This is a genomic window from Streptomyces ochraceiscleroticus, from assembly GCF_000720485.1.
Classification (GTDB): domain Bacteria; phylum Actinomycetota; class Actinomycetes; order Streptomycetales; family Streptomycetaceae; genus Streptomyces; species Streptomyces ochraceiscleroticus.
Window position 1 is genome coordinate 57,672 of sequence record NZ_JOAX01000023.1, and the last position, 115,343, is coordinate 173,014.

Consider the following 115,343-nt stretch of genomic DNA (forward strand, 5'->3'; position numbering starts at 1 on the left):
GCGGACCACGGCCATCCCGATCTCGATCGACCGCTCGTTCCACACCCGCCCGATCGCGTCGAAGTACTTCGGCGCGTACGGAGCCAGCAAATCGCGCTGCCCGGCCTGGTCGAAGCCCGAAATCGTGGCCTCCACCAGGGCGTTGGAGAGCGCGTCGGACTCCACCACGTCCGCCCAGGCACGCGCCTTGACCTCGGCGGCGGGGCGGGCGGCCAGGCAGCGGACGTGGTGGCGCTTGCCGGACGCGGTGTCGTCGCGGGCCAGTTCGGCGTCGATCCGCTGCGCGTCGACGGCGCCGTGCGAGGCCAGCGGCTCCAGGAACGCCCAGCGCAGCTCCTGGTCCACCGCCAGCCCGTCGATCTTCGCGGTGCCGTCCAGCAGGCCGCCCAGCAACTGCAGGTCGGCCTCGGTGGAGGCGACGGTGGCGAAGAAGCGGGCCCAGGTGAGCTGGTGGCCGCTGCCGGGCTCGGCGACGCGCAGCTCGTGCAGGGCGCCCTGGGCGAGCTGCTGCGCGCCGAGCCGGCGCCAGTCGGGCGCCGCGTAGTGGTGCAGCGCGGTACGGGCCTGGGCGTGCAGGGTCTGCAGCACGCCGATGTCGGATTCCCGCCCGGCGAACCGCAGCACGATGTCGAGGTAGTCGCGGGCCGGCATCAGCCCGTCGCGGGTCAGGCCCCACAGCGCGGACCAGCACAGGGCGCGCGCCATCGGGTCGGCGATCTCGCCGAGGTGGCCGCGCAGGGTGGCCAGCGACCGCTCGTCGAAGCGGACCTTGCAGTACGTCAGGTCCTCGTCGTTGACCAGCACCAGGTCGGGCCGCTCGGCCCCGGTCAGCTCCGCGACGACCGTGCGCTGCCCGGAGACGTCCAGCTCGGCACGGGCGTACCGGACCAGCGAGCCGTCACCGCCCTTACCGAACACGGTCTCGCGGCGGTACAGGCCGACCGCGACCCGGTGCGGCCGCAGCTCGGGCCGGGCGGGGGAGGCTTCCTGCAGGACGGCCAGCTCGGTGATGCGGTCCTGTGCGTCGTAGGTGACCTGCGGGGTGAGCGCGTTGACACCGGCCGTCTGCAGCCAGGAGCGGGACCAGGCGGCCAGGTCGCGGCCCGAGGTCTCCGCCAGCGCGGTCAGCAGGTCGGCCAGGGTGGTGTTGCCGTACTCGTGCCGCTTGAAGTACCGCCGCGCGCCGTCCAGGAAGGCGTCCCGGCCCACGTACGCGACGAGCTGCTTGAGCACGGACGCTCCCTTGGCGTACGTGATCCCGTCGAAGTTGAGCTTGGCGTCCTCCAGGTCGCGGATGTCGGCGGTGATCGGGTGCGTGGAGGGGAGCTGGTCGGCGCGGTACGCCCACGCCTTGCGCCCGTTGGCGAAGGTGATCCAGCCGCCCGTGAAGCGGGTCGCCTCGACCAGCGACAGCGCGCCCATGAAGTCCGCGAAGGACTCCTTGAGCCACAGGTCGTCCCACCACTCCATGGTGACCAGGTCGCCGAACCACATGTGGGCCATCTCGTGCAGGATGACGTTGGCCCGGCGCTCGTACGACGCCTGTGTCACCTTCCCCCGGAAGATGAACTCCTCGCGGAAGGTGACACAGCCCGGGTTCTCCATCGCGCCGATGTTGTACTCCGGCACGAACGCCTGGTCGTACTTCCCGAAGGGGTACGGGTAGTCGAAGTGGTCGTGGAAGAAGTCCAGGCCCTGCTTGGTGACGGTGAAGACGTCGTCGGCGTCGAAGTGCCGGGCCAGCCCCTTGCGGCAGAGCGCGCCGAGCGGCACCTCCAGCTCGGTGCCGTCGGCGAACGTACGCCGGTAGGTGTCGGAGACGTAGTGGTACGGGCCCGCGACCACGGCGGTGATGTACGTGGAGATGGGCTTGGTACGCGCGAAGCGGTGCACCCCGCCGTCGCCGGTGCCCTCCTCCGCGCCGTTGCTGAGCACCACCCACCCCTCGGGCGTGGTCACCGTGAAGTCGAACGGCGCCTTCAGATCGGGCTGTTCGAAGTTCGCGAAGACCCGGCGGGCGTCGGCCGGCTCGTACTGCGTGTAGAGGTAGACCTCGCCGTCCTCGGGGTCGACGAAGCGGTGCAGGCCCTCGCCGGTGCGGCTGTAGGCGCACTGCGCGTCCACGACGAGGACGTTCTCCGCCGCCAGGTCCGGCAGGGTGATCCGGGCGCCGTCGAAGACGGCCGCCGGGTCCAGCTCGCGGCCGTTCAGCGTCACCCGGGTGACCTCGGGCGCGATGAGGTCGGCGAAGGTGTCCGCGCCCGGCTGCGAGCTGCGGAAACGGATGGTGGTGACGGACCGGAAGGTACGGGCCGCCGCCCCCTCGGCCACCGCTGACCGCAGGTCCAGCGCCACCTCGTACCCGTCGACGGCCAGCAGCCGGGCCCGCTCGCGGGCCTCGTCTCGGGACAGATTCTCACCGGGCACGACGTGACTCCTTCGTCTTCGCGTTCGTCTTCGTGGCGATCTCTTCGTCTCGCATATCGAACACTGGGAATCATGGCACGGCGTGCGGCGGTTGAACCGGCTACCGGCTTTCCCTTCCGAACGTCCTAGGAGAGACCCATGTCCGACTCCGGCAAGACCCCGGCAGACTTCTGGTTCGACCCGCTGTGCCCCTGGGCCTGGCTGACCTCGCGCTGGATGCTCGAGGTGGAGAAGGTACGGCCGGTGGAGGTCCGCTGGCACGTGATGAGCCTCGCCGTGCTCAACGAGGACAAGCTCGACGACCTGCCCGAGCAGTACCAGGAAATGATGCGGACCGAGGCGTGGGCCCCGGTCCGGGTCTGCATCGCGGCGGAGGAGAAGTACGGCAGCGAGGTGCTCGCCCCGCTCTACACCGCGCTCGGCACCCGCTTCCACAACCAGGGCCTGCCGCGCACCCGCGAGACGATCCTCGCGGCGCTGGAGGAGGCGGGGCTGCCCGCCGAGCTGGCGGACGCCGCCGACACCGACGCGCACGACGAGCGGCTGCGCGCCTCGCACAAGGAAGGCATCGACCTGGTCGGCCAGGAGGTCGGCACGCCGGTCATCGCCGTCCCCGGCGCCGACGGCGACCAGATCGCCTTCTTCGGCCCGGTCGTCACCCCGTCCCCCAAGGGCGAGGAGGCCGCCAAGCTCTGGGACGGCACCCTGATGGTCGCCTCCATCCCGGGCTTCTACGAAATCAAGCGCACCCGCACGGCGGCCCCGAGCTTCGACTGATCCGTGCCCCGTCAGGGGCGCGGGGAACTGCGCGACCAGCCACAACGGCGCCGCGCGCCCGGAAGCCCCCCGCGAGTCACGTCCTCGCGGGGGGCTTCCTTCTCTCCGCCTGCCAAGTGAAGGGTGAGAAGACGATCACGAGGCAGGACGATCACCGGCGCTCCGGCGCCAACGGCGCCTACGGCGCCAGGAGCAGGTTGTTCGCGCGCTCCCTCGCGGACGCGTACCGCTTGGCGACGTCCTGCCAGTTGACGACGCGCCACATGGCCTCGATGAAGTCGACCTTCTGGTTCTTGTACTGGAGGTAGAAGGCGTGCTCCCAGGCGTCGAAGACCAGGATCGGGACCGAGCCCTGGCCGACGTTGCCCTGGTGGTCGTAGATCTGCTCGACGATGAGGCGGCCGGTGACCGGCTCGTAGGCGAGGACGCCCCAGCCGCTGCCCTGGGTGGTGGCGGACGCCTTGGTGAGCTGGGCCTTGAACTTCTCGAAGGAGCCGAAGCTCTCCGCGATCGCGTCGGCCAGCTCGCCCACGCCGTCCTTCTCCAGCGGCTCGCCGCCGCCGTCACCGGTCATGTTGTGCCAGTAGATGCTGTGCAGGATGTGGCCGGAGAGGTGGAAGGCCAGGTTTTTCTCCAGGCCGTTGATCGCGCCCCACTGGTCCTTGTCACGGGCCTCGGCGAGCTGCTCCAGCGTGTCGTTGGCGCCCTTCACATAGGCCGCGTGGTGCTTGTCGTGGTGCAGCTCGATGATCTCCGGGCTGATGACGGGTGCCAGCGCCGAGTAGTCATAGGGGAGTTCCGGAAGTGTGTAGGTCGCCATGCGCGCCGAGCCTCCAAGCTGCTCAAAAGCAGTAGTTGCAAGTAAGTTGCAAGAGCAGGCTAACAGCAGGAAGGTGAGGAGGCCGGGCAAGGGGAGGGTCCCGGTACCAACGACGGAGGCGGGGGGGGGGGGCCCGGCGGGGCGCGCCCCCCCCCCCGCGGCCCCGCGGCGGGGCGCCGCGCGCGCCGTCCGGGCGCCGCCCGCCCGTGGGGGGCGGGGGGCGTATCCGGGAGGCTCCCCCGGCCGCCTCCGTCGTTGGTACCGGGACCGCCACGCAGATGAAGCCCCAGACCACCAGGATGGCCGCGCCGACCATGTTCAGCAGCCACTGGAAGACGGTGTCCGGCCACACGATGCTGAACACCACGGTGAGGAAGCCGAAGGCCGAGCAGAGCAGCACGGCGAAGCGCGGCACGCCGCCGCTGACCCGGCTCAGGAACCGCGGGCCCTGGCCGCGGGAGGTGAGCGAGTACGCCATCCGGGACCCGCCGTAGATGTTCGCGTTCATCGCGGAGAGCAGCGCGACCAGGATGACCACGTTCATGATCTGGCCGGCCGCGGGGATCTTCAGGTAGTCCAGGACCGCGACGTACGGGCCGGCCTTGGCGATCTCCGGCGCGCTCCACGGGATGACCGTCACGATGATCGCCATCGAGCCGACGTAGAAGAGGGCGATGCGCCACATCGCGGTGCGCACCGCGCTCGCCACGCCGCGCACCGGGTCCTTGGACTCGGCGGCCGCGATGGTCACCGTCTCCAGGCCGCCGTACGCGAACACCGAGGCGAGCAGGCCGACCATCAGCCCGTCCGTGCCCTTGGGCAGGAAGCCGCCGTCGCCGGTGAGGTGCGCGGCGCCGGGCGCGTCCGTGCCGGGCAGCAGGCCGAAGATGGCGAGCAGGCCGAGGATCAGGAAGATGCCGATCGCGGCGACCTTGAGGGCGGCGAACCAGAACTCGAACTCGCCGAAGTTGGCGACCGCGGCGAGGTTGGTGCCGCAGAAGATCACCATGAAGAGAAGGACCCACATCCACGGCTCGGTGCCGGGGAACCAGCTCACCATGATGCCGGCGGCGCCCAGCGCCTCGGCGGCGACGGCCACGCACAGCAGGGCGGTGAACATCCAGCCCGCGGTGAAGCCGGCCCAGGAGCCGATCGACCGCTCGGCGTGCACGGAGAAGGAGCCGGAGGCGGGGTTGGCCGCGGACATCTCGCCCAGCATGCGCATGATCAGCATGACCAGGCAGCCGGACACCGCGTACGCGATGACGATGGAGGGGCCGGCGGCCGCGATACCGGCGCCGGAGCCGACGAAGAGCCCCGCGCCGATCACGCCGCCCAGCGCGATCATCGAGAGGTGACGCTGCTTGAGCCCGTTGGACAGCGGGGTGCCGCCGTCCGGTCCGGCGCCCGCGGCCTGGTCGGCCGGCCCGCGCTCGGGCGCAGTGGACGAAGGTGTCCGATTCATGGTCGTACCTGTCCCAAAATGTGAGAGCGGAGCTGAGGCAAATCCATTTGAGCCCGCTCAGTGTGAGCGGGGTGTCCGCTCAGGACAACAGTCGTGCGCTTCTTGTTCGATATTCAGACTGAATCGTGACCGACCGCGCTCGACGCGTGATCGACAGCGACGGAGGGTGACCGGCGTCTCACCCGCGGGCGTCGGTCACGCCGCTGCCCGGCGCCGGTCCCGCACCTCGCGCGCGCCCGCGATCAGCAGTACCAGCGCGGTCGCCCCGGCCGACCACAGCAGCTGCGGGCGGGCCGTCGCGTCGGTCAGCATCAGCACGATCACGGCCGTCATGCCGGCCAGCGCCACCCAGGTCAGCCACGGGAAACCCCACATACGGAGCGTGAGCTTCGCGGGCGCCTCGCGCTCCAGCCGACGGCGCAGCCGAAGCTGCGAGACGGCGATCAGGCCCCAGACGAAGAGCAGTACCGCACCGACCGCGTTGAGCAAGTACAGGAAGACCGAATCCGGCCACTTCAGATTGAGCAGGACCGAGATGAAGCCGAAGGCGACCGAGGCCAGCACGGCCCGGCGCGGCACTCCGCCGCCCGACACCTTCAGCAGCCCGCGCGGCGCCTCGCCCCGCTCGGCCAGCGAGAACACCATCCGCGAGGAGCCGTAGAGGTTGGCGTTCAGCGCGGACAGCAGCGCCACGAAGACCACCACGTTCATGATCTGGCCCGCGCCCGGCACCCCCAGCCGGTCCAGCACCGCCACGTACGGGCTCTTGCCCGGCTCGATCGAGGACCAGGGGAGCAGGGTGACGATGACCAGCATCGAGCCGACGTAGAAGAACAGGATCCGCCAGACCGCGCTGCGCACCGCGCGCCCCACCGCGCGCGCCGGGTCGTCGGACTCGGCCGCCGCGATCGTCACGACCTCCAGGCCGCCGAACGCGAACACCACGGCCAGCACCCCGGAGACCACCCCGGACCAGCCGTTGGGCAGGAAACCGCCGTCACCGGTGAGGTGCGCCAGGCCCACCGGGTCACCGTCGTACGTACCGGAGGACGGCAGTACCCCGAAGATCGCCAGCAGTCCCAGGACGAGGAAGAGCACGATCGCGCCGACCTTGAGCGTGGCGAACCAGAACTCGAACTCGCCGAAGTTGCGGACCGCGGCGAGGTTGGCGCCCGTGAAGAAGAGCATGAAGATCAGCACCCAGCCCCACTGCGGGACCGCCGGCACCCAGCCGTTGGCGATCTGTGCCGCGCCGGTCGCCTCGACGGCGAGCACGACCACGAGCATGAACCAGTACAGCCAGCCCACGCTGAACCCCGCCCAGCGGCCCAGCGCCCGCTCCGCGTGCACCGAGAACGCGCCCGAGGCGGGCATCGCCGAGGACATCTCGCCCAGCATCCGCATGATCAGCATCGCCAGCGCGCCCGCGATCAGATACGAGAGCGCGATGCCGGGACCCGCCACCTTGATGCCGGCGCCGGAGCCCACGAACAGGCCCGCGCCGATCACGCCGCCCAGGCCCAGCATCGTCAGATGACGCTGTTTCAGTCCGCCGGACAGGGGTTCGCCGCTGTCCGCGCCACCGGTCGGGCCGGTGCCGGAGGTGGTCGGTGCGTCGTGCATTCGCTCGTACTCTCACAGGAGACGTTGGGGGGACTCCACAGTGTCCCCGGCCGGGCAGCACTAGCACAAAATGCCCGCACGGTCGGCCGGTCGGCCGTGACGAGCATCACGTGACCTGGAGAAACGGCCAATCGGCCGGTCCCCGGGCGGACGTGGGAGAAGTGCGGAAGCCGCCAAGTGCGGTGTGACGCGTTTGTCGCCGTCGCACGATGATCAGTGGGCCGCCGCTGGTCTAGATTCAAAGCGCTGTTCGAAGCATGCTTCGCACTGGTCCTGTTGTCTCTCACCCCGGGGAGTCCCGATGAGCCTTGCCGCCGCCTCCAGCCGCCCGGGCGCGGTCCTCGCCGACCTGCTGCCCGCCGCCACCGCTCCGCGCGCCCGCGTCCGTGACGCCGCGCTGGTGCTCGGCGGTGCCGCGCTCACCGGCGTCGCCGCCCAGATCGCCGTGCCGGTGCCGGGCTCGCCGGTGCCGGTGACCGCCCAGACCTTCGCCGCGCTGCTTGTCGGCGCCTCGCTCGGCGCCGGCCGCGGCTTCCTTTCGCTCGCGCTGTACGCGCTGGTCGGCATGGCCGGTGTGCCGTGGTTCGCCGGTGCCCAGGCCGGTGCGGGCGGTGCGTCCTTCGGGTACGTCCTCGGCATGCTGCTGGCCGCGACCGTGGTGGGCGCGCTGGCCCGGCGCGGCGGGGACCGCGGGGTGCTGCGCACCGCCGGCACGATGCTGGTCGGCGAGGCGCTGATCTACGCGATCGGCGTGCCGTACCTGGCGATGGCCACCGGCATGTCGCTGGGGGAGGCCGTCGCGGCCGGGCTGGTGCCGTTCCTGATCGGGGACGCGGTGAAGGCGGTGCTCGCCATGGGTGCGCTTCCGACGGCCTGGAAGCTGGTCGGGCGGCGCGGCTGAGCGCTTTCGCGTACGCGACGGGCCCCGCACCCCTCTGGGGGTGCGGGGCCCGTGTGGTGTCCGGGGCGTCAGGCGCGGGCGCGGCGGCGGTCGCGGAGGACGCCTGCCAACAGGACCAGTGCGCCGACGAGTACGGACATGATCATCTGCTGGCGGCCCTCGGGGTTGTAGAACATGTAGCCCACGACGAAGACGATCAGGGCGATCGTCGCGTACGTGAGGTACGGGTACGCCCACATCCGTACGGTCAGCCGCTCCGGCATGTCGCGCTCGATCCGCCGGCGCATCCGGAGCTGCGAGAAGCAGATGACCAGCCAGACGAAGAGGGCGACCGCGCCGGAGGAGTTCAGCAGGAACTGGAAGACGGTGTCCTGCGCGACGTAGTTGAAGATCGTCGCGACGAACCCGAAGGCGACCGACGCCCAGATGGCGACCGACGGGACGCCGCCCTTGTTGACGCGCGTGAAGGACTTCGGCGCGTCACCCCGCTCGCCGAGCGAGAAGGCCATCCGGGAGGCCGTGTAGAGGCCGGAGTTCAGGCAGGACAGCACGGCCGTCAGCACGACCACGTCCATGACCGTGCCCGCGTACGGAATGTCCAGCGACTGCAGGACGGCGACGTACGGGCTCTTCTCAACGGCCTTGTCGTTCCACGGCAGCAGCGTGACGATCACCGCGATCGAGCCGAGGTAGAAGATCGCGATGCGCCAGATGACGCTGTTGGTGGCCTTGCGGACCGCCTGCACCGGGTTGGGCGACTCGCTGGCCGCGAGGGTGACGATCTCGCTGCCCATGAAGGAGAAGACGACCAGCAGCATTCCGGAGAGGATCGCGCCCGGCCCGTGCGGCAGGAAGCCGCCGTGTCCGGTGAGGTTGGCCATGCCCACGGCCTCGTCGCCCGGCGGCAGCCCGAAGACGGCCAGCGCGCCCGCCACGATGAAGATCACGATCGCGGCGACCTTGATGCCGGCGAACCAGAACTCGAACTCGCCGAAGGAGCCGACGGATATCAGGTTCGTACCGGTCAGCACGATCATCACCAGCAGGGCCCAGGCCCACTGCGGGACGGCCGGGACCCAGTCGGTGAGGATCGCGGCCGCGGCGGTCGCCTCGACGGCCAGCACGACCGACCAGAAGAACCAGTACAGCCAGCCGATGGTGAAGCCCGCCCAGCGGCCCAGCGCCTGGTCGGCGTAGGCGGAGAAGGAGCCGGAGGTGGGGGAGGCGGCGGCCATCTCGCCGAGCATCCGCATCACGAGGACGACCAGCAGGCCGGTCAGCGCGTACGAGAGGAGGATGCCGGGCCCGGCGGCCGCGATGCCGGCGCCGGAGCCGACGAAGAGGCCGGCGCCGATCACCCCGCCGATGGCGATCATCGACAGATGGCGGTTCTTGAGCCCTGCCTGCAGGCCCTCCGACGACCGGCCGTCGGCGGGGTCACCGGTGGCCGGCTTGGCGGTCGTGGTCGGCGGGTGCGCGCCCATGTGCACCGTCCTTGTAATGGTTCATGGATATGTCGAGCCCCTGGATGAGATCTTCGGGAGCCCGTCGAGGGGAAGAGCTGAATCCGGATCGTTAACGTCTTCGTGTGTTTGTACGACGTACACATGTACGAGACGTAACGCCGGAGTTTCGTCACGCGGACTCATAGGGAGACCCAACGGCGGCTACCCGGACCCCGCCGTGTCACACTCGTCGCATGCGCGTGTACCTCGGCTCCGATCATGCCGGTTTCGAACTGAAGAACCACCTCGTCGAGTGGCTGAAGGCCCATGGCCACGAGCCCGTCGACTGTGGTCCGCACATCTACGACGCCCAGGACGACTACCCGCCGTTCTGCCTCCGGGCCGCGGAGAAGACCGCCGCCGACCCGGAAGCGCTCGGCGTCGTGATCGGCGGCTCTGGCAACGGCGAGCAGATCGCCGCCAACAAGGTCAAGGGCGTGCGGGCCGTGCTGGCCTGGAGCGAGGAGACCGCCAAGCTCGGGCGTGAGCACAACAACGCCAACGTGATCTCCGTCGGCGGGCGGATGCACACCCAGGACGAGGCCACCAAGTTCGTCGAGGCGTTCCTCGCCACGCCGTACAGCAACGAGGAGCGGCACACCCGCCGCATCGACATGCTCTCCGCGTACGAGACCACCGGCGAGCTGCCCGCGATCCCGGCGCACCACCCGCAGCAGGACTGATCGCACGATGCCCGAGGGGCACACGATCCACCGGCTGGCCGCCGACCACTTCGAGAGGTTCGGCGGCCGGGCCGTGCGTGCGGCCAGCCCGCAGGGGAAGTTCGCCGACGGCGCCGCGCTGGTCGACGGGCAGGTCCTGGAGGCCGCCGAGGCGCACGGCAAGCACCTCTTCCTCGGCTTCGCCGCGACCGGCTGGGTCCACATCCACCTCGGGCTCTTCGGCAAGCTCGGCTTCGGTACGACGCCGGCGCCGCCGCCCACCGACACGGTGCGGCTGCGGCTGCTGAACGAGCGGCACTACGCCGATCTGCGCGGACCCACGGCCTGTGCGCTGGTCACCGACGCCGACAAGCAGGCGATACACGACCGGCTCGGCCCCGACCCGCTGCGCGCCGACGACGACGGGGAGCGGGCCTGGCGGCGCATCTCCCGCAGCCGTACGTCGGTGGCCGCGCTGCTGATGGACCAGAAGATCATCGCCGGCGTCGGCAACGTCTACCGCGCCGAGGTCCTCTTCCGGCACGGAATCGACCCGTACCGCCTAGGCCGCGATCTGACGCGCTCCGAATGGGACGCGATCTGGTCGGACTTGGTCGTCCTCATGCGCGAGGGCGTCCGCAACAACCGCATCGACACGGTGCGGCCGGAACACGAGCCCGAGGCCATGGGCCGCCCGCCGCGCGTCGACGACCACGGCGGCGAGGTGTACGTCTACCGCCGCGCCGCGCAGCCGTGCCATCTCTGCGGCACGGATGTCCGCACGGCGGAGCTGGCGGCCCGGAACCTGTTCTGGTGTCCCGGCTGCCAGACGCGCTGACGCGCCCGTCCGTCCGCTCCCGGCTGCGGGAGTCGTGCACGGGGCTCTGCCCCGGACCCCGGTCCTCAATCGCCGGACGGGCTTGATTTTGGCGGGTGCGAGCTCCTCAGAACCCGTGCGGCAGCCACGGCGCCACATCGGAGCCGAAGGCTCCGGACGTCTCCGCCAGCGCCCCCGGGCGCAGCTCGCGGACCCGGCCCGCCGCCGCCAGGGCGCTGAGCCGCGTATCACCCAGATACGCCGCACCCAACTCCCGTACGGACAGCGCCAGATCCGCCGCGTCCGTCGTCCGCTCGCAGGACGCCCCCTTCGCGTCGCCGGTCAGCCGCCACCGCCCCTGGTTCCACGGGCAGAACGTGTCCTCGACGTCCAGGACGACGTCGACCGGCGCCGCGTACGTGCGCCCCGCGAGCGCGGCGCCCACCTCCACCGGGCGGAGGAACAGCCCGTCCCGCACCCGCACCTCGCACCGCCGCAGGTCGGAGACCATCTGCAGCAACGGCTCGTCGACCGGGCGGTTGTGGCTGACCAGGGCGGACGTCAGGTCGATGTCGAGCAGATAGCGCCACAGCGCCGCGCGCACGACCGGGTCCAGCGCCTCGATGTCGCGCAGCTTGACCGTGCCGTCCGGGCCGCGCGGGCTCCACTCCGCCTTGACCGCGTACCGCGCGTACCCGCGCACCTCGCCGGCCACCTCCGCCAGCACGCACAGCAGTTCCCCCGTGCCCTCCCGGTCGGCGGGCGGGTCCAGCAGCGGCAGCCGCTCCCAGCCGGGCTGCCGGGCGAGCATCCCGGGGCGCTCGGCGGCCACCGCCGCGTACACCCGCTCGCAGTCGGCCACCGCCTCGGCGAGCGGTACGAGCCGCAGCCGTACGCCGTCCGTGCCGTCCGGGAGCGTCAGTGCGACCCGTTTCGTCTCCACCCGCAGCGCGGCCTGGCGGGTGGCCATGCCGTATCCGAACCGGCCGTAGATCACCGGTTCGGACGCGGTCAGTACGGCGAGCGGCTCCTCCCGGCGGCGTACGTCGGCGAGCTGCTGCCGCATCATCTCCGTCAGCAGCCCCCGCCGCCGGTGCGTCGGCTGCACGCTGACCATCGTGACGCCGGCCGCGGGCAACTGCGCACCGCCCGGCACGGTCATCCGGAAGGAGAACGCGCCCGCCGTGCCCACCACTTCGGACCCGTCCCACACCCCGATCGACCGGTCCACCTCGGTGAGGTCCCGGTACAGCGCGCGCTCCTCGGGAGCCTCGGGCGTGCCCCCGAAGGCGCGCTCCAACTTGCCGTACCAGCCGTCCCATTCGGCCGCGCGCAGCGTCCGTAGCTGTGTCGTCATACGCCATGCGTAGCAGGCGGCGACTCGCGGACGCGACTGGATTTCGAACACATTTTCCTGGCAATTGCCCTCGGCGGGGTGCCGCGAATCGACGCGCCGCCAAAGGGGTGGATATGGTCTCGGGGCAATGGCGAGCGGCGCGGCAGCGGAGACCCTGACGGCCCGGGTGCGCAAGGCGATGCACCGGGCTCGCATCGGCGTGCGCAAGGCCATGGTCGACTACTTCCGCGGCGACGGCTCCGACTGGGTCGCGCTGGCCGCCCTGCTGATCTCCGTACCGGCCATCACCGGCGGCACCGTCTGGCACCCCGACTGGATCGCCCCGGCGGCCCTGGTCCTGCCCATCGTCGCGGGCGGCCTGCTGCTGCGCCCCGCCAGCCTGCTGGCCCTGTACGGCACGGCGGCGGTGGCCCTGATCGTGGAGGCCGCGGTCCTCGGCCCGTACGAGCAGGGCCCGGACCGGATCACACCCGGCACGGTCCTGGTGGTCGCCGCCGTGGGCCTCTTCGGACTGCTGATCGCACAGTTCCGCAGCCGGGTGGGCGTCCCGTGGCGGCGCGGCGGCACCATGCTCTTCGACCTGCGCGAACGCATCCGCGTACAGAGCGCGCTGCCGCAGCTCCCGCCCGGCTGGCACCGCGAGATGTCGCTGCGCCCGGCCGGCGGCCAGTCCTTCTCCGGCGACTTCGTCGTCGCCTCGCGCACCCACGGCGGCCACATCCTGGAGGTCGTCCTCACGGACGTCTCCGGCAAGGGCATGGACGCCGCGTCCCGCGCGCTGCTGCTCTCGGGCGCGTTCGGCGGCCTGCTCGGGTCGCTGCCGCCGCACGGCTTCCTCCCCGCGGCCAACGGCTATCTGCTCCGCCAGGACTGGAGCGAGGGCTTCGCGACCGCCATCCACCTCGTACTGGACCTGGAGTCCGGGGACTACGAGCTGTTCTCCGCCGGACATCCGCCGGCCCTGCAGCTCAGCGCGGGCAGCGGCCGCTGGGAGGAGAAGGCGGCCGAGGGCCCGCTGCTCGGCATCATGGACGGCGCCCACTTCGACCCGATCAAGGGCACGCTGCGCCCGGGCGACGTGCTGATGCTCTTCACCGACGGGCTGGTCGAGGCGTCCGACCGGGACATCGCCGAGGGCATCGACCGGCTCACCGGCGAGGCCGACCGCTATGTGACCGCCGGTTTCGCCGGTGCCGCCTGGCATCTGATCGAGGCGGTCGCCAAGGACGTGCACGACGACCGCGCGCTGCTGCTGATCTGCCGGGACTGACGGCTCGCGGGTGCGGCCCGGTGCGACCCGGTGTGGCCCGGTGTGGCCCGGTGTGGCCCGGTGCGGGCCCGCATGCGCAGGCCCGCACCCGCACCGTGGTCAGGCGCCCTGCCCGACCCCCACCGGCTCCGCCTCCGCCGGGGCCCGTGCGGGCCGCGCCGCACGCCCCGGCAGGACGCGCGCCAGCCAGTTCGCGCGCCCCGCGGCGAGCGGTCCCAGTACCGCCAGGATCAGCACGTACCCCGCGATGAACGGCGACAGCCGCTCGTCCAGCCCGGCCGTCGCGGCCATCGTCGCGAGGATCAGCGCGAACTCGCCGCGGGCCAGCAGCGACGTGGCGATGTTCGCGGCGGGCCGCGGCCCGAACCGGTACAGCCGCGCGACGACGATCCCCGCGAGGACGTTCATCAGCAGCGTCACCGCGACCGCCGCCAGGACCGGCCACAGCACCGTCGGCAGGTCGCCCGGGGCGATGGACAGCCCGAAGGCGAAGAAGAAGATCGCGCCGAACGCGTCCCGCAGCGGATGCACCAGCTCCCGTATGCGCGCGCCGGAGCTCGTGCTGCCCAGCATCAGGCCGACCATGAACGCGCCGATCGCGTCGGCCACGCCGAACCACTCCGAGACCCCGGCCACCAGCACGGCGGCGCCGAGAAAGGAGATCACCAGGAGTTCGTTGTCGCGGGTGGCGATCAGGCGGCCGATCAGCTTCGTGCCCCAGCGGGCCGCCGCCGCGAGCAGCAGCAGGAAGCCGAACGCCTTGCCGGCGTCCCCGACGGCGGCGGCCATCGAGTCGGCGCCGGAGATCACCGGCTGCAGGGCGGCCAGGTACAGGGCGAGGAAGATGTCCTCGACCACGATGATGCCGAGGATGGGGCGGGTCTCGGGGTTGCCGAGCCGGCCCAGGTCGACCAGGACCTTGGTGACGATCGCGGAGGACGAGATGCCGAGGACTCCGGCCAGTACCAGCGCCTCCGCCGTGCCCCAGCCGAGCGCGAAGCCGAAGCCGAGGCCCGCGCCGACGTTCAGCGCGAGATACGCGCCGCCCGCCAGGGCCATCTTGCGGCCGCCGGTCTTGAGGTCGTCCATGTGGAACTCGAGGCCCAGGTAGAAGAGCAGCAGCACCAGGCCGAGGAGGGAGAGCATCTCCAGGTCGTGCGGGTCGGCGACCAGGACGAGCCCCGGGGTGTTCGGGCCGAGGAGGATTCCGGCCAGGATGAAGAGGGGGATGGTCGGCAGGCCGATGCGGTTGCCGAGGCGGGCGAGGACGGCGGCGGCCAGGAAGGCACCGCCCATGGCGATGAGGGTCTCCGTGTGTCCGATGGCTCCTCCAGGGCTCGATGACGGGCAGGTGACGGGCAAGGGAGCGGAAAAAGAGTCAAGGATTGGTCAAGAAAGCACCAGTAGTTAGTTTACCAAATGATTACTGGAGTCCATCGGGCTGCGCCTCGGAGGTCCTCGGCCTGCGCCCGGAGCCCTGCGAGCGCACGAAAAAGGTGCGGGAGCGGCATCGCTGCCGCTCCCGCACCAAGACCTGCGTCCGAAGGCCCTACGTCGTCGTACTCGCCGTACCGCGCGCCCGCGCCGTCTCGGCCGGGTCCTTCTTGAACGCCCAGGCCATCCTCGGCTCCATCGCCCACCGGAAGGCCCGCTGCACCGGCGGTGTGCACAGCGCGGTGACCACGGCCCCCGCGATGAGGGTCACCGCGATCTCACCCAGCGGCGTGTGCAGCCACTGGTAGTCGTCGAACCAGCCCCAGAAACGCGAGCCCTTCGCCAGGAAGCCGTGCAGCAGATAGCCGTACAGGGTGCCGGCGCCCAGCACCGTGAACCACGTCTGCCGCTTCGGCACCCACGCGAAGAAGCAGGTCACCAGCACCGCCGAGCAGCCGAAGAGGGCCAGCGTCATCACCAGGCCCGACCACCAGGGCGCGCCCAGCTCCTGCGCGCTGTCGCGGTGGTAGAACCACGCCGAGGTCATCCGGGGCCCGGCCCAGTACGCCATCACCAGCGCCGACGCGAAGATCGGCAGCGAGGCCCACTTCACCGCGCGGCGCTGCGCCCACTGGAAGTGCTCGGGCTTCATGAAGAGCCCGATGACGAAGAACGGCAGGAACTGCAGGACGCGCTGGAGGTCCAGGTCGTCGCCGATGTCCGGCGAGACCGACGCCAGCATCGCGATGACCAGGGCCAGCGGGACGGGCCAGCGCACGACCTTCCACAGCGGCGTGGTGAGCCGCCAGATGAACAGCGCGACCAGGAACCAGGTCAGGAACCACGGGTCCAGCAGGCTGATCGGCTGCCCCGGATCGTCGTCGGCCCAGCGCTTGAAGAACGTGTACGCGACCTCGAAGAGCACGTACGGCACCGCGACGCCGGTGACCAGCCGCTGCAGCCGGTCCTTGCGCATGTCGAAACTGCGCGAGAAGTAGCCGGAGATGATGATGAACGCCGGCATGTGAAACGTGTAGACGACCATGTAGAGCGCTTCCGCGGCACGGCTGCCGTCGGTCAGCGGCTCCCAGGCGTGGCCCATCGCGACCAGCACGATCGCCAGGTACTTGGCGTTGTCGAAGAAAGGATCACGGGCCTTCTTCTGCGCTGCGGCAGGACCGGCCGGCTTCCCGGCCGGCGCGCCAGGGGTGGCCGTCTTCTCGGCCGGAGGTGCGGCCGTGGCGGTCGATTCCTTGGCCGGGGGGAGCGGGGTTCGCTGATCGCCGTGGAACATCTGAGGCACCTTAGTGGTGAACCGGAGATTGCGTAAAACCGTCTTCTTATTTCTCGGCTATTTCTGCAGCTACCCGCGGAGATGTTGGGTAGGCGAGAAGATCCGGCCGTTCTCGGGCCGGCCGCCCGCAGGCTCCTGGGTGCCCGTTCTGTACGGAATCATCCCGACTAATCGGGGCATAGGCGCCGCGAACGTCCCGGAGGGAATGTCCTACTCTGCGGTGGTCCGTTCGGGTGGTACGGCTCACGAAAACCTGTTCCCGGAATTCGAATTCACGGGCGTGAGATGGGCATACGCGCGGCAGCGGAATCCCGCCCCACGGAAATGATCAGGCCGAATCGGGGGTCGCCGCGGGACTGCTTCATTGCCCTGCGCGGGCCGGTGCCGGAGAGCTGACCGGAAGGCATAGGGGCACGGGAAGTGCGTAAACCCTTGGCCGATGATTCGTCACTCGTCTCCACCGGGAAGACAGTTGGTGGCACGATGGGTGCCGGCGGGGGTGTGCGCGGCTGCATGCTTCCAGGGCCGGTGTGGCATTCCGACCAAGGGGTTGATCAGTTGTGGAACTTTCGCTGTCTGTAGTGGTACTGCTTGCGATCATCCTCATTGTGCTGCTGCGCAACAAGACGCTGAAGTGGGGGCCGGCGATCGTCGCGATCCTCTTCGGCTTCTTCCTCGCGTCCACCGGTATCGCCCCGTCCGTGAACCGGTTCTTCGTCTCCGTGGCGGACACGATCAACAACATATCCTTCTGACCTGCGCGTACCACGGCACCGGACCGGCTCCCCGCGGCCCGGCGCCGCTCGCCCTGTAGGGCTCGCTCCGTACGCGCGCGCTCAGCGCCCGCCGCGGTCCAGCGCGTCCCGTACGGCGTCCTCGCTGCGGCCCACCACGGCACTGCCGTCGTCCGCGGTGATGATCGGCCGCTGGATCAGCTTCGGATGCGCGGCCAGCGCCTCGATCCAGCGCTCCCGCGCGTCCGCGGTCCGCTCCCACTCCTTCAGGCCCAGCTCCTTGGCCGCGGCCTCCTGCGTACGCGTGATGTCCCACGGCTCCAGCCCGAGCCGCTCCAGTACGGCCCGCAGCTCCGCCGCGCTCGGCGGGTCCTCCAGGTAGCGGCGCACGGTGTACTGCGCGCCCTCCTCGTCCAGCAGCTCCACGGCGGACCGGCACTTCGAACACGCGGGGTTGACCCAGATCTCCATGCGCGCAGCCTAGCCAGCCGGCCCGCCCGCGCACGCCCCCCGAGCGGGCCGCCACCGCGTACCCCCGGATACGCCGAAGGCCCGGCCGCGCTGTCCTGCGCGCGGCCGGGCCTTCGGTCGTGGAGCGGGCGACGGGAATCGAACCCGCGTAGCTAGTTTGGAAGACTAGGGCTCTACCATTGAGCTACGCCCGCATGCGCCGTGGACCGTCGAGCGGCCTCCGGCACGGTGAGCATCGTAGCGGGTCGGGGCGGTCCGCCGCACACCCCACTCGTCCCTCGGATAACTGGCAGCCGTATGGCCTGCGGCCATGTACCCTACGTGTCGCACCGACGGGGTGTGGCGCAGCTTGGTAGCGCGTCCGCTTTGGGAGCGGAAGGTCGTCGGTTCGAATCCGGCCACCCCGACCATCATGCGGCTTTCCAGCCATCCTCATGATCGCATCACCAGCCTTGCCCGGCCTGCCCGGACGAGCGTTCCCAAGATCGCATTGTGGGGCGCGTCGTGCTTGCGGTTACTATGCAAGCTGCGCGTCCGTGTGCCCTCTTTTTCAGGTCTACCGGGCGCGATCCGCCGGGCCCGATACGCCACGCGCGTCTCGAAGGCCGGGGGATCTTCCAGCAGAACCCCAGAAGTCAGCCCCAAGGAGACCGAACCGTGAAGAGCGCCGTGGAGACCCTGAACCCGACCCGGGTTCGGCTCACTGTCGAGGTGCCCTTCGAGGAGCTCAAGCCCAGCCTCGACGCGGCGTACAAGAAGATCAACCAGCAGGTCACGGTGAAGGGCTTCCGCCAGGGCAAGATCCCGGCCCGCGTGATCGACCAGCGGTTCGGCCGCGGTGCGGTGCTGGAGGAGGCCGTCAACGACGCGCTCCCGAAGTTCTACACCGAGGCGGTCAACGAGGGTGAGCTCAACGTCCTCGGCCAGCCCGAGGTGGACATCACCGAGCTGAAGGACGGCGAGCTGCTGGCCTTCACCGCCGAGGTGGACATCCGCCCGGCCCTGGAGATCCCGGACTACTCCGGCATCGAGGTCGAGGTCGACGCCATCGAGGTGTCGGACGAGGACGTCGAGAAGTCGGTCGAGCAGCTCCGTGAGCGCTTCGCCTCCACCTCCGCCGTCGAGCGCGCCGCCGCCGAGGGCGACGTCGTGACGATCGACCTGCAGGCCAAGGTCGACGGCGAGGTCCTGGAGGACGGCGTCGCCGAGGGCGTCAGCTACACCATCGGCTCCGGCGAGCTGCTGGACGGCATCGACGACGCCGTCACCGGCCTCGAGGCCGGCGGCGAGGCCACCTTCACCTCCGAGCTCAAGGGCGGCTCCGCCGCGGGCAAGGAGTCCGAGGTCACGGTCAAGGTGACCGAGGTCAAGGCCAAGGAACTGCCCGCCCTGGACGACGACTTCGCGCAGCTCGCGAGCGAGTTCGACACCCTTGACGAGCTCAAGGACGACAGCCGCAAGCGCCTCGCGCAGATGAAGAAGTACGACCAGGCCACCCAGGCCCAGGAGAAGGTCCTGGAGGAGCTGCTCAAGCTCGTCGAGGTCCCGATCCCCGAGAAGCTGCTCGCGGACGAGATCGAGACCCGCAAGCACAACCTCGTGAACCACCAGCTCGGCCAGATGGGCCTCGACCTCGCCAAGTACCTGGAGATCCAGGGCAAGAGCGAGGAGGAGTTCGACGCCGAGACCAAGGAGCAGGCCGAGAAGGGCATCAAGACCCAGTTCGTCCTCGACGAGCTGGTCAACAAGGAGAAGCTGAACGTCAGCCAGGAGGAGCTCACCGAGCACCTCATGCGCCGCGCGCAGTCCTCCGGCATGTCCCCCGACCAGTTCGCGCAGGCCGTCGTCGAGGGCGGCCAGGTGCCGATGCTCGTCGGTGAGGTCGCCCGCGGCAAGGCCCTCGCGGTCGTCGTCGAGGCCGCCACGGTCAAGGACACCAACGGTGAGGTCGTCGACCTGGACGACGAGGACGAGACCGCCGAGACCGTCGAGGCCGCCGAGTCCGTCGAGGAGGCCACCGCCGAGGCCGCCGAGGCCAAGGACGAGCAGGCCGAGGACGAGACCAAGTAAGTCCCGCGGCCGGTTCCGACCGGCCGGGGCGGCTCCCGCAGCCGCCGCAGCACGTCGGCGTACGGGCCCGGACCACGCACACGCGCGTGGTCCGGGCCCGTCGTGTACCGGCGTGTCCCCCGGGCCCCGGCAGCCCCCGGGCACCTGCGCTCAGAGCGAACAGTTCTCGATGCGGGATGGCGCCCGCCGACCAGCGCGTTAGGGTCCGTAGATACGTGGGCAGGGGACTTTCCGACACCGCGCCGGGGCACCAACACGGCGCCGGGTCCCGCGCCCCAGACGACGACGCTGAGACGGTCCTGAAAAGCCGTCCGACAACGAGCAGGTGGACACGTGACGATCCCGATGCCTTCCGCCGCCGCTGAGCCGACCTTCGGTGGCCTCGGCGACCAGGTCTACAACCGGCTGCTCGGCGAGCGGATCATCTTCCTCGGCCAGCCGGTCGACGACGACATCGCCAACAAGATCACCGCGCAGCTGCTCCTCCTGGCCGCCGAGCCGGAGAAGGACATCTTCCTCTACATCAACTCCCCGGGCGGCTCGATCTCGGCCGGCATGGCGATCTACGACACCATGCAGTACATCAAGAACGACGTGGTCACGATCGCCATGGGCCTCGCGGCCTCGATGGGCCAGTTCCTGCTGAGTGCCGGCACCCCGGGCAAGCGCTTCGCGCTGCCGAACGCCGAGATCCTCATCCACCAGCCCTCCGCGGGCCTGGCGGGCTCCGCGTCGGACATCAAGATCCACGCCGAGCGGCTGCTGCACACCAAGAAGCGGATGGCGGAGCTGACCGCCTTCCACACCGGCCAGACCGTCGAGCAGATCACCCGCGACTCCGACCGCGACCGCTGGTTCTCGGCCGACGAGGCCAAGGCGTACGGCCTCATCGACGACGTCATGGGCTCCGCCGCCGGCGTCCCGGGCGGGGGCGGCACCGGCGCCTGACGGCCCGGACCACTCAACCCCGCAGCCGACCCCAGCCCACTTGATCGCCACCAGGACGGTGAACACCCAGATGAACAACTTCTCCGGCAGCGGCCTGTACGAGGGCCCTCAGGCCGAGTCGCGCTACATCGTTCCGCGCTTCGTGGAGCGCACCTCGCAGGGCGTCCGGGAGTACGACCCGTACGCGAAGCTCTTCGAGGAGCGCGTGATCTTCCTCGGCGTGCAGATCGACGACGCGTCCGCCAACGACGTCATGGCGCAGCTCCTGTGCCTGGAGTCGATGGACCCCGACCGCGACATCTCGATTTACATCAACTCGCCCGGCGGCTCCTTCACGGCGCTCACCGCGATCTACGACACGATGCAGTTCGTGAAGCCGGACATCCAGACCGTGTGCATGGGCCAGGCGGCCTCCGCCGCCGCCGTGCTGCTCGCGGCCGGCACCCCCGGCAAGCGGATGGCGCTGCCCAACGCCCGCATCCTGATCCACCAGCCGTACAGCGAGACCGGTCGCGGTCAGGTCTCCGACCTGGAGATCGCCGCCAACGAGATTCTGCGCATGCGCACGCAGCTCGAGGAGATGCTGGCCAAGCACTCCACCACGCCGATCGAGAAGATCCGCGACGACATTGAGCGCGACAAGATTCTTACGGCCGAGGAGTCCCTCGCGTACGGTCTTGTGGACCAGATCGTGTCGACCCGGAAGAGTTCCGTTTCGGTTTGACCGTTCGATTGATCGCGCTGGTCGCGACTTGAGCCGGAGTGGCTCCCCCTTGTACCGAGTCGGCCGAGTCGGTTCAAGGGGGGCCCGCAGCGGGGGCCCGGCAAGGTACCGTCGATTAGGCAAGCACCCGGGTCCGTTGAGAGCAATGCGGATCCCAGGCGAAGGGGAAGCACCTCGTGGCACGCATCGGTGACGGCGGCGACCTGCTCAAGTGCTCGTTCTGCGGGAAGAGCCAGAAGCAGGTGAAGAAGCTCATCGCGGGTCCTGGTGTGTACATCTGCGACGAGTGCATCGACCTCTGCAACGAAATCATCGAGGAGGAGCTCGCCGAGACCTCCGAGGTGCGTTGGGAGGAACTGCCCAAGCCCCGGGAGATCTACGAGTTCCTGGAGGGCTACGTCGTAGGCCAGGAGGCCGCGAAGAAGGCGCTCTCGGTCGCCGTCTACAACCACTACAAGCGGGTGCAGGCGGGCGAGAACGGCGGAGCGCGCGGCAACGACGAGGGCATCGAACTGTCCAAGTCCAACATCCTGCTGCTCGGCCCGACCGGCTCCGGCAAGACGCTGCTCGCGCAGACGCTCGCCCGGATGCTGAACGTCCCGTTCGCCATCGCCGACGCGACGGCGCTGACGGAGGCGGGGTACGTCGGCGAGGACGTGGAGAACATCCTCCTCAAGCTCATCCAGGCCGCCGACTACGACGTCAAGAAGGCCGAGACGGGCATCATCTACATCGACGAGATCGACAAGGTCGCCCGCAAGAGCGAGAACCCGTCGATCACCCGCGATGTCTCCGGCGAGGGCGTCCAGCAGGCCCTGCTGAAGATCCTGGAGGGCACCACCGCCTCGGTCCCCCCGCAGGGCGGCCGCAAGCACCCGCACCAGGAATTCATCCAGATCGACACGACGAACGTGCTGTTCATCGTGGGCGGCGCGTTCGCGGGCCTGGAGAAGATCATCGAGTCCCGGGCCGGCGCCAAGGGCATCGGCTTCGGCGCGACGATCCGCTCCAAGCGCGAGATCGAGTCCAAGGACCAGTTCCAGGAGGTCATGCCGGAGGACCTGGTGAAGTTCGGGATGATCCCCGAGTTCATCGGCCGTCTCCCCGTGATCACCTCGGTGCACAACCTCGACCGCGAGGCGCTCCTGCAGATCCTGATGGAGCCGAAGAACGCGCTGGTCAAGCAGTACCAGCGGCTCTTCGAACTGGACGGGGTCGAGCTCGACTTCGACCGCCCGGCGCTGGAGGCCATCGCCGACCAGGCGATCCTGCGCGGCACGGGCGCCCGTGGTCTGCGCGCGATCATGGAAGAGGTGCTCCAGTCGGTGATGTACGAGGTGCCGTCCCGCAAGGACGTGGCCCGCGTCGTCATCACCGAGGAGGCCGTTCACTCGAACGTGAACCCGACGCTGGTCCCGCGCAACCGCGGCGGCGAGTCGGGCGAGCACCACGAGAAGAGCGCCTAGCCCGCACCAGGCAGACGAGAGGGGGCTCCCGGCACCGGCCGGGAGCCCCCTCTCGTGTCACCGCTCCGAGGGTGTGAGCCGCGAGGTCACTTCTTGACGCGGATGTCCTTGCGTACCTTGCCGAGCAGGTCGGCGGCGGACTCCAGGTCGCGCGCCGTGTTCTTCTCGCCCGGCATGACGACGCCGAAGGTGCTGTAGTCGGCCCAGGCGCAGATCGGCACCTCCGAGACCTCGCCCGGCTTCGGCTCCTTGGCCTTGGCCGTCTGGCACTTCACCAGCGCACCCTCGCCGCCCTCGGGCGTGAACTCCTCGGGCGTGCCGACCAGTTCGGCGTCGCTGCCGTCCTTGGTGGCCTGCTTCTGCATGTACAGGAAGAAGGCGTCCAGGGCCGTGCCCGGGTCCTTCATCGTGCCGTAGGAGCCCTGCAGCACCAGCCCGTTCTTGGGCTCGAGACCGGGCGCGTACACGCCCTGCACCGAGGTCGGGTCCGTCATCGGCAGGTTCTTCGACATGCCGTCCGCGCCGGCGGAGGTCCGCCCCGAGCCCGGCACCAGCTTGTACCCGGCCGCCGTGCCCGGCGTCGTGAGCTTGTGCGGGCCGTCGTTCTCCAGGCCGCCGCCACCGCCGAAGACGGCGATCGCGCCGCCCGCGATCGCGGCCACGACCACGACCGCGCCGACGATCAGGGCGATCTTCTTGCCCTTGCCGCTGCCGCTGCCGCCGTCGGGCTGGGGCGGGACCTGGCCGTACTGCGGCTGCTGCCCGTAGGCGGCCTGCTGCGGGAACTGGCCGGGCTGCTGCTGGCCGTAAGGCGCCTGCTGCTGGCCGTACGGGGCCTGCGGCTGACCGTACGGCGCCTGCTGTCCGTAAGGCTGCTGCTGAGGGGCCTGCGGGGGCTGGCCGTACGGCGCCTGGGGCTGACCGCCGTAACCCTGCTGCGGAGGCACCGGGGCGCCCTGCTGCGGGTAGCCGTAACCCGGCTGCGGGCCCTGCGGCGGCTGCGGCTGACCGTACGGTCCCGGCTGCTGAGGCTGCCCGTACGGGCCGGGTGGCGGCTGGTTGTAGCTCATGGAGCGGTTTCCCCTCGTGACAACAGAACAACGGACAGCTTTATGCGTTGCTCACATCCTGTACGACACCAGGCGTCACTGATGCCCCGGGGGCCAAACCGATTCGAGACTGCTACATGCGCGCCCGTACACTGAGCGTCGTGACCGAGACACCTCAGAAGAGCCCTGCTTCCGGGCCGAACAGCACCCCCGCAGAACTGCCGACCCAGTACGCGCCGGCCGACGTAGAGGGGCCGCTGTACGAGCGCTGGGTAGAGCGCGGCTACTTCGAGGCCCACGCGAAGAGCGACAAGCCGGCTCACACGATCGTGATCCCGCCGCCGAACGTCACGGGTTCACTCCACCTCGGCCACGCCTTCCAGCACACGCTGATGGACGCCCTCACCCGCCGCAAGCGCATGCAGGGCTTCGAGGCGCTGTGGCTGCCCGGCATGGACCACGCCGGCATCGCCACCCAGAACAAGGTCGAGCAGCAGCTCGCCGAGGAGGGCAAGTCCCGCCACGACCTCGGCCGCGAGGCGTTCGTCGACCGCGTGTGGCAGTGGAAGGAAGAGTACGGCGGCAAGATCCTCGGCCAGATGCGCCGCCTCGGCGACGGCGTCGACTGGTCCCGCGAGCGCTTCACGATGGACGAGGGCCTCTCCAAGGCCGTCCAGACCATCTTCAAGCGGCTCTACGAGGACGAGCTGATCTACCGCGCCGAGCGCATCATCAACTGGTGCCCGCGCTGCCTGACCGCCATCTCCGACATCGAGGTGGAGTACCAGGAGGACGACGGCGAGCTCGTCTCCATCCAGTACGGCGAGGGCGAGGAGACGCTCGTCGTCGCCACCACCCGCGCCGAGACGATGCTCGGTGACACCGCCGTCGCGGTGCACCCGGACGACGAGCGCTACGCCCACCTCGTCGGCAAGCGCATCAAGCTGCCGCTGACCGACCGCACCATCCCCGTCGTCGCGGACACCCACGTCGACCCGGAGTTCGGCACCGGCGCCGTCAAGGTGACCCCCGCCCACGACCCCAACGACTTCGCCATCGGCCAGCGCCACGGCCTGGAGTCGATGACCGTCATGGACGAGCGCGGCGTGATCACCGTGCACGGCCCCTTCGAGGGCCTGGACCGCTTCGAGGCGCGCTCCACGATCGTCGCCGCACTGCGCGAGCAGGGCCGCATCGTCGCCGAGAAGCGCCCGTACACCCACTCCGTGGGCCACTGCTCGCGCTGCAGCACCACGGTCGAGCCGCGGCTGTCCATGCAGTGGTGGGTCAAGGTCGGCCCGCTCGCGCAGGCCGCCGGTGACGCGGTCCGCGACGGCCGGGTGAAGATCCACCCCGAGGACATGTCGAAGCGCTACTTCGACTGGGTCGACAACATGCACGACTGGTGCATCTCGCGCCAGCTCTGGTGGGGCCACCGCATCCCGGTCTGGTACGGCCCCGAGGGCGAAGTCGTCTGCGTCGGCCCCGACGAGGAGCCGCCGAGCGGCGAGGGCTGGACCCAGGACACCGACGTCCTGGACACCTGGTTTTCCTCCGGCCTGTGGCCCTTCTCGACCCTCGGCTGGCCCGAGAAGACCCCGGACCTGGAGAAGTTCTACTCCACCGACGTCCTGGTCACCGGCCACGACATCATCTTCTTCTGGGTCGCCCGGATGATGATGTTCGGTCTGTACGCGATGGACGGCGAGGTGCCGTTCAAGACCATCGCGCTGACCGGCCTGGTCCGCGACGAGCGCGGCAAGAAGATGTCGAAGTCCTTCGGCAACGTCGTCGACCCGCTGGACTGGATGAACGAGTACGGCTCCGACGCCGTCCGCTTCACCCTCGCCCGCGGTGCCAACCCCGGTACGGACGTGCCGATCGGCGAGGACTGGGTCCAGGCGTCCCGGAACTTCGCCAACAAGATCTGGAACGCCACCCGCTTCGCGCTGATGAACGGCGCGACCGTCGAGGGCCCGCTCCCCGACCCGGCCGAGATGTCGGCGACGGACCGCTGGATCCTCTCCCGGCTGAACGCCACGGTCGTCGAGGTCGACGCGTACTACGACGACTTCCAGTTCGCGAAGCTCTCCGACGCGCTCTACCACTTCGCGTGGGACGAGGTCTTCGACTGGTACGTCGAGCTGTCCAAGACCACCTTCATGGGCGGCGGGCGTGCCGCCGAGGTCTCGGCCCGCGTCCTCGGCGAGGTCCTCGACGTCACCCTCCGCCTCCTCCACCCGATCGTGCCCTTCGTCACCGAAGCGCTGTGGACCACGCTCACCGGCAAGGAGTCCGTCGTCGTCGCCGACTGGCCCGCCGACAGCGGCTTCCGCGACCAGGGCGCCGAGAAGGAGATCGAGACGGTCCAGCAGGTCGTCACCGAGGTCCGCCGCTTCCGCTCCGACCAGGGCCTCCAGCCCGGCCAGCGGGTCCCGGCCCAGCTCGACCTCGCGGGCACCGCACTCGCGGCGCACGAGGCCGCGATGCGTTCGCTGCTCCGCCTGCAGCCCGCCGGTGACGACTTCGCCGCCACGGCTTCGCTGCCCGTGGCCGGCGCGACCGTGTCCCTGGACCTCTCCGGCGCGATCGACATCGAGGCCGAGCGCAAGCGCCTGGCCAAGGACCTCGCCGCCGCCGAGAAGGAGAAGGCGCAGGCCACCGGCAAGCTCGGCAACGAAGCGTTCCTCGCCAAGGCCCCCGAGAAGGTCGTGGACAAGATCCGCACCCGGCTGGAGACCGCCGAGGCGGACATCGTCCGCATCACCGCCCAGCTCGAGCGCCTGCCGAAGGGCTGACGCCCGGACCTGCCGAGGCCCCCGTCCGCTGCGGACGGGGGCCTCGCGCGTTGCCCGCACGGTCGGGGCCCCGCGTCGTCGGCACAAAGCGGGCCGATTGTCGGCATACGCGTACCGAATTCTCATCCCGCTCTCATCGAGCCGCGCGACGCTCGAAGCCATGAACAAACCCCTGCGACGCGTCTCCGTCTTCTGCATCGCCCTGGTCCTCGCCCTGATGGGCTGGGCCACCTGGATCCAGGGCGCGAAGGCGGACTCCCTCGCGGACGACGACCACAATCCGCGGGTCAACATAGAGAAGTACTCCCGCCCGCTCGGCAACATCCTCGTCGACGGCCACCCGGTGACCGGCTCCGCGCCGACCGACGGCACCCTCGCCTACAAGCGGACCTACACCGACGGCCCGCTGTACGCCCCGCTCACCGGCTACTCCTCCCAGATCTACGGCTCCACCCAGCTCGAGAACCTCTACGGCGACGTACTGGACGGCTCCGACAGTCGCCTGCAGTCCCCGGTGAACCTGGTCTCCCGCGAGCGGGCCAAGGGCGGCGACGTATCGACCACCCTCGACGCCAAGGTCCAGAAGGCCGGCTACGAAGCGCTCGGCAACAAGACCGGCGCCGCCGTCGCCCTCGACCCCGCCACCGGCCGCATCCTCGGCATGGTCTCCACCCCGTCCTACGACCCGGGGAAGTTCGCCGGGCAGTCCGGCGCCGGCCAGAAGGCATGGGCCGAGATGACCGGGGACAAGGACCAGCCGCACCTGAACCGCGCCCTGCGCCAGACCTATCCGCCCGGCTCCACCTTCAAGCTGGTGGTCGCCGCCGCCGCGCTGGAGAACGGCCTGTACTCCTCGGTGGACGAGCGCACCGACAGCCCCAACCCCTACCGGCTGCCGAACACCCGCACCGACCTGACCAACGAGAACGCCGCCGCGCCCTGCGAGAATGCCACGATCCGCACCGCGCTCCAGTACTCCTGCAACAACGTCTTCGGCAAGCTCGCCGCCGACCTGGGCGAGAAGAAGGTCAAGGAGCAGGCGGAGAAGTTCGGCTTCAACGACGCGAAGATCGACGTCCCGGTCCGCGCGGGCAAGAGCATCTACCCCTCGGGCATGGACTCCGCGCAGACCGCGCTGTCGGGCATCGGCCAGTTCGACGACCAGGCCACCCCGCTGCAGATGGCCATGGTCGTCTCGGCGATCGCGGGCGGCGGCGAGCTGAAGACCCCGTACGAGGTCGACAAGATCACCGACGGCGGCGGCAATACGGTTCAGCAGTACTCGCCGAAGACGTACAAGACCGCGATGTCGAAGCAGAACGCCGAACAGCTCCAGTCCGCCATGCAGACCGTCGTCGAGAAGGGCACCGGCTCCGGCGCCAAGATCGGCGGACTCACGGTCGGCGGCAAGACCGGCACCGCCCAGCACGGCGTGGACAACAGCGGCATGCCCTACGCCTGGTTCGTCTCCTACGCCGAGGACGCCCAGGGCCACCAGGTCGCCGTGGCGACGGTCGTCGAGGACAGCGACGCGGCCCGCAGCGATATCTCAGGCGGAGGGCTGGCCGGGCCCGTGGCGAAGGCGATGATGGACGCGGCGCTTTAGCTGCGGGCAATCGTGCCGCTGGGCGATGGGGGTCCCCCCTGCTCGAGCGGAGCCGAGAGCTTGGGGGAGGGTGGGCGCAGCGGCACCCCATCGGCGGGGAGCCGTCCTGCGCCACCCGCACCCCCGCGCCACAGCACCTGCACCCCCACGGTGACCACAACGTTCGGTACCAGCGACAGCAACCCGGCATCGACCGTGCCGATGTCCACCCCGCCGAACGTCAGCCACCCCAGCGTCACCACCCCGGCGACGATCCCGAGCAGCGCAGGCACGGCCCCCAGCCGGTTACGCCGCGCCAACGCGGCCACCGTCGCCGGGGCGAGCTGCGCCAGCCCGCCATACGTGAGCAGCAGCAGATTCGCCAACAGCGCAGGCCGCGCCAGCCCCAGTACCAGCGCCAGACCGGACGCAAGCAGCACGCACACGTGATTGACCCGCATCGTCGTGCGCGCGCTACGCGCAGGAAGCAGATTGCGCGACACCAGCGTGGAGATCCCGAGCAGCAGCGCGGCCGACGGCACCATCGCCGTCGCCGCCGCGGCCACCGCGACCACGCCCACCAGCCAGCCCGGCAGCGCGCCCCCGGCCACCGTGAGCAGCGCGGCCTTGCTGTCCGTACCGGGCTTCAGGGTCAGCGCCCCGGCGAAGCCGACCACGACCGGCACGGCGATGGCGACCTGGTACAGCGGCAGCCAGATGTAATTGCGGCGCAGCGCCCGGGAACTGCTCGCGGACAGGATCGCCGACCACAGGTGGGGCATCGTGTTCAGCCCCGCGCCGATCGCGCTGATCAGCATCGCCGTGGTGAACCACGTCGCGTCGGTGGCGCCGCCGTGCAGTGTCAGCAGGTCCGGACGGCTCTCCCGTACGGCGGTGAACAGGCCCCCGAGGCCGCCGTCGAGCCCGATCGGCACGGCGATCAGCAGGATCAGCAGCGCCAGCACCATGAGGACGTCCTTGAAGTACGCGGCACGCGCGATGCCCCGGAGCCCCGACCACAGGACGAAGCCGACGGTGAGCACCGTCGCCAGGATCATCGAGCCGGTCGCCCCCGACTCGCTGCCGGTGGCCAGCTGCACGATCAGCCCGAGTCCGGTGATCTGCAACTGCAGGTACGGCAGCAGGAAGACGGCCCCCACCACCGCGACGACCTTGCCCAGCAGCGGACTGTTGAACCGGTCGGCGAAGAAGTCCGCCTGCGTGAGGTACCCGTTCTCCTTGCCGAGCCGCCACAGCCGCGGCCCGGTCAGGTACTGCCCGATCAGACAGAGGGAGAGATACCCCAGCGCATAGGTGGCGGCGACCCCGTCACTGAAGGCCAGCCCGGCCAGCCCCAGGAAGCTGAACGTCGTGAATGACTCGCCGGCCTGCAGGAACCACATCGTCACGGCACCGAAGCGACGCCCGCCGACGGCCCATTCGCCCAGGTCGTGCCCGGTATTGCGGCGCCCGGACAGGCCCACGGCGGCGATCGCGAGAATGCCGGCCAGGGTGACCGCCATGGTGGTGCTCATGCCGTGGCCTCCTCTTCGGCGTCCTCGGGGTGCGGGGCGCGCGCCTCGTAGAGGGCGAGCGCGACGGTGGTGCCCACCGTCCACAGCACGGCCCACACCAGGACGGCCGGCAGGCCCAGCCACAGCCGGTCGGTGTTGACGAAGGGCAGATACGGAGTGGCGAAGAACCCGGCCGTGGGCACGGCGAGGTACGCCAGATGACGCTGGCTCATGTCGGATCCCGGGGGAGGAGGGGAGGGGAACAGAACAGCGGTGTGGGGGAGTTGGGGTCAGCTGTGGGGGAGGGTGGGGCGGCGCAGGCCGTGGCCGGTGGCGGTCTCGTAGGCGTGCGCGGCGCGCAGGGCGGTCAGCTCGGCGCGGGGCGCGGCGACCACCTGCAGGCCGACCGGCAGCCCGCCGGGCGTGAATCCGGCCGGCACGGACAGCGCGGGCGTGCCCAGCACCGTGATGAAGTACGCCGAACGCATCCAGTCCAGGTACGAGTGCTGCTCCTGGCCCCCGACCACGGCCGGGTACTCCAGGTCCGCGTCGAAGGGCACGACCTGGCTGACGGGGGCGAGCAGCACGTCGTAACGGGAGAAGAAATCCGTCGCCGCCAGGTGGACGCGGGCGTGCGCGGCGGTGGCGCGGGCGAGGTCGGCGCCGGTCAGCTTCCGGCCCTCCTCGATGTTCCACACCAGGCTGGACTTGAGGGTGCCGGGGTGTGCGTCGAGCAGCTCGCCGAGCCCCTGGGCGAAGAGCTGCGCCCGCCGGGTACGGAAGACGTCCTCGGCGCCGTCCAGGTCCGGGCAGTCCTCGGTGACCCGGCAGCCCAGCTCCTCGAAGACGCGGAGCTGCGGCTCCAGTACGGCCGTGACCTCCGGGTCGACCGGCACCCGCCCGCCCAGGTCCGCCGTCCACGCGACCCGCAGCCCGCGCAGATCCGCCTCCAGCGGGGCGCGGAAGGGCGCGCCGGGGGTGTCCAGGGAGAGCGGGCAGCGCGGGTCGGGCCCGGCCATGACCGACAGCAGCAGCGCGGCGTCGGCGACGGTACGGCCCATCGGCCCGGCGACGGCCAGGGTGTCCCACGGGTCGCTCGCGGGATGGCTCGGCACCCGGCCCGGCGTCGGGCGCAGACCGACCACGTTGCAGAACGAGGCGGGATTCCGCAGCGACCCGCCCATGTCGCTCCCGTCGGCGATCGGGTGCAGCCCGGCGGCGAGCGCGGCGGCCGCACCGCCGCTGCTGCCGCCGGCCGAGCGCGTCGGGTCGTACGGGTTGCGGGTGGCCCCGAAGACCGGGTTGAAGGTGTGCGAACCGGCCGCGAACTCCGGGACGTTGGTCTTGCCGATACGGATCGCGCCGGCCGCCTGGATGCGCTCCACGAGGAGCTCGTCCTCGTCGGGCACATGGTCGGCGAAGAGCGGCGAACCGTGGGTGGTGCGCATCCCGCGGGTGAGGTGGGTGTCCTTGAAGGCGATCGGCAGGCCGTGCAGCGGGCCGGCTTCCTGGCCCCGCGCGAGACGGTCATCGGCGTCGCGCGCGGCGGCCAGCGCCCCCTCGGGATCGACCGTGACCACCGCGTTGATCTGCGGATTGACGTCATCGAGCCGGTCGAGGTGGGCCTGTACGACCTCCCGGGCCGACAACTCCCGCTTCCTGATCCTGGCAGCGAGCTCGGCGGCGGGCGCGTACGTGATCTCGTCAGTCATTGACCATCCGTCCTGGACTGGGCTGGATGAGCGCTCATCCTGCGACCACGTGCTGGAAGTGGTCAATAGTCATGCACAGATGAATCTTCTGGACGCAAAGAATTAACAACTGACGCTTACAGCCGCGCTGGACTGGTGGTCTGGGGCGGGTGGTGGTCCGGGGAGGGAACACGAGCCGGGGGCCGCCTGCCGTTCGCGAGCCGGGAGACCAGCCCGCTGCCCGCAGCGCCCGCAGCACTCCCGGCCGGGGGCGCGTACGGCCTCCCCGCCGATTCAGCCCGCCGCCCTGAGCGACCGCATCAGCGGTGTCGGGGTGGCGCTGCGCTTCAGGGCCGCCACCACCAGGTGCGAGCTGACCGCCTCCACGTGCCGCACCCACGGCCCCTCGGTGAGGAAGGCGTGCAGCGCCGTCATCGACGGCTGGGTGACATCCACCAGTAGCTGGTGCTCGCCCATCACCACCGCCGCATAACGCACCAGCGGCGACTCCGTCAGCAGCCGCCCGACGGCCTCCACCGCGTCCGGCCGGGTCCTGATCCACAGCAGCGCCTCGACCGGCAGCCCCAGCAGCGCCGGCTCCACCGCGGCCCGTATCGACACCGCGCCCGACCGGGTCAGCGCCTCCACCCGACGCCGCGCCGTCGCCTCGGACACCCCGGCCAGCGCGGCCAGCTCCTCGTGCGTGCGCCGCCCGTCCTCGGCCAGCGCCTCCACGATGCGCCGCTCCTCCGGTCCCAGCTCCTCGGCCGGCGCGCTCGCCTGCTCGGGGCGGGCCGGGAAGCGGGACAGCGCGGCCGCCTCGGCCTCGTCCAGGATGCCGGGGCGCCAGTCGTGGACCGTACGGAAGTACCGCAGGACGGGGGAGACGTGCTGGGCGGTCAGGCCCGGCACGGCCGGCGCCTCGTCGAGCATCAGCGCGGCCAGCCGGCCCGGCGGGCACTGCACCTCCGCTACGCAGTCCGGCGGCCCGGACAGCACGTAACTGAAGACCGTGCCGGCGCGGTCCGCCATCGCCAGCGCCGCGTCCCGCGCCGTACCGGGCGGGCAGCCCAGCCGCACGATTGCCGTCTCGCCGCGGGCGACCAGCCCGGTGACCGTCACCTGGCCGCTGCCCAGCAGGTGCAGGCCGCGGCGTGCGACGGTGCGCTCCGGCTCGCCGAGCGCGGCGGCGATGCGGCGCCAGGACGCGCGGCCGTCGATCTGCAGGGCGGCGATGATCCGGCGGTCCAGGGCGTCGGGCCCTTGGCCCGTGTCGGCAGCGGTCACGGGATCACAGTAACGACAGCCAAGAACAGTAAAGAGACCGTGTGCGGCGGCTGGCCGGGGGGTGTCCGACAGGAAGGTGCGGGAGTGAGGGCCGTGCGCACCCCCGGAGGCACTCGCGTCCGCCGTGCGTCGCCTCCTCCTTCTTCTTATTCCGGCAACGATTACGGCGGGTGAAAAGGTGCCCTCGGTCAATTACATATTGTAGTTGTACGCCCTGTGAGGGATATGCGGCCGTTCTCCTAGACTGGTGCTGTGAGCGAGCGCCCCGAGAACGACGACCCCGACCCGATCGACCCCGATCTGATCCCCGGCCCGGAGGTCGACGCCTTCGACGAGATGATCGAGGCCGAGACCGACCGAGACCCCGACCTCGCGGTGATCGAGGCCGGCAGCCGCACGCTGCGGGCCCAGGCCGGACCGCCGACGAGCGACGTGCCGGCGCGCCCCGAGGACCCCGAGGTGGACCGCGCGCTGCGCGCCGTGGAGGCCGAGCTGGCGACCCGCTGGGGCGAGACCAAGCTCGACCCGTCGGTGCAGCGCATCGCGGCGCTGATGGACATCCTCGGGGAGCCGCAGCGCTCGTACCGTTCGATCCACATCACCGGCACGAACGGCAAGACCAGCACGGCCCGCATGATCGAGGCGCTGCTGGCCGCCTTCGACCTGCGTACCGGGCGCTACACCAGCCCGCACGTCCAGTCGATCACCGAGCGGATCAGCCTGGACGGCGCGCCGATCTCCGCCGAGAAGTTCATCGAGACGTACGAGGACATCAAGCCGTACGTGGAGATGGTGGACGAGCGGGAGGACTACCGGCTGTCCTTCTTCGAGGTGATGACCGGGATGGCGTACGCGGCCTTCGCGGACGCGCCCGTCGACATCGCCGTCGTCGAGGTCGGCATGGGCGGTAGGTGGGACGCCACGAACGTGATCGACGGTGACGTCGCCGTGGTCACGCCCATCTCGCTCGATCACACCGACCGGCTCGGCGACACCCCTGAGGCGATCGCGGGCGAGAAGTCCGGGATCATCAAGAAGGACGCCACGGTCGTGCTCGCGCAGCAGCCGGTGGAGGCCGCCGCGGTGATGCTCAAGCGCGCCGTCGACGTGGACGCCACGGTCGCCCGCGAGGGCATGGAGTTCGGCGTGCTCGCGCGCGAGCAGGCGGTCGGCGGGCAGCTGCTGACGCTGCGCGGCCTGGGCGGCGAGTACACCGATGTCTTCCTGCCGCTGTACGGCGCGCACCAGGCGCACAATGCGGCCGTCGCGCTCGCCGCCGTCGAGGCGTTCTTCGGGGTCGGTACGGAGCACGCCCGCACGCTGGACATCGACACCATCCGCTCCGCGTTCGCCTCGGTGTCCTCGCCGGGCCGGATGGAGGTCGTGCGCCGGAGCCCCACGGTGGTGCTGGACGCGGCGCACAACCCCGCGGGCGCCCGCGCGACTGCCGAAGCGGTGACCGAGGCGTTCGGTTTCAGCCGACTTGTGGGCGTGGTCGGTGCGAGTGGGGACAAGGACGTACGCGGGCTGCTGGAGGCGTTCGAGCCGATCTTCGCGGAGGTCGTGGTGACGCGGAACTCCACGCCCCGTTCGATGGATCCGGACGAGCTGGCCGCCCTGGCCGTCGAGGTCTTCGGTGCCGAGCGGGTGCAGGTCGAGCCGCGACTGGACGACGCCCTGGAGGCGGCGATCACGCTGGCCGAGGAAGAGGGCGAGTACAGCGGCGCGGGCGTGCTGGTCACCGGCTCCGTGATCACGGTGGGCGAGGCCCGGCTGCTCATGGGAAGGAACTGAGACATGCGCACCCTGTGTGCGAGCACGCTGATCGGCGAGTTCTTCGTGATCGGCTTCGCCGGCCTGGTCGCCATGCAGACCTCTGACCTGTCCACGGCCACGGTCTGGACGGTCAGCGGTATCGCGATGCTGCTGTCGCTGCTGCTGTGCGGGATGCTGTCGCGGCCCGGCGGGGTGGCGCTCGGCTGGGTGCTGCAGATCGCGCTGATCGCGAGCGGGGTGATCGTGCCGACGATGTACTTCCTCGGCGCGGTCTTCGCGGCGCTGTGGTGGGCGTCGGTCCACTTCGGCCGCAAGATCGACGAGGCGAAGGCGCGGTGGGCGGCCCAGGCCGCCCAGGCCAACGCCGCGGGCCCCGACCCGGCCTGACCCGTACGGGGACCGCGCCGGCCCGGCACCGTCCGGCCGCGCGGCCCCCGCGCCGTCCGGCCGCGCAAGTCCCGGCCCCCGGCGCTCTCCCGGCCGCACAGCCCCCCGCACCGTCCGGCCGCGCGGACCCGGCACCCTCCGGCCGCGCAGCCCCCGGTGCCACCCCTCGCAGGTCGCAGGCCCGGGCCCCCGGCGCGCCGCGTGCCCCATGTAGCCTCGGCACACCCGTAACTGTCTGTATTGCAAGGAGCCCCACCGATGAGCCAGCGCACCCTCGTCCTTCTCAAGCCCGACGCCGTGCAGCGCGGCCTGGTCGGCGAGATCATCGGCCGTATCGAGCGCAAGGCCGGCTGGACGATCAGCGCGCTGGAGCTGCGCACCCTCGACCGCGCGGTCCTGGAGCAGCACTACGCCGAGCACGTCGGCCGGGACTTCTACGAGCCGCTGGTGACGTTCATGTCCTCCGGTCCGGTCGTCTCCCTCGTCGTCGAGGGCGAGCGGGTGATCGAGGGCGTACGCCAGTTGGCTGGTCCTACCGACCCGATCAAGGCGCCGAGCGGGTCCATTCGGGGGGACTTCGGCACAATCACCCGGGAAAACCTCATTCACGCGTCCGACTCCGAGGAGTCCGCCGAGCGCGAGATCAAGATTTTCTTCCCTGGCCTGTCCTGACGGGGCATCAGGCACAAACCGCGCGCGACCTGGGGCGACCGAAGAAATTCGGTCGCCCTTCGGCATACGTACAGCCAACCGGGGAACGCATCACCCCGACACGACGTCACCATTAAGGGGGGCGGGCACGTGTTCCGCTGACAATGGCGGAGGAACCCCGCACCGCGTTCGAGCGGACGGGCCTTCCCGGACTACCATGAAGGCTTCCGCGCGTCAGCGCATCACCTCCTGCCGACCTCCAGTAAGCATTCGCTCCAGTTGGGAAGGCCAGACGTATCCTCATGGGGAACAACATGTCGTTCATCGGCCGTGACATGGCTGTCGACCTCGGCACCGCCAACACGCTGGTGTACGTCAGGGGTCGAGGGATCGTTCTGAACGAACCGTCGGTCGTGGCCATCAATACCAACACCGGCGGCATCCTCGCCGTGGGCGCCGAGGCCAAGAAGATGATCGGCCGCACCCCTGGCAACATCGTGGCCGTCCGCCCCCTCAAGGACGGCGTGATCGCCGACTTCGAGATCACCGAGCGGATGCTCCGCTACTTCATCCTCAAGATCCACAAGCGCCGGTACCTCGCCCGGCCGCGGGTCGTCGTCTGTGTGCCCTCCGGCATCACCGGCGTCGAGCGCCGCGCGGTCATCGAGGCGTCGACGCAGGCCGGCGCCCGTCAGGTGCACATCATCGAGGAGCCCATGGCCGCGGCCATCGGTTCCGGGCTGCCGGTCCACGAGGCCACCGGCAACATGGTGGTGGACATCGGCGGCGGTACGACCGAGGTCGCGGTCATCTCGCTCGGCGGAATCGTCACGGCGCAGTCGATCCGGGTGGCCGGCGACGAGCTGGACAACGCGATCATCCAGCACATCAAGAAGGAGTACAGCCTCCTCCTCGGTGAGCGGACGGCCGAGTCCATCAAGATCACGATCGGTTCGGCGTACGACCTCGACCAGGACGAGCACACCGAGATCCGCGGCCGCGACCTGGTCTCGGGCCTGCCCAAGACCGTGGTCATCTCCGCGGCCGAGGTCCGCAAGGCCATCGAGGAGCCGGTCAACTCCATCGTCGACGCCGTGAAGACGACCCTCGACAAGTGCCCGCCGGAGCTCTCCGGCGACGTGATGGACCGCGGCATCGTCCTCACCGGCGGCGGCGCCCTGCTCCGTGGCCTGGACGAGCGGCTCCGCCGCGAGACCGGCATGCCGATCCACATCGCCGAGGACCCGCTCGACTCCGTCGCGCTCGGTTCCGGCAAGTGCGTGGAGGAGTTCGAGGCCCTGCAGCAGGTCCTCGACTCGCAGCCGCGCAGATGACCTGTCGGCGATCTGCCGTACGGCCGCCCGCCGGCCCGTACGGCAGATCGCTGAAAGACAGCCGCTCGTTGATATACAACAGACAGCACGCACTCCCGTAGTGCTTCGTCCCCCGTAGCACTTCACCCCCCACCCCACCCCGACGCCCCGCAGTACCGGCACTTCCGGTACCGCCCGCCGCACGGCGGTCCGCGCACCACCGAAGTCGCACAACTCAACTCAAGGCACAACCCAGATCCCCAGCGAGACCGGCGCGGGCCCGCAGCCGGCCGGTCCTACGAGGAAGGACACGGCCGCCGCACGTGAGGGACACACGAGAGAGCCGGCTCCTGCTGGTGCTGCTGGTCGCGATCGCGTTCGCACTGATCACGGTGGACATCCGCGGCGGCGAGCAGTCCCCGCTGCAGGGTGCCCGGCAGGCCGCGGCCGCCGCCTTCGGGCCGGTCGAGACCGGTGTCGCCTCGGTCGTGGACCCCGTCGGCAACGCCGTCGACGCCGTCCGTGACTCGGACGGCCGGCACAGCCGCATCGCCCAGCTGGAACGCGACAACGCCGCCCTGAAGGCCAAGCTCGGCTCCTCCGACCGCGACCATGTGCGCGCCGGGGAGCTGGACAAGATGCTCAAGACCGCGGGCGCCGGCCAGTACGCCATCAAGGGCGCCCAGGTCATCGCCATAGGAGCCGCCCAGGGCTTCTCCTGGACCGTCACCATCGACGCCGGGTCCAAGGACGGCATCGCCCGCGACATGACCGTACTGAACGGCGACGGGCTGGTCGGCCGGGTCACCACCGTCGGCAAGGACACCGCCACCGTCCTGCTCGCCATCGACCCCGACTTCACCGTCGGCACCCGCATGGAGAAGACCAACGAGATCGGCTTCGCCAACGGGCAGGGCGGCGGACCGCTGCGCGTCCAGCTCCTCAACGGCAAGGCGAACGTGAAGAAGGGCGACCGGATGGTCACCTTTGGATCCAGCGAGGGCAAGCCCTTCGTGCCGGGCGTGCCGGTCGGCACCATCACCCACGTCGGCAGCGCCAACGGCGACCTCACCCGTACGGTCCAGGTCAAGCCCTTCGCCGGCTTCTCCCGCCTGGACGTCGTCGGTGTCGTCGTCCAGCCGCCGCGCGACAACCCCCGGGACACGGTCCTGCCGCCCAAGCCCGCCAAGCCCAAGCCCACCCCGACGGTCACCGTGACCGCCAAGCCCAAGCCTTCTCCGAGCGGCGCCAGGAGCTGAGCCCGATGCGCATCAACCGGATCCTCCTCTCCACCGCCCTCGTGGCCGTGGCCCTCGTCGTCCAGGTGGGTGTGCTCGCCAGACTGCACCTCCCCGGAGCCGTACCGGACCTCGTCCTCCTCGTCGTCCTCGGACTGTCGATGGTGTACGGGCATGTGGCCGGGGCCTTCATCGGCTTCGGCGCCGGGCTCCTCGCCGACCTGGCGCCCCCCTCCGACCACGCGATCGGCCGCTACGCCCTCGTGCTCTGCGTCATCGGCTACGCCGCCGGTCTCACCAGGCCCGACAAGAGCCGGCACCGCTCCGCCTCGCTGCCGCTGATCGTCGTGGTCTGCGCCGCCATCGGCTCGACCCTGCTCTACGCCGGCGTCGGCTCGCTGGCCGGCGACAATGCGGGCGACACCGTCGGCATCCCCCTTCTGGTGTTCACCGCCATCGTCTACGACCTCGTGCTCGCCCCCTTCAGCGTCCCGCTCGTGATGGCCCTGGCCCGCCGCTCGGACAACGACCCGCTGGCCGGGGAGAGTTCGGGCGGCACGCAGTCCGGTGGGATGACGGGGGAGGCCGCGTACGGCTGGCTCTCCACCGGCTCCGGGCTGCGCATGAGCCGCCCCGGCCGCGGCGGCCGGACGCCGCGGATCGGCAGCCAGCGCGGCGGCCTCCTCGGCGGCAAGGCGAACCGCACGAAGCCGGCACGCATCAAGGGGGTCAAGCGCCTGTGAGCAACACACCGTCCGGGGCATCGGCCCCCTGCGTACCGTTCCGCGCCGGGCGAGAGGGGGACCGGTGAGCAACATTCCCGAGACGGGCCGGACGACCCGCGTCACCGTCCGCCTCGTCGCCATCCAGATACTGGTCTTCTCGCTGCTGCTCACCCTGGGCGGCCGGCTGTGGTACCTCCAGATCCGCAACGGCGACGAGTACGCCGCCGAGGCCAGCGGCAACCACGTCCAGCAGGTCGTCGACCCGGCCGTGCGCGGCTCCATCCTCGACGCGCGCGGCGTGCCGCTCGCCGACAACGAGACCCGTCTCGTCGTCTCCGCCAGCCGTACCGCGCTGATGAAGATGGACGACGAGGGCAAGGCCGTACTGACCCGCCTGGCGCACGTGCTGGGCATGTCGTACACCGACGTCAAGAACAAGGTCCGGCTCTGCGACGCCAAGACGCCGCAGCCCTGCTGGAACGGCTCGCCCTTCCAGCCCATCCCGATCACCGACGAGGCCACCACCCAGCAGGCCCTGAAGATCCGGGAGAGCTCCGAGGACTTCCCCGGCATCTCCGCCGAGCCCACCGCCGTACGCCGCTACCCGGCCCCCGCCAAGGCCGCGACCTCCCAGGTGCTCGGCTACCTCTCGCCGGTCACCGACGAGGAGATCAAGAAGGCGGAGCACACGAACTCGCCGTTCCTGCGCTCGGACATGGTCGGCCGCTCGGGTCTTGAGCGGACGTACGACAGCGCGCTGCGCGGCAAGGCCGGCGTCACCCGCTACCAGGTCGACAACCTCGGCCGGGTCATGGGCAAGGCCAAGAGCGACCCGGCCCGGCCCGGCGACAACGTCGTGACGTCGATAGACGCCCGGGTGCAGGGCGTGGCGGAGCAGCAGCTCCACCAGGCGATGGTGGAGGCCCGCAAGCAGCACGACCGCAACACCGGCACGAACTACAAGGCCGACGCGGGCGCCGTCGTCGTCATGGAGGCCAAGACCGGCCGGGTGGTCGCGATGGCGTCCCAGCCGGACTACGACCCGAACGCCTGGGTCGGCGGCATCTCGGCGAAGGACTACGAGAAGCTCACCGGCAAGAAGTCCAACTACCCGCTGCTGAACCGCGCGATCCAGGGCCAGGCGGCCCCCGGCTCGATCTTCAAGGTCATCTCGTCCTCGGCCGCGGTCAACGCCGGGTACGACTTCAACGGCCGGTACAACTGCTCCAGTTCGTACAACGTGGGCGGGCAGGTCTTCAAGAACTTCGAGTCCGAGAGCCACGGTGCGATCACCCTGGGCCGGGCGCTGGAGGTCTCCTGCGACACCGTCTTCTACGACCTGGCCTACAAGCAGTGGCTCAAGGACGGCGGCAACAAGCCCAAGGACCCCAAGGACTGGTTCTACAAGACCGCGCACCAGTTCGGCCTCGGCAAGGAGACCGGCATCGACCTGCCCAACGAGGTCAAGGGCCGGGTTCCGGACCGCCAGTGGAAGAAGGACTTCTGGAAGGCCAACAAGGACTCCTGGTGCAAGACCGGCAAGAAGGGCGGCAGCTACGTCCAGCGCCTCGCCTACGAGAGCTGTCTCGAAGGCATGAAGATGCGCGCCGGTGACTCGGTCAACTACTCCATCGGCCAGGGCGACACCCTCGTGACGCCGATCCAGATGGCGACGATCTACGGAGCCATCGCCAACGGCGGGACGATGTACGACCCGACCATCGGCAAGGCGATCATCAGCGCCAACGGCAAGAAGGTCCGGGACATCGCGCCGCAGGCGCACGGCAAGCTCCCCGACACGCCCAAGACGCTGAAGCAGATCGACAAGGCGCTGGCCGGCGTGGCCACCCGCGGTACCGCCGCCTGGCGGTTCCAGAACTGGCCGCAGAAGCAGATCCCGATGCACGCCAAGACCGGTACCGCCGAGGTCTACGGCAAGCAGACGACGTCGTGGTTCGCCACGTACACCAAGGAATACACGATCGTCATGACGATCGCCCAGGGTGGTACGGGCTCCGGCGCCTCGGGCCCGGCCGTCCGCAAGATCTATGACGCGCTGTACGGCGTGGACGCCAAGGGCAAGATCCACAAGGGCAAGGCGCTGCTGCCGAAGCCGCAGGCGAGCCTGCCCAGGATCGACCGGGACGGCAACATCACGGCCGGCAAGCTGACCAAGCCGATCATCAACGACGAGAAGAAGCCGGAAGGGGCGGTCCAGTGACCAGCAGCAGCTACGCCATCCGGCGCTACGCCCCCGACCGCGGCGTCTGGTCCAAGCTCACCGCCCGGGACTCCGTCGTCCGGCGGCTGGACTGGATACTGCTCTTCTCCTGCCTGGCCCTCTCGCTCATCGGCGCGGTCCTGGTCTTCTCGGCCACCCGCAACCGCATCGAGCTGAACCAGGGCGACCAGTACTCCTACGTCCTCAAGCACCTGCTCAACACCGGCATCGGCCTCGCGCTCGCGACCGGCACGGTGTGGCTGGGCCACCGCACGCTGCGCGGCGCCGTCCCCATCCTGTACGGCCTCTCGCTGGTGCTCTCCGCGCTGGTGCTCACCCCGCTCGGCGCCACCATCAACGGCTCGCGGTCCTGGCTCGCCATCCCCGGCGGGCTCTCCCTGCAGCCCGCCGAGTTCGCGAAGATCACCATCACCCTGGGCATGGCGATGGTCCTCGCCGCACGGGTCGACGCGGGCGACCGGGAACACCCCGGCCACCGCTCCGTCCTCCAGGCGCTCGGCATCGCCCTGGTCCCGATAGCGGTCATCATGCTGATGCCGGACCTCGGCTCGGTCATGGTCCTCGGCACGATCGTGCTCGCCGTGCTGCTCGCCTCCGGCGCGTCCAACCGCTGGGTCATCGGCCTGGTGACCCTGGGCGTCGTGGGCTGCCTGAGCGTCTGGCAGCTTCATCTGCTCGACGACTACCAGATCGCCCGGTTCGCGGCCTTCGCCAACCCGAGCCTGGACCCGGCGGGCGTCGGCTACAACACCAATCAGGCCCGCATCGCCATCGGGTCCGGCGGGCTCTTCGGCTCGGGCCTCTTCCAGGGCAGCCAGACCACCGGCCAGTTCGTGCCCGAGCAGCAGACCGACTTCATCTTCACGGTCGCCGGCGAGGAGCTGGGCTTCCTCGGCGCGGGCCTGATCATCTTCCTGCTGGGCGTGGTGCTCTGGCGCGCCTGCCGGATCGCCCGCGAGTCCTCCGAGCTGTACAGCACGATCGTCGCCTCCGGCATCATCGCCTGGTTCGCCTTCCAGGCGTTCGAGAACATCGGGATGACGCTTGGCATCATGCCGGTCACCGGCCTGCCGCTGCCGTTCGTCTCCTACGGCGGCACCTCGATGTTCGCCGTCTGGATCGCCATCGGACTGCTGCAGTCGATCAGAGTCCAGCGGCCCGTCTCCGCCTGACCCCGACCGCCGTGCCGTGGCCCGGATCCCCGCGAAGGGGGCCGGGCCACAGCCGTTCCGGTACACGTACCCACTTCACACGGACACGGACTGTGACAGGTCTTACGTGGCGGTAACGCCGTCCGGGCGGCATGCTGTCGCGGAAACAGCAGTGAGCCAGCGAGTTCCCCGTATCCGTACGCAGGCGCCCCCAAGCCGCCCCGTCAGGAGAAGTCAGCTCCCATGTTCTCGAAGGTCCTGGTCGCCAACCGTGGCGAAATCGCCATCCGCGCCTTCCGCGCCGCCTATGAGCTGGGCGCGCAGACCGTAGCGGTGTTCCCCCACGAGGATCGCAACTCCGGCCACCGCCTCAAGGCGGACGAGGCTTACCAGATCGGCGAGCCCGGCCACCCCGTGCGCGCCTACCTCTCGGTCGACGAGGTCGTCAGCGCCGCACGGCAGGCCGGCGCCGACGCCGTCTACCCCGGGTACGGCTTTCTCTCCGAGAACCCCGACCTGGCCGCCGCCTGCGCCGAGCACGGCATCACCTTCGTCGGCCCCTCCACCGAAGTACTGGAGCTCACCGGCAACAAGGCGCGGGCCATCGCCGCCGCCAAGGCCGCCGGGCTGCCCGTCCTCGCCTCCTCCGCGCCCTCCTCCGACGTCGAGGAGCTGCTGGCGGCGGCCGAGGACATGGAGTTCCCGGTCTTCGTGAAGGCCGTGGCCGGCGGCGGCGGGCGCGGCATGCGCCGGGTCGCCGAGCGCTCCCAGCTCCGCGAGGCCGTCGAGGCGGCGGCCCGCGAGGCCGAGTCGGCCTTCGGCGACCCCACCGTCTTCCTGGAGCAGGCCGTCGTCGACCCGCGCCACATCGAGGTGCAGATCCTCGCCGACACCCACGGCAACGTGATCCACCTCTACGAGCGGGACTGCAGCGTCCAGCGCCGCCACCAGAAGGTCATCGAGCTGGCCCCGGCCCCGAACCTCGCCCCCGAGCTGCGCGAGAAGATCTGCGCCGACGCCGTCGCCTTCGCCCGGCAGATCGGCTACACCTGCGCCGGCACCGTCGAATTCCTCGTCGACGCCCGCGGCAACCACGTCTTCATCGAGATGAACCCGCGCATCCAGGTCGAGCACACCGTCACCGAAGAGGTGACGGACGTCGACCTCGTACAGTCGCAGCTGCGCATCGCCGCCGGTGAATCGCTGGCCGACCTCGGGCTCAGCCAGGAGAAGATCGTGCTGCGCGGCTCCGCGCTGCAGTGCCGCATCACCACCGAGGACCCCGCCAACGGCTTCCGCCCCGACACCGGCCGGATCACCGCCTACCGCTCCCCGGGCGGCGCGGGCGTCCGCCTGGACGGCGGCACCAACCTCGGCGCCGAGGTCGGCGCCCACTTCGACTCGATGCTGGTCAAGCTGACCTGCCGGGGCCGGGACTTCGCGACCGCCGTCGGGCGCGCCCGGCGCGCCGTCACCGAGTTCCGCATCCGCGGCGTCGCCACCAACATCCCGTTCCTGCAGGCGGTACTGGACACCCCGGACTTCCGCGAGGGGAAGGTCACCACCTCCTTCATCGAGCAGCACCCCGAACTGCTCACCCAGCGCGGCTCCGCCGACCGCGGCACCCGCATCCTCGAATACCTCGCCGACGTCACGGTCAACAAGCCGCACGGCGATCGCCCCGCCACCGTCGCGCCGCACGAGAAGCTGCCCGCGATCGACACCTCCGCGCCGATCCCCGACGGCTCCCGGCAGCGGCTCCTGCAGCTCGGCCCCGAGGGCTTCGCCGCCGACCTGCGCGCCCGGCCCGCGCTCGGCGTCACCGACACCACCTTCCGCGACGCCCACCAGTCCCTGCTGGCCACCCGCGTCCGCACCAAGGACCTGCTGGAGGTCGCGGGCCACGTCGCGCGCACCACCCCCGAGCTGCTCTCCCTCGAAGCGTGGGGCGGCGCGACGTACGACGTGGCGCTGCGCTTCCTGTACGAGGACCCGTGGGAGCGGCTGGCCGCGCTGCGCGAAGCCGTCCCCAACATCTGTCTGCAGATGCTGCTGCGCGGCCGCAACACCGTCGGCTACACCCCCTACCCGGAGCAGGTCACCCGCTCCTTCGTGCAGGAGGCCGCCGACACCGGCATCGACATCTTCCGCATCTTCGACGCGCTCAACAACGTCGACCAGATGCGCCCCGCGATCGACGCCGTGCGCGAGACCGGCACCGCGATCGCCGAGGTCGCCATGAGCTACACCGGCGACCTCGCCAACCCCGGCGAGAAGCTCTACACCCTCGACTACTACCTCCGCCTCGCCGAGCAGATCGTCGACGCCGGCGCCCATGTCCTCGCCATCAAGGACATGGCGGGCCTGCTCCGCGCCCCCGCCGCGAAGAAGCTGGTCACGGCGCTGCGCGAGAACTTCGATCTGCCCGTCCACATCCACACCCACGACACCCCCGGCGGCCAGCTCGCCACCTACCTCGCGGGCTGGGAGGCCGGCGCCGACGCGGTCGACGGCGCCTCCGCCGCCCTGGCCGGTACCACCAGCCAGCCCGCCCTCTCCGCGATCGTCGCCGCCGCCGCGCACACCGACCGCGACACCGGCATCGACCTCGACGCGGTCTGCGCCCTGGAGCCGTACTGGGAGGCCGTACGCAAGGTCTACGCGCCCTTCGAGGCCGGCCTCCCCGCCCCCACCGGACGCGTCTACGCGCACGAGATCCCCGGCGGCCAGCTCTCCAACCTCCGCCAGCAGGCCATCGCGCTCGGCCTCGGCGACCGCTTCGAGCAGATCGAGAACGCGTACGCGGGCGCCGACCGCCTCCTCGGCCGCCTCGTCAAGGTCACCCCCAGCTCCAAGGTCGTCGGCGACCTCGCGCTCGCACTGGTCGGCGCCGGGGTCTCCACCGAGGAGTTCGCCGCCGACCCGGCCCGCTTCGACATCCCCGGCTCGGTCATCGGCTTCCTCCGCGGCGAGCTGGGCGAACCGGCCGGCGGCTGGCCCGAGCCGCTGCGCAGCCGCGCCCTCGAAGGCCGCGCCGAGGCCCCCGGCATCACCGAACTGTCCGCCGACGAGTCCAAGCGCCTCTCGGCCTCGTCCGCCGAGCGCCAGGCCGTACTGAACGAGCTGCTCTTCCCCGGCCCGGCCAAGGACTTCACGACCCACCGCGAGCGCTACGGCGACACCTCCCCGCTCTCCAGCGACCTGTTCTTCTACGGGCTGCACCACGGCGAGGAACACGTCGTCCGGCTCGCTCCCGGCGTCCAGCTCCTCATCGGCCTGGAGGCGATCTCCGAGGCCGACGAGCGCGGCATGCGCACCGTGATGTGCATCCTCAACGGCCAGCTCCGGCCCATCCAGGTCCGCGACCGGTCGGTCGCCAGCGAGGTGCCGACCGCCGAGAAGGCCGACAAGAACAACCCCGGCCACCTTCCCGCGCCGTTCGCCGGCGTGGTCACCCTCGCCGTCGAGGAAGGACAGCAGGTCGAGGCGGGCGCCACCATCGGCACCATCGAGGCGATGAAGATGGAGGCGGCGATCACCGCACCCACCGGCGGCACGGTCGCCCGCATCGCCATCTCCCCGATCGCCCAGGTCGAGGGCGGCGACCTGCTCATCGTCGTGGAGTGAGCACGGCGCCTCCTGGCGCAGTGAGCACGGCGCCCGGTGCGCGGCAGGCTTCCCGGCCCGCCGCGCACCGGGCCGCTTCCGGTCGCGGGGGTCATAGGGGCTCCGCAGGGCTCCCCAAAAGCGGGACAGGACAGTACGTTCGCCCCATGGCGGACACCGTGCGCGAGATCGAGCGGAAGTACGAAGCCAACGGCGCGGGCCTGCCGCCCGACGGCCTCCCCGACCTCACCGGCGTGGACCGGGTCGTGTCCGTCGCGGACCGCGGCGCGGCCACCCTCGACGCCACCTACTACGACACCGCCGACCGGCGGCTGGCCCGCGACGGCATCACCCTGCGCCGCCGCACCGGCGGCGACGATGCCGGCTGGCACCTGAAACTGCCCGTCGCCGCCCACGTACGCGACGAGATCCGCGCCCCGCTCTCCGACACCGTCCCCCGCGCCCTGCGCGGCCTGCTCCGCTCCCGCGTCCGCGACGCCGCACTGGCCCCCCTCGTACGGATCGAGACCCACCGCGAAGTACGGCAGCTTCTCGCCGCCGACGGCACGGTCCTCGCGGAGATCGCCACCGACCAGGTACGCGCCGACCGCCCGGCCGGCCCGGGGCGGACCGCCGAGTGGGCCGAGATCGAGGTCGAGCTGACGGCGGGCGGGGACATGGCACTCCTGGACGCGGTGGAGGAGCGTCTCCTGGGTGCCGGGCTGCGCCCCGCCTCCGCGGCCTCCAAGGCGGCCCGCGCGCTCCGCGACACGGCACCCAAGAGCGAGCGAAAGGCAGCCGCCAAGGCCACCGAAGCGGACCAAGGCGGCGAGCCGCCCACTGGAGAACCGCCCACCGCCGAGGAGATCATCCTCCGCTACCTCACCCGCCAGGTCCGCGCGATCACCGAGCTGGACCCCGCCGTCCGCCGCGACCTCCCCGACTCCGTCCACCAGATGCGCGTCGCCACCCGCCGCCTGCGCAGCGCCCTCCGCTCGTACGCCACCGTCCTGGACCGGGCCGCCACCGACCCCCTCGGCGCCGAGCTGAAATGGCTCGCGGCCGAGCTGGGCATCGACCGCGACGCCGAGGTCCTCACCGCCCGCATCCATGAAGCCCTGGCCGCGCTCCCCAAGGAGCTGCGCCCCGGCCCCGTACGCACCCGGCTGCGCACCTGGACCCAGGCCCACCGCAAAGGCTCCCGGAAACACCTCATCGCCGTCCTCGACGGCGAGCGCTACCTCACCCTCCTGAACTCCCTGGACGCACTGATCACCGACCCGCCCCGGGCCCGGGCCGCCACCCGCCCGGCCGACCGGGTCCTGCCCAAGGCGGTCGAACGCGACTTCCGGCGGCTGGCCGGACACATCGCGACCGCGCTGGCCGCGCCGCCCGGCCACGACCGGGACCTGGCCCTCCACGAGGCCCGCAAGGCCGCCAAGCGCACCCGCTACGCGGCGGAGGCGGCACGCCCCGAGCTGGGCCGCCCCGCGAAGGAGCTCGCCGCCCGCATGACGGAGCTCCAGGAACTGCTCGGCGACCACCAGGACGGCGTGGTGGCCCGCGAGGCACTGCGCGACCTGGCCGCCCAGGCCCACGCGGCGGGCGAGAACGCCTTCGCCTACGGCGTCCTGTACGCCCGCGAGGAGTCCCGCGCCACCACCCGCGAACACGAGCTGCCGGCCCTGTGGGCGACGATCTCCGCACCGGACCTCCGGGCGGCCCTGACCAGCGGCGTCGGCGCGGATTCGGGGACCGCCGGGGGAGCGCGTTAGGCTTGAGGGTCACCCTTCCCAGCTCATGCTGTGCTGTGCCGATCTAAGAGAGAACGCCGCGATGCCTGTCGAGACGGTCTTCCCGCGCCTGGAAGCGCTTCTCCCGCATGTCCAGAAGCCCATCCAGTACGTCGGTGGAGAGCTCAATTCCACCGTCAAGGACTGGGACGCGTGCGACGTGCGCTGGGCGCTCATGTACCCCGACGCCTACGAGGTCGGGCTGCCCAACCAGGGCGTCCAGATCCTGTACGAGGTCCTGAACGAGCGCGAGGGTGTGCTCGCCGAGCGCACCTACAGCGTCTGGCCCGACCTCGAAGCGCTGATGCGCGAGCACGGTGTGCCGCAGTTCACGGTCGACGCGCACCGCCCCATCGACGCGTTCGACGTGCTCGGCGTCTCCTTCTCCACCGAGCTGGGCTACACCAACCTGCTCACCGCGCTGGACCTGGCGAACATCCCCATGTACGCCAAGGACCGCACGGAGGACCACCCGCTGATCCTCGCGGGCGGCCACGCCGCCTTCAACCCCGAGCCGATCGCGGACTTCCTGGACTGCGCGGTGGTCGGCGACGGCGAGCAGGCCGTCCTGGAGATCACCGAGATCATCCGGACGTGGAAGGCCGAGGGCCGCCCCGGCGGCCGCGACGAGCTGCTCTTCCGCCTCGCGAAGACCGGCAGCGTCTACGTCCCCAAGTTCTACGACGTGGAGTACCTCGCCGACGGCCGCATCAGCCGCGTCGTGCCGAACCGCTCCGGCGTCCCGTGGCGCGTGTCCAAGCACACCGTCATGGACCTCGACGAGTGGCCCTACCCCAAGCAGCCGCTCGTCCCCCTGGCCGAGACCGTCCACGAACGGATGTCGGTCGAGATCTTCCGTGGCTGCACCCGCGGCTGCCGTTTCTGCCAGGCCGGCATGATCACGCGTCCCGTACGGGAGCGAAGCATCACCGGCATCGGCGACATGGTGGACAAGGGCCTGAAGGCCACGGGATTCGAGGAGGTCGGCCTGCTGTCGCTGTCCTCCGCGGACCACACCGAGATCGGCGACATCGCGAAGGGCCTCGCCGACCGGTACGAAGAGGACAAGATCGGCCTCTCCCTCCCCTCCACCCGCGTCGACGCGTTCAACATCGACCTGGCCAACGAGCTGACCCGCAACGGCCGCCGCTCGGGCCTGACGTTCGCGCCCGAGGGCGGCTCGGAACGCATCCGCAAGGTCATCAACAAGATGGTCTCGGAGGAGGACCTGATCCGTACGGTCTCCACGGCCTACGGCAACGGCTGGCGGCAGGTGAAGCTGTACTTCATGTGCGGCCTGCCGACCGAGACCGACGAGGACGTGCTGCAGATCGGCGACATGGCGGTCAACGTCATCGCCGAGGGCCGCCGGGTCTCCGGCCAGAACGACATCCGCTGCACGGTCTCCATCGGCGGCTTCGTCCCCAAGCCGCACACCCCCTTCCAGTGGGCCCCGCAGCTCTCCGCCGAGGAGACCGACGCCCGCCTGGAGAAGCTCCGCGACAAGATCCGCGGCGACAAGAAGTACGGCCGCTCCATCGGCTTCCGCTACCACGACGGCAAGCCCGGCATCGTCGAGGGCCTCCTCTCCCGCGGCGACCGCCGCATCGGCGCCGTGATCCGCGCGGTCTACGAGGACGGCGGCCGCTTCGACGGCTGGCGCGAGCACTTCTCCTACGACCGCTGGATGCAGGCCGCCGAGAAGACCCTCCCCGACTTCGGCGTCGACGTCGCCTGGTACACCACCCGCGAGCGCACCTACGAAGAAGTCCTCCCCTGGGACCACCTGGACTCCGGCCTCGACAAGGACTGGCTCTGGGAGGACTGGCAGGACGCCCTCGACGAAACCGAGGTCGACGACTGCCGCTGGACCCCCTGCTTCGACTGCGGGGTGTGTCCTCAGCTCGATTTGGACATCCAGATCGGCCCGACGGGGAAGAAGCTGCTTCCGCTGTCGGTCGTCAACAAGTAGGCACGCGCAGCACACCGGCCCTGTCCGATGACAGGGCCGGTGGCGTCATCAGGGCCGGGCCCCGAAAGCGTCCTTTTTGATGACCAGGCGGTCCTTCGCATCCCTCGGGACGGTCAGTTCCAAGTGGATCTCGGGTGCTCTGGTCCTGGGGATTTTCTGTCTGCGCACCAGGCAGGTGATGCCTGCTCGCCGCAGGTCGTCGGCCATCGTCTCGCGGCCGTCCCGTCCCCAGCGGTCGCGAAAGGTCTCACCGTTGTGGACCTGTACCCAACGGCCCTGCGCGACCTTCGAGCCCGCTGCACCGGGCAGGTACTCCCGCACCCGGACCGGCTCCCCGCCCAGCGCGACCGTGACGTCGTCGATCAGCCGGACATAGACGCTTTCCGGATCCGGGGCACCGAGACCGCCGCTCGGACAGCTCCGGCAGCGCAGATAAGCGTAGGCGCGCCGCTTCACTTCGGTTCTGTGCACGGTCATGTTCGTGCCGCAGTCCGCGCACACCAGAACGCCCAGGAACGCGGTCGCGCCGCCCCTCCGCCTGATCGGCTGCGATTTCGCCCGCCGGTCCAGAGCTGCCTGGAGAGACCGCCATTCCGTTTCGGTGAAGATGTGGTCGGCCACTTTCACCGGATTGCCGTCCCGGCCGAGCACGATCTTCGACCGGCGTGTGCCGCAGTCCTTGTCCTGCTCGACCCGCAGCCCCATGAGCGCCGGATTTCTCAGCCTCCGCAGCAGCGTGCTGGTGGTCCATCCCCCGCCACCCCCTGTGGGGACCCGGGCCCGTACGAGTACGGCTGCCATCCGGCGCGCTGGTATGCCGCGCGCAGCGGCGCCCAGGCACCAGTGCAGGACCCGGCAGGCGTGCGGATCGACGACCAGCCTGCCGCGGTCGTCGGTGGTGTAGCCGTAGGGCGGCTTCCCGACCAGCCAGTCCGACTGGGTCCTGGCGTAGTTCCACAGGCTCGTCACGCGGGTACTGGTGCCGGCTGCCTCGATTTCGGCGACGCCGGCGATGACCTCGGTCATCGCCTTCCCGGCTGGGGTGGAGAGATCGATGGTGTCGTGCCGGGAGACGAGGTTCTTCCCGTGCCGGAGGCACCACTCGATCATGGTGGTCAGGTCGGTGAGACGGCGGACCAGGCGATCCAGCTTCCAGAAGAGAAGGACGTCGAACTCCGGCACTCTGTCGTTCAGCCAGTGCCCCAGTTCCCTGCGCTTCCACGGCGGGACCCTGGTCGCGGAGACGTTCAGATCGCCGGCGACCCCGACGACTCGGTAGCCCCGCTCACGCGCGAGGAGGCGGAGGTCGAGTTCCTGTCGGACGGGCGAGGTGGTCTCAGCCGTGAGCGTGGAGAGCCGTACGGACAGGAGGGCGCGCGGTGCGTCCGTCGGCAGCGCACTCTCCTCCTGCCTCAGCTCCGCCAGAAGAGCCAGGTCGGTGTCGCTCCAGGACGAGCCCGCTATGAGGCTCCGCCGCCCGCCTTCCGCGTGTTCTCTCATGTCTTCTCAACGACGAGAACACGCACTCGGATGTGGGGCGTGTGTCCTCACCGTCGTGAAGCGGCCGCAGGGCTCCGGCAGTTCGGCCCGGTCGCCGCAAAGTGGTGGTCGGGCCGAGGTGCAGCCCCGCAGACTGTTGCGATGCCACAGCTGATCGCACCCACGCTGCGCGTCCAGGCGTCGTTTCTGGAGGCGATGAAGGAGCTCCGGGCCGAGGGCCGGGGGGAGGCCGGGGACGACTCGGCCGTCGGGCGGGAGATCCGCGAGTTCGCCGCGGAGTGGGACGACCCGGTCGTCTTCTCCCGGTACACCGACTGGCTGCGCTCGATGACCCGCGAAGAGGTCGTGCGGCCGCTGGGCTACGTGCCGTGCACCAACCTCTGGTACGTCGACGGCGACACCTACCTCGGCCGCCTCGGCCTGCGCCACGAGCTGAACGACTTCCTGCTGGAGCTCGGCGGCCACATCGGCTACGACGTGCGGCCCACCGCCCGCCGCCGCGGGCACGCCACCGCGATGCTGCGCGCGGCCCTGCCGCTGGCCCACGCGCTCGGCATCAGGTCCGCGCTGGTCACGTGTGACACCACCAACACCGCGTCACGTAGGGTCATCGAGACCTGTGGCGGGATCTTTGAGGACGAGCGCGGCGGAAAGCTGCGCTACTGGGTGCCGACGCGGGCGGAGCACGTGAGCGACAGGCCATAAGCAGGACATGGCGGTACCGGGGGAAGCAGGGCATGGCGTACGACGGCATTCACAAGGCACGGGACACGCGGGAGCGGGAGCCGGGCGGTGGATGCTGCCTCGCGCAGATCATCAAGATCCCCGTGTTGCTCGTCGTGGTCCCGCTGCGGCTGCTCTGGGACGCGCTGTGCTGGATCGGGCGGCATGTGCTGGCGCCGGTCGGGCGCTGGGTGTACCGGTGGATCCTCGCCCCGATCGGGCGGGCGATCGCCTGGCTGGTCCAGTACCTGATCGTGGTGCCGCTGGTCTTCCTGATCCGGTATCTGATCGTGGTGCCGGCGGTCTGGATCTACCGCTGGATTTTCACGCCGGTCGGGCGGGCGCTGGCCTGGCTGGCGTACTACCTGCTGGTGGTGCCCGTCCGGTGGTGCTATCGGTGGATCCTCACGCCCATCGGTCACGCGCTCGCCTGGCTGGGTCACTACCTGATCGTGGTGCCGGCCGTGGCGGTGTGGGAGTTCGTGCTGTGGCCCGTCCTGCGGGCGGTCGGCGCGGCCGTCGTGTGGGCCTGGCGGGTCGCCGGGTACGTTTCCCGGGCGGTCGGCCGGGGCATCGCCGCCCTGTGGCGGTGGCTGGTCGTCGCGCCGCTGCGCTGGGTGTACCGGTGGATCCTCACCCCGGTGGGGCACGCGATCCGGGCGGTCCTCTGGCCGCCGGTGCGGGCCGCGCTGTCCGCCGCGCGCACCGCCGCCCGGGAGGTGCGGCTCGCGCTCTTCGGGTGACGGCGCACACCCCGGCGGGAACCGGCGGCCTCGCAGGCACGTACTCTAGGTAGCAGTACGACCGCACTCACGAAGGACTGACGACACTGGGCAAGCGACAGCCCGAAGGCCCGCCGCCCGCACCGGCGGTGCAGCGCATCCGACTGCGCTACACCAAGCGCGGCCGCCTCCGGTTCACCAGCCACCGTGACTTCCAGCGCGCTTTCGAGCGGGCGCTGCGCCGTGCCGAGGTGCCCATGGCGTACTCCGCGGGATTCACCCCGCACCCCAAGGTGTCGTACGCCAATGCCGCGCCCACGGGCACCGGCAGCGAGGCCGAGTACCTGGAGATCGCCCTCACCGAGCGACGGGACCCGGCGGTGCTGCGCGCGCTGCTGGACGAGTCGCTGCCGGACGGTCTCGATGTGACCGACGCCGTGGAGGCGCACACCTCCGGGCTCGCCGACCGGCTGCAGGCGTCCGTGTGGGAGCTGCGGCTGGACGGCGTGGCCGTCGCGGACGCGGAGCGGGCCGTCGCGGCGTTCCTCGCGGCGGAAGAAGTGCCGGTCGAGCGGGCGACCAAGAAGGGCATCCGTACCTTCGACGCGCGTGCGGCGGTCGCGGATCTGCAGGCGGGTGCGTGCGAGGCCGATAGGCCCGGCGCTGGTGCCTGTGCGATACTGCGGCTGGTTGTTCGGCATCTGACACCTGCCGTACGACCCGACGACGTCCTGTCCGGCCTCCGAGCTACGGCCGACCTGGCGCCGCCGGTCCCCGCAGCGGTGACCAGGCTGGCGCAGGGGCTGCTCGATGAGGAGACCGGCGCGGTGACCGACCCGCTCGCGCCCGACCGCGACGCAGCAGCCACGGCCGCCCCACCCACGGCCGCCGGGCTGACCGCCGCGACGCAGGCACCGCCCGCAGGCGGTGGAGCGGCGGACGGCGCAGCGTAGGAGCCGTCGTCGCGTCGCCGATCAGCCAGGGAGCCACCCCGGTCCGGCGAACGAACTGACCAGGAGACTTTCGCCGGTCCCGGACACAAGGGCCCGGCGAGCGAGACTAAAGCTCCCGTGTGGCGCCCGCGCCCCGGACCGCGGCACCGCTCTAGACGCGGGCCGCGGCCGGAACCGGACGCGGCGCCCGGGAGCGTGACGGGAGAACCGCCCGCATGCTCGAACCCATTGAGCCCACGGAATCCGCGGAGCCGGCGAACAGCCGCTCCGAGAACAGCACACCGAGTGACACCCTGCCGCCGCGCCGCAGGCGCCGTGCGGCGTCCCGGCCCGCGGGGCCGCCGGTGGGAGGCGCAGCCCCCGAGGTGACGGCCGTACAGCCGGCCGACGCGCCCGGCGACGCCGCTCCCCAGGAGCCCGCCGCCGGCACCGTCGTGACCGGTGACGAGGCCGCCCCGGCGCGCCCGCGCCGCCGCGCCACCCGCCGTACGTCGGCCCCGACCGGGTCACCGCGCACCACCGCCGCCGAGGCCGCCGAGGCCCCGGCCGCCGAGGACGCCGCCGCGCTCGCCGCGCCGGCCGAGAGCGCCCCGCAGGCCGCCGCTGCCGAGCAGCCGGCCGTCGTGTCCGGTGACGAGGCCGCGCCCGCGCGCCCCCGCCGCCGTGCCACCCGCCGCGTCTCGGCCCCGGCCGGCACGCCGCAGGCCGACGAGACCGCCGCGCCGGTGGCCGAGCGAGCCGTCGTCGCGGAGCCGGTCGCCGTGGCCGCCGACGACGAGGCGCAGGCCGAGTCCGCCGCCGCTGCCGAGACGGCCGCCGCCGAGGCCGCTGCCGCCGAGGCCCCCGCGCGGGCCGCCACCGCCGCCGCCGAGTCCCGCCCGGCCCGTTCGCGCCGCCGCGTGACCCGCAAGGTCACCGCTCCGGCCGGTACGCCGGCCCCGGCGGAGGAGCAGACCGCCGAAGAGCCGCAGGCCGCCGCTGAGCAGCCGCAGGCCGCGCAGCCCGTGCAGGAGGCCGCCGAGGAGCAGGCCCCCGCCGAAGAGGCCAGGCCCGCCCGTACGCGTCGCCGGGCCACCCGCCGGGCGTCCGCGCCCGCCGGCTCGCCGCAGCCCGCCGAGGCCCCCGAGCCGGTCACCCCGGAGCCGGCCCTCGCCGTCGCGGCGGTCGCCGCCGAGGACGAGGAGCAGCTCGAGGCCGCCGCCGAGGCAGCGGCGGAGGAGGCGCGCACCGAAGAGGCCGCCGCGGTGTCCGCCGAGGCCGAGCCGCAGCCCGCCAGGCCCGCCCGTACCCGCCGCCGTGCCACCCGTAAGGCAACGGCTCCGGAGGGCACGCCCGCCGGGACGACCGCCGCCACCCAGGCCCCGGTCGCCGCGGACGAGGACGAGCAGCCGGTCGCCGCCGCCGCGCAGGCGGTCGCCGCCGAGCAGGCCCCGCCGGCCCCGGTCGCCGAGCAGGCCCCGCGCCGCCGCACCCGCCGCCGTGCGGAGCGCCCGGCCGAGAGCCCGCAGGGCGAGGCGGCGGAGGCCGCCGAGCAGCCCGTACAGGAAGCACCCGCCGCAGCCGCTGAGCAGGCCGAGGAGTCCGAGGGCCCGCGCCGCCGCGGCCGCCGCCGCGCCGAGCGCCCCGCCGCGCCCGCCTTCGCCCAGCCCGCACAGGGCCGGGCCGCGCAGGAGCAGGCCGCCGAGGAGCCCGCCGCCGAGGAGGCCCCGGCGCGTGGCCGCCGCCGCTCCGCCCAGCCGCCGAGCGCCGTCTTCCAGGCCCCGGTCTTCACCGAGCCGATGTTCCAGACCCCGGAGACCGCTGCCGCCGCCGCTGCGGCCGCCCCCGCCGAGGAGGAGCCCGCGGAGGCCGAGGAGCGCCCGGCGCGCCGCCGCCGTCGCCGCGGTGGAGCCGCCGAGGCCGAGCCGCAGCAGGCCGCCCCCGCCGAGGAGGAGACCGCCGAGGCCGAGGAAGAGCCCGAGGCCGAGGCCGCGCAGGGCGACGAGGAGCAGGGCGACCGCCCCTCGCGCCGCCGCCGTCGCGGTGGCCGCCGCCGTCGCCGTGGCGACGCCGCGGAGGCCGACGGCACGGACGAGGCCGGCGAGTCCGCCGACGGCTCCGAGAGCGCCGAGGAGCAGCCCGCCGAGGAGCCCGCCGAGGCGGAGGAGCAGGAGGCCGGGGACGCCGACGAGCAGCCGTCCGGCGGCTCCAGCAGCAGCCGTCGCCGCCGCCGCCGTCGCCGTCGCAGCGGTGACGGTGCCGAGCCCGGCACCAATGGCGACGACCCGGAGCGTACGGTCGTCAAGGTCCGCGAGCCGCGCAAGAAGGAAGAGCGCGAGCCCGGTACCGGGTTCGACGAGGTCCAGTCCATCAAGGGCTCGACCCGTATGGAGGCCAAGAAGCAGCGCCGCCGCGAGGGCCGCGAGCAGGGCCGCCGCCGCGTGCCGATCATCACCGAGGCGGAGTTCCTGGCGCGCCGCGAGGCCGTCGAGCGCGTGATGGTCGTCCGCCAGAGCGGCGAGCGCACCCAGATCGGCGTCCTCGAGGACGACGTGCTCGTCGAGCACTACGTCAACAAGGAGCAGTCGACCTCGTACGTCGGCAACGTCTACCTGGGCAAGGTCCAGAACGTCCTGCCGTCGATGGAGGCCGCCTTCGTCGACATCGGCAAGGGCCGCAACGCCGTCCTGTACGCCGGTGAGGTCAACTTCGAGGCGCTCGGCATGGGCCACGGCCCGCGCCGCATCGAGACCGCCCTGAAGTCCGGCCAGTCGGTCCTGGTCCAGGTGACCAAGGACCCGATCGGCCACAAGGGCGCCCGCCTCACCAGCCAGGTCTCCCTCCCCGGCCGGTACCTGGTCTACGTGCCCGAGGGCTCGATGACCGGCATCAGCCGCAAGCTCCCCGACACCGAGCGGGCGCGCCTGAAGCAGATCCTCAAGAAGATCGTCCCCGAGGACGCGGGCGTCATCGTGCGCACCGCCGCCGAGGGCGCGAGCGAGGACGAGCTGCGCCGCGACGTGGAGCGCCTGCAGGCGCAGTGGGAGGAGATCCAGCAGAAGGCGAAGAGCGGCAACGCTCCGACCCTGCTGTACGGCGAGCCGGACATGACCGTCCGCGTCGTGCGCGACATCTTCAACGAGGACTTCTCCAAGGTCATCGTCAGCGGCGAGGACGCCTGGCAGACCATCTCCGGTTACGTCTCGCACGTCGCGCCGGACCTCGGCGACCGGCTCCAGAAGTGGACCTCGGACGTCGACGTCTTCGCGACGTACCGGATCGACGAGCAGCTGATGAAGGCGCTGGACCGCAAGGTCTGGCTGCCGTCCGGCGGCTCGCTGGTGATCGACAAGACCGAGGCCATGGTCGTGATCGATGTCAACACCGGCAAGTTCACCGGCCAGGGCGGCAATCTCGAGGAGACCGTCACCAGAAACAACCTGGAGGCGGCCGAGGAGATCGTCCGCCAGCTCCGGCTGCGGGACCTCGGCGGCATCGTCGTCATCGACTTCATCGACATGGTGCTGGAGTCCAACCGGGACCTCGTGCTGCGGCGGATGCTGGAGTGCCTGGGCCGGGACCGTACGAAGCACCAGGTCGCCGAGGTGACCTCGCTGGGCCTGGTCCAGATGACCCGTAAGCGGGTCGGCCAGGGCCTCCTGGAGTCCTTCTCCGAGCCGTGCGTGCACTGCAACGGCCGCGGCGTGATCGTCCACATGGACCAGGCCACGAGCACCGGCGGTGGCGGCAAGCGCAAGAAGAAGGGCAAGGGCGGCAACGGCGAGAAGCACGACCACCAGCCCGAGAAGGCCGCGGAGGCGGCTGCCCCGGCGCCCGAGCTGGAGCCCGCGCCCGTCACCGAGGCGGAGCTGGCCCCCGCGGTCGCCGAGGCCGACGAGTGGTTCTCCAGCCCGGCCGAGGCCGAGGCGGCTGCCGACCGCGGCCGTGGCCGGGGCCGCCGCCGTGCGAGCCGGAAGGTGTCCGCTCCGGCGGGCTCCCCGAAGGCCGCCGACGACAGCGCCGCGATCGTGGTGCCTGCCGCTGAGCCCGCCACGGCGGACCAGGAGCCGGTACCGGCCGCGGAGCCGGCGCAGGCCGAGGAGCCCGTGGCCGCCGAGCAGCCTGCCGCCGAGCCGGAGCCGCAGCCCGAGCCGCAGCCCGCGGCCCGTCCGGCCCGTGCCCGCCGCCGGGTGACCCGCGCGGTGTCGGCCCCGGCCGGCGCCGAGCCCGCCGCGCCCACCGAGGCCGGCGGCGAGGCGGCTCCCGAGGCCGCTGCCGAGGCGGCGGCCCAGGCGACCCCCGAGGCGGCCACCGGCGCCCCGCACGAGGCCCCCGCGGAGCCGCAGGCCCCCGAGGCCGAGGCGGAGACCGCCGAGGAAGCGGCTCCCGCCAAGAAGACGGCCAAGAAGGCCGCCGCGAAGAAGACCGCGGCCAAGAAGGCGACGACCAAGAAGGCCGCCGCCAAGAAGGCCCCGGCCAAGAAGACGGCGGCGAAGAAGGCAGCGGCCGAGAAGGCGGAGGCCGAGAAGGCCACCGCCGACGACGCCCCGGCCGAGAAGACCACCGCCAAGAAGGCGGCGGCCAAGAAGACCACCGCGAAGAAGACCGCGGCGAAGAAGACGACTGCGAAGAAGGCGGCGGCCAAGAAGACCGCGGCCGCCGAGCAGTCCGCTCCCTCGTCGGTCTCCGCCCCCGCGGAGGACTAGCAGTACCCGGCGCCCCGGGCCGTACGTCACGGCCCGGGGCCCGGTTTGACCCCCTGGTCAAGGCCCCGTAACCTTGACCGTCGGCGTCTGTGTACGCCAACCACCTGAGCAAACACCTCCCGGTTCGCCGGGGGAGGCCGCTCGTCCAGTGCGGATCGCGTCATGCGCGAAGCGCGTCGGAAGACCGGGCCCGCAAGGGCTCCCGGGCGGCTGGCATCAGTGGTCCCCGTTTCTAGCGAGAGAGAGTTCCGCGTGTACGCGATCGTGCGCACCGGCGGCCGCCAGCAGAAGGTTGCTGTCGGCGACGTCATCGAGGTTGACCGCATTTCCACCAGCAAGGTCGGCGAGACCGTCGAGCTCTCCACGCTGCTGGTCGTCGACGGCGAGTCCGTCACGAGCGACCCGTGGGTGCTCGCCGGCGTGAAGGTCCAGGCCGAGGTCGTGGACCACCACAAGGGCGACAAGATCCGCATCCAGAAGTACAAGAACAAGACCGGTTACAAGAAGCGGATCGGCCACCGTCAGCTGCACACCGCGCTGAAGATCACCGGCATCGACGCTCCGGCGAAGTAAGGGACTGAGGAGACATGGCACACAAGAAGGGCGCATCGTCCACTCGGAACGGTCGCGATTCCAACGCTCAGCGGCTCGGCGTCAAGCGCTTCGGCGGCCAGGCCGTCCTCGCCGGTGAGATCATCGTCCGCCAGCGCGGCACCCACTTCCACCCGGGCACCGGCGTCGGCCGGGGCGGCGACGACACGCTGTTCGCGCTGCAGGCCGGTGCGGTGGAGTTCGGTACCCACCGCGGCCGCAAGGTCGTGAACATCGTTCCGGCAGTCTGAGTCCCGTAGGGATCAGAGCCGGCTCCCCGGGGATCTCCCCGGGAATCCGGTAGCCGTGAAAACGGTTCTTCGCGAGGGCGGACCTCGACTTCTCGTACGGGATTCCCGTGCGGAAGCGGGTCCGCCCTTCGCGTGTTACAGAAGAGACAATCCCGTACGCGTTCCCGCACCCCCCTGCGTACGACCCCGTAGTTACTGGAGGCACCCCTCATGACCACCTTCGTGGACCGCGTCGAGCTGCACGTCGCCGCGGGTAACGGAGGCCACGGCTGTGCCTCCGTCTTCCGGGAGAAGTTCAAGCCGCTCGGCGGCCCCGACGGCGGCAACGGCGGCCGTGGCGGCGACGTGATCCTGGTCGTCGACCAGGACGTCACCACGCTCCTGGACTACCACCACCACCCGCACCGCAAGGCCACCAACGGCGCGCCCGGCGCGGGCGACCACCGCTCCGGAAAGAACGGCCAGGACCTCGTCCTGCCGGTCCCGGACGGCACGGTCATCCTCGACGGCAAGGGCAACGTCCTCGCGGACCTGGTCGGCCAGGGCACCACCTTCGTCGCGGGCCAGGGCGGCCGCGGCGGCCTCGGCAACGCGGCGCTGGCCTCCGCCCGCCGCAAGGCCCCCGGCTTCGCGCTGCTCGGCGAGCCCGGCGAGGAGCGGGACATCGTCCTGGAGCTCAAGACCGTCGCGGACGTCGCGCTCGTCGGTTACCCGAGCGCCGGCAAGTCCTCGCTCATCTCGGTACTCTCCGCCGCCAAGCCGAAGATCGCCGACTACCCCTTCACCACCCTGGTCCCCAACCTCGGTGTGGTGACGGCCGGTTCGACCGTCTACACGATCGCGGACGTCCCCGGCCTCATCCCCGGCGCCAGCCAGGGCAAGGGCCTCGGGCTGGAGTTCCTGCGGCACGTCGAGCGCTGCGAGGTGCTGGTCCACGTCCTGGACACCGCCACCCTGGAGTCCGACCGCGACCCGGTCTCCGACCTCGACATCATCGAGGAGGAGCTCGCCCAGTACGGCGGCCTGGAGAACCGGCCCCGCGTGGTCGTCCTCAACAAGATCGACATCCCGGACGGCAAGGACCTCGCGGACATGATCCGCCCCGACCTGGAAGCCCGCGGCTACCGCGTCTTCGAGGTCTCGGCAGTCGCCCACATGGGCCTCAAGGAGCTCTCCTACGCCCTCGCCGAGATCGTCGCACAGGCCCGCGCCGCCAAGCCGGTCCAGGAGGCGACCCGCGTCGTCATCCGCCCCCAGGCGGTCAACGACACCGGCTTCACCGTCACCCCCGAGGGCGAGAACCTCTTCCGCGTCCGCGGCGACAAGCCGGAGCGCTGGGTCCGCCAGACCGACTTCAACAACGACGAGGCCGTGGGCTACCTCGCCGACCGCCTCAACCGCCTCGGCGTCGAGGACGCGCTCCTCAAGGCCGGTGCGCGCGCGGGTGACGGCGTCGCCATCGGCCCCGAGGACAACGCGGTCGTCTTCGACTGGGAGCCGACGATGATGGCCGGCGCGGAGATGCTCGGCCGCCGCGGCGAGGACCACCGCCTGGAGGCCCCCCGCCCGGCGGCGCAGCGCCGCCGGGACCGCGACGCGGAGCGGGACGAGGCGGAAGCGGAGTACGACGGCTTCAACCCGCTCGGCTGAGACGGCTTAGCCGTCTGCTGTTCCGTCAGGCCCGCGCCCGGCTCTCAGGCCCGCAGCCCGACCGTCAGGCCCGCAGCTCGCACCACACGGTCTTCCCGGTGGTGCGCTGCGGGCCTTCGTCGTCCGGCGCCACGCCCCACTTGTCCGCGGCCGCCGCGATGAGCGCGAGCCCGCGCCCGCGTTCCTCCCACGGGCCGGCGTCCCGCGCCGTGGGCAGTACGGGATGGTCGTCATGGACGGCGACCACCACCCCGTCCCCGCCGTCCTCGTGCCGCCGCACCGCGACGGTGCACCGCCGGTCCGGTACATGCCGGTACACGTTGACCAGCAGCTCCGTCACGGCGAGCTCGGCGGCGTCGGCGAGGTGCGCCAGCCCCCACAGCCGCACGAGCGCACGCACGACGCGCCGCACGTGCCGGGGGCTGTGCGAGCCGACGCGAAGGGAGATCCGGTACTCCCGCGTCGGAAAGGCGTAGCTATCGGTATCGGAAGTGTCATTCACGAGTCCATCGTGCGCTGCGTCGATTACGCTCAGCTACTGCGTGAATGCAACTCTCCGCCGGGTGGCACAGGTTGAGCGAAGGAGCTCCCATGGCCCACGTCAAGTGTCTTGATCCAGGAGCGTCCCCGCTCCATTTCTTCGGATCGGAGTTGAGACGGCTGCGGGAGCGCGCCGGGCTGACTCTGGCCCAGTTGGGAGACATCGTCTACCTGACCGGCTCGATGATCGGCCAGATCGAAACGGCCGCGAAGACGCCGAAGGACGAGCACATTCCGCGCCTCGACACAGCGCTGGGCGCGGACGGCGCGTTGGTACGCCTGTGGGAGATGGCCAAGCGCCAGCGTCTGCCGTCCTGGTACCAGCGCATCGCGCATCTGGAGGCGACCGCCTCGGAAATCCGGGTCTTCCAGGCCCAGTTGGTACACGGTCTCCTGCAGACGCCGGACTATGCGCGTGCTGTACTCCGTGTGAGCTCCCATGACGACCTCGATGCCGCTGTCGAGGCCCGTATGGACCGACAGCGCATCCTGCGGCGCACCGAACCCCCGCTGCTGTGGGTGGTACTGGACGAGGCCGCCCTCTACCGGGAAATCGGCGGCCCACAGGTCATGGCAGGCCAACTGGCCCACCTGTTGGATGCCCAGGACGCCCGCAACGTCGACGTCCAGGTACTGCCGTTCAAGGCCGGAGCGCATGCCGGGGTGTTGGGGTCCTTCAACATCTACTCGTTCGACGACCAGTCGGATGTGGCCTACATGGAGGGCTACGAGGAGGCTTGGGCGACTGCGAACTTCAAGGACGTCAGGGAGCGTTCACGTCGTTACGATCGCTTGAGGGCATCCGCGCTGTCCCCGACGGACTCCGCAGAGCTGATCGCCCGAGTGATGGAGGAGCGCTATGAGCACGTCCCTGACCCTCGCCGAGGCCCGATGGCGTAAGTCGAGCTACAGCGGTGATACGGGCGGCGACTGCGTGGAGATCGCCGAAGTGTCTGCCCTCATCGCCATCCGGGACTCCAAGAACCCCGACGGGCCCGTCCTCACCGTCGCGCACGGGACCTTCGCCGAGTTCATCGGCTACGTGGGCCGCCAAAACGACTGAGGGCCCGTGTAAACACGGGCCCTCATACGCGCATGGATGCGACGCGCGGCGTCAGACGGTCGCGCGCGCCTCCGAGCCGTCCGCAGACTCACCGGCCTCTGGGGATTCCGAGGGGTCCAGCTCCATTTCCTCGGCGGCCTCCTGCGCCTCGTGCGCCTCCGTGCCCTCGTCACGCTGGCCCGGGACGCCCGCCAGCCGGGCCTCCATCCGGACCTGCCGCTCCTCGGCCGCGGCGTGCAGCGCCAGCGCGGCCGCGTTGAAGCGGGCCAGCGACGGCGGGTCGGACGGGCCGAGCAGGTGCTCCTTCAGCTCCTTACGGGCCTGAACGAGCGTGTCCCGCTCCGGGTTCCGCACGGTCTCCAGCAGCCCGGCGACGCCGTCCGCCTCCGGCGTGAGGATCGTCGCGGCGCGCACGGTCGGGAAGTTCGCACGGAAGTCGTCCTCGGACATGCCGGAGGTATTCGCGACGGCGTACGGCTTCTCGCTGCTCAGGTAGTCCGAGACGACGCTGGAGACGTCACTGATCAGCACATCCGCCTGGTTGAAGCAGGCGAAGATCGCGGGGCGGGCCGAGGTGATGATCCGGTGCTCCCACTCGGGGAACGAGGCCCAGTACGCGGCCTCCCACGCGGCGGTCGCCTCCGCCACGGCGGCGGCGCGGCCCTCCTCGGGAGCGCTCTGGATCAGCATCTTCTCCAGTTCGTCCGCGCTCTTGCCGAAGCTGGAGGTGGTGAGGGCGCGCAGCTCCTCGGTGCGGGCCTCCAGCTCGGCGACGGCCTCCGGGCCTGCGCCCTGGCCCTCCCGCTCGGCGGCGCGCTGCGCGATCGCCTCCTGGACCATCGCCTTGATACGGGCGTTCGCGGCGCCGGCCTCGGGGTCGACGGAACCGGTCATCGGGTGCGGCTTGTACAGCAGGCGCACCTTCGGGTCGGCGAGCAGCTCGCGCACGATGTTCTCGCCGGCCAGGATCACCGAGGTGTTGCCGGGGTTGCCGTCCCAGCCCTCCCAGGTGGGGGCGTACAGCACGGTCGTGTACTCGCCCTTGGGCGCGCCCTCGTACGCCTTGATGGGCGAGAGCTGCGGGCGGCCCACCTCGACGACGTCCTTGTCCTCCACGCCGATGTCGGCGAGCTGGTAGCGGTCGCGCGCCGCCGGACCGGCCACCCACACCTCGTCGTACGCCTTGGCGTACGGGTTGCAGGAGGAGAGCTTGTCGCTCTCGCCGTGGTTGATGAACGCGTGCTTGATGGAGGGGATGCGCAGGATCTGCGAGGTCTTGCCGGAGTTCGCGGGGTGCAGCAGCACCTTCAGCGCCGAGTGCTCCAGCCGCATCAGGTTCGCGACCTTGGGGATGCAGACGATCGGGATGTCCGTCGCGTCGATCTTCTGCACCATGAAGCGCTCACGCAGCACGATGATCGGCTTGCCGTCCAGCTCGGCGAGCGTGCTCAGCCACATGTTGGCCTGGTACGCGGAGGTCGTGCCGCCGGAGAAGTACATACCGACGGTCGGCTGGTACTCCTGCAGCCACTCGTCCAGCCACTCCAGCGCCTTCTCGCTGTTGACCGCGCGCTTCTTGGGGAGCAGCCAGGTCGCGAGGTAGACCGTGCCGGCGATGGCGAGAACCAGGGAGACGGCCAGGCCGATGCCGCCCCACAGGGCGTCCCGGGTGATCGCGGTGGCCATCATGCCGAGCGTGGTCGGCACGGAGAAACGCAGCAGGCGGCGGCCCGTCTGGCGGGCCAGCAGCCGCGGCGGGGCCTTGGTGAGGTGCAGCGCGGAGGAGTCGATGTTCCGGGTGAGGAACGGCAGCGTACGGGTGCGGCGGACCAGTACCGCCGCCGCCTGGCACGCGAAGTGCGCCACATAGAAGACGAGCAGGCCGATCGTGAGGGGGGCCTGCTCCTTGAGCGGGTTGATGCCGGGGATGTGCAGCAGTCCGACCAGGATCAGCATGTCGCGGATGAGCTGGCGGACCGTGATGTCCAGCCGGATCTTTCCCAGCAAGGAGAGCAGCCCGGGCTGCTTGTGCTGCAGATAGAGGTCGAGGCCGAGGTTCACCACGGACGCGGCGATGAACAACGGGACCACGGGCAGCAGGGCACCGACGAGCTGGGCCACGAACGCGATGAGCATCGCGAGCAGGGCCACGAGCTTGAGAGCTCGTCGGTTGGCGAATCCGGCTGAAGGCACGGGCGGGGCTCCTGGCGGCAAGTCGGTCAGGTGGGGGGCCGGTGGGGCGGCCGGGGCCCGGGGCAGGTGTGACCCGGGCGACACTCCCTGAACACTCCCTGCGGGCCGTCCGGGCGGCAGGAAGGGACAGGTCGACAACCGACCGTATGACTTTGGCTGCCCCGGTGACAATCTGCTGTGGCTCGGATCACCGCGAATCAGGACGATTCGCTCGGAACCAAATGCTGCCCTTTTCCGTCTTGCGTAGGTTGCCCAAAAGCATGATCACAGGGGCCGCGGGCGTACGCGAAGCCTGTCCGGCAGACGATATGCACAGGCGGGCAATGGTCCGTCTGCCGTAGATTTCGCCCGTACGGGCGTTCATGTCGGTACGCCGTACGGCATCCATATCCGTAGGCCGTACGGCAGCATCCACTGGGCCATACGGCAACGGACACGGCGAGCACGGGCGCCCATGGGCTTCCACGGGCGAGTAGCGAGTACAGGGGTAATGGTGACAAGCGCAGGTCAGGCGGCAGACGGGCGACAGGGCGGGGCGGCCGGGCGGCAGGACGTGACGGAGCCGAGTGAGGGTGTGACGGACGCGACGGATCCGCGGCCGGACGGGACGGATGCGCGCCAGGACGCCGCGACGGACGCCCGGAAGGACGTGACGGACGCGCGGCGAATCGTGGTCAAGGTGGGCTCCTCGTCGCTGACCACCGCGGCCGGCGGGCTGGACGCCGACCGGGTGGACGCCCTCGTCGACGTCCTGGCCAAGCACCAGGACAAGGAGATCGTGCTGGTCTCCTCCGGCGCCATCGCCGCCGGCCTCGCCCCCCTCGGCCTGGAGAAGCGCCCCCGCGACCTGGCCCGCCAGCAGGCCGCCGCCAGCGTCGGCCAGGGCCTCCTCGTCGCCCGCTACACCGCCTCCTTCGCGCGCTATGGCCGCCGCGTCGGCCAGGTCCTCCTCACCTCCGACGACACCAGCCGCCGCACCCACTACCGCAACGCCTACCGCACCCTCGACCAGCTCCTCGCCATGGGCGCCGTACCGATCGTCAACGAGAACGACACGGTCGCCACCGACGAGATCCGCTTCGGCGACAACGACCGGCTGGCGGCGCTCGTCGCCCACCTGGTCCGCGCCGACCTGCTGATACTGCTGTCCGACGTGGACGGCCTGTACGACGGCGACCCCGCCACCCCGGGCACCTCCCGCATAGCGGAGGTCAGGGGACCGGAGGACCTGGCGGGCATCTCCATCGGAAGCGCGGGCAAGGCCGGCGTCGGCACCGGCGGCATGGTCACCAAGGTCGAGGCCGCCCGCATCGCCGCGGCCGCCGGCGTCCCGGTCGTCCTCACCTCCGCCGTACACGCCTCCGAAGCCCTCGCCGGCGGCCCCACCGGCACCCACTTCCTGCGCACCGGACGGCGCTCCGCCGACCGGCTCCTCTGGCTCGCGCACGCCTCCACCCCGCGCGGCGCGCTCATCCTCGACGACGGTGCCGTGGAGGCGATCGTCGAACGGCACTCCTCCCTGCTCCCGGCCGGCATCGCCGCGGTCGAGGGCTCCTTCAGCGCCGGCGAACCGGTCGAGCTGCGCAACACCGCCGGCGACCCCATCGCCCGCGGCCTCGTCAACTTCGACGCCCGCGAAATCCCCCGCCTGCTCGGCCGCACCACCCACGACCTCGCCCGCGAACTGGGCCCGGCGTACGAGCGCGAGGTCGTGCACAGGGACGACTTGGTGGTCGTGGGGCGCTGAGGGCCCGGGAGGAGGAGTCCGGGTGCGCTGGGGGTGTCGCCGAGGGGCGTTGTTGACGGGGTTCGTTGACGGGCGTCGCTGAGGCGCGTTGTCGCCGGGCGTCGCCGGAAGCAGCCGTCGCGCACGTGATGGGGTATCGGCGAAAGCACCCGTTGCGCACGTGAGGGGGTATCGCCGAAAGCACCTGTCGCGCACATGATGAGGCGGCCGACGGGAACCCGCTGCGCATCCCGTGCCGAGGGCCGGTAGGGAACCCCCGTACTGGGTCCATACGGGCCCGTACGAGGTCCGTCCAAGATCCGTATGAGGTCCGTGCAAGATCCGTACGGGATCCGGCAGCACGGCCGAAAGACCAGCCTTTCAACGGAGACCTTCTCGAAAACGCCCCCGCGAAGCCCCGCGGGCTGGTCAACTTTGTTGCAGGGGCGCTGTAGGGGAGCGGCGCTCCAGGCGCAGTACGAGCGCGCTACGCCGATGTGAGACAGCACCGATCGGCTCCGCCACGCGCGAGCGGAGCGATACGCATAACAGGAGGCCGCCGGTGAGACGAGGGCGCCGAGGGGCGCTGCCCCGAGGGACGGCGGAGCGGACGCTGACCAGCGTGGGGACCAGCATCCAGCCCGGTGAGGAGACCGCCGGGACGGAGCACGACGAACGGGCTCAGCCGGGCGACCATGCGCAGCCGGGCGGGCGGCTCACAGAGGCACCGCTCCCGCGCGAGCGGGAGGTGTCGCGGCTCTGGCACGTGACCCTCAGCGTCTCCGGCAAGGAGGCGCCGCTGAAGGAGGTCCGGCGGGCCCTGGAGCAGTTGGCCCACGACCATCCCTTTCTGCTGACCAGCAGGTATGCCAACGATCACGCGGAGATCCGTTACTGGGAGGAGGCCAGGGACCTGCACGACGCGGCGGCGGTGGCCCTGCGCCTCTGGGGCGAACACCGCTCCTCGGCGAAGCTGCCCCCCTGGGAGATCGTCGGCCTGGAAGTCATCGACCGCGAGACCTACCACCAACGCATCGCCGAAGGCTACGGCCCACCCCCTGCCTCCCCCGTAGGCGTCCACCCGTACTGACCGCCCCTGTTCGCCCCGCCTCCCCCTGCGAAACTCATCACATCAGGCGACAAAAACGAGAAACGAACCACTCTCCGTAATCGTTGCCGAAACAAGAAGAAGGAGGCGGCGGCGACCCGGCTCTAGGGAATCCGGTCCGAGGGGATCCGGGGTGACCGGAGGCGGCCCGGGGTGACCGGAGGGGTTCCGAGGTGAGGGGAGCCAGGGAGAAGGGACCCGGCCCGAGGAGATCCGGGCCGAGGAGACCCGGCCCGAGGAGATCTGTGGCTCCGAGGGGACCGGGCCCGAGGGGCCAGGAGCGAGGGGGCCGGCCCGGGATGAGGGAAGCCGGCCCGGGGCGAGGGGACCGGGGTGAGGGGCCGGGCGCCGGTGGCGCTCCCGCCGGAGGGGCCCGGCGCCAGTGGGGCTCCCACCGACCCGGCCCGGCGCTGGCGGGTGTCCCTCCGCCGACCGGGCCGGGTGTCCACCCCCGCGCCCGCCGCGTCCCGCAGTGTGAAATGCGGGCCGGGCGCCCAGCCCGTCCCGGCTAGGCTGCGGGCCATGACCAGCGCATCCGACGCCACGCAGACCGCCCAGAGCTCGCCCGTCCTCGACACCGCCCGTCGCGCCAGGGAGGCGGCCGCCGCGCTCGCCCCGCTGCCGCGCACGGCCCGGGACGGCGCGCTGCTGGCCGTCGCCGACGCGCTGGTGGCCAGGACCGACGAGATCGTCGCCGCCAACGCCGAGGACATCGCCAAGGCGCGCGAGGCCGGCACGAGCGACGCCATCGTGGACCGGCTCACCCTCACCCCCGAGCGGATCGCCGCCATCGCCGCCGACGTGCGGCACGTCGTGGCGCTGCCCGACCCGGTCGGCGAGGTCGTCCGCGGTTCGACCCTCCCGAACGGCCTGGACCTGCGCCAGGTCCGGGTGCCGCTCGGCGTCGTCGGGATCATCTACGAGGCCCGCCCGAACGTCACGGTCGACGCCGCCGCGCTCTGCCTGAAGTCGGGCAACGCCGTCCTGCTGCGCGGTTCATCCTCCGCGTACGCCTCGAACACCGCGCTGGTCGCCGTCCTGCGCGACGCGGTGGCGGAGGCCGGGCTGCCCGCCGACGCCGTCCAGCTTGTGCCGGGCCAGAGCCGGGAGTCGGTGAAGGAGCTGATGCGCGCCCGCGGCCTGGTCGACGTACTGATCCCGCGCGGCGGCGCCTCGCTCATCCGTACGGTCGTGGAGGAGTCCACCGTCCCGGTCATCGAGACCGGCACCGGCAACTGCCACGTGTACGTCGACAAGGACGCCGACATCGAGACGGCGCTCAAGATCCTCATCAACTCCAAGGCGCAGCGCCCCAGTGTGTGCAACGCCGCCGAGACCGTCCTCGTGCACGCCGGCATCGCGGACACCTTCCTGCCGCGCGCGCTGGCCGCCCTCACGGAGGCGGGCGTGATGGTGCACGGCGACGAGACCTGGCAGAAGGCCGGGCCCGGGATGGTCGCGCCCGCCACGGACGAGGACTGGGCGACGGAGTACCTCTCGTACGACATCGCCGCCGCCGTGGTGCCCGACCTGGACGCCGCTGTCGCGCACATCCGGCGTTGGTCCTCCGGCCACACGGAGGCCATCGTCACCACCTCGCAGGCCGCCGCCCGCCGCTTCACCCAGTTGGTGGACTCCACCACGGTCGCGGTCAACGCCTCGACCCGCTTCACGGACGGCAGCCAGTTCGGTTTCGGTGCCGAGATCGGCATCTCCACGCAGAAGCTGCACGCCCGCGGCCCGATGGGCCTGCCGGAGCTGACCTCGACGAAGTACATCGTCACGGGCGACGGCCACGTACGGGACTGACGGCGGACGCGTAGTACGGGGCCGACGACGGGCGCGTACAGGGCTGGCGGCGGACGCGTAGTACGGGGCCGACGGAGGGCGTGTACGGGGCTGGTGAAGTCAGTCTCGCGGCACGGCCCTTGAAGCCGGGGCGAGCGGTGCCACTCATGAGCCATCCTCGGCCCCCGTGGCCGAATTCCCTTTCACACTGCCCAGATTGGCCGCTTCCGGCTAATCTGGACATGTGCCGGACGACGTGGGGGCCGGGCCGTTCCCGGACGGCGGTGAGCCCGACGAGCACCACAACGGGAGCCACGGAGAGGCGGACGCGCGCTCGCCCTATGAGGGCGAGGGTGACGAGTTCGCCGCCGTGGTCTTCGACGAGGAATTCGTCCGGTCGGCGCTCGTTCACGAGCCGACCGCCGTCGAGCGGATGGTCGCCGCCGCGCAGGCCCGCGCCGAGTCCGAAGCCGGGCGCGGCCACACGCTGCCGGCCACGGACCGGGACGGCGACTTCGACGGCGGCCGACAGGACGGAGACGGCCGAGAAGGGCCTGGAGGGCCCGCAGGAGCGCCGAACAGCCATTACCTGGACGACGTCCGGGACATCTCGGCCTACGGCCCGTACGGGCCGTACGGCGGCGCTCTGCGCCCGTACCGCGGCGCGGCCCGCTGGCACCGCCCCATCGCCTGGGTGCTCGCCGTCCTCATGGGCATCGGCATGGTCGTACTGGCCTTCACGGCCGTCTACCGAGGTGCTTCGGGCCGTACGCAGAGCCCGGCCCCGCCGCCCGCCACCACGGGCGTCGACGGCAGGCCGCCCACCGCGCGCATCGGGCAGGCACCCGCCTCCAGCGCCGAGCGCGGCAACCCGACCCCGCCGGTCGTACCGCCCTCGGCGTCCGCCGACTCCGGCCCGCCCTCGGCGCCCGCCGTGCGGCGCACGCCGTGATCCACCGGCTGATCCCCCCCGCGCACGCCGTGATCCCTCAGTTGATCCACCCGCGCGCGCCGGAGCGGTCCGCGCCTGCTTGAGCCATCTGTACGCCGTACCTGACCTGCACGGGGAAGTTGGCGCACACCTGGGCGTTTACCTCGGCCGTCGCCGACCTACTCTTGTTGTATGACCGGGCCAGGTGACCCTCCCGAAGGGACCCCCGAGGGCGCCCCGGGTGGAGGGGAGGACGAATACCGATCCGTCGTGTTCGACGAATCGTTTGTACGCGCTGCGCGTTTGCAGGAGTTCTCCGCCCAGGAGCGCATGGGGGACCACGCACGTGCCGTGCGCAGTCGGCATGCCTGGTCCCGTTTCGGCGGGTCCCGTCAGGCCCTGATCCTGGTCCTCCTGATAGCGCTGGCCTTCGGTACCGCGATCTACATGGGTGTGCGCCATCCGTATCGTGCGCCGGAGCCCGCCCCCGCGCCACCGCTGCGCAGCACGGTCATCCCGCTCGCTCCGGTGGGCACGGTGCCCGGCGGGCGCCCGGGTGACCTCTTCGACCGCAGCCCGGCGGCCGGTTTCCGGATCGGCGCGGCAGGCGTCAACCTCCCTGTTGTGCGGCGCACCGGCGAGTTCTCCGAGAGCCAGGTCATGACCGCGCTGACCACGGCGAAGGAGTACGTCGTGCGGTCCTCGCTGGATCCGGACACGCTGTCCGGCGGGCCCGCGCGGGGCGTGCGGCTGCTGCTGGACACCTCGCAGCTCGACCAGTTCGACCGGAGCCTGCGGCGGCCGTCCGACGACGGGCGGCACGCGGCGACCGGCTGGCTCGTCCGCTTCGACCCCTCGCAGTCCCGGCTCGCCGATCCGCGTGTACGGGTCGACGGCACCCTGGCGGTGGAGCCGGCCGCGGCCGGCAACGCCCTGGAGGTCACCGCGGACTACACCTTCGTGTACGCGGTGCGGCCGCCCGACGGCAGGCCCGCTGCGGGCGGCTCCGGGAACACCGCACCGGCCGCCGCCGAGAGGCCGACGGGGAGCGCGCCCGGCAGTACAGGGGCAGTAGCGAGTACGGCAAGTAGTACGTCAGGCAGTACGGCCTCTGGGGTCGGCGGCAAGGTGCGGTCGGCGGCGCAGCAGCGTGCCGACGGTGCGTCACTGTTCACCGTGCGCCGTGAACTGCACTTCCGCTTCGACCGGGACGATCTGCGCGACCGCCGCCTTGAGGTGCAGTCGAGCTACCTCCAGGCGGGTCCGATGTCGTGCAGCTCCGGGCCGGAGAGTGCGCTGCGGCCGCTGCTGGCGGGCGAGCGGGCCGGTAACGGCCGCCCGCAGGGCACCGACCCGTACGCCCACGGCAGTACGAACGCCTCGCTCTGCGGCGTCATGGCCCCGTCGGCGGAACCGAGCCCGCTGCGCTAGGCCGGACGGCCTGCGCCGCTGCAGGGCCGCTGACCCGCTACCGGGTCACTGGCCCGCCGCCGACTCCGGACCGTCGGCGTCCGACTGCCCCGGGTCCGGCCGGCCCGCGCCGCCGGCGCGGCCGCTGCCGAACACCGTGTCGCGCAGCTTGCCGCCCAGGTCGCCGGCGCCGCCCGCGATGTCGCGCACGAGGCCCATCAGCGGGTCCTTGCTGTTGCGCACCGAGTCGGCGTAGTGCGTCGCGGACTCCTTGAAGGAGTCGGACACGGAGGTGTCCTTGTCCTCGTCGCGGCGCGGGTAGTGGCCTTCCATGATGCGCTGGTAGTCGCGGGAGGCGGCCCACTTCTTGAGTTCGGCGGCGCGCACGGTCGTGAACGGGTGGCTGCGCGGCAGCACGTTGAGGATCTTCAGGACGGAGTCGCGCAGGTCGCCGCCGCGCTCGTACTCGTCGGCCTGGGCGAGAAACGCGTCGACGTTCATCTCGTGGAGGTGGTTGCCGCCCGCGAGCTTCATGAGGCCGCGCATCGAAGCGTGCAGGTCCTGGCCGGTCAGGAGCCCCGCACGGTCGGCCGACAGCTCGGACTTGCGGAACCATTCGCGCAGCCCGGTCACTATGGCCATGATCGCCATATTGCCCAGCGGGATCCACGCGACCTTCATGGCGAGGCTCGTCAGGAACAGCAGTATCGTCCGGTACACCGCGTGCCCGGAGAGCGCGTGTCCGACCTCGTGGCCGACGACCGCGCGCATCTCCTCCTCGTCGAGCAGCTCGACGAGGCCCGTGGTCAGCACGATCACCGGCTCGTCCAGGCCGATGCACATGGCGTTGGGCTGCGGGTCCTGATTGACGTACATCGGCGGGACCTTCTCCAGGTCCAGGATGTAACAGGCGTCCCGCAGCATGTCGTTGAGGTGCGAGAACTGCTGGTCGCTGACGCGCACCGAATCCGAGAGGTACAGCAGCCGCAGGCTGCGCTCGGGCAGCAGGCCGCTCAGCGCCTTGAAGACGGTGTCGAACCCGCTCAGCTTGCGCAGGGCCACCAGGGCGGACCGGTCCGCGGGGTGTTCGTACGCCCGGGAGGAGATCCCCGGGAACCGCCTGCGGTCCCTGCTCGGTACGCGCTCGCTGCCGCCGCTCGGGCCATCCGTCATTGGAGCCTCCCCCTGATTCGACTGCGTGATTTCAGAGTAGAGGACGCCACTGACAGCGCTTTGGATGCCCGGCGTACGCTGGCGAAGGAACGAATCGCCGCAGATGCCCGCAAGGACAGCCGCTCGCGGCAGGGGCGCCGGCCCACGACCGGGCGCGCCCGAGGTCCGTGGCGCGTGGTGCGTACGGGCCGCACAGACCCCCACAAAGGAGCCGACCCCTCATGGTGGACCCGAGCACGCTGCTCGCCCTGCAGACCTCCAACGCCGACGGCCCGGGCTGGATCCTGCGCGCCGTGATCATTGTCGGTGTGCTCGGCGCGATCTTCATGGCGTGGTTCCTGCTGCGCGGCTACGGCGGCGACCAGGACTGAGGCGGGTGCGCGGTCCGTACTGAGGGCGGTACTGGGGCGCCGAGGTGACCGCACGGGCGGTACCTCGAAGGCGCTGAGGCGACCGTACGGGCGGCGCCCGGAGGCGCTGAGGCACGCGCGCGGCCAGCACCTCGGAGGCCCGCCGGCCGCCCCGCGGACGGCGGTGGAAACCACCGGAAAGATCCCCTGACGGACCGTTCCGGCGGAGTCGGCGTGAGGTCCGGACAGGCCCGCGCTTACGATGTGGGCGAAGTCCCTGCCCGCATCAGCCCGGATTGGTTCTGCCGACGATGAGCCTGCACACCACCGCACAGTCCCTGGTCGCCCTCGCCGAGGGCGGCGAGCACGGCGGCAACCACAACAGCCTCAGCCCCTTCGTGACGGGCGGCGGCGCCCTGATCGTGCTGCTGCTCCTGCTGTGGATCACCACCCGCTTCAACCGGGACCGCTGAGGCGGGGCACCGCTATCCCCTCGATGCGCGGCGCCCAGTAGGGTCTGCACGCATGGGAGAGCAGACAGGGCCCGTGAAGCGGCGGCTCGGAGTGATGGGCGGGACGTTCGACCCGATCCACAATGGTCACCTGGTCGCCGCCAGCGAGGTGGCCAGCCAGTTCCACCTCGATGAGGTCATCTTCGTACCGACGGGACAGCCGTGGCAGAAGAGCCACAAGGCGGTGTCCCCGGCCGAGGACCGGTATCTGATGACGGTCATCGCGACCGCGTCCAATCCCCAGTTCTCCGTCAGCCGCATCGACATCGACCGTGGCGGCAAGACGTACACCATCGACACCCTTCGGGATCTGCGCGCCGAGCACACGGATGCGGATCTCTTCTTCATCACCGGCGCCGACGCGCTGGGCCAGATCCTGACCTGGCGGGACGCTGAGGAGCTGTTCTCGCTCGCCCACTTCATCGGGGTAACCAGGCCCGGTCATGTACTGGCCGATCCCGGTCTCCCCGAGGGCGGGGTCTCCCTGGTGGAGGTGCCGGCGCTGGCCATCTCCTCGACCGACTGCCGGTCGCGCGTCGCCCAGGGGGAACCGGTCTGGTACCTGGTGCCCGACGGTGTGGTGCGCTACATCGACAAGCGCCGCCTCTACCGGGACGACCGCTCCCGCCACCGCCACGACCACGACGACGACCGCTGACGACGACCGCCGACGGGGCCGACGGAAAGAGGGCACCGGTGAACGACCGACAGGATCCGTACCCGCCACGGGACCCGTATGCCCAGGACCCCTACGAGGGGGGCCGGCGGCCCTATGAAGAGGGCCAGGGGCAGCACGGTGGACCGGGGTACGTCTACGACGCCTACGGGCAGCCGGTGTACCAGGAAGCGCCGCGCCGGCAGTACGACCCGTACGGCACGCAGCACCCCCAGGGGTACGGCCAGGGCTACAGCGGACAGACACCCGAACAGGGCTACGGCCAGGAGTACGGCCAGGAGTACGGGCAGGGCTATGCCCCGGGCCACGGCCCGTACGGCCGGCCGTCGCAGCACCAGGCCGCGCAGCAGACCCAGCAGCAGGGATGGATCCCGCAGCAGGCGCAGTACGGGCAGCAGGAGTACGCGCCGCCGCCGCAGCCTCCGTACGAGGAGCCGCAGCCCCCGTACGGATCCGCGCCGTCTTACGGGGCGGCCGCGCCTCCGTACGAGCCGGCGCCCGCTGCGCCCTCGTACGAGGCGCCCGCCGCGGACGGCAGGGCCGCCGGGGGCGAGCGGACCGGCGGGGCCGACCGCCCCTCGGGCGAGGAGTACCGCACCGAGCAGTTCTCGTTCATCGAGGAGCAGGACGAGGACTCCGAAGACGTCATCGACTGGCTGAAGTTCACCGAGAGCCGTACCGAGCGGCGCGAGGAGGCCAAGCGCCGCGGCCGCAGCCGCATCATCGCGCTGATCGTGGTGCTCGTCCTCCTGGTCGTGGGCGGTGTCGGCTACCTGTGGTGGGCCGGCAAGCTGCCGGGGCTGGGCGGGGCGGCCTCGGGGGACGCGACGGCCGTCGCGGGCCAGAAGCGCGACGTGCTGCTGGTCCACCTCCGCAGGACTGGTACGGACGAGAGCTCGACGGCGCTGCTTGTGGACAACGAGACCACCCACAAGGGCACCACCGTCCTCCTGCCCAACAACCTCGCCATCACCGGGGACGACGGTCAGGCCACCACCTTGGGCAAGTCCGTGAAGGACGCCGGCGCGGAGCCGACCCGCGACTCCCTCAACACGCTCCTCGGTGCCGACATCAAGGCGAGCTGGCGGCTGGACACGCCGTACCTGGAGAACCTCGTCGAGACGGTCGGCGGCGTCACCGTCGACGCCGACACCACCGTGCCGGGCGCGAAGAAGGGCGACGGCCCGCTGGTCAAGGCGGGCAAGGGGCGCGTACTGAACGGCCAGGCGGCCGTCGCGTACGCCACCTACCGTGGCCCGGGCGAGCTGCAGACCAAGCAGCTCGCGCGCTTCGGACAGGTGATGCAGGCGACTCTGAAGCGGGTGTCCAGCGATGCGGGCGGCGCGACCGCGACGGTGAAGTCCCTGTTCCAGGTCCTGGACCCGCCGCTCACCGAGGGCCAGCTCGGCAGCTCGCTCGCGCAGCGCGCCGAGCTCGCCAAGACCGGTGCGTACCGTACGACGGTGCTGCCCGTGCAGCAGGACGGCACGCTCAGCGCGCAGACCGCCTCTGAGGTGGTCAAGGACGTCCTGGGCGGCAAGGTCAAGAAGACCGACCCGAGCGCGACCGCGCGGGTCAGCGTCCGGAACGCCTCGGGCAGCCAGAAGGCGGTCGGACAGGCGCAGGCCGCGCTGGTCAACGGCGGGTACTCGTTCGTGGACGGCGGCACCGCCTCGGGCTCGCTGTCGGCGTCGCAGGTCACGTACGGGGACGAGGCCCATCAGCCGCGGGCCGAGGAGGTCGCGAAGACGCTGGGCCTGCCGTCGAACGCCGTGCGGAAGGGCAAGGTCGCCTCGAACGCGGACATCACCGTGGTGCTGGGGCACGACTACAAGGGGTGATCGGCCCTTGGGGCGCGGGCGGCGGGCAGAGCTTTGGCCAAGGCTCTGCCAGTCGCCCGCTTCCCGTCGCCTCCGCCGTCGGCCCGTCACCCTCTCTGACCAGCCCGGATGCCCCCTTGTCCACAAGCCCGCCGGGGTGTCAGCGGTCCGTGAGACCCTTGAGGGGTACTTGACCGCTGACTCGGCCGCGGCCGGCGGGGTTTCCCGCGGGCGGGCCGGGCAGCGCCGCCACCGACCCGGAAGTTTGGCTTGTGACCGCCACGGACCGCTCCACCGAGCTCATCAACGCCGCCGCGCAGGCGGCCGCCGACAAGCTCGCGCACGACATCATCGCGTACGACGTCAGCGACGTCCTCTCGATCACCGACGCCTTCCTGCTGGCGTCGGCGCCCAACGACCGCCAGGTCAAGTCGATCGTCGACGAGATCGAAGAGCGGCTGAGCAAGGAACTGGGCGCCAAGCCGGTGCGCCGCGAAGGCGACCGCGAGGCCCGCTGGGTGCTCCTGGACTACGTCGACATCGTCGTCCACGTCCAGCACAGCGAGGAGCGCGTCTTCTACGCTCTGGAGCGCCTCTGGAAGGACTGCCCCGAGATGGAGCTGCCCGAGGACGCCAAGGCGACCCGCGGCAAGGCGGCAGCGCACGCCGAGGAAACGGCCGCCGAGCAGGACGGAGAGCTGCACTGAACGGCACGAAGGGGGGCCGTGGCCGCAGGATCGTCCTGTGGCGGCACGGCCAGACCGCCTGGAATCTGGAGCGCCGCTTCCAGGGCTCCACGGACATCGAGCTGACCGAGGAGGGCGTCGAGCAGGCCCGCCGCGCCGCACGGCTGCTCGCCGCCCTGCAGCCGGACACGATCATCGCTTCGGACCTCCAGCGGGCGGTGCGGACGGCCGCCGAGCTGTCGTCCGTCACACGCCTGGACGTGACGCACTACGAGGCGCTGCGCGAGACGTACGCGGGTGCCTGGCAGGGGCTGACCCACGAGGAGATCGTGGCGCAGTACGCCGAGCAGTACGCCGCCTGGAAGCGCGGCGAGCCGGTGCGCCGCGGCGGTGGTGAGCTGGAGACCGAGGTCGCGGACCGCGCGGCGCCGGTCGTGCGGCTGGCCGCCGACAAGCTGCCCGACGGCGGCACCCTGGTCGTGGTCAGCCACGGCGGCACGATCCGTACGACGATCGGGCGGCTGCTGGGCCTGGAGCCGCACCACTGGGAGGGCCTGGGCGGCCTGTCGAACTGCTGCTGGTCCGTCCTGGGCGAGGGCGCCCGTGGCTGGCGCCTGCTGGAGCACAACGCCGGCACGCTTCCCGAGCCGGTGCTGGGCGACGACGACTGACGCCGCGAGCCGGTCAGCGGCGGCTCTCCGGGGGCCGCCCGACGGCCGGCCGGACCCGGATTTCACATCTGGGCAGGTCGCAGGCTAAAGTTCTTCTTGTTCGCGGCGCCGCCGGGGGAAACCCGGAGGGGCGGAACAAGACCCGGGGCTATAGCTCAGTTGGTAGAGCGCCTGCATGGCATGCAGGAGGTCAGGAGTTCAATTCTCCTTAGCTCCACAACCCGGATGATCCCGCCCTCTGGCGGAGACGGAGAGATTGTTCTCCGCCTCACCAGGAGGCGGGATCACTGCTGTTTCGGGGCTTTCGGGGCGCGTGCGTCGCTGTGCGCGCCGGGGTGAGCGCCCGCGCAACGCCTCGCGCTCGGCTGCGCGGCGGTAGCGGGCAGCCCGTCCGTGCACGTGGGGCTGCGGGCCTGACCTGGTCGGTGGTCCGTGGCAGAATCGGACGGCGCCGGCAGGGGAGGAGAGAACGCGATGCCCACGAGCATCATCGAGGAGGTCCGCGACCTGCTCGGCGTGGCCACCTCCGCACTGCAATGCCCCTCCTGCGGCTCGCCTCATGTGGCGCAGATGCTGGGTGACAACGGCGGCGTTTCTTTCGTCTGCACGGCCTGCGGCCACAGCTGGAGCTGACTGATGGGGGCACACAGCCGGAAGTGCGACTGGTGCGGCAGTGGTACGCCCGTCGTTCGCGACATGGAGCCGCTGAACCCCGAATTCCAGTACTGGTGCGAGGAATGCGCCCGGGCGCTGATCATAAAAGGCGACCCCATCGAGACCTACCGTGAGCTGGACGGCGAGCCCATCTACGGCCGCCTGCTCGACGAACACTGCACGCTGAAGCGTTTCTACTCCTTCGCCACCGCCTGAGAACCGGCCCTGTTCTCCGGGCCGCTGAAGGACCGTCATTCCCGCGCCGTATGGGCGCACAACCGCGCCCGAAGGTGTCCATCACTCCCTGAATGACCGTTTCTCCACAACCTCGGCGCGTTTTCCGCTCCCTGAGCTACTTTCAGTTCTGACGCCCCGGACCGGACCGGTCCGTTCATCTATGTGCATGCTGCGGACGATTGGCCGGAAAATTCACGTTGATGGTGGAACTCCGGCCGTACCGTGAGGCGTTGTAAGACACAGAGTCGCCGCCGCGGAACGGTCGGCGGCACGGGGGAGCGACGGGGGTCGCAGTGACAGACACAGTTGTGGGGGCCGCACCGCGGATCGAGACCATCGCGGAGCGGGACGGACAGGCCACGGCGGCCGGACTCACGCCGTTCGTCGACGCGTTGTGCGTGCCGCCGGTCATCAAGCCGGGCCGGGCGGAAGCCCTGCGCGGCATCACCATCGAGCAGAAGACCAGCTGGGTGCGGCTGCACTCCGAGCTGCCGCCCACCAAAGTGTGGGCGTACGAAGGACACTTCCCGGGCCCGACCGTCGAGGTGCGCCGCGGCCGGCGCCTCCGGGTGTCCTGGACGAACCGCATCACGGGCACCTTCCCGGTGACCGCAGTGGAAGTGTCGGCGACGCCCGAGGTGCCCGCGCCGCTGAACGAACCGGGACGCGGCGGGGCCGAGCCCCTCGCCGGTGTGGCAGCGCTCCCGCCCTGGCTGGTCACCCACCTGCACGGCGCGGTGACCGGCGGCGGCAACGACGGCTGGTCGGAGAACGCGGTCTCGCCCGGTGACGCGCAGCTCTCGGAGTATCCCAACGACCACCGCGCGACGACGTGGTGGTACCACGACCACGCCATGGACATCACCCGGTGGAACGTCTTCTCGGGCCTGGCCGGCATGTATCTGGTGCGGGACGACGAGGAGGACGCGCTCCGGCTCCCCTCGGGCGGGCGGGAGATCCCGCTCATCATCCAGGACCGCAACCTCGACACGGACGCCGAAGGCCGGCTGACCGGCCGGCTGCTCCACAAGACCCTGATCGTCGGCAAGGACAACGACGGGAAGAACATCACCATCCCGTTCTCGGGCCCCTACACGCTCGTGAACGGCACGATCTGGCCCCACTTGGACGTCGATGCCAGGTGGTACCGCTTCCGCCTGCTCAACGCCTCCAACGCCCGGACGTACGCCCTGCAGCTGGTGGATGAGGAGACGGGCCGCCCCGTCACCGGCGCGGTGCACCAGATCGGGTCGGACGGCGGCCTGCTGCCCCGGCCGCTGCCCGTCGACGGGACCCTGTCGGTGGCCCCGGCCGAGCGGATGGACCTGCTGATCGACTTCGGCGGGCTGCGCGGGCGGCGGCTGCGGCTGGTGAACGCCGCGGCGGGCGTGGCGTATCCGCAGGTGATGCAGTTCCGGGTCGGTTCGAAGAAGGTGGCCGATTCCTTCGTGCTGCCCGCGGTGATCTCGTCGACGTTCGAGCGGATCACCCACGACACCGCACCGAAGCACGAGCACCGCCTGATAGCGCTCACCCCGCCGGGCCCGATCGGCAACGGCCACCCGGAGATGTGGGAGCTGCACGAGGTCGACCCGGCGGACGTCACCATCCCGTCCGAGGGGATCATCCAGGTCAAGAGGGCCGACGGCACGACGCGTACGTACCAGCGCGGCGCCCGGATGTTCGACGACGCCCTCGGCTTCATGGTCCGGCACGACGCATGGGAGCAGTGGAGCTTCCTGAACCTCGGTGGCGCCGGCACGCATCCGATGCACATCCACCTGATCGACTTCCAGGTGCTCAGCCGCGACCGGTATCCGGCGGTGCCGGACAGCCCGTACGACAACGCGCTCGGGGGCACCCGCAGCCCGCTGGAGTACGGCGGCCAGGCGCCGATAGCCCCCGGCGATCAGGGCTGGAAGGACGTCATACAGGTGCCGCCGGGGCAGATGGTGAACGTGATCGGCCGGTTTCACGGCGCCAAGGGCCGCTTCATGTACCACTGCCATCTGCTGGAACACGAGGACATGGGGATGATGCGTCCGTTCGTGGTGATGCCTCCGGAGGTGCTGGCGTTCCATCACCATCAGCCCGGCGGCGGTCACGACCACGGGGCGCACTGACACCGGACTCATCGGCACCGGACTCACCTGCGCCGGGCGCAGCGGTCCGGCGCAGGTGGGCGGCGGCCAGCAGCAGGAGCGCGACACCGGCGATCGGGTAGACGCCCGAGAGCAGCATCTGGCCGCCGTTCTGGTGCAGTTCCGCGTGGCTGTGCGGGCGGTGCGGGACCCACCACAGAGCGAAGGAGGCGAAGAGCAGCCCGAGGGCTCCGGTGGCGGCTCGCAGCCGGCGGCCCGACCGAGTGGTCCGGCCGCCGCTGCGCACCGCCTCGGTGCCGAGCAGGATCAGCATCGGTACGGCCCACACCCAGTGGTGCGACCAGGAGACCGGGCTGATCAGCAGTGCGGTGGTGGCGCAGGCCACGGCTGCCCAGGCGCGCTCCCCGCGCAGCAGTGCGGTGGTGGCGAGGGCCAGGCCCGCGATCGCCGCCACGGCCGCGGCGGCGGGCCACCACAGTCCGGTGTCGGGGGTGTGCAGCAGCCGGGCGAGGACGCCGCGCAGCGACTGGTTGGCGGTGATCTCCACATCGCCCGGCCGGTCGGAGGCGAAGACGATCTCGGTCCAGAAGCGGGCCGAGTCGCGAGGCAGGACGAGGACGGAGAGGAGGACGGTGCCGAGGAAGGACAGGACCGCCACGCACGCCTGGCGCAGCCAGGGGTTCCAGGTACCGCGCAGCCCCTGCCCGGGCTCGTACAGGCGGCGGGCGTGCAGCAGCCCGGCCAGCGCGAGCCACACGGCGAAGAGGGCGGGCGTGAGCTTGATTCCGGCGGCGATGCCGATACCAATGCCGGCCCAGCGGTTGGTGTCCCGGCGGGTGACGTCCCAGAGCACGAGGACGGCGAGGAGGAGGTTGATCTGCCCGTAGCGCAGCGTGGTCCACACGGGCTCGCACCAGACCAGCAGCGCGGAGAGGGCGAGGGTCGCGGTGGCTTGCCGTGCCCGCGGGGCGCGCGTCCCGCGGGCGAGCGAGGGCAGGCCGGTCAGGCGCAGGGTGAGGTGCACCACGGAGACCAGGAGCAGCAGGTTGCCGAGCGTGGCCAGCGTGCGCATCTCCGGTACGCCGAGGAAGGTCAGTGGCAGGAACAGCAGGGAGGCGAAGGGCGGGTAGGTGTTGGGCAGCCGCGCGGAGGTGGCCAGCATGTCGTAGAGGTCGCCGCCGGTGCGGGCGGTCCAGCCCTCGGCGCGGTAGACCATGAGGTCGAGCATGGTCACGCCGGCCAGTCGCTGGACGATCCAGAAGGCTGTGAAGGACAGCGCGCAGGCCAGTGCGGCCGCCAGGACGCGGCGGTGGACGCCCTCGCGGGAGAACGGGCCGCGGCGTCCGACGGGCTGGTCGAGCTTCAGCGCGGTCACGTCCAGGCCCCCGGTTTCCTTCGAGCACGGATTGTCGACAGTACCTCTGCCGGGTGCCTCGCCGGAGGTGTCGCCGGGTGCCTTGCCGGGTGCGTCGCGGCTGCCTCTCCGGCCCCTCGGAGGTCTCCGGCGGGCTGCCGCCGGTGGGCACCGGGAAAGCGATTTGGCAGAAGCCCGGGGCGGCCGTGTAATGTAGTCGATGTCGCCGCGAGGGAAACCCCCGAGGAAAACTTCCGGAGACGACAACAGAACACGGGGCTATAGCTCAGTTGGTAGAGCGCCTGCATGGCATGCAGGAGGTCAGGAGTTCAATTCTCCTTAGCTCCACAGTGATCAGAGCGGCCCGTCCGAAGAGGACGGGCCGCTCTGTTGTGTGCTGTCGGAGTCCGCGCTGCCGGAGCCGCGGACAAGGGCAGGGGAGCCGTCGGCCGTCACGGCTTTTCGAGGCGGAGCGCGAGGGCTGGGCAGCGGCGTACGGCGCGCTGTGCGCGAGCGCGCAGGGCCCCCGGCAGCACGTCGTCGGAGAGTACGGGGAAACCGTCCCGGTCGAGTCGTACGGCCTCGGGCAGCAGCCCCGCGCACAGCCCGTGCCCCTCGCACAGCGTCCAGTCCACCGCCAGCCGCTCCCCGGCGGCGCCGACGGCCCCGGCACCCTCTCCGGCTCCGTTCGCCGCCGCAGCGCCTTCCTCGGGCGGCAGGGGCAGCAGCTCGACCGTGGGCCGCCCACAGCCGGCGCCGAGGACGTGCGCGGCCAGGTCGTCGGGGAACGCGGCGAGCGCCGACAGCACGAATCGCGCCGCACCGTCGGGGTGTTTGCACGCGCCCCGCCCCCTTACGCCGCGCGCGCTCTCCCGTACCGCCTCCAGGGCCGGCTGCCCGCCGCCGCCCAGCGCCTCCGCGAACATCTCCGCGAGCGACGGCAGCCCCAGCCGGCAGGGGCCGCACTGCCCCGCCGACTCCGCCGCCAGCCACCGCGCGATCCGCAGCGCCTCGCCCAGCGGACACGTCCGCGTGGACAGCGGCAGCACCGCCCCGGCGCCCAGCGCCCCGCCGCGGGCCGCCAGCGCCTCGCGCGACAGCGGCGTCCCGTAGGCGGTGGCCGGGTCCAGCCAGGCGCCGTGGTAGCCGCCGACCAGTACGCCGGACGGTGCCGGTTCCGCGCCGCACGCCTGCAGTACGTACGGCAGCGGCACTCCGGAGGGCGCCTCGACGACCGTGGGCGCGGGGACCGCGCCGGAGACCGTCAGCAGGAGCGTGCCCGGTTCGCCGGGGAGGCCCGTGGAGGCGTAGCGGTCGGGGCCGAGCCGGGCGGCGACGGCGAGTTGGGCGAAGGTCTCCGAGTTGGAGAGCAGCGTGGGCGCGCCGCCCAGGCCGGACTCGGCGGCCCGTGCCCGGCGGCCCGGCGGTACCGGGGGCCCGCCCTCGGCGGCCCGGATCAGCGCGGACGCCTCCCCGGACACCAGGCGCTCGGGCGAGCGCACGACCTGTGCGCGCAGCGCCCGCCCGCGCCGTCTGCGCCCCAGCCCGCGTTCGGCGAGGGCTTCCCGTACGGAGTTCTCCGTCGTGGCCTTCGTCACGCCGACGACCAGGAGGCGGGCGCCGAGCGCCGCGGCGGCCAGCAGCGCGCCGTCCAGGACGAGGTGTGGCGCACGGCACAGCAGCACGGTGTCCTTGCGGCAGGCGGGTTCGCCCTCGCAGCCGTTGACCACGACGACGGGGCGCACCCCGCGGCGGGCCGCGGCTTCCGCGACGGCCGTCAGTTTGCGCGCGAGGGGGAATCCGGCGCCGCCCCGGCCCCGCAGCGCCACGGCCTCGGCGACGGCGGACAACTGCTCCCCGGAGAGCGCGGGCAGCGAGCCGTGGAGGAGCAGATGCCGCTTGCGGTCCAGCCGTTCCGCCTCGTCGAATCCGGCGCACAGCCGTGGCAGCCCGAGTACGCGTACGCCGGGCACATCGGGCAGCGGGCCACCGCCCGTATACGGGACCAGCGCGGCACCGGTCATGGGGTCCGGCCGTTCGGGGCGTGGGGAGCAGGCGCGCCCTCGGGGTGAGCGCCGGAGGGCCGGGGCTGCACCAGAGTGGGCGGACCGCCCCACTCGGGGGCGGCGCCGAAGCCGGCGAAGGGGATGCGTTCCGTGGGCGCCCCGTCCGCTCCGAGGGCGAGGGACGGCGCGTCGGTGACGTACGGGAGCGTCTCTGTAGGGGCGTCGGCCAGAGCCCAAGAAGGTGGCGTGTCCCGCGCGTCCCTTGGGGGGAAGCCGGTCGCCGCCCCCGTAGGAACGTCGGGGACGGGCAGCGCCCCCGTAGGTCGGCTGTCGCCCGCAGGAGCACCGTCGGAGACGGCTGCTCCGGGTGGCTCGGAAGTGGAGCGTGCTGCCCCATGCAGCGCCTGCTTCCGGTCCCGCTTCCGTGCCGGGAAGGGCAGGGAGAACGGCAGTTCCCGCCGCAGCGCGAAGTACGGGAACTCCGCACACGGGGTGAACAACAGGCGGGCCAGCAGCGCGCCCATGACCGCCGCCAGGGAGAGCACGTACCCGGTGGTCACCCATCCCGAAGGCGCGCGGCCGGACTTGAGGCCGTGCAGGAGGGCCAGGCACCACGCGGCGTACGCGCTGGTGTGCAGGGCGCGCCAGCGCCCGGAGACGCGCCCGCGCCCGGCGAACGCGCTGCGCAGTGCGCCGGTCGCGGCGGCCAGCACCATCAGCAGCCCGGCCAGCGTGCCGAACCCGATGAGCGGTGCGGTGCCCGGCGCGACGGGCCCGCTGAGCACTACGGAGGCGAAGGGCAGGAACGCGTCCGAGAACAGGGCGTGCGACTCGGCCACCTTGACCGCGATGTGCAGCACCAGGAAGCCGAGCGAGGCGGTGGCGAGCGCCCGGTGGACGCCCTGTGCCAGGAGCCTGCTGCGCGGCGCCAGTACGGTGCGGCCGGCCGCGAGCAGGCCCCAGACCACGGCGGCGGTGAGCGAGACGAGCGTGAGCACCCCGGCGGTGTAGTCGAAGAACGCGCGGAAGGCGGGGGCCGCGGCGAGGAGGGGGAGGACCAGTACGGCGCCGGCGCCGGTCGTGAGCGCGGGGCGTGGCCTCCGGAGGCGGTGGGGGAGGGGTAAGCGGCGGGGGCGGCGGGCGCGGGCCGCTCGGCGCGCCGTCGGGCCCGTGAGGGGTTGCATGCCCGGCAAGCTAGGGGCCGTCACGGGGGCCTGCGGCGGCCTTGGCGGTATCCCGCCCGCACGGCGTGACCCGCTGCTAACGTCGGTCCGTTCGCGCCCCGTACACCCGCTCGGTCGCCCTTCTTGTCACGTGAACTCCCGTGTCCGCGCAGGTCATTTGGCGGCCTTTTCATGGCTATTTCTTGTCCGTCCTTGGGTGCTTCTTGGTCGTCCCATGCCCCTGACGTGAACAGATCATCGAAAGAGTGACGCAGCGCGTGCGTGTGGCCGCCACCGCGTACACCGTGCGCCGCCGCGGAGACCGCGTGCACCGCACGCGACGCATCGCATCGCAGGGGGTTTCATGAGATCAACCCGCTCCAGAGCGCGTCGGGGACGCGCCGGGCCGACCGCGGCAGCACCCAGGACACCGACCGGGTCACCGCCCGGGTGTTCCTGGCCGGACGGGACGCCGAGGGCCTCGCGGCCTACGCCAGGGCCGTCTCCGACCCGTCCTCCGCCTCGTACGGGAAGTACCTGAGCGCCGACCGCGCGCAGGCACGTTTCGGCGCCACCCGTGCACAGATATCCGCGGTCACCCACTGGCTGACGGGGGCCGGTCTGAAGGTCACCGCCACCGACCGCCGTTCCCTCACGGTGTCCGGCACCGCCTCGGCAGCGGAGCGCGCGTTCGCCACGGACCTGCACAACTACCGCAAGGGCGGACACACTTACCACGCCCCGGCGCGCACCGCCTCCGCCCCGGAGTCCCTGCACGGCGCGGTCCTCACGGTCACCGGCCTGGACAACGCGCCGCACATGGCGCGGCACCACGCCCAGCTGCCGCCGCCCAGCCAGATCTTCCGCAATTCCGGCCCGTTCTCCAGCTACTACGGCTCGAAGACGAACAAGGACCTGCCCTCCGCCTACGGGGCCAAGCAGCCGTACGCCGTGAAGGGCTACACGGGCAAGCAGCTCCGCGCCGCCTACGGAGCGGGCAAGCGCACCGGCAAGGGCGTCACGGTGGCGATCACCGACGCGTACGCCTCGCCGACCATCGCCGCCGACGCCCGTAGGTACGCCGACCGCAACGGGGACGCCGGGTACACGAAGGGGCAGCTCTCCCAGGTGCTGCCCAAGAAGTACTCGCACATCAAGGAGTGCGACGCGGCCGGTTGGTACGGGGAGGAGACCCTCGACGTCGAGGCCGTGCACGCCGTCGCCCCGGAGGCCGACATCGTCTACGTGGGCGGCGCCTCCTGCATGGACGACGACCTCCTGGACTCCCTGGGCAGGATCGTCGACGGCCGGCTCGCCGACATCGTCTCGAACAGCTGGGGCGACATCGAGGCCAACGAGACCCCGGACGTGGCCGCGGCGTACGACCAGGTCTTCCAGATGGGCGCCGTCGAGGGCATCGGCTTCTACTTCTCCTCGGGCGACAACGGCGACGAGGTCGCCCGCACCGGTACCAAGCAGGTCGACACCCCGGCGAACTCCGCCTGGGTGACCGCCGTCGGCGGCACCGCGCTGGCCGTCGGCAAGGGCGACACGTATCTGTGGGAGACCGGCTGGGGCACCTTGAGGGCCAGTCTGGCGGCCGACGGCGACAGCTGGCAGGACTTCCCCGGCGCCTTCACCTCCGGGGCCGGCGGCGGCACCAGTAGGACCGTCGCGCAGCCCTTCTATCAGAGTGGCGTCGTACCGAACGCGCTTTCGAAGGCGAACGGTGGCGCCGCGATGCGCACCGTCCCCGACATCGCCGCGGTCGCCGACCCGAACACGGGCTTCCTCGTAGGCCAGACCCAGTCCCTCCCGGACGGCTCGCTCACGTACGACGAGTACCGCATCGGCGGCACCTCCCTGGCGGCGCCGGTGATCGCGGGCGTGCAGGCGCTGGCCCAGCAGGCCCGGCACGGCGTCCCGATCGGCTTCGCCAACCCCGGGATCTACCAGCGGTACGGCACCGCCGCGTACCACGACGTCACCGACCACCCCCTGGGGGCCGGGCGGGACCTCGGGGTGGTCCGGGTGGACTACGTGAACGGCATCGACGCCAGTGAGGGCACGACCACCTCGCTGCGCAGCCTCGGCAAGGACAGCTCGCTGCACGCGGTCGTCGGCTACGACGACGTCACGGGCGTGGGCACACCGGGCCGGGGCTACGTGGACTCCTACCGGCGCTGAGCGCCGCGCATACCGGAGTGCTCGCTCGTCCCGGTATGTGGGACGGGGCCCGCGCGGGGGAATCCTCGGCGCGGGTCCCTGGTGCCCTGCGGTACCCTGACGCCATGCGTGCCGTACGCCTTCTGCTTAGCGGGCCGCGCTGATCAGTACCGACCGGATCACGGACTGCGGGTCCAGGTCGGCATCGGCGCGGCGTCCCCTCCTGTGCGAGGGGCCTTTTTGTTTCAGGCGCCAGCCGGCAAGAAGGTGCCCGCAAGGGGTGCGTTTCCGCAGGCAGAGACGATCGATGGAGCTTTGAGGACGATGAGCGAGACGACCACGGCCGCCGAGGCGGCGGCCCCGCACCGCTATACGGCCGCGCTGGCCGCGGACATCGAGGCACGCTGGCAGGACTTCTGGGAGCAGAACGGCACCTACGAGGCGCCGAATCCCAGCGGTGACCTGGCCGGCGCCCCGGAGCAGGTGGACAGGCCCAAGAAGTTCATCATGGACATGTTCCCGTACCCCTCGGGCGCGGGTCTGCACGTCGGCCACCCCCTGGGCTACATCGCCACCGACGTCTACGCCCGCTTCCAGCGCATGACGGGCCACAACGTCCTGCACACCCTGGGCTTCGACGCCTTCGGCCTGCCCGCCGAGCAGTACGCCGTCCAGACGGGCACCCACCCGCGGGCCTCCACCGAGGCCAACATCGTCAACATGAAGGCGCAGCTGCGCCGCCTGGGCCTGGGCCACGACCAGCGCCGTTCGATCGAGACGATCGACCCGGCGTACTACAAGTGGACCCAGTGGATCTTCCTGCAGATCTTCAACTCCTGGTACGACACCGACGCCAAGAAGGCCCGCCCGATCGACGAGCTGGTTGCCCAGTTCGAGGCGGGGGAGCGCGAGACGCCCGACGGCCGCGCGTGGGCCGACCTGAGCCCCCTGGAGCGCGCCAACATCCTGGGCGAGTACCGCCTGGCGTACGCCTCGGACGCGCCCGTCAACTGGTGCCCGGGCCTGGGCACCGTACTGGCCAACGAGGAGGTCACCGCCGACGGCCGCTCCGAGCGCGGGAACTTCCCCGTCTTCAAGGCCAAGCTGCGCCAGTGGAACATGCGCATCACGGCCTACGCGGACCGCCTGCTGGAGGACCTGGACGGGCTGGACTGGCCCGAGGCGATCAAGCTGCAGCAGCGCAACTGGATCGGCCGCTCCGAGGGCGCGCGGGTCGACTTCCCCGTGGGCGACCGGCGCATCACCGTCTTCACCACCCGCCAGGACACCCTGTTCGGCGCGACCTACATGGTGCTGGCCCCGGAGCACGAGCTGGTCTCCGGCGAGGACTCGATCGTCCCGGACGCCTGGCCCGAGGGCACGCACGACGTGTGGACCGGTGGCTACGACACTCCGGCCGAGGCCGTCGCCGCGTACCGCAAGCAGGCCGCCTCGAAGTCGGACGTCGAGCGCCAGGCCGAGGCCAAGGACAAGACCGGCGTCTTCACCGGCGCGTACGCGATCAACCCGGTCAGCGGCGACCGCGTCCCGGTCTTCATCGCCGACTACGTCCTGATGGGCTACGGCACCGGCGCGATCATGGCGGTCCCGGCGCACGACTCCCGTGACTTCGCCTTCGCGCGCGCCTTCGAGCTGCCCATGCGCTGCGTGGTCGAGCCCTCGGACGACCGCGGCACCGACCCGTCCACCTGGGACGACGCGTTCTCCTCGTACGACGCGAAGATCGTCAACTCCTCGGACGACACCATCTCGCTGGACGGCCTGGGTGTCACCGAGGCCAAGGCGAAGATCACCGAGTGGCTGGCCGCGCAGGGCATCGGCGAGGGCACCGTGAACTTCCGGCTGCGCGACTGGCTGTTCAGCCGGCAGCGCTACTGGGGCGAGCCCTTCCCGATCGTGTACGACGAGGACGGCGTGGCGCACGCGCTGCCCGAGTCGATGCTGCCGCTGGAGCTGCCCGAGGTCGAGGACTACTCGCCGCGCACCTTCGACGCGGACGACGCGGACACCTCCCCGGAGACCCCGCTGTCCCGCAACGAGGACTGGGTCAACGTCGAGCTGGACCTGGGCGACGGCCGGGGCGTGCGGCGCTACCGCCGCGAGACCAACACCATGCCCAACTGGGCCGGCTCCTGCTGGTACGAGCTGCGCTACCTGGACCCGAACAACGACGAGAAGCTGGTCGACCCGACCGTCGAGCAGTACTGGATGGGCCCGCGCGAGGGACAGCCGCACGGCGGTGTCGACCTGTACGTGGGCGGCGCCGAGCACGCCGTGCTGCACCTGCTGTACGCCCGCTTCTGGTCCAAGGTGCTGCACGACCTGGGGCACATCGCCTCGGCCGAGCCGTTCCACAAGCTGTACAACCAGGGCATGATCCAGGCGTTCGTCTACCGGGACAAGCGCGGTATCGCCGTCCCGGCGGCCGAGGTCGAGGAGCGCGACGGCGGGTACTACTACCAGGGCGAGAAGGTCAGCCGCGTCCTGGGCAAGATGGGCAAGTCCCTGAAGAACGCCGTCACCCCGGACGAGATCTGCCAGGAGTACGGCGCGGACACGCTGCGGCTGTACGAGATGGCGATGGGCCCCCTGGACGTCTCGCGCCCCTGGGACACCCGCGCCGTCGTCGGCCAGTACCGCCTGCTGCAGCGCCTGTGGCGCAACATCGTGGACGAGGCCACCGGCGAGGTCACCGTCACGGACGCGGAGCCGGACGAGGACACCCTGCGCGCCCTGCACAAGGCCATCGACGGCGTCGGCCAGGACATGGCCGGGCTGCGCTTCAACACCGCGATCGCCAAGGTCACGGAGCTGAACAACCACCTGACGAAGGCCGGCGGCAGCGTGCCGCGCGCGGTCGCCGAGAAGCTGGTCCTGCTGGTCGCGCCGCTGGCCCCGCACATCGGTGAGGAGCTGTGGCGCAAGCTGGGCCACACCGACTCCGTGGTGCACGCGGACTTCCCGGTGGCCGACCCGCAGTACGTCGTCGACGAGACCGTGACCTGCGTCGTGCAGATCAAGGGCAAGGTCAAGGCCCGCCTGGAGGTCTCGCCGGACATCTCGGACGCGGACCTGGAGGCGACGGCGCTGGCCGAGCCCGCGGTCGTGAGCGCGCTGGGCGGCGCGGGCATCCGCAAGGTGATCGTGCGGGCGCCGAAGCTGGTCAACATCGTTCCGGCGTGATCCGGTTCCCACGTGCGCCTGCCCGGCAGGCGCACGTGGGGGATGACCATTAAGGGCAGGTTGGGGGTTCTCGGGGAACCCGCGGCCTGCCCCAGGCGTTTACGGTGGGAGAAGGAAGCAGTCCGTCCGTCGGCCCGACCGAGCCCACATGAGGTAAGCCCATGACCGCTGTGCTCGCGATCCTCGCCCTGCTCTTCGTGCTGTTCGTCGCAGCCGGCGTGTTCGTGACGGTCAAGGCCGTCTCGGCGACCAAGCGCGGCGTGGACCGTACGGTCGCCCAGGCGCGCCGCACGGTCGAGGACACCACCCTCCGCGCCCGGCAGTACACCCAGACCGGCCCGGCCGGACAGCTGGCCCAGATGCGGCTCTCCCTGCGCACCTCGATGCGCGCCACCCAGGAAGCGCTGCGTGCGGCCGCCCCCGAGGACCAGTCGCTGAGCGAAGCGCTGAACCTGTTCGCACGGCTCAGCGCGCACGGCCACGAGCTGGACGCCGACCTGAAGCGCCTGGAACGCGAGCCGGACCGGACGCGGATCGCCGACCGCCTCCCCGAGCTGCGCGACCGCCTGGAGCGGATCACGCATTCCTCCGACTCGCTGCGCTGGGCGGCCCAGGACCGCGCCCAGAAGTTCGCCGACGACGACCTGTCGGCGCTGGCCGGACAGATCGACGTGGAGGCGGGCGCGCTGCGGCACTGGACGTCGGCGCCGGGCGCGCGCGAGACCACCTCCGGTCCGGGTACGGGGGCCGTGCCGGACCCGCTCGCCGCATGGCCGCCGCCGTCGGAGCAGCCCGGTACCGCCGCTGCCCCCGAGGGCCCGCAGGCCATCGACGCCCCGGACCCGCGCATACGGACGCCCTACTCGTGGCAGAAGACGGCCCGTCCGGAGAGCGCGGGCTGACATGGCCGGAGAGCGGTGCTCGATGCCGCCGGCTGCGGGCCGGGGAGCTGCCGGATCGCCGACAGACGGTCTCGCAGTTGGCGCGAAATCGGCTGTGGCGCAGCGCCGGGTAATCGGAGAAGATCTTGAGGCAGGGCCCGCACTGTCGGGCTCCGGGTTCTCTGGATAACCTCCCAGTCATGTCCCGCCATGTCGCGATCGTCACCGATTCAACGGCCTACCTGCCGCGGGCGGCGCTGGAGCGCCACGGCATCACGGCGGTGCCGCTGACCGTGGTCCTCGGCGACGAGGCCCTGGAAGAGGGAACGGAGATCTCGGCCAGGTCGGTCGCCCAAGCCCTGCAGAAACGCAAGTACGTCACCACCTCCCGGCCCGCTCCCGAGACGTTCGCCGAGACCTACCGCGAGGTCGCGGCCGCGGGCGCCGACGGCATCGTCTCGCTCCACCTCTCCTCGGAGTTCTCCGGGACGTACGACGCGGCCGTACTGGCGGCCAAGGAGGCGCCGGTCCCCGTGCGGGTGGTGGACACCGGCATGGTCGCGATGGCACTGGGCTTCTGCGCCCTCGCGGCCGCGGAGGTCGCACAGTCCGGCGGGGACGTCGACGAGGCGGTGGCCGCGGCCGAAAAACGCGCCGAGGGCACCTCCGCGTACTTCTACGTCGACACCCTGGAGTACCTGCGCCGCGGCGGCCGCATCGGCGCGGCACAGGCCCTGCTGGGCTCCGCGCTCGCGGTCAAGCCCCTGCTCCAACTCGCCGACGGACGCATCGAACTGCGGGAAAAGGTCCGTACGGCTTCCAAGGCCATCGCGCGCCTGGAAGAGATCGTGGCGGACCGGGCGGGCACGGCTCCGGTCGATGTCGCGGTGCATCACCTGGCGGCGACCGAGCGCGCCGACGCCCTGGCCGATCGCCTCCGTGCCCGGGTGCCGGGCCTGATGGACCTGCACGTCAGCGAGGTGGGCGCGGTGATCGGCGCGCATACGGGGCCAGGGCTGCTGGGGGTTGTGCTGTCGCCGCGGTAGGGCGGTGGGGTGCCGGGGAGGTGGGAGCGGTGGAGTGATGGTGCTGAGGTCGCCGTGACGGCGTTCTTGCCGCTCTGATTCCCTCGTCCGGGTGGCCGGGTTATCCACAACTCGACGGTTATCCACGGAATTTGGTGGTGATCGACGGGATTCGCGAAATCGCTCTAGCGTCGTCGACATGACTCCGCGAACTCGCATCTCCGCACATTCCCCTGATCCCCCTGACCCACCTGTTCCGCCTGCTCCACCTGATCCACTTGATCCACCTGATTCATGGGGGCCTGGCCCGTTGCCGATGGCTCGATGGCGGGTGGCGCTGCAAGAGCGACTGCCGTTGTGGATCCAACTGCGGTGCGGCACGGACCCGAAGGCGCTCGGCGCGCTCGCCGTCGTGCTGCTGATCGCCGTGGCCTTCGCGGTCCACCATTTCTGGACCGCGCGGCCCCAGACGGTACGGGCGCCGACGGCACAGCACGCCTCGGCAGCCGCACCGGGCGGCGACCCGACCACGGCCGAGCGGGCGGGGCCGGCCGGGCTCGCCGGTCCGAGCGGTGCCGCAGCCGGCGGGACCACGGCAGGCGCGACGGCCGGTGCGGTATCCGGCGCCTCGGACCGCCGCATCGTCGTGGACGTCGCGGGCAAGGTGCGCCGCCCCGGCATCCACCGCCTCCCTCCGGGGGCCCGCGTCGCCGATGCGCTGCGTGCCGCGGGCGGGGTGCTGCCCGGGACGAACACCCGCACGCTGAACCGCGCCCGACTCCTGGCGGACGGCGAGCAGGTCGTCGTCGGCGCTCCGGCCGCGGCCCCTGCGGCATCGGGCGGCGCTGCCGCCGCCGCTCCTGGTACCACGGGCAGTGGGGGCGCCCCGGGAGGCTCCGCTGCAGCCGGTGGCGCCCCGGCCAGTCCGGTCAGCCTGAACTCCGCCACTGCCGACCAGCTCGACACCCTCCCAGGCGTCGGCCCCGTCCTTGCCCAGCACATCATCGACTTCCGCACCCAGCACGGCGGCTTCACCTCGGTCGACCAACTGCAGCAAGTGAACGGAATCGGTGACCGCCGCTTCGCCGACCTGCGTCCCCTGGTGCAGCCATGACCACCCCGTGGGCTCCGGCCTCCTCGTACGGCTCGACTGCCGGGCAGTCGACGAACGACCCCGAGGGGGAACGGGCCGACTCACGGCCGACCCCGGCCGCCCCGCAGCCGTCGGCAGGGCCTGGTGCCCCGCAGGTGCAGAGTCCGCAGGGGGAGGGACCGGCCGACCTGCGGTTGGTTGCACCGGCGCTCGCGGCCTGGGGAGCCGCGGCACTGGCTCTGGACGCCCCCGTCCGCCCGCTGCTCCTGTTCTGTGCCGCTGCCCTCGTGCTGGCCGGCCTCGCAGTCCTCCGGGCCGTACGCCGCCGCGCGGCCGGACCGGCCGCCTCCCCGGAGCCTGGCCCGCGTCCCCGCACCGGTCTTCTTCGCAGCGGGTGGCGCCGACGGCGTACGGCATGGGACGCGGGGACACTCGTCGCGGCGGCCGCGGTGCTGCTCTGCGCGGTGGGTGGTGCGGCCGCGGCCGCGCTGCAGGGAGCGGATCTGCGGCGCGGCCCGGTGCCCCGGCTGGCGCATCAGTACGCGCAAGCCACCGTCGAGTTGGAGGTGACCGAGGACCCGCACCTCGCCCGGCAGCGAGTGCGCGGCGCGCAACGTATGCCGGCCGCCGTCGTGTTCGCCGCCGACGTACGCCGCATCACCGCACCGGACGGTACGGTGACCGCCCTCCGCACCCCCGTCCTGGTCATCGTCCCCCAGCACCGGCCTCAGCCGGACCGCACGCCACGCACAGGAGACGGGCAGGACGGGCGAGAGCACACCCACTCGACCGCGCAAGCCCCCGACAGCGCCGCCACCGGTCCCTGGCGGGCGCTGCTCCCGTCCACACGCATCCGGGTCGGGGCACGGCTCGCACCCCCGCTGCCGCCCACCGACCGGGTGGCCGCCGTACTGCGCGTAGCGGCCGATGCGGCCGACTCACCACCGCGGCGCATCGGTGGCCCCACGTCTCTCCAGCGGCTGGCGGGCTTCCTCCGGGGAGGGCTGCGCGAGGCGTCCGATGGCCTGCGGCCCGACGCGCGCGCCTTGCTGCCCGGGCTCGTCGTCGGCGACACCTCCCGGCTGACGCCGGAGCTCGACGACGCCTTCCGGGCCACCGACCTGACCCACCTGCTCGCCGTCTCCGGCAGCAACCTCACCATCGTGCTGGCCCTGCTCATCGGCCCGCCGCAGCTCGCCATACGTGCCGAACGCCGGGGCATCGCGCCCCGCCTGGGCCTGTCGCTGCGGACCACGGCGCTGATCGGCGGCGCGGTGGCGCTCGCCTTCGTCGTCGTGTGCCGCCCCGACCCCAGCGTGCTGCGCGCCGCCGCCTGCGGCCTGATCACGCTGCTGGCCATCGGTTCGGGGCGCCGCCGTACGCTGCTTCCCGCGCTCGCCGCCGCCGTGCTGCTGCTGGTCCTCTACGACCCCTGGCTGGCCCGGAGTTACGGCTTTCTGCTCTCCGTCCTGGCCACCGGCGCGCTGCTCACTCTCGCACCGCGCTGGAGCGCCGCCCTGCAGCGGCGGCGCGTTCCGCCGCGGCTCGCCGAGGTGATCGCCGCGGCCGCCGCCGCGCAGGCCGTGTGCGCACCGGTCATCGCGGTGCTCGCCGCCCGCGTCGGCCTGATGGCCATCCCCTGCAACCTGCTCGCGGAGCTGGCCGTGGCGCCCGCGACGGTGCTCGGGTTCGCGGCCCTGGCCACCGCGCCTCTTCTCCCGCCGCTCGCCATCGCGTTCGCCTGGTGCGGGGGATGGCCGGCCGAGTGGATCGCGGCGATCGCGCGGACGGGAGCGGCGCTGCCCGGCGCCGAGTTCGGCTGGCCCGGTGGCTGGGCAGGGGGCTTCCTGCTGGCCGCGGTCATCACCGCCCTGGTACCGGTCGCCCGGGTCCTGCTGCGGTACCGCTGGTTGTGCGTCGTCTGCGCCCTGCTCCTGGTCGTTCTCGTCGTCCGGCCCGTGCCCCTGACGCGGATCATCACCGGCTGGCCGCCGCCCGGCTGGCGGCTGGCCGTGTGCGACGTCGGCCAGGGAGACGGCCTCGTCGTAGCCACCGGCCCCGGCAGCGCGCTGGTCGTGGACACCGGCCCCGACCCGCGTGCCATGGACCGCTGTCTGCAGGAACTGGGCGTACGCCGCATCCCGCTCCTCGTCCTCACCCACTTCCACGCCGATCATGTGGACGGCCTCCCAGGCGCGCTCCGGGGCCGCAGCGTCGGCACGCTGGAGACCACGACGCGCGAGGACCCGCCGGACCAGGCGGCGTTCGTCCGCAAGGTGGCGGCCGACCATGACGTACCGGAGATCAGGGCCGTACCGGGGGAGCGGCGCCGAGCGGGCGCGGTGTCCTGGGAAGTCCTCTGGCCCCCGCAACCGTCACCGGTGCCGCCCCAGCTCCCGGCCCTGGCCTCGGCCCCGGCCGCGCGCCCGGCCATGCGTACGGCGACCGGTTCGCCGCCCCCTGTTCCCTCCACCGGGCCCATGCCCGAAGGGCCCAACAACGCCAGCGTCACCCTCCTCGTGCATACGGCAGGACTGACCGTCCTTCTCCTCGGTGACCTCGAACCGCCCGCTCAGCAGGAACTGTTGGCCGCCCACCCCGGGCTGCGGGCGATCGACGTGCTCAAGGTCGCCCACCACGGCTCCGCCTATCAGGACCCGGCGCTCCTGCGCGCGCTGGCGCCGCGGCTCGCCCTGATCAGCGTGGGTGCCGGGAACCCGTACGGCCACCCGGCTCCCAGCACGGTCGCCGCGCTGCGCGTACAGGGGGCGAGGGTGCTGCGTACGGACACCGACGGCGCGATCGCCGTGACGGGCAGCGTCACCACCGGCCTCGCGGCCGCCACCAGCAACGGCCGGCGTCGGCGCCCGGTCCGCGGAGGGCAGCGGCCGGCCCGCCGCCGGGTGGCGGTCAGGGACGGCATACGGAGGCCGACAGGCTCCGGTCGTCGGCGCAGGGCACGTGTTTGTACATCCGCATGACGTTCTTCGCGGTGTCGGAGTTCAGGTAGGTCAGGAACTTCGCGGCGAGGGAGCCGTCCGCCGGATGCCCGTAGGAGTACAAGAACTCAACGGTCCAGAAGGGGTACTCATGTTGCTGTCCCCACTCGATGTCGGGCTCGTGCCCGTCCAGCCGGATGGCGATGACGTGCGGCCGCTTGGCCGCCGCGTAGGTCTCGGCGTAACCGACCGCTCCCGCCACGCGGTCGACCGCGTCCAGCAGTCCGGTGGTGCTGTTCACCTCGCAGCGGGTGACGCGGGCCCGCTCGTCCCGGTCCTTGCCGGTGCAGTCGTACGACGACACCACGCCCGGCTCCGAACGGTGCAGCACGGTCGTCTCGAAGGCCCGCCGGGTCCCGGAGCCGGCGTCGCGGCCGACGACGTGGATCGGGAGGTCGTTGCCGCCGACGTCCTGCCAGTTGGTGTACGTGCCGTCGTAGATCTTCCGCACCTGGTCGAGGGTGAGGTTGTCGACGCCGGTGCGTTCGTTGACGACCAGGCTGAGCAGGATGACGCCCACCCGCTCGCCCTGCAGCCGCCCGTAGATCGAGGGGGCGGGGACGTCGGACATGGCGAGGAAGGACGGGCTGCCGGAGCGGGTGGCGCGCCCGGACCGGTTCAGGTTGGCGAGGCCGGAGAGGCTGCCGCTCCGGGCGACGTCGATCGCGGCACCAGGGCAGCGCGCCTGATACTGGCGGGCGATCTCCTGCATCGGGGGAGCGAACGCGGTGGACCCGTCGATGGTCAGCCGCCCCGTGGCGCACTCGGCGCGGGCGGGCGGTGTCGGGGTGCTGAGCAGCAGTCCGCCCAGCAGCCCGACCAGCACGATGAAGAGGCCGCCGAGGGCGAGGCTCGGCTTGCGTGGGCCCCAGCGCTGGGTGTTCCGGCGGATCCGGCCGCCGCTGAGGAAGCCGCCGACGACCACCTCGCCGCCGGTCCGCGCCCGGCCGCGGCCTGCGGCGTCCTCGTCCGTTCCGGAGAGCAGCACCAGCAGCTTGAAGTGGTTGCGGGTGTTGAGCGGGACCTTCGGTATGTGCAGGCGGTTGCCGCTGTGGCGCAGGCCGGCGCCGGGCCGGGTCAGCATGCCGATCAGGTCGGTCGGGTTGGCGTCCGGTACCTCGACGCCGATGACCGTGCGGCCGGTGAACTCCACCGTCAGGGGTTCCTGGTAGTCCTGCCGGACGATGTCCTTGCTGCCGTCGTTCTCGATCCGCAGCAGGGCCAGCGTGGCGTCGGAGATCTCCTGTTCCTGTCTCAGGAGCCGCAACTGCACGAGACTGTGGGCGTCCTGAGGGTTCATGCCGATCGGGGTGTCCATCTGGACCCGGTAGCCGATGCGCTTGCGGCCGGGCAGGAAGCGCTCCACGGCCCAGAGCACGGCGGTGGCCGCGAGTCCGGCCAGGGCCAGGATGGTCTCGGTGTCCGGCATGGCCACGGCAACCTCGCACGGGAGATCGGAGAGGGGACGACTGCGCTCTGTGGGACTGAGGGTGGAGCTGAGGGCAAGTACGGTGATGCCCGCAATCTAGGGAGCCCTCGCCATGGCCGAGCACGCTTCGGCAAGCCTTCACCAGAGGTTCAGCCGACAGCCGTCGGAGCCGGGAGAACCCGGATCTGTAAACTCCAGATTATGAGGATGAGTGAAGGCGTCGAGTGGGGGCTGCACTGCTGTGTGACGCTGGCCTGGCTCGGGGACGAGCGGCCGGTGTCCACGGCGAGGCTGGCCGCGTTCTTCGACCTGCCGGCCGCGTACCTCAACAAGCGCCTCCAGGCGCTCGTACGGGCCGGCATCCTCAGCTCGACGCCGGGCGCCCGCGGTGGTTTCCGGCTCGCCCGGCCACCGGAGGCGATCACGCTCATGGACGTGGTCACCGCGATCGAGGGGCCGGAGGAGGCGTTCCGCTGTACGGAGATCCGGCAGCAGGGCGCGGGGGCCGAGGGGCCGGGGCGCGACTTCCGGGCGCCGTGCGGCATCGCCACGGCCATGCGCCGCGCCGAGCTGGCCTGGCGCCGCGAGCTGGCCGCGCAGACCCTCGCCGATGTGCTCGCCGCGGCCCCGGCGACAGCGGCGGACCGTACGCGGCGATGGTTCGCGATGGAGAGGACGGGGAGCTGATGGCCGCCGTCGACGCGTACCTTCGGCGGATCGGTGCCGCGCGGCCCGCTGTGCCTGATGCCGACGCGCTGCGGACGCTGCACCTCCAGCATCTGCGGACGGTGCCGTTCGAGAACCTCTCCATCCACCTCGGCGAGGAGATCGTCCTCACCGAGCAGGCGCTGCTGGACAAGGTCGTACGGGACCGCCGGGGTGGGTTCTGCTACGAACTCAACGGGGCGTTCGCGTTCCTGCTGACCGCGCTCGGGTACGACGCCGAGCTGCTGTCCGGCCGGGTCTACGGAGAGGACGGGCGGCTGGGCATCCCGTACGACCACGCGGCCGTGCGTGTCCGTACGCCGGGCGGGCCGCTGCTGGCCGATGTCGGGTTCGGGCGGCACAGTCACCATCCGCTGCGGCTGGACACGGCGGAGGAGCAGGCCGAGCCGGGCGGGGTCTTCCGGGTCGTGGAGACGGCCGAGGGTGACCTCGACGTACTGCGGGACGGGGCGCCGCAGTACCGCCTCAAGCTGCGGCCACGGGCGCTCGCCGACTTCGAGGCGGGCTGCTGGTGGCAGACCACGTCGCCGAAGTCGCACTTCACCCAGTCGCTGGTCTGTTCGCGGCTCACCGATGACGGCGGCCGGATCACGCTCTCCGGCCGGACGCTCGTGACCACCGAACCCGACGGGAGCCGGACGGAGCGCGAGATCCCCGAGGCGGAGGTACTCGCGGCCTACCGCACGCACTTCGGCATAACCCTCGACCGCGCCCCGCTGCGGACTGGGTGAGAGGGACCCGGTAGGGGTCAGGGGCGGGCTGGTTCCAGCCAGCCCTCGTATGCGGCGGCCAGGGTGTCCAGGGCGGCCGGGTCGCAGGTGGATCGGGGGTCTTCCACGACGACGAGCCACTGCGCGTCCTCGGCGTCGTCCTCGCCGGCCAGGGCGTCCCGTACGAGCTGCGGCTGCTGGGTCACGCCGTACTCGTCGGTCAGCACCTCGGCCACTTCCTCAGCGGCGTCCCGGTCGGGCAGTACCAGTACATGTCGAACATCGCTCACCCGGCCATTCTCCGACAGCGGTCGTCCACCGGCAGCGGCCGGTGCCGCGGTCGGCGGCCGGTGTGTCAGTGGGGCGTGGGATGCTGTGCGCGATGGCCAGGAAGACAGCAAACGACGACCTGCTCGCTCCCCTCACGCTCGCCGTGGGGCAGGAAGAGCTGCTGCTCGACCGTGCGGTGCAGCAGGTGGTGGCGGCGGCGCGGGCCGCCGACGCGGACACCGACGTGCGTGACCTCACCCCCGATCAGCTCCAGCCGGGCACGTTGGCCGAGCTGACCAGTCCCTCGCTGTTCGCGGAGCGGAAGGTCGTGGTCGTGCGCAATGCCCAGGACCTGTCCGCCGACACGGTCAAGGACGTCAAGGCGTACCTCGGCGCGCCGGCCGAGGAGATCACGCTGGTGCTGCTGCACGCGGGCGGTGCGAAGGGCAAGGGACTGCTGGACGCCGCGCGCAAAGTCGGGGCGCGCGAGGTGGCCTGCCCGAAGATGACCAAGCCGGCCGACCGGCTGTCATTCGTGCGGGGGGAGTTCCGTACGGCGGGGCGGTCCGCGACGCCCGAGGCGTGCCAGGCGCTGGTGGACGCCATCGGCAGCGACCTGCGGGAGCTGGCCTCGGCGTGTGCGCAGCTCGCGGCGGATGTCGAGGGCACGATCGATGACGCGGTGGTCGCGCGGTACTACACCGGCCGCGCCGAGGCTTCCAGCTTCACGGTGGCCGACCGGGCGGTCGAGGGGCGCGCGGCCGAGGCGCTCGAGGCGCTGCGGTGGGCGGTCTCGACCGGGGTCGCGCCCGTCATGATCACGAGTGCGCTGGCCCAGGGCGTGCGCGCGATCGGCAAGCTCGCCTCCGCGCCGCGGGGGGCCCGGCCGGGCGATCTCGCGCGGGAGCTGGGGATGCCGCCGTGGAAGATCGACCGGGTACGGCAGCAGATGCGGGGCTGGTCGGCGGACGGCGTGGCGGTGGCCCTGCGCGCGGTCGCCGAGGCGGACGCGGGAGTGAAGGGCGGGGGCGACGACCCGGAGTACGCGCTGGAGAAGGCGGTCGTCACGATCGCCAGGGCGGCGCGCTCCCGCCGCTGACCCTTCGGGCCGGGCCATTCGAAGTGCCGGCCGGGCCGGTCGAAGGCCGGGCGCCCCGTAGCGTCGGCCGGGCCATGGAAACATCGGCCCGGTCCCGCCGGGCGCCGGCCCGGCCACCCGGAGCGCCCCGATACACCGGACCGTCGGTACACCGGCGCGCCCGTCAGCCGCTCGGCCGGGAGCCGGGAGCCGGGAGCCGCTCAGCCACGAGCCGCCCAGCCGCCAGCCGCCCAGCCCCTCAGCCCTTCATCTTCGCCAGTGTTTCCTTGGCGCTGGTGCGGAGCATGTCGGCGACCTCGGTGGAGTCGGGGCGGCCGCTGTTGTTGCTGCTGGAGTAGCTGGACCAGGTGGTCTCGTACGTCAGCCAGCCGTCGCGGACGCCGAGGACCACGTACGAGCCCTTGCTGTCGGCGGTTTCCTCGCGGGTCACCAGGTATGCCTCGTCACCGAGGCCCCGTACGGGCTCGACCTTGTAGTGGGTCGAGGACCGTTCCTGTGCGTACGAGCGGTACTGCGCCGCGAACTCCGGTGCCGGGTCGGTCTTCTTGTGCAGGAACGCCTTGGAGTAGAGGAGGGTGGAGGAGTAGTCGTTGTCGCCCGCGTCCTCCGATACGAGGTCGGCGTTGCACCACATGGAGTCCAGTGCGGGGTCCTCGTGGCCGCTGGACTCGGGGTTCTCGCCGGAGCTGTCCGAGGTGCTGCTGTCCTCCATCTTGAAGCGCGCGTCCTCGAACGGCGTCCAGGAGGTCGATCGGCAGAGGTCGGACTGGTAGCGGTAGCCGCGCAGGTCGGGGCTGGGCTCGCCGCCGAGGCCGCCGGTCGCGGCGAGCACGCCGGCCCAGACGGCCGAGGCGATCACGGCGCCGCCGAGCGCCCACAGCCAGGAGGGCATGCCCTTGCCGGTATTACCGGAGCCGCCCGGCCCGCCGCCGTAGCCGGCGGGGCCGGCACCCGGCATGGGCGCTGTCGGTGCGCCGTGCGGCGCGGCCGCCGGGTAGCCGTAGCCGGCCGGTGGCTGGGGCTGGGCGTACGGGTTCTGCTGCTGGGGCACCTGACCGTACGGGCTCCCCGGCTGCGGCCCCGCCGGGGACGGCGGCGGTGGCGGTGGCCCCTGGGGAGGCTGGTGCGGCTGCTGGGCGTACGGATTGGGCTGTTCCCCCGAGTTGGACATGAGCGGCAGCGTAGCCGACGGGAATCAGCCATCGCTGCCCTGTCCAGAGAGAGCCGGAAGGCCGCCCTTGCGCGGGGCCGGAGCGGGACTCACAAGCCGAGCACCCCGCCCCGCACTAGCCCAGGACCACCCTCCCAACCGAAGCCCCGCCCCGTACAAGCCGAGCACCCCGCCCCTCACCCACACACAAGCCGAGGCCCCCACCCCCACAAGCCAAGAACCCCGCCCCCGCCCTGGGGAAGGGCGGGAACGGGGTCCTCGGGATCAAGCTGGGTGCGCCGCACCCGCGTGGCGAACGCAGGCCGCGTGCGGCGCGGGGGCCGGGGAGGAGCGGAGAGAGGGGCCGCTGGGTCCTCACCGGCGGTGAAGCGTGATGACTGCCGTACAGGTCATGACCCGTGACGGCGGCCGCGAGACTTTCACGGAGGTCTCGGTCGCGAGGTCTCCGCGAAGCGTCAGAAGGTCAGCCCTTGAGGGACGCGACCTTCTTCGCCAGCGCCGACTTCTTGTTGGCGGCGGCGTTCTTGTGGATGACGCCCTTGCTGACGGCCTTGTCGAGCTTCTTGGCCGCCTCGGCCTGGGCGGTGGTGGCCTTCTGCAGGTCACCGGCCTCCACGGCCTCGCGGGTGCGACGGATCGCGGTCTTCAGAGTCGACTTGACAGCCTTGTTGCGCTGACGAGCCTTCTCGTTGGTCTTGATCCGCTTCATCTGGGACTTGATGTTCGCCACGAAAGAGCCTTTTCAGGTTCGTTGGATTCCGGGGGGCCGAGCCGCAGCTCGTCCGTCCCGGGCTTTCTGCGTGTCGCGTACACCAGAGCGCACGAAACACAGTGGACCAGGCTACCAGCAGGGGGAACGGCCACCCAAAACCGGACCGCAGCACCGCCACGACCGGGCCGCGGCGCCCCCACGGCCGAGCCACCGGAACCGTCCCGGCCGGCCCCCCGGAGCCACCACGGCCGCACCCTTGGAACCGCCTGGGCCGCCCGCCCCCGCCTCCCGAACAGTTTGAGGCCGCAGCTCATGGGACGATAGGGAGGACTAAATACCCGAGTCCCGCCTACTGCGTCTCCTGACCCGCGTTCTCTGAATGGACCTCTGCGTGCCCGCGACCCCTACGAACGTGCCGGAGCCGAGCCGTACCGACCCGGCTCTCCTCCGTAACTTTTGCATCATCGCGCACATCGACCACGGCAAGTCGACGCTTGCCGACCGGATGCTCCAGCTGACGGGAGTCGTGGAGCAGAGGCAGATGCGCGCGCAGTACCTCGACCGCATGGACATCGAGCGCGAGCGGGGCATCACCATCAAGTCGCAGGCGGTCCGCCTGCCGTGGGCCCGTACGGACGAGGAGGGTGGGGCGACCCACATCCTCAACATGATCGACACCCCCGGGCACGTCGACTTCACGTACGAGGTTTCGCGGTCGCTCGCCGCGTGCGAAGGCTGCATCCTGCTCGTCGACGCAGCTCAGGGCATCGAGGCGCAGACCCTCGCCAATCTGTACCTGGCGATGGAGCACGACCTCACGATCATCCCCGTGCTCAACAAGATCGACCTGCCGGCCGCGCAGCCCGAGAAGTTCGCCGCCGAGCTGGCGAACCTCGTCGGCTGCGAGCCCGAGGACGTGCTGAAGGTCTCCGCGAAGACCGGCGTGGGCGTGGACGAGCTGCTGGACAAGGTCGTGCGGGACGTGCCGCCGCCGGTCGGCGTGAAGGACGCGCCGGCCCGCGCGATGATCTTCGACTCGGTGTACGACGCGTACCGCGGTGTCGTCACGTATGTGAAGGTCGTCGACGGCACGCTCGGCAAGCGCGAGCGCATCCGGATGATGTCCACCGGCGCCGCGCACGAGCTGCTGGAGATCGGGACGAACTCGCCGGAGATGACCCCGGCCGACGGGCTGTCCGTCGGTGAGGTGGGTTACCTCATCACCGGTGTGAAGGACGTCCGGCAGTCCAAGGTGGGTGACACGATCACCCAGCTCAACAAGGGTGCCGAGAACCCGCTCGGCGGCTACAAGGACCCGAAGCCCATGGTCTTCTCGGGCCTGTACCCGCTGGACGGCTCGGACTACCCGGAGCTGCGCGAGGCGCTGGACAAGCTGCAGCTCAACGATGCGGCGCTGGTGTACGAGCCGGAGACCTCGGCCGCGCTGGGCTTCGGTTTCCGCGTGGGCTTCCTCGGCCTGCTGCACCTGGAGGTCATCCGGGAGCGGCTGGAGCGCGAATTCGGGCTGGACCTGATCGCCACCGCGCCGAACGTGATCTACGGCGTGACCATGGAGGACGGCACCGAGCACGAGGTGACCAACCCCAGCGAGTTCCCCACCGGCAAGATCGCCGAGGTGCGCGAGCCGGTCGTGCGGGCCACGATCCTCACGCCGAGCGACTTCATCGGCGCGGTCATGGAGCTGTGCCAGAACCGCCGCGGCAACCTGCTCGGCATGGACTACCTCTCCGAGGACCGGGTGGAGATCCGGTACACGCTGCCGCTCGCCGAGGTCGTCTTCGACTTCTTCGACCAGCTCAAGTCCAAGACCCGCGGTTACGCCTCGCTGGACTACGAGCCCACCGGCGAGCAGATCGCCGACCTGGTCAAGGTCGACATCCTGCTGCACGGCGACCAGGTCGACGCGTTCTCCGCGATCTGCCACAAGGACAAGGCGTACGCGTACGGCGTCCGGCTCGTCGCCAAGCTGCGCGAGCTGATCCCGCGGCAGGCGTTCGAGGTGCCGGTCCAGGCGGCCATCGGCAGCCGGGTGATCGCCCGCGAGACCATCCGCGCCATCCGCAAGGACGTCCTCGCCAAGTGCTACGGCGGTGACATCTCCCGTAAGCGGAAGCTGCTGGAGAAGCAGAAGGAAGGCAAGAAGCGGATGAAGATGGTGGGAAGTGTGGAGGTTCCGCAAGAAGCCTTCATCGCGGTCCTGTCCTCCGACTCCGACGGTGACTCCAAGGGCAAGAAGTAACGCCGCACGGTGACCGTCGCGAGGCGGCGGCGCGCCGTCGGGCGACGCGGGCGCCCGTTCCCAGCCGGGGACGGGCGCCCTTCGCGTACCGGCGCGGTCGCCGCCGTACCGCGGTTCGGGCGCCCCGCGCAGGGGAAGACGGGGTTCTGAGGACCACGCGCGGACACGCGGCGGAGTCCCGCGCACACCGATCGGTCACAAGGTGAACGAGTGTGTTGTAGGCCCTTACGTGGAAGCGCGGCGCGTTCTAGTGTGATCCCTGCTCGAAGGTTACTCGCGAGTCACCAGCAATGAAGCGGGCCCCGGAGGAAGACGTGACGGACAGCCAGTCGTTGATCGAGAACCGGCCACCTTCCGTGGCGACGCTCTTCCTGGAGCGGGTTGCCGCAACCCCTGAGGGCGAGGCGTACCGGTATCCCGTACCGCCTGCCTCGGGCCGGGGTCCGGACGACTGGAAGTCGCTGACCTGGGCAGAGGCCGCCCAGCGGGTATACGCGACCGCCGCAGGCCTGATCGAGCTGGGCGTGGCCCCCGAGGAGCGGGTGGCGCTGGCCTCCAGTACGCGGGTGGAGTGGATCCTCGCCGACCTCGGCGTGCTGTGCTCGGGCGCGGCGACCACGACCGTGTACCCCAGCACGAACGCGGACGAGACGGCGTACATCCTCGCCGACTCCGGCAGCCGCATCATGATCGCCGAGGACGCGGCGCAGCTCGCCAAGGCCCGCGAGTGCCGCGCCGACCTGCCGGACCTCGCGCACGTCATCGTCATCGACGAGGCCGCCGCCGTGTCCGCCGAGGGCGACCCGGAGGGCTGGGTGCTCTCCCTCGCCGAGCTGGAGAAGCGCGGCGCCGCGTATCTGGAGAAGAACCCGAGCTGCGTGAAGGAGCGGGTCGCGGCCCTCCGCGCCGACCAGCTCGCCACGCTGATCTACACCTCCGGCACGACGGGCCGGCCCAAGGGCGTGCGGCTGCCGCACGACTGCTGGGCGTACATGGCCCGCGCGATCCAGGCCACCGGGCTGGTGAACGAGGAGGACGTGCAGTACCTCTGGCTGCCGCTGGCGCATGTCTTCGGCAAGGTGCTCACCGCCGGCCAGATCGCCCAGGGCCACGTCATCGCCGTGGACGGCCGGGTCGACAAGATCATCGAGAATCTGCCGGTCGTGCGGCCGACGTACATGGCCGCCGTGCCGCGGATCTTCGAGAAGGTCTACAACGGCGTCGCCGCCAAGGCCCGCGAGGGCGGCGCGGCGAAGTACAAGATCTTCCAGTGGGCGGCCGGGGTGGCGCGGGAGTACGCCAAGGTCTCCCAGGACAACTTCCGACGGACCGGGACGGCCTCGGTGCCGTTCGGGCTGGCCGCCAAGCACAAGGTCGCCGACGCGCTCGTCTACGCCAAGCTGCGCGAGGCGTTCGGCGGGCGGCTGCGCGCCGCGGTCTCCGGCTCGGCGGCGCTCGCACCCGACATCGGGTACTTCTTCGCCGGCGCCGGCATCCACATCCTGGAGGGCTACGGCCTGACGGAGTCCAGCGCGGCCAGCTTCGTGAACCCCGGCGAGGCATACCGCACCGGCACGGTCGGCAAGCCGCTGCCCGGCACGGAGGTCCGGATCGCCGAGGACGGCGAGATCCTGCTGCGCGGCCCCGGCATCATGCAGGGCTACCACGGGCTGCCGGAGAAGACGGCCGAGGTGCTGGAGTCCGACGGCTGGTTCCACACCGGCGACATCGGCGAGCTGTCCGCGGACGGCTATCTGCGGATCACCGACCGCAAGAAGGACTTGATCAAGACCTCGGGCGGCAAGTACATCGCGCCCGCCGAGGTCGAGGGCCAGTTCAAGGCGGTCTGCCCGTTCGTCTCCAACGTCCTCGTGCACGGCGCCAACCGGAACTTCTGCACGGCGCTGATCGCGCTGGACGAGCCGACCATCCTGACCTGGGCCAAGGAGCACGGCCTCGCGGGCAAGGACTATGCCGCCGTGGTCGCCACCGAGCAGGTCCGCGCGCTGATCGACGGATACGTCGAGCGGGTCAACGAGGGCCTGCAGCGCTGGCAGCAGATCCGCAAGTTCCGCATCCTGCCCCGTGACCTGGACATCGAGCACGGCGAGGTCACGCCCAGCCTGAAGGTCAAGCGCCCGGTCGTCGAGCGCACCTTCAAGGACCTGCTGGACGACATGTACGCGGGGACCCGCGAGTCCTGACGCCGGCCGCCGGGTCCGTACGGAGCACGTACGGACCCGGCCACGGCGGGCGTCAGGCCCGGCCGTGGCGCAGCGCCCGTACCGTCTCCTCCAGCGCGGCCATTCTGGCGCGCAGTTCGCCTGCCTCGACGTGGTCGCCGGTGGCCAGGGCCTGCTCCATGAGGGCGATGCGGTCCGCCAGCTCGTCGAGGCGGTTCCGGTCCTGCTGCCGCAGCCGGCGCAACTGCCGGTTCTTCTGGTGCAGTTCCAGGAAGACCTTGACCTTGGCGCGCAGCACCCAGGGGTCGAAGGGTTTGGTGAGATAGTCCGCGGCGCCCGTGGAGTAGCCGCGGAAGGCGTAGCCGGAGTCGGCGTCCGTGCCGGTCAGGAAGATGATCGGGATGTGTTTCGCCTGGTCGAGCCGCTTGATGTTGCTCGCGGTCTCGAAGCCGTCCATGCCGGGCATCAAGATGTCCAGCAGGACCACCGCGAAATCCTGGCGGAGCAGCGCCTTCATCGCTTCCTCACCCGACCGCGCGCGGACGAGCGGTTCACCGAGTGAGCGCAGGACGGCTTCCAGCGCGGCGAGATTTTCCTCCATGTCGTCGACGAGGAGGATTCCTGCCCGGTCGTCGCGGTCGGTGCTGGTGACGTGGGTCATGAGTGGCCTCTGAACTCGTGTGCCCCTACGAATTGCCGGCCCGGCCGGTCTCGTCGTGCTCTGCTTCGTCTGCGTGTCCATGGCTGGTCGGGGCGCCGCCGTCAGGGGCGGAGGCGGGGGCGCGGTACTTGGAGAGCAGATCGACGGCGACGTTCAGCAGCCGGTCCACGTCCAGTGGTTTGGGAAGATAGTCGTTGGCACCGGTCTCCAGGGATTTCTCACGGTCGCCCGGCATGGCCTTGGCCGTCAGGACGACGACCGGCAGATCGGCGTACCGGGGGGTACGGCGGATCGTGCGGATCGTTTCGTACCCGTCCATCTCCGGCATCATGATGTCCATCAGGACGAAGTCGATGCCGGGATTCTTGCCGAGCATCTCGATGGCCTCCCGGCCGTGCTCGGCATAGATCACCCGCATGCCGACCCGGCTGAGGACGTTCGTCAGTGCGAAGGCGTTGCGGATGTCGTCGTCGACGACCAGGGCCTGGGCGCCCGAGAGCAGCTCGCCGGTGGCGCCCTTGGCCCACTGCTCCACATTGGACACGGCGGGCCAGGCGGTCTCCTCCGGGGAGGCGGGCGCGGGGACATTCGGCCGGGTGAGCTCCGGAGCGGTGGCGGCCTCGTCCTCGTCGGTGTCCGCGCCGTCGTCGTCGGGTGCCTGCTCGGCGGGCTCCGTCGTGCCGTGGCACTTGACGGGGATACGGAAGGCGAAGGTGGAGCCGGCGCCGGGCTCGCTCTGTGCCGTGAGCTCGCCGCCGAGCAGGCCCGCGATCTCCCGGCTGATGGACAGGCCGAGGCCCGTACCGCCGTACTTCCGGTTGGTCGTGCCGTCCGCCTGCTGGAACGCCTCGAAGATGACCGGCAGTTTCTCGGCCGCGATGCCGATGCCGGTGTCGGTGACGGTGAAGGTGACGGTCTCCTCGTCCCCCCGGTCCACCCGCAGGTCGATCTTGCCCTTGGAGGTGAACTTCAGGGCGTTGGAGAGCAGATTCCGCAGCACCTGCTTGATCCGCTTCTCGTCGCTGTACAGCTCCCTGGGCACCGCGTCGGTCACCGAGACCTCGAAGGCCAGGCCGCGGTCCAGGGTCAGCGGGCGGAAGGTGTCGTGGACGTAGTTGAGCAGCTTGATCAGCGGTAGCCGGGCCGGAAAGACGTCCATCCGGCCGGCCTCGATCTTGGAGAGGTCGAGGATGTCGTTGATGAGCTGGAGCAGTTCGGAGCCGGAGCGGTGGATCATCGCCGCGCTCTCCACCTCGTGCCGGCTGAGGTGGCCGTGCTCGTTGTCGATGAGCATCTGGGCGAGGATCAGCAGGGAGTTCAGCGGATTGCGCAGCTCGTGCGACATGTTCGCCAGGAACTCCGTCTTGTACCGCGAGGAGCTGGCCAGCAGCGCGGCCTTCTCCTCGAGCGCGGCGTTGGAGCGCTGCAGCTCGGCCTGGCGGCGCTGCAGCTCGCCCGTGCGCTCCTGGAGCTGGCCGGCCAGCCGCTGGGACTCGCTCAGCAGCGATTCCGTGCGGGAGTTGGCGACGATGGTGTTGATGGCGACGCCGATGGTGTTCACGAACTGGTCGAAGAAGGCGAGGTGGACATCGGAGAAGCGGGAGAAGGACGCCAGCTCGATCACGCCGAGGATCCGGTCCTCGAAGAGCACGGGGATGATCACGACGGTGTTCGGGGCCGCCTCGCCGAGCCCGGAGTCGACCTTGATGTAGTCGGGCGGCACCTCCTCCACGAGGATGCGCTTCTTCTCGATGGCCGACTGGCGGACCAGGCCGTGGCCGTGCGAGCCGGGGGTGGCGATGCTGGCGTCGTGCGCGGAGCCGTACCCCGCGATGAAGTCCAGGCGCAGCTCGTCGGTCTCGGCGCTGGCCAGGAAGAACGCGCCGTACTGCGCGTTCACCAGCGGCGTCAGCTCGCGCAGGATCAGGTCGGCGACCTCGACCAGATCGCGGTGGCCCTGCATCAGGCCCGCCAGCCGGGCGAGGTTGGCGTCCAGCCAGTCCTTGGCGCGGGTGGTCTCGCGGAGGTTGGAGACCATCATGTTGATGTTGTTCTTCAGCTCGTCGACCTCGCCGCGGGCCTCGACCGTGACGTTGCGCGTCATGTCGCCGGAGGCCACCGCGCTGGTCACCTCGGCGATCGCCCGGACCTGCGTGGTGAGGTTCGACGCGAGCTCGTTCACGCTGGTCGTCAGGGACTTCCAGGTGCCGTAGACGCCCTCGACGCGGGCCTGGCCGCCGAGCTGGCCCTCGCTGCCGACCTCGCGGGCCACCCGGGTCACCTCGGAGGCGAACGAGGACAGCGTGTCCACCATGGTGTTGAGGGTGGTCTTCAGCTCCAGGATCTCGCCGCGCGCGTCCACGTCGATCTTCTTCGACAGGTCGCCCTGGGCGACGGCGGTCGCGACGAGGGCGATGTTGCGCACCTGCGTCGTGAGGTTCGACGCCATGAAGTTGACGTTGTCGGTGAGGTCCTTCCAGACGCCCGACGCGCCGCGCACCTGCGCCCGGCCGCCGAGGTCGCCCTCCGTACCGACCTCACGGGCGACCCGGGTCACCTCGTCGGCGAACGCCCGCAACTGGTCGACCATGCCGTTGACGGTCTCCTTGACCTCCAGGATCTCGCCCTGCGCGTTCACCGAGATCTTCTTCGACAGGTCGCCGTCGGCGACCGCGGTGGTGACCTGGGCGATGTTGCGTACCTGTGAGGTGAGATTGGAGGCCATGAAGTTGACGTTGTCGGTGAGGTCCTTCCAAACCCCGGAGACGCCGCGGACCTGGGCCTGGCCGCCGAGGTTGCCCTCCGTACCGACCTCGCGGGCGACCCGGGTGACCTCGTCGGCGAACGCGGAGAGCTGATCGACCATCGTGTTGATCGTCGTCTTCAGCTCCAGGACCTCGCCCTTGGCCTCGACCGTGATCTTCCTGCCGAGGTCGCCCTCCTTCACCGCGGTCGCCACGAGGGCGATGTTGCGCACCTGCGTGGTGAGGTTGTCCGCCATGAAGTTGACGCTGTCGGTGAGGTCCTTCCACATCCCCGACACGCCGCGCACCTGCGCCCGGCCGCCCAGCCGCCCGTCCGTACCGACCTCGCGGGCGACCCGGGTCACCTCGTCGGCGAACGCGGAGAGCTGATCGACCATCGTGTTCACGGTCTCCTTCAGCTCCAGGATCTCGCCGCGCGCGTCGACCGTGATCTTCTGGCTGAGGTCGCCGTTGGCCACCGCGGTGGTGACCTGGGCGATGTTGCGTACCTGTGAGGTGAGGTTGGAGGCCATGAAGTTGACGTTGTCGGTGAGGTCCTTCCACACCCCCGAGACGCCCGGCACCTGCGCCCGGCCGCCGAGCCGCCCCTCCGTACCGACCTCGCGGGCGACCCGGGTCACCTCGTCGGCGAACGCCGAGAGCTGGTCGACCATCGTGTTGACCGTCAGCTTCAGCTCCAGCAGCTCGCCGGTGGCCTCGACCGTCACCTGACGCGTCAGGTCGCCGCGCGCCACCGCCGTCGTCACCGCCGCGATGTCCCGCACCTGCGCGGTCAGCCGGGCGGCCATCGTATTGACCGCCTCCGTCACATCCCGCCAACTCCCGGACAGCCCCGCCACCTTGGCCCGGCCGCCCAGCCGTCCCTCATTGCCCGACTCGCGGGCCACCCGGGTGACCTCACCGGTGAACAGCGAGAGCTGGTCGACCATGGAGTTCACCGCGCGGCCCAGCCCGCAGCGGTCGCCGCGCAGCCTGCGGTGCCCGTCGTGCAGCTCCACGCGCTGGGTCAGATCGCCGCCCGCCACCGCGTTCAGCACCTGCGTCGCCTGGGCCGCCGGGACCACCAGCGCCTCGATGATGTCGTTGGCCGCGAGCACCGAGGAGGCCCAGGTCCCCTGACCGGGGCTGGCCGTCATCCGCTCGTCCAGCCGGCCCTGCCGGATCAGCTCGGAGCGCAGCCGCACCAGCTCGTCGGAGTGGTGTCGCGTGCGCACGACGATGTCGTTGAAGGCCCGGTGCAGATCGGCGAGGACGCCGTCGTACGCCACGGGGAGCCGTGTGCGGAAGTCGCCGGAGGACATCGACGCGAGTGCGGTGAGCAGCGGCTTGAGATCAGCCGCCCGCACCCAGTCGGTCCCCGTCTCCCGCATATCACGGGGCACTGCGGAATCCACCGACATAGTGACCCACTTCAGTAACTCGGCGCGAATGGGTGGGCTCAGTCTGTCACTCTGGCGATGGCGCATTCGGCGCGATGGCAGAACTGCTCGGGAGTGCTCAATGAGGACGACAACTCCGTCGGAAACCGACGTGGTGCGCAGGCCGACCACGGCCCGGCCCGACGCCGTCCCCGCACAGGACAGCGGTCCGCCCGCCGACGGCCGCCCGGCCGAGGGAGCACAACCCGCCGACGGTGCATACGGAACCGAAGGTTTCCGCGCCGTCGGACTGCCCGGCTCGCCCATCGCCGCCACCGCCGCCCGGCAGTTCGTCCGCACGACGCTCGCCGACTGGGTCACCCGCGGGCTGCCCGGCGCCGAGTACCTCACCGCGCGCCTCACCGACGAGGCCGAACTGCTCGTCAGCGAGCTGGTCACCAACGCCGTCGTGCACGCCGGCACCGCCGTCGAGCTGCTGTGCCGGCTGGACGAGGACGGCCCGCACACCGCCGTGACCGTGGAGGTCTCCGACCACCACCCCGCCCGCCCGGTGCGCGGCCGCCACGACGCCGTGACGGCCGAGGGCGCGGGCCGCGGCCTGCAGCTCGTCGGCGCGATCGCCGACGCCTGGGGCATCACCTACCGGCGCACCCTGAAGACCGTGTGGTTCCGGGTGACGGCGGACGCGCCGGAGGCGGTGTACGGCCCGCCGATGGAGATCTTCCACGCGGACCGCAGGGCGCCGGGCGGGCCGCCGGCCACCGAGCTGATGCCGCCCGGGCCGCAGCGGGCAGCGCTGCGCCGCTGCGAGGTCGAGCGGCTCCACCACGGCGCGCTGTCGTTCCTCGCCGAGGCGTCCGACCTGCTCAGCGGGCAGCTCGACGCGGATCAGGTGGCCGCGCTGGTCGCGCAGCTCATCGTGCCGCGGATGGCGGACTGGTGCGCGGTGTGGCTGGAGAACGGCGGGGAATCCGGCGCGCCCCGGCTGGCCCGCGTCTGGCACGCCACGGAGAGCCGCATCGACGGGCTGCGCGAGCTGCTGGAGAAGGACCCGCCGGTACTGACCGGGCGCGGCGACGGCCACCCCGCCGGCGCGGGCCCCTGGCCGTGGCCCGGCGAGCCCAGCGGGTTCGGGCCCGGCGGCGCGGCCCTGGCCTGCCCGCTGATCTCCGGCGTGCGCCGGCACGGCACGCTGCTGATAGGCCGGGCGGGACTGCTCCGCTTCCCCGACGAGGTCGTCTCGCTCATCGAGGACCTGGCGGGGCGGGTGGCCCGGGCCATCGCCTCCGCGGACGCCTACAGCCGCCAGGAGCGCATCAGCCGGGTACTGCAGCGCCGGCTGCTGCCCGGCCGCCGCCCGGACGTGCCGGGCGTGGCCTCGGCCGTGGTGTACGAGCCGCGCGAGGGCGCCTGGGCGGGCGGCGACTTCTGGGACCTCTTCCAGGCGGGCGAGGGCCGCTGGTGCTTCATGCTCGGCGACGTCTGCGGCAGCGGCCCGGAGGCGGCGGCCGTCACGGGGCTGGCCCGCCCGGTACTGCGGCTGCTGGCCCGCGAGGGGTACGGCGTCGGTGACGTACTGGACCGGCTGAACCGTACGGTCGCGCGGGAGGCGGCCGACTCCGTCGCCGCGGTGGCCGCCGCGGTGGTGGCGGCCGGCTCCGAGGCGGAGCTCCAGCCCGGCTACCGCGAGGAGAGCGAGCAGGCCCGGTTCCTCTCCCTCCTGTACGGCGAGATCGTCCCGCACGCGGACGGCACCGGCGGCGCCCGCTGCACGCTGGCCAGCGCCGGGCACCCGCTGCCGCTGGTGCTCGGCACGGACGGCACGGTGCGGGCGGTCGCCGCGCCCCAGATGCTGCTCGGCGTCATGGAGGAGACCGAGTACGAGAGCGAGTCCTTCGACCTCGCGCCCGGGGAGACGCTGCTGTGCGTGACCGACGGCGTGACCGAGCGCCGCTCGGGCTCCCGGCTCTTCGACGACGAGGACGGCCTCGCGCAGGCCCTCGCCGAGTGCGCGGGGCTGGGCGCCGACGGCGTCGCCGAGCACCTCCGGAGCCGCGTGCACGCCTTCGCCGCGACCCCGCCGGACGACGACCTGGCGCTGCTGGTGCTGCAGGCGGTACCGGGACCGTGGCCGGGCGGCGGGCCCGTGGCCGGGCGGGGCGGCGGTTACGGGCACGGTCCCGTGGCCGGACGCGGCCACGTCGACGGCCGGCGGAGGGGATCACTCCCCGCGTGCCGGACAATGGGGGCATGCCTTCTGCACTCCCCGACGGTGAGCCCATGCCCGAGGACGGGGCGCTGCCCGCCCCTGCCCTGGAGGGGGCGGGCGAGCGGCCGCTCGGGTTCTATCTGCACGTGCCGTACTGCGCGACCCGCTGCGGATACTGCGACTTCAACACCTACACCGCGAGCGAGCTGCGCGGCTCCGGCGGTGCGCTCGCCTCCCGCGAGAACTACGCCGACACCCTCATCGAGGAGATCCGGCTCGCCCGCAAGGTCATGGGCGACGACCCGCGCCGCGTCGAGACGGTCTTCGTGGGCGGCGGCACGCCGACGCTGCTCCCCGCCGCCGACCTGAGCCGCATGCTCGCCGCCATCCGCGACGAATTCGGCTTCACATCGGACGCGGAGATCACCACGGAGGCGAACCCGGAGTCCGTCGACCCGCGCTACCTCTCCGAGCTGCGCTCCGGCGGCTTCAACCGCGTCTCCTTCGGCATGCAGAGCGCCCGGCAGCACGTCCTGAAGATCCTGGACCGTACGCACACCCCCGGCCGCCCCGAAGCCTGCGTCGCCGAGGCACGCGCCGCCGGCTTCGACCACGTCAACCTCGACCTGATCTACGGCACGCCCGGCGAGACCGACGACGACTGGCGCGCCTCCCTGGACGCGGCCATCGGCGCGGGCCCCGACCACGTCTCCGCGTACGCGCTGATCGTCGAGGAGGGCACCCAGCTCGCCCGCCGCATCCGCCGCGGCGAGGTCCCGATGACCGACGACGACGAGCACGCCGACCGCTACCTCATCGCCGAGGAAGCGCTCACCGCCGCGGGCTTCACCTGGTACGAGGTCTCCAACTGGGCCACCACGGAAGCGGCCCGCTGCCGCCACAACGAGCTGTACTGGACCGGCGCCGACTGGTGGGGCGCGGGCCCCGGCGCGCACAGCCACGTGGGCGGCGTCCGCTGGTGGAACGCGAAGCACCCCGGCGCCTACGCCCAGGCCCTGAACGACGGCCGCTCCCCGGGTGCGGGCCGCGAGGTCCTGACGGCCGAGGACCGCCGCGTGGAGCGGATCCTCCTGGAGCTGCGGCTGGCGGCGGGGTGTCCGCTGGACCTGCTGCGGCCGACCGGGCTGGCGGCGGCCGAGAAGGCGCTCGCGGACGGCCTGCTGGACCCCGGCCCGTACGAGGCCGGGCGGGCGGTACTGACGCTGCGCGGCCGCCTGCTGGCGGATGCCGTGGTGCGCGACCTGGTCGACTAGGGCGTGTCTTTTGGATCAGGCCGGATCAGGTCGCGGCGTCTGGTGCGGTGCATCGTAAGGCGGAGCGTTGCCCTCGTACCGGGTTGTACGTGGGTAATGCGACAACGCCGCGAGGTGCCGTGCCAGGCGTCGCGACCCCGGGATGATCCGAAAGACGCGCCCTAGGCGGGCGGCGCCGTCACGAAATCGATCAGCTCCTCCACCCGTCCCAGCAGCGCCGGCTCCAGGTCCTTGTACGAGCGGACCGAGCCGAGGATGCGCTGCCACGCCGCGCCCGTGTTCTCCGGCCAGCGCAGGGCGCGGCAGACGCCCGTCTTCCAGTCCTGGCCGTGGGGGACGGAGGGCC

General features: G+C 71.4%; 85 protein-coding genes, 4 tRNA genes and 2 pseudogenes (2 of these 91 cut by a window edge). 62 read left to right on the forward strand and 29 right to left on the reverse strand.

The genetic code is table 11. The annotated features are described in order from the left end of the window. Positions 1-2,427: the 5' portion of an aminopeptidase N gene (pepN, locus tag IG84_RS0126255; RefSeq protein ID WP_031062185.1), read on the reverse strand. The gene continues 177 nt to the left of window position 1, outside the view; the window shows 2,427 of its 2,604 coding nt (coding positions 1-2,427); its start codon is at positions 2,425-2,427; its stop codon lies beyond the left edge, outside the window. 138 nt (positions 2,428-2,565) lie between these two features. On the opposite strand from pepN, the gene IG84_RS0126260 reads away from it, so the two are divergent. Further along, complete coding sequence (locus tag IG84_RS0126260) at positions 2,566-3,204, forward strand: mycothiol-dependent nitroreductase Rv2466c family protein (RefSeq protein WP_031062187.1); 639 nt, start codon at positions 2,566-2,568, stop codon at positions 3,202-3,204. Positions 3,205-3,382: 178 nt separating this feature from the next. On the opposite strand, the gene IG84_RS0126265 is transcribed toward IG84_RS0126260, so the two are convergent. The 3 genes from IG84_RS0126265 to IG84_RS0126275 form a co-directional block, all read right to left on the reverse strand. After that, positions 3,383-4,024, reverse strand: a complete 642-nt coding sequence (locus IG84_RS0126265; RefSeq protein WP_030249726.1) for a superoxide dismutase — start codon at positions 4,022-4,024, stop codon at positions 3,383-3,385. A 22-nt stretch (positions 4,025-4,046) separates the two neighbouring features. Next, a complete protein-coding gene (locus IG84_RS0126270) occupies positions 4,047-5,489 on the reverse strand; it encodes an amino acid permease (protein ID WP_245659618.1) in 1,443 nt (480 codons plus the stop codon). Positions 5,490-5,684: 195 nt separating this feature from the next. Continuing rightward, the gene (locus tag IG84_RS0126275) at positions 5,685-7,112 is read right to left on the reverse strand and encodes an amino acid permease (RefSeq protein WP_031062192.1); all 1,428 of its coding nucleotides are present in this window, start codon (positions 7,110-7,112) and stop codon (positions 5,685-5,687) included. A 301-nt stretch (positions 7,113-7,413) separates the two neighbouring features. Between IG84_RS0126275 and IG84_RS0126280 the strand changes: the two genes are divergently transcribed. Next, positions 7,414-8,013: a biotin transporter BioY gene (locus tag IG84_RS0126280; RefSeq protein ID WP_031062193.1), complete on the forward strand. Its 600-nt coding sequence runs from the start codon at positions 7,414-7,416 to the stop codon at positions 8,011-8,013. Positions 8,014-8,081: 68 nt separating this feature from the next. On the opposite strand, the gene IG84_RS0126285 is transcribed toward IG84_RS0126280, so the two are convergent. Further along, a complete protein-coding gene (locus IG84_RS0126285; protein ID WP_031062195.1) occupies positions 8,082-9,497 on the reverse strand; it encodes an amino acid permease in 1,416 nt (471 codons plus the stop codon). Between the two features lie 215 nt (positions 9,498-9,712). On the opposite strand from IG84_RS0126285, the gene IG84_RS0126290 reads away from it, so the two are divergent. Then, positions 9,713-10,201: a ribose-5-phosphate isomerase gene (locus tag IG84_RS0126290; RefSeq protein WP_031062197.1), complete on the forward strand. Its 489-nt coding sequence runs from the start codon at positions 9,713-9,715 to the stop codon at positions 10,199-10,201. 7 nt (positions 10,202-10,208) lie between these two features. Beyond that, the gene (locus IG84_RS0126295; protein WP_031062199.1) at positions 10,209-11,018 is read left to right on the forward strand and encodes an Fpg/Nei family DNA glycosylase; all 810 of its coding nucleotides are present in this window, start codon (positions 10,209-10,211) and stop codon (positions 11,016-11,018) included. Between the two features lie 106 nt (positions 11,019-11,124). Here the strand turns inward: IG84_RS0126295 and IG84_RS0126300 are convergent, their stop codons facing one another. Then, positions 11,125-12,354, reverse strand: coding sequence for a GNAT family N-acetyltransferase (locus IG84_RS0126300; protein ID WP_031062201.1), 1,230 nt, complete (start codon positions 12,352-12,354; stop codon positions 11,125-11,127). 127 nt (positions 12,355-12,481) lie between these two features. Here IG84_RS0126300 and IG84_RS0126305 point away from each other — a divergent pair, with 127 nt between their 5' ends. After that, positions 12,482-13,624: a PP2C family protein-serine/threonine phosphatase gene (locus tag IG84_RS0126305; RefSeq protein ID WP_031062203.1), complete on the forward strand. Its 1,143-nt coding sequence runs from the start codon at positions 12,482-12,484 to the stop codon at positions 13,622-13,624. A 99-nt stretch (positions 13,625-13,723) separates the two neighbouring features. On the opposite strand, the gene IG84_RS0126310 is transcribed toward IG84_RS0126305, so the two are convergent. Both IG84_RS0126310 and IG84_RS0126315 read right to left on the reverse strand, forming a co-directional pair. After that, complete coding sequence (locus tag IG84_RS0126310) at positions 13,724-14,920, reverse strand: cation:proton antiporter (protein WP_031062205.1); 1,197 nt, start codon at positions 14,918-14,920, stop codon at positions 13,724-13,726. 253 nt (positions 14,921-15,173) lie between these two features. Continuing rightward, the gene (locus IG84_RS0126315) at positions 15,174-16,352 is read right to left on the reverse strand and encodes an acyltransferase family protein (protein WP_031062207.1); all 1,179 of its coding nucleotides are present in this window, start codon (positions 16,350-16,352) and stop codon (positions 15,174-15,176) included. 560 nt (positions 16,353-16,912) lie between these two features. Between IG84_RS0126315 and IG84_RS0126320 the strand changes: the two genes are divergently transcribed. Continuing rightward, a complete protein-coding gene (locus IG84_RS0126320) occupies positions 16,913-17,107 on the forward strand; it encodes a hypothetical protein (RefSeq protein WP_031062209.1) in 195 nt (64 codons plus the stop codon). Between the two features lie 81 nt (positions 17,108-17,188). Here IG84_RS0126320 and IG84_RS0126325 read toward each other — a convergent pair whose 3' ends face one another. Next, positions 17,189-17,557, reverse strand: coding sequence for an arsenate reductase family protein (locus tag IG84_RS0126325; protein ID WP_031062211.1), 369 nt, complete (start codon positions 17,555-17,557; stop codon positions 17,189-17,191). A 120-nt stretch (positions 17,558-17,677) separates the two neighbouring features. Next, positions 17,678-17,751, reverse strand: a tRNA-Gly gene (locus IG84_RS0126330). Positions 17,752-17,890: 139 nt separating this feature from the next. Between IG84_RS0126330 and IG84_RS0126335 the strand changes: the two genes are divergently transcribed. From IG84_RS0126335 to clpX, 5 genes are all read left to right on the forward strand, one after another. Continuing rightward, positions 17,891-17,967: transfer RNA gene (locus IG84_RS0126335), tRNA-Pro, on the forward strand. Positions 17,968-18,214: 247 nt separating this feature from the next. Continuing rightward, a complete protein-coding gene (gene tig / locus IG84_RS0126340) occupies positions 18,215-19,627 on the forward strand; it encodes a trigger factor (RefSeq protein WP_031062213.1) in 1,413 nt (470 codons plus the stop codon). 345 nt (positions 19,628-19,972) lie between these two features. Next, the gene (locus tag IG84_RS0126345) at positions 19,973-20,575 is read left to right on the forward strand and encodes an ATP-dependent Clp protease proteolytic subunit (RefSeq protein WP_031062215.1); all 603 of its coding nucleotides are present in this window, start codon (positions 19,973-19,975) and stop codon (positions 20,573-20,575) included. Positions 20,576-20,633: 58 nt separating this feature from the next. Next, complete coding sequence (locus tag IG84_RS0126350; protein WP_037800896.1) at positions 20,634-21,299, forward strand: ATP-dependent Clp protease proteolytic subunit; 666 nt, start codon at positions 20,634-20,636, stop codon at positions 21,297-21,299. Between the two features lie 176 nt (positions 21,300-21,475). Further along, entirely contained in the window at positions 21,476-22,765 is a 1,290-nt protein-coding gene (gene clpX / locus IG84_RS0126355) for an ATP-dependent Clp protease ATP-binding subunit ClpX (protein ID WP_030249684.1), read from the forward strand. 86 nt (positions 22,766-22,851) lie between these two features. Here the strand turns inward: clpX and IG84_RS0126360 are convergent, their stop codons facing one another. Then, positions 22,852-23,835 (reverse strand): hypothetical protein, encoded by a 984-nt coding sequence (locus IG84_RS0126360; protein ID WP_031062217.1) that lies wholly within the window; start codon positions 23,833-23,835, stop codon positions 22,852-22,854. A gap of 140 nt (positions 23,836-23,975) precedes the next feature. On the opposite strand from IG84_RS0126360, the gene IG84_RS0126365 reads away from it, so the two are divergent. Both IG84_RS0126365 and IG84_RS0126370 read left to right on the forward strand, forming a co-directional pair. Next, entirely contained in the window at positions 23,976-26,612 is a 2,637-nt protein-coding gene (locus tag IG84_RS0126365; protein WP_031062219.1) for a valine--tRNA ligase, read from the forward strand. Positions 26,613-26,772: 160 nt separating this feature from the next. Beyond that, positions 26,773-28,218 carry a peptidoglycan D,D-transpeptidase FtsI family protein gene (locus IG84_RS0126370; RefSeq protein ID WP_031062220.1) on the forward strand — a complete coding sequence of 482 codons (1,446 nt, stop codon included), beginning with the start codon at positions 26,773-26,775 and terminating at the stop codon, positions 28,216-28,218. Here the strand turns inward: IG84_RS0126370 and IG84_RS0126375 are convergent. From IG84_RS0126375 to IG84_RS0126390, 4 genes are all read right to left on the reverse strand, one after another. Next, positions 28,215-29,732, reverse strand: a complete 1,518-nt coding sequence (locus IG84_RS0126375; RefSeq protein WP_063761855.1) for an SLC5/6 family protein — start codon at positions 29,730-29,732, stop codon at positions 28,215-28,217. The two genes, IG84_RS0126370 and IG84_RS0126375, sit on opposite strands and share 4 nt — an antisense overlap. Then, positions 29,729-29,944 (reverse strand): DUF3311 domain-containing protein, encoded by a 216-nt coding sequence (locus IG84_RS38225; protein WP_037800897.1) that lies wholly within the window; start codon positions 29,942-29,944, stop codon positions 29,729-29,731. Before IG84_RS38225 ends, IG84_RS0126375 begins: the two co-directional genes overlap by 4 nt. A 57-nt stretch (positions 29,945-30,001) precedes the next feature. Beyond that, on the reverse strand, positions 30,002-31,423 hold the full coding sequence (locus tag IG84_RS0126385) for an amidase (RefSeq protein ID WP_031062224.1): 1,422 nt from the start codon (positions 31,421-31,423) through the stop codon (positions 30,002-30,004). Positions 31,424-31,696: 273 nt separating this feature from the next. Continuing rightward, positions 31,697-32,689 (reverse strand): Lrp/AsnC family transcriptional regulator, encoded by a 993-nt coding sequence (locus tag IG84_RS0126390; RefSeq protein ID WP_031062226.1) that lies wholly within the window; start codon positions 32,687-32,689, stop codon positions 31,697-31,699. A 252-nt stretch (positions 32,690-32,941) separates the two neighbouring features. On the opposite strand from IG84_RS0126390, the gene folC reads away from it, so the two are divergent. The 11 genes from folC (at position 32,942) to IG84_RS0126445 (ending at position 49,543) form a co-directional block, all read left to right on the forward strand. Continuing rightward, the gene (gene folC / locus IG84_RS0126395) at positions 32,942-34,483 is read left to right on the forward strand and encodes a bifunctional tetrahydrofolate synthase/dihydrofolate synthase (RefSeq protein ID WP_031062228.1); all 1,542 of its coding nucleotides are present in this window, start codon (positions 32,942-32,944) and stop codon (positions 34,481-34,483) included. A 3-nt stretch (positions 34,484-34,486) separates the two neighbouring features. After that, positions 34,487-34,852 carry a DUF4233 domain-containing protein gene (locus IG84_RS0126400; RefSeq protein ID WP_031062231.1) on the forward strand — a complete coding sequence of 122 codons (366 nt, stop codon included), beginning with the start codon at positions 34,487-34,489 and terminating at the stop codon, positions 34,850-34,852. A 258-nt stretch (positions 34,853-35,110) separates the two neighbouring features. Beyond that, positions 35,111-35,524: a nucleoside-diphosphate kinase gene (ndk, locus tag IG84_RS0126405; RefSeq protein ID WP_031062232.1), complete on the forward strand. Its 414-nt coding sequence runs from the start codon at positions 35,111-35,113 to the stop codon at positions 35,522-35,524. Between the two features lie 293 nt (positions 35,525-35,817). Beyond that, positions 35,818-36,837 carry a rod shape-determining protein gene (locus tag IG84_RS0126410; RefSeq protein WP_030249658.1) on the forward strand — a complete coding sequence of 340 codons (1,020 nt, stop codon included), beginning with the start codon at positions 35,818-35,820 and terminating at the stop codon, positions 36,835-36,837. A gap of 302 nt (positions 36,838-37,139) precedes the next feature. Continuing rightward, positions 37,140-38,075 (forward strand): rod shape-determining protein MreC, encoded by a 936-nt coding sequence (mreC, locus tag IG84_RS0126415; RefSeq protein WP_031062233.1) that lies wholly within the window; start codon positions 37,140-37,142, stop codon positions 38,073-38,075. Between the two features lie 5 nt (positions 38,076-38,080). Continuing rightward, complete coding sequence (gene mreD, locus IG84_RS0126420) at positions 38,081-38,797, forward strand: rod shape-determining protein MreD (protein WP_031062235.1); 717 nt, start codon at positions 38,081-38,083, stop codon at positions 38,795-38,797. 64 nt (positions 38,798-38,861) lie between these two features. Next, positions 38,862-41,000: a penicillin-binding protein 2 gene (gene mrdA, locus IG84_RS0126425; RefSeq protein ID WP_031062236.1), complete on the forward strand. Its 2,139-nt coding sequence runs from the start codon at positions 38,862-38,864 to the stop codon at positions 40,998-41,000. Beyond that, positions 40,997-42,193: a rod shape-determining protein RodA gene (gene rodA, locus IG84_RS0126430; protein ID WP_031062237.1), complete on the forward strand. Its 1,197-nt coding sequence runs from the start codon at positions 40,997-40,999 to the stop codon at positions 42,191-42,193. Before mrdA ends, rodA begins: the two co-directional genes overlap by 4 nt. A 222-nt stretch (positions 42,194-42,415) precedes the next feature. Continuing rightward, entirely contained in the window at positions 42,416-45,799 is a 3,384-nt protein-coding gene (locus IG84_RS0126435) for a pyruvate carboxylase (protein WP_031062238.1), read from the forward strand. 146 nt (positions 45,800-45,945) lie between these two features. Continuing rightward, the gene (locus IG84_RS0126440) at positions 45,946-47,553 is read left to right on the forward strand and encodes a CYTH and CHAD domain-containing protein (RefSeq protein WP_051862450.1); all 1,608 of its coding nucleotides are present in this window, start codon (positions 45,946-45,948) and stop codon (positions 47,551-47,553) included. A 61-nt stretch (positions 47,554-47,614) separates the two neighbouring features. Continuing rightward, complete coding sequence (locus IG84_RS0126445; RefSeq protein ID WP_031062241.1) at positions 47,615-49,543, forward strand: TIGR03960 family B12-binding radical SAM protein; 1,929 nt, start codon at positions 47,615-47,617, stop codon at positions 49,541-49,543. 48 nt (positions 49,544-49,591) lie between these two features. Here IG84_RS0126445 and IG84_RS0126450 read toward each other — a convergent pair whose 3' ends face one another. Next, entirely contained in the window at positions 49,592-51,043 is a 1,452-nt protein-coding gene (locus tag IG84_RS0126450) for a recombinase family protein (protein WP_051862452.1), read from the reverse strand. Positions 51,044-51,184: 141 nt separating this feature from the next. On the opposite strand from IG84_RS0126450, the gene IG84_RS0126455 reads away from it, so the two are divergent. The 7 genes from IG84_RS0126455 to obgE all read left to right on the forward strand — a co-directional run bounded on the left by IG84_RS0126455 (position 51,185) and on the right by obgE (position 60,618). Continuing rightward, complete coding sequence (locus IG84_RS0126455) at positions 51,185-51,748, forward strand: GNAT family N-acetyltransferase (RefSeq protein WP_031062244.1); 564 nt, start codon at positions 51,185-51,187, stop codon at positions 51,746-51,748. 32 nt (positions 51,749-51,780) lie between these two features. Beyond that, positions 51,781-52,509 (forward strand): hypothetical protein, encoded by a 729-nt coding sequence (locus tag IG84_RS38230; protein ID WP_051862454.1) that lies wholly within the window; start codon positions 51,781-51,783, stop codon positions 52,507-52,509. Between the two features lie 128 nt (positions 52,510-52,637). Then, the gene (locus IG84_RS0126465) at positions 52,638-53,441 is read left to right on the forward strand and encodes a TIGR03936 family radical SAM-associated protein (protein ID WP_031062246.1); all 804 of its coding nucleotides are present in this window, start codon (positions 52,638-52,640) and stop codon (positions 53,439-53,441) included. 215 nt (positions 53,442-53,656) lie between these two features. Beyond that, positions 53,657-58,126, forward strand: a complete 4,470-nt coding sequence (locus IG84_RS0126470) for an Rne/Rng family ribonuclease (protein ID WP_031062248.1) — start codon at positions 53,657-53,659, stop codon at positions 58,124-58,126. Between the two features lie 252 nt (positions 58,127-58,378). Continuing rightward, complete coding sequence (rplU, locus tag IG84_RS0126475; RefSeq protein ID WP_031062249.1) at positions 58,379-58,699, forward strand: 50S ribosomal protein L21; 321 nt, start codon at positions 58,379-58,381, stop codon at positions 58,697-58,699. Between the two features lie 14 nt (positions 58,700-58,713). Then, entirely contained in the window at positions 58,714-58,968 is a 255-nt protein-coding gene (rpmA, locus tag IG84_RS0126480) for a 50S ribosomal protein L27 (RefSeq protein WP_031062251.1), read from the forward strand. 210 nt (positions 58,969-59,178) lie between these two features. Beyond that, positions 59,179-60,618, forward strand: coding sequence for a GTPase ObgE (gene obgE, locus IG84_RS0126485; RefSeq protein WP_030249622.1), 1,440 nt, complete (start codon positions 59,179-59,181; stop codon positions 60,616-60,618). Between the two features lie 64 nt (positions 60,619-60,682). On the opposite strand, the gene IG84_RS0126490 is transcribed toward obgE, so the two are convergent. After that, complete coding sequence (locus tag IG84_RS0126490) at positions 60,683-61,120, reverse strand: ATP-binding protein (RefSeq protein WP_031062253.1); 438 nt, start codon at positions 61,118-61,120, stop codon at positions 60,683-60,685. 89 nt (positions 61,121-61,209) lie between these two features. Between IG84_RS0126490 and IG84_RS0126495 the strand changes: the two genes are divergently transcribed. Together IG84_RS0126495 and IG84_RS0126500 are read left to right on the forward strand one after the other, a co-directional pair. Continuing rightward, positions 61,210-62,058 carry a helix-turn-helix domain-containing protein gene (locus IG84_RS0126495; RefSeq protein ID WP_031062255.1) on the forward strand — a complete coding sequence of 283 codons (849 nt, stop codon included), beginning with the start codon at positions 61,210-61,212 and terminating at the stop codon, positions 62,056-62,058. Then, on the forward strand, positions 62,018-62,221 hold the full coding sequence (locus IG84_RS0126500; protein WP_031062257.1) for a DUF397 domain-containing protein: 204 nt from the start codon (positions 62,018-62,020) through the stop codon (positions 62,219-62,221). The genes IG84_RS0126495 and IG84_RS0126500 overlap by 41 nt, the downstream gene beginning before the upstream one ends. 51 nt (positions 62,222-62,272) lie before the next feature. Here the strand turns inward: IG84_RS0126500 and IG84_RS0126505 are convergent, their stop codons facing one another. After that, a complete protein-coding gene (locus tag IG84_RS0126505; RefSeq protein WP_031062259.1) occupies positions 62,273-64,414 on the reverse strand; it encodes a membrane protein in 2,142 nt (713 codons plus the stop codon). 649 nt (positions 64,415-65,063) lie between these two features. Here IG84_RS0126505 and proB point away from each other — a divergent pair. The 5 genes from proB to IG84_RS0126530 all read left to right on the forward strand — a co-directional run bounded on the left by proB (position 65,064) and on the right by IG84_RS0126530 (position 71,398). Continuing rightward, positions 65,064-66,161: a glutamate 5-kinase gene (proB, locus tag IG84_RS0126510; protein WP_031062261.1), complete on the forward strand. Its 1,098-nt coding sequence runs from the start codon at positions 65,064-65,066 to the stop codon at positions 66,159-66,161. A 541-nt stretch (positions 66,162-66,702) separates the two neighbouring features. Further along, on the forward strand, positions 66,703-67,230 hold the full coding sequence (locus IG84_RS0126515) for a hypothetical protein (protein WP_031062263.1): 528 nt from the start codon (positions 66,703-66,705) through the stop codon (positions 67,228-67,230). A gap of 540 nt (positions 67,231-67,770) precedes the next feature. Next, on the forward strand, positions 67,771-69,057 hold the full coding sequence (locus IG84_RS0126520; protein WP_031062265.1) for a glutamate-5-semialdehyde dehydrogenase: 1,287 nt from the start codon (positions 67,771-67,773) through the stop codon (positions 69,055-69,057). A 223-nt stretch (positions 69,058-69,280) separates the two neighbouring features. Further along, positions 69,281-69,988: an SCO2584 family spore wall biosynthesis protein gene (locus IG84_RS0126525; protein WP_031062268.1), complete on the forward strand. Its 708-nt coding sequence runs from the start codon at positions 69,281-69,283 to the stop codon at positions 69,986-69,988. Positions 69,989-70,159: 171 nt separating this feature from the next. Then, the gene (locus IG84_RS0126530; RefSeq protein ID WP_031062270.1) at positions 70,160-71,398 is read left to right on the forward strand and encodes an SCO2583 family membrane protein; all 1,239 of its coding nucleotides are present in this window, start codon (positions 70,160-70,162) and stop codon (positions 71,396-71,398) included. Between the two features lie 45 nt (positions 71,399-71,443). Here IG84_RS0126530 and IG84_RS0126535 read toward each other — a convergent pair whose 3' ends face one another. Next, the gene (locus IG84_RS0126535; protein ID WP_031062271.1) at positions 71,444-72,550 is read right to left on the reverse strand and encodes a M48 family metallopeptidase; all 1,107 of its coding nucleotides are present in this window, start codon (positions 72,548-72,550) and stop codon (positions 71,444-71,446) included. 221 nt (positions 72,551-72,771) lie between these two features. Here IG84_RS0126535 and IG84_RS41665 point away from each other — a divergent pair, with 221 nt between their 5' ends. The 10 genes and pseudogenes from IG84_RS41665 to phsA form a co-directional block, all read left to right on the forward strand. Next, a complete protein-coding gene (locus IG84_RS41665; protein ID WP_169749902.1) occupies positions 72,772-72,921 on the forward strand; it encodes a hypothetical protein in 150 nt (49 codons plus the stop codon). 290 nt (positions 72,922-73,211) lie between these two features. Then, complete coding sequence (locus IG84_RS41670; RefSeq protein WP_031062273.1) at positions 73,212-73,373, forward strand: hypothetical protein; 162 nt, start codon at positions 73,212-73,214, stop codon at positions 73,371-73,373. A gap of 52 nt (positions 73,374-73,425) precedes the next feature. Continuing rightward, complete coding sequence (gene nadD, locus IG84_RS0126550) at positions 73,426-74,070, forward strand: nicotinate-nucleotide adenylyltransferase (protein ID WP_051862455.1); 645 nt, start codon at positions 73,426-73,428, stop codon at positions 74,068-74,070. Between the two features lie 38 nt (positions 74,071-74,108). Continuing rightward, complete coding sequence (locus tag IG84_RS0126555; protein WP_031062278.1) at positions 74,109-75,929, forward strand: LCP family protein; 1,821 nt, start codon at positions 74,109-74,111, stop codon at positions 75,927-75,929. Between the two features lie 251 nt (positions 75,930-76,180). After that, the gene (gene rsfS, locus IG84_RS0126560; RefSeq protein WP_030249584.1) at positions 76,181-76,615 is read left to right on the forward strand and encodes a ribosome silencing factor; all 435 of its coding nucleotides are present in this window, start codon (positions 76,181-76,183) and stop codon (positions 76,613-76,615) included. Next, positions 76,612-77,265, forward strand: coding sequence for a histidine phosphatase family protein (locus IG84_RS0126565; protein WP_031062349.1), 654 nt, complete (start codon positions 76,612-76,614; stop codon positions 77,263-77,265). Before rsfS ends, IG84_RS0126565 begins: the two co-directional genes overlap by 4 nt. A gap of 144 nt (positions 77,266-77,409) precedes the next feature. Continuing rightward, positions 77,410-77,482: transfer RNA gene (locus IG84_RS0126570), tRNA-Ala, on the forward strand. A gap of 257 nt (positions 77,483-77,739) precedes the next feature. Then, positions 77,740-77,898, forward strand: a complete 159-nt coding sequence (locus IG84_RS40825) for a hypothetical protein (RefSeq protein ID WP_107053965.1) — start codon at positions 77,740-77,742, stop codon at positions 77,896-77,898. Between the two features lie 3 nt (positions 77,899-77,901). Further along, a complete protein-coding gene (locus tag IG84_RS0126580) occupies positions 77,902-78,135 on the forward strand; it encodes a hypothetical protein (protein ID WP_030249581.1) in 234 nt (77 codons plus the stop codon). A 419-nt stretch (positions 78,136-78,554) separates the two neighbouring features. Further along, positions 78,555-80,183: pseudogene (phsA, locus tag IG84_RS0126585) on the forward strand (O-aminophenol oxidase PhsA); the annotation flags it as partial. On the opposite strand, the gene IG84_RS0126590 reads toward phsA, so the two are convergent. Continuing rightward, positions 80,149-81,633: a glycosyltransferase 87 family protein gene (locus IG84_RS0126590; protein WP_245659619.1), complete on the reverse strand. Its 1,485-nt coding sequence runs from the start codon at positions 81,631-81,633 to the stop codon at positions 80,149-80,151. The pseudogene phsA and the gene IG84_RS0126590 overlap by 35 nt on opposite strands. A gap of 254 nt (positions 81,634-81,887) precedes the next feature. Here IG84_RS0126590 and IG84_RS0126595 point away from each other — a divergent pair. Beyond that, positions 81,888-81,960: transfer RNA gene (locus IG84_RS0126595), tRNA-Ala, on the forward strand. A 104-nt stretch (positions 81,961-82,064) separates the two neighbouring features. On the opposite strand, the gene IG84_RS0126600 is transcribed toward IG84_RS0126595, so the two are convergent. Then, positions 82,065-83,636, reverse strand: coding sequence for an NADH-quinone oxidoreductase subunit NuoF family protein (locus IG84_RS0126600; protein ID WP_078649424.1), 1,572 nt, complete (start codon positions 83,634-83,636; stop codon positions 82,065-82,067). After that, the gene (locus IG84_RS39040; RefSeq protein WP_051862458.1) at positions 83,633-84,802 is read right to left on the reverse strand and encodes a ferric reductase-like transmembrane domain-containing protein; all 1,170 of its coding nucleotides are present in this window, start codon (positions 84,800-84,802) and stop codon (positions 83,633-83,635) included. The genes IG84_RS0126600 and IG84_RS39040 overlap by 4 nt, the downstream gene beginning before the upstream one ends. Positions 84,803-85,063: 261 nt before the next feature. Between IG84_RS39040 and IG84_RS0126610 the strand changes: the two genes are divergently transcribed. From IG84_RS0126610 to IG84_RS0126635, 6 genes are all read left to right on the forward strand, one after another. Beyond that, complete coding sequence (locus IG84_RS0126610) at positions 85,064-86,968, forward strand: S53 family peptidase (RefSeq protein WP_078649426.1); 1,905 nt, start codon at positions 85,064-85,066, stop codon at positions 86,966-86,968. A 303-nt stretch (positions 86,969-87,271) separates the two neighbouring features. Further along, on the forward strand, positions 87,272-90,151 hold the full coding sequence (gene leuS, locus IG84_RS0126615; RefSeq protein ID WP_031062292.1) for a leucine--tRNA ligase: 2,880 nt from the start codon (positions 87,272-87,274) through the stop codon (positions 90,149-90,151). A gap of 161 nt (positions 90,152-90,312) precedes the next feature. Next, positions 90,313-91,053 carry a hypothetical protein gene (locus IG84_RS0126620; protein ID WP_031062294.1) on the forward strand — a complete coding sequence of 247 codons (741 nt, stop codon included), beginning with the start codon at positions 90,313-90,315 and terminating at the stop codon, positions 91,051-91,053. A 179-nt stretch (positions 91,054-91,232) separates the two neighbouring features. After that, positions 91,233-92,078, forward strand: a complete 846-nt coding sequence (locus IG84_RS0126625) for a DegV family protein (protein WP_031062296.1) — start codon at positions 91,233-91,235, stop codon at positions 92,076-92,078. A 295-nt stretch (positions 92,079-92,373) separates the two neighbouring features. Next, entirely contained in the window at positions 92,374-93,171 is a 798-nt protein-coding gene (locus tag IG84_RS0126630) for a ComEA family DNA-binding protein (RefSeq protein WP_031062298.1), read from the forward strand. Continuing rightward, entirely contained in the window at positions 93,168-96,131 is a 2,964-nt protein-coding gene (locus IG84_RS0126635; RefSeq protein ID WP_078649431.1) for a ComEC/Rec2 family competence protein, read from the forward strand. Before IG84_RS0126630 ends, IG84_RS0126635 begins: the two co-directional genes overlap by 4 nt. Here IG84_RS0126635 and IG84_RS0126640 read toward each other — a convergent pair. Next, positions 96,061-97,578, reverse strand: a complete 1,518-nt coding sequence (locus IG84_RS0126640) for a PstS family phosphate ABC transporter substrate-binding protein (protein ID WP_031062302.1) — start codon at positions 97,576-97,578, stop codon at positions 96,061-96,063. The genes IG84_RS0126635 and IG84_RS0126640 overlap by 71 nt on opposite strands. 201 nt (positions 97,579-97,779) lie before the next feature. Here IG84_RS0126640 and IG84_RS0126645 point away from each other — a divergent pair, with 201 nt between their 5' ends. Continuing rightward, positions 97,780-98,265: an RrF2 family transcriptional regulator gene (locus IG84_RS0126645; RefSeq protein ID WP_031062304.1), complete on the forward strand. Its 486-nt coding sequence runs from the start codon at positions 97,780-97,782 to the stop codon at positions 98,263-98,265. Next, positions 98,235-99,035: an arylamine N-acetyltransferase family protein gene (locus tag IG84_RS0126650; protein ID WP_245659620.1), complete on the forward strand. Its 801-nt coding sequence runs from the start codon at positions 98,235-98,237 to the stop codon at positions 99,033-99,035. Before IG84_RS0126645 ends, IG84_RS0126650 begins: the two co-directional genes overlap by 31 nt. 17 nt (positions 99,036-99,052) lie before the next feature. Here IG84_RS0126650 and IG84_RS0126655 read toward each other — a convergent pair whose 3' ends face one another. Next, positions 99,053-99,304, reverse strand: a complete 252-nt coding sequence (locus IG84_RS0126655) for a hypothetical protein (protein ID WP_031062307.1) — start codon at positions 99,302-99,304, stop codon at positions 99,053-99,055. Positions 99,305-99,396: 92 nt separating this feature from the next. Here IG84_RS0126655 and holA point away from each other — a divergent pair, with 92 nt between their 5' ends. Further along, a complete protein-coding gene (gene holA, locus IG84_RS0126660) occupies positions 99,397-100,383 on the forward strand; it encodes a DNA polymerase III subunit delta (protein ID WP_031062309.1) in 987 nt (328 codons plus the stop codon). Between the two features lie 238 nt (positions 100,384-100,621). On the opposite strand, the gene IG84_RS42675 is transcribed toward holA, so the two are convergent. Then, positions 100,622-101,554 carry a hypothetical protein gene (locus IG84_RS42675; protein WP_281179385.1) on the reverse strand — a complete coding sequence of 311 codons (933 nt, stop codon included), beginning with the start codon at positions 101,552-101,554 and terminating at the stop codon, positions 100,622-100,624. Between the two features lie 463 nt (positions 101,555-102,017). After that, positions 102,018-102,284 carry a 30S ribosomal protein S20 gene (gene rpsT, locus IG84_RS0126670; protein ID WP_030249540.1) on the reverse strand — a complete coding sequence of 89 codons (267 nt, stop codon included), beginning with the start codon at positions 102,282-102,284 and terminating at the stop codon, positions 102,018-102,020. A 373-nt stretch (positions 102,285-102,657) separates the two neighbouring features. Between rpsT and lepA the strand changes: the two genes are divergently transcribed. After that, on the forward strand, positions 102,658-104,526 hold the full coding sequence (gene lepA, locus IG84_RS0126675) for a translation elongation factor 4 (RefSeq protein ID WP_031062312.1): 1,869 nt from the start codon (positions 102,658-102,660) through the stop codon (positions 104,524-104,526). Between the two features lie 290 nt (positions 104,527-104,816). Further along, positions 104,817-106,730, forward strand: coding sequence for an AMP-dependent synthetase/ligase (locus IG84_RS0126680; protein ID WP_382467334.1), 1,914 nt, complete (start codon positions 104,817-104,819; stop codon positions 106,728-106,730). 52 nt (positions 106,731-106,782) lie between these two features. Here the strand turns inward: IG84_RS0126680 and IG84_RS0126685 are convergent, their stop codons facing one another. Both IG84_RS0126685 and IG84_RS0126690 read right to left on the reverse strand, forming a co-directional pair. Further along, positions 106,783-107,370: a response regulator gene (locus tag IG84_RS0126685; protein ID WP_031062314.1), complete on the reverse strand. Its 588-nt coding sequence runs from the start codon at positions 107,368-107,370 to the stop codon at positions 106,783-106,785. Positions 107,371-107,395: 25 nt separating this feature from the next. Then, positions 107,396-111,505, reverse strand: a complete 4,110-nt coding sequence (locus tag IG84_RS0126690; RefSeq protein ID WP_051862460.1) for a HAMP domain-containing protein — start codon at positions 111,503-111,505, stop codon at positions 107,396-107,398. Positions 111,506-111,635: 130 nt separating this feature from the next. On the opposite strand from IG84_RS0126690, the pseudogene IG84_RS0126695 reads away from it, so the two are divergent. Both IG84_RS0126695 and hemW read left to right on the forward strand, forming a co-directional pair. Next, positions 111,636-113,630 (forward strand): annotated as a pseudogene (locus IG84_RS0126695) (SpoIIE family protein phosphatase); the annotation flags it as partial. Between the two features lie 134 nt (positions 113,631-113,764). Continuing rightward, entirely contained in the window at positions 113,765-114,997 is a 1,233-nt protein-coding gene (gene hemW / locus IG84_RS0126700; protein ID WP_031062319.1) for a radical SAM family heme chaperone HemW, read from the forward strand. A 161-nt stretch (positions 114,998-115,158) separates the two neighbouring features. On the opposite strand, the gene IG84_RS0126705 is transcribed toward hemW, so the two are convergent. Then, on the reverse strand, positions 115,159-115,343 hold the 3' end of the coding sequence (locus IG84_RS0126705) for a DUF3097 domain-containing protein (RefSeq protein ID WP_031062322.1). Its footprint extends 649 nt past the window's final position; only the last 185 of its 834 coding nucleotides appear in the window; its start codon lies off the right edge, out of view; its stop codon occupies positions 115,159-115,161.

What these genes read in the sequence shown, in the direction of transcription:
- IG84_RS0126260 (WP_031062187.1), top strand. Translation starts at nt 2,566, where the DNA reads ATGTCCGACTCCGGCAAGACCCCGGCAGACTTCTGGTTCGACCCGCTG.
- IG84_RS0126265 (WP_030249726.1), bottom strand. Translation starts at nt 4,024, where the DNA reads ATGGCGACCTACACACTTCCGGAACTCCCCTATGACTACTCGGCGCTG.
- IG84_RS0126270 (WP_245659618.1), bottom strand. Translation starts at nt 5,489, where the DNA reads ATGAATCGGACACCTTCGTCCACTGCGCCCGAGCGCGGGCCGGCCGAC.
- IG84_RS0126275 (WP_031062192.1), bottom strand. Translation starts at nt 7,112, where the DNA reads ATGCACGACGCACCGACCACCTCCGGCACCGGCCCGACCGGTGGCGCG.
- IG84_RS0126280 (WP_031062193.1), top strand. Translation starts at nt 7,414, where the DNA reads ATGAGCCTTGCCGCCGCCTCCAGCCGCCCGGGCGCGGTCCTCGCCGAC.
- IG84_RS0126285 (WP_031062195.1), bottom strand. Translation starts at nt 9,497, where the DNA reads ATGGGCGCGCACCCGCCGACCACGACCGCCAAGCCGGCCACCGGTGAC.
- IG84_RS0126290 (WP_031062197.1), top strand. Translation starts at nt 9,713, where the DNA reads ATGCGCGTGTACCTCGGCTCCGATCATGCCGGTTTCGAACTGAAGAAC.
- IG84_RS0126295 (WP_031062199.1), top strand. Translation starts at nt 10,209, where the DNA reads ATGCCCGAGGGGCACACGATCCACCGGCTGGCCGCCGACCACTTCGAG.
- IG84_RS0126300 (WP_031062201.1), bottom strand. Translation starts at nt 12,354, where the DNA reads ATGACGACACAGCTACGGACGCTGCGCGCGGCCGAATGGGACGGCTGG.
- IG84_RS0126305 (WP_031062203.1), top strand. Translation starts at nt 12,482, where the DNA reads ATGGCGAGCGGCGCGGCAGCGGAGACCCTGACGGCCCGGGTGCGCAAG.
- IG84_RS0126310 (WP_031062205.1), bottom strand. Translation starts at nt 14,920, where the DNA reads ATGGGCGGTGCCTTCCTGGCCGCCGCCGTCCTCGCCCGCCTCGGCAAC.
- IG84_RS0126315 (WP_031062207.1), bottom strand. Translation starts at nt 16,352, where the DNA reads ATGTTCCACGGCGATCAGCGAACCCCGCTCCCCCCGGCCAAGGAATCG.
- IG84_RS0126325 (WP_031062211.1), bottom strand. Translation starts at nt 17,557, where the DNA reads ATGGAGATCTGGGTCAACCCCGCGTGTTCGAAGTGCCGGTCCGCCGTG.
- IG84_RS0126345 (WP_031062215.1), top strand. Translation starts at nt 19,973, where the DNA reads ATGCCTTCCGCCGCCGCTGAGCCGACCTTCGGTGGCCTCGGCGACCAG.
- IG84_RS0126360 (WP_031062217.1), bottom strand. Translation starts at nt 23,835, where the DNA reads ATGAGCTACAACCAGCCGCCACCCGGCCCGTACGGGCAGCCTCAGCAG.
- IG84_RS0126370 (WP_031062220.1), top strand. Translation starts at nt 26,773, where the DNA reads ATGAACAAACCCCTGCGACGCGTCTCCGTCTTCTGCATCGCCCTGGTC.
- IG84_RS0126375 (WP_063761855.1), bottom strand. Translation starts at nt 29,732, where the DNA reads ATGAGCACCACCATGGCGGTCACCCTGGCCGGCATTCTCGCGATCGCC.
- IG84_RS38225 (WP_037800897.1), bottom strand. Translation starts at nt 29,944, where the DNA reads ATGAGCCAGCGTCATCTGGCGTACCTCGCCGTGCCCACGGCCGGGTTC.
- IG84_RS0126385 (WP_031062224.1), bottom strand. Translation starts at nt 31,423, where the DNA reads ATGACTGACGAGATCACGTACGCGCCCGCCGCCGAGCTCGCTGCCAGG.
- IG84_RS0126400 (WP_031062231.1), top strand. Translation starts at nt 34,487, where the DNA reads ATGCGCACCCTGTGTGCGAGCACGCTGATCGGCGAGTTCTTCGTGATC.
- ndk (WP_031062232.1), top strand. Translation starts at nt 35,111, where the DNA reads ATGAGCCAGCGCACCCTCGTCCTTCTCAAGCCCGACGCCGTGCAGCGC.
- IG84_RS0126410 (WP_030249658.1), top strand. Translation starts at nt 35,818, where the DNA reads ATGTCGTTCATCGGCCGTGACATGGCTGTCGACCTCGGCACCGCCAAC.
- mreD (WP_031062235.1), top strand. Translation starts at nt 38,081, where the DNA reads ATGCGCATCAACCGGATCCTCCTCTCCACCGCCCTCGTGGCCGTGGCC.
- IG84_RS0126435 (WP_031062238.1), top strand. Translation starts at nt 42,416, where the DNA reads ATGTTCTCGAAGGTCCTGGTCGCCAACCGTGGCGAAATCGCCATCCGC.
- IG84_RS0126440 (WP_051862450.1), top strand. Translation starts at nt 45,946, where the DNA reads ATGGCGGACACCGTGCGCGAGATCGAGCGGAAGTACGAAGCCAACGGC.
- IG84_RS0126445 (WP_031062241.1), top strand. Translation starts at nt 47,615, where the DNA reads ATGCCTGTCGAGACGGTCTTCCCGCGCCTGGAAGCGCTTCTCCCGCAT.
- IG84_RS0126450 (WP_051862452.1), bottom strand. Translation starts at nt 51,043, where the DNA reads ATGAGAGAACACGCGGAAGGCGGGCGGCGGAGCCTCATAGCGGGCTCG.
- IG84_RS0126455 (WP_031062244.1), top strand. Translation starts at nt 51,185, where the DNA reads ATGCCACAGCTGATCGCACCCACGCTGCGCGTCCAGGCGTCGTTTCTG.
- IG84_RS38230 (WP_051862454.1), top strand. Translation starts at nt 51,781, where the DNA reads ATGGCGTACGACGGCATTCACAAGGCACGGGACACGCGGGAGCGGGAG.
- IG84_RS0126470 (WP_031062248.1), top strand. Translation starts at nt 53,657, where the DNA reads ATGCTCGAACCCATTGAGCCCACGGAATCCGCGGAGCCGGCGAACAGC.
- rpmA (WP_031062251.1), top strand. Translation starts at nt 58,714, where the DNA reads ATGGCACACAAGAAGGGCGCATCGTCCACTCGGAACGGTCGCGATTCC.
- obgE (WP_030249622.1), top strand. Translation starts at nt 59,179, where the DNA reads ATGACCACCTTCGTGGACCGCGTCGAGCTGCACGTCGCCGCGGGTAAC.
- IG84_RS0126495 (WP_031062255.1), top strand. Translation starts at nt 61,210, where the DNA reads ATGGCCCACGTCAAGTGTCTTGATCCAGGAGCGTCCCCGCTCCATTTC.
- IG84_RS0126500 (WP_031062257.1), top strand. Translation starts at nt 62,018, where the DNA reads ATGAGCACGTCCCTGACCCTCGCCGAGGCCCGATGGCGTAAGTCGAGC.
- IG84_RS0126520 (WP_031062265.1), top strand. Translation starts at nt 67,771, where the DNA reads ATGACCAGCGCATCCGACGCCACGCAGACCGCCCAGAGCTCGCCCGTC.
- IG84_RS0126530 (WP_031062270.1), top strand. Translation starts at nt 70,160, where the DNA reads ATGACCGGGCCAGGTGACCCTCCCGAAGGGACCCCCGAGGGCGCCCCG.
- IG84_RS0126535 (WP_031062271.1), bottom strand. Translation starts at nt 72,550, where the DNA reads ATGACGGATGGCCCGAGCGGCGGCAGCGAGCGCGTACCGAGCAGGGAC.
- IG84_RS41665 (WP_169749902.1), top strand. Translation starts at nt 72,772, where the DNA reads ATGGTGGACCCGAGCACGCTGCTCGCCCTGCAGACCTCCAACGCCGAC.
- IG84_RS41670 (WP_031062273.1), top strand. Translation starts at nt 73,212, where the DNA reads ATGAGCCTGCACACCACCGCACAGTCCCTGGTCGCCCTCGCCGAGGGC.
- nadD (WP_051862455.1), top strand. Translation starts at nt 73,426, where the DNA reads ATGGGAGAGCAGACAGGGCCCGTGAAGCGGCGGCTCGGAGTGATGGGC.
- IG84_RS40825 (WP_107053965.1), top strand. Translation starts at nt 77,740, where the DNA reads ATGCCCACGAGCATCATCGAGGAGGTCCGCGACCTGCTCGGCGTGGCC.
- IG84_RS0126580 (WP_030249581.1), top strand. Translation starts at nt 77,902, where the DNA reads ATGGGGGCACACAGCCGGAAGTGCGACTGGTGCGGCAGTGGTACGCCC.
- IG84_RS0126600 (WP_078649424.1), bottom strand. Translation starts at nt 83,636, where the DNA reads ATGACCGGTGCCGCGCTGGTCCCGTATACGGGCGGTGGCCCGCTGCCC.
- IG84_RS39040 (WP_051862458.1), bottom strand. Translation starts at nt 84,802, where the DNA reads ATGCAACCCCTCACGGGCCCGACGGCGCGCCGAGCGGCCCGCGCCCGC.
- leuS (WP_031062292.1), top strand. Translation starts at nt 87,272, where the DNA reads ATGAGCGAGACGACCACGGCCGCCGAGGCGGCGGCCCCGCACCGCTAT.
- IG84_RS0126620 (WP_031062294.1), top strand. Translation starts at nt 90,313, where the DNA reads ATGACCGCTGTGCTCGCGATCCTCGCCCTGCTCTTCGTGCTGTTCGTC.
- IG84_RS0126625 (WP_031062296.1), top strand. Translation starts at nt 91,233, where the DNA reads ATGTCCCGCCATGTCGCGATCGTCACCGATTCAACGGCCTACCTGCCG.
- IG84_RS0126630 (WP_031062298.1), top strand. Translation starts at nt 92,374, where the DNA reads ATGGCTCGATGGCGGGTGGCGCTGCAAGAGCGACTGCCGTTGTGGATC.
- IG84_RS0126635 (WP_078649431.1), top strand. Translation starts at nt 93,168, where the DNA reads ATGACCACCCCGTGGGCTCCGGCCTCCTCGTACGGCTCGACTGCCGGG.
- IG84_RS0126640 (WP_031062302.1), bottom strand. Translation starts at nt 97,578, where the DNA reads ATGCCGGACACCGAGACCATCCTGGCCCTGGCCGGACTCGCGGCCACC.
- IG84_RS0126645 (WP_031062304.1), top strand. Translation starts at nt 97,780, where the DNA reads ATGAGGATGAGTGAAGGCGTCGAGTGGGGGCTGCACTGCTGTGTGACG.
- IG84_RS0126650 (WP_245659620.1), top strand. Translation starts at nt 98,235, where the DNA reads ATGGTTCGCGATGGAGAGGACGGGGAGCTGATGGCCGCCGTCGACGCG.
- holA (WP_031062309.1), top strand. Translation starts at nt 99,397, where the DNA reads ATGGCCAGGAAGACAGCAAACGACGACCTGCTCGCTCCCCTCACGCTC.
- IG84_RS42675 (WP_281179385.1), bottom strand. Translation starts at nt 101,554, where the DNA reads ATGTCCAACTCGGGGGAACAGCCCAATCCGTACGCCCAGCAGCCGCAC.
- IG84_RS0126680 (WP_382467334.1), top strand. Translation starts at nt 104,817, where the DNA reads ATGAAGCGGGCCCCGGAGGAAGACGTGACGGACAGCCAGTCGTTGATC.
- IG84_RS0126685 (WP_031062314.1), bottom strand. Translation starts at nt 107,370, where the DNA reads ATGACCCACGTCACCAGCACCGACCGCGACGACCGGGCAGGAATCCTC.
- IG84_RS0126690 (WP_051862460.1), bottom strand. Translation starts at nt 111,505, where the DNA reads ATGCGGGAGACGGGGACCGACTGGGTGCGGGCGGCTGATCTCAAGCCG.
- hemW (WP_031062319.1), top strand. Translation starts at nt 113,765, where the DNA reads ATGCCTTCTGCACTCCCCGACGGTGAGCCCATGCCCGAGGACGGGGCG.